Below are 111,735 nucleotides of genomic sequence, written 5' to 3'. Positions count from 1 at the left end.
GAAAGCTACGAGGCCGGACTCCACCTCCGAGGCTCGATCATGTGGCTGAAGCTCCTCACCTCAACCACATGATCCGAACTCCAAACAGCTCCTAGTGGCCTGAGCCCCCGGCCGCCCGTCCCGCCTCCCCGTCGGGACGGGCGGTCCCGCATGTGACGGTCCCGCATGTGGCGACCTCGATCGCTACCACGGAACCGGGCCCGTGTCGCCGAAGCAGCCGCCGGTCGGGCCGTCGGCGCCGAGGGTGGCGAGCCGCACCGCGACCGCGGCCCCCTCGGCGGCGGTGCGGGTGAGGCCGGGGACGGCCTTGGTGAAACCGGTCGCGCACGGGCCCGGGTCCGCCGCGTTGACCAGGACACCGTGCTCGCGAAGCCCCTTGGCGTACTGCACGGTCACCGAGTTGAGCGCGGTCTTGGACGGGACGTACGCGAGCGAGGCGGGCCGGCGGGTGAAGTGACCGCCGGGGTCGGACATCAGCGTGAGCGAGCCGAGGCCGCTGGTGACGTTGACGACGCGTCCCGCCGACGAACGCAGCAGCAGAGGGATCATCGCGGTGGTCACGCTGATGACGCCGAAGACGTTGGTCTCGAACACCTCCCTGACGACGTCCAGCTCGGCGCTGCCGGGATCCTGCCCGGGGAGGTCGCCCAGGATCCCGGCATTGTTGACCAGGACGTCGAGCACGCCGAAGTGGTCGCCGACGTACCGCGCGGCCGCCGTGACCGACGCGCGGTCGGTGACGTCGAGCTGGATCGCCCGCACGTCGGCGGCGGCGGACCGGAGGGCGGCCGCCGCCTCCTCGCCGCGACGCGCGTCCCTGGCGGCGAGCAGCACGGTCATGCCCCGCTCCGCGAGCTGCGCGACGATCTCGCGCCCGATCCCCTGGTTTCCGCCGGTGACCAGCGCCGTCACCGGCCCGGTGGTGGTGTCCCCGGTCATGACCGGGTACCGCTCTTCGCGTTCATGCCCGGCCCGGCGCTCCCTGTGTCACGCCCGGGTCGGGGCGGCGTTCCGCGCGGATCACCTCCACGACGGCGGCGATGTCGGCCTCGCGCCAGCCGCGCTCGCCCGCCTCCTCGTAGCGTCGCTCGACCAGGCGCGCGATGGGCAGCGTGAGCCCGTTCGACTCCGCCACCTCGTTGAGCAGCCGTACGTCCTTGGCGCCGAGCCGCGTGGGGAACCACCCCTTGTGGCCACCGGCGATGATGTCGTCGACCCGGTTGACGATGGCGGGGGGCATGGTGGGCCACTGGTAGAGGACCTCGCGCAGCAGCTTCATGTCCAGCGCGGCGGCCTCGGCCGCGGCCACGACCTCGGCGACGGCGGCGACTCCGGACATCAGCAGGAAGTTGTTGAGCAGCTTGAAGGCCGACGCGCTCCCGGGGTCCTCACCGCAGTACCAGTGGACGGAGAAGACCCGCGACCAGATCGGCTCCAGCCGGTCGGCGAGGCGCCGGTCGCCGCCCACCAGGCTGGAGGCCAGGTTCGCGAACACGGTCTTCGGCGCTCCGATGATGGGCGCGGCCAGGAACCGCTGCCCGGGGACCATGTCCCGGAGCCTGCGGGAGGTCTCCGGGGAGACGGTGCTCAAGTCGACCACGAGCGGCCCCTCGGCATCGGAGCCGAGCCCGGTCAGCCGCTCCATGACGTCGAGGACGGCGCGGTCGTCGGTCAGCGACATCAGCACCGCCTCCGACCCGCGCGCGGCCTCCGCCGGCGAGGACGCCTCGACCGCTCCGGCACCGACCACCTCGGCGGTCCTGCCGGGCGTACGGTTCCAGACCGCGACGTCATACCCCTGTGTGAGCAGCCGGCCGGCCACCGCGCGGCCCATGTGACCCATCCCAAGTACAGCTATGTGCATAGGTCTTCCCCCCTTGCCGCCATTGTCGCGGGTGCCCCACCCTCGGCGGCGGAGGCTCGCTGGAGATGATCTCGCCGGGGATACGGCGCGCCGTATCCTCCCGAGCCGTAGGGCAAATCCATCCTGATGTGCTAAATCGGACACTTAGGGGAATACCGGTAGAGGACTCACAGGACGACGCCCGTTAAGGAAGGTGAACCGCTTATAGGTTTGCGCACGGTGAACTTCGAACGGGGGCATGGATGGACATTCATCGATGCAAGGGGAGAAGTATCCGCCTGGCGATCATCGGCGGCCTCGGGATGGCGCTGACCGGCGCCGCGACGCCGCCGGACGTCACGACGCCGACCGTGGGCGCGGCGGCACCGGCCGTTTCACAGGTGCCGCGGAAAGACCATGCCGACACCGACCTCACCGCCCTGCGCCGTATCTGGGAGCAGCAGGCGGACGCCTGGGCCCGGGGGGACGCCGGCGCCTATGCGAGGATTTACACCACCGATGCCGACCTCATCAACATCAGGGGCGAGCATCTCCATAGCCGCGACTCCATCGCCACGAAAATCCAATACTACTTTAATAATCAGCTCAAGAACACCCATATCCTCCGAATGGAGGAAGAGGTGCGTTTCTTGTCCCCCACGACGGCGCTCATCCTCCGGAAGGACTGCGTGCTGTACGGCGCCGAGACGGCCTGCCGCCCGGACACGCGATCGATCAACACCAGCCTCGCCGTCAAGCACGCGGGCCGATGGATGGTCACGTCCTTCCACAACACCCTCATGCGGCAGCAGAGCGCGCCGCTCCCATCGTTCAGGAACTTCTTCTCCGGGCGCTGACCGGCGACCCGCCACCCGGCCCGGCTGACAGGGGAAACGCTTCCACGTTTGTTCGTGATCATCTTCGAACGGGGCAGAGATGGGCATTCATCGATACGCGAGGAGAACGATCCGCCTGGCTCTCGCGGGTGGGCTCGGCATGGCGCTGACCGCCGCCGCCACACCGACCCAGGCCGTGACGCCGGTGAGCCGCGCGCTCTCGGCGCAGGCCGGCTCCGAGGTCTCGGGGACGGGTCCCTACGACACCGAACTCGCCGCCCTGGCGCGGCTCTGGCAGCGCCAGGCCGACGCCTGGGCCCACGGGAACGGGATGGCCTACGCCGCGACGTACACCACCGACGCCGACTTCGTGAACGTCACGGGCGACCACCTGCGCACGCGGAACGAGATAGGAACCAAGTTCCAGCGTTACCTCGGCAACCAGCTCAAGAACTCCCGCATCCACACCCTCGAAGAGAAGATCCACCTGCTGTCCCCCTCGACGGCCTTCATCATCCGCAAGGGGTGCGTGTTCTTCGGTTCGGAGAGGACCTGCCACCCGAACACCCTCTCGTGGAACACCAGCATCGCCGTCAAGCAATCGGGCCAGTGGCTGATCAGGTCCTTCCACAACACCCTCGTCCGGCACTGAGCGTCAGCGGCGGGCCCGGTCGGCGTAGACGCCCAGGCGCGTCGCCGCCTCGTCCAGATCGGTGGAGGCCCGCAGGCAGGCGGCGATGTGGGCGTTCACGGTGTCCCTGAGCCACTGCGGCGCGGCGCCCTCGGCGTCCAGCCGGGCCCCGATGTCGCGCAGACGCTCGGCGCAGTCGGCGAGCACGAGGGCGTCGGACCGCAGCACCCCGGCATGGAGGGCGATCGCTTCGGGAACGGCGGGCATCCGGGAGGCTCCTTTGGTCAGGTGACGCGCACCGGGACGGCGGCGCCCCGCAGCGTCTGGTGGGCGAGGGTGGACAGGCACAGCAACGGGCGGGCGCCGTCGAGGCCCAGTGCCCGCAGGTGCCGGACCATGGGGTGATCGGCCGGCCCGGTGACCAGGCGGACCCGTGGGGCGGGATGCGCCCGCCCCCGGCCCCTGGTCTCGACGCACGACCGCAGCGTGGCGCCGTCGTGGCGCGAATAGCCGACCAGGTCCGGGGCTCCGGCCGGGATTCCCGGGCCGAGCCGTCCCCGGAAGGTCAGGATCCGGCCGTCCGGACCGCTCGCCGCGACGCGCAGGGACCTCGCGGTCAGCTCGAAGTCGAGGCGGGCGAGGGACGGCTCGTACCCCCAGACCTCCGGAGACACCGAGGACACGGCCTCGGTGTCGACCAGGGAGCCGGCCAGCCAGGTTCCGGAGCGCCGGTGACGCGCGCTCCTGACCAGATCTGGCCATACCCTCGGCGACGGTGGACGCCACGGATCGTGCACGACGATCCCGAGGGCGACCTCGCGGTAGGCCCCCAGGCTGGTGCGCCGGTTCGACGACGCGTGGACGGCGACGAGGGCACGTCCCGCGACCTGGACCGCGGGCCCGAGCCCCGTCCCCTCCAGCAGGGCCGCCGCCGCGCGCGCGTCCACCGCGAAGTACGCCGTGAGGGCGGCCCCGTCCTCGCACCGGACGGGCAGTTCGAGCGCTCCGCCCGGCGTGGCGGCCCGGTAGGTGGGCACGGTGAGGAACGGGAAGCCCTCGGGGTGGGGCACGTGGTCGAACAGCAGGTAGGCCCGCGAGCGGGTGACCGGCCCCCGGTACGGCGTGAGGGCATCGTCGATGCGGTCGCGGGCCTCGGGCAGGTCGTTCGCGATGTTGGCGGTGTAGTGCTCGATGCTGTGGCAGATCGGGAACAGGTGGGTCGCGTCGGAGTAGTCGACCACGTACCAGCCGGGGTGCAGGTCGAAGCAGCCGCCCGCGCCCTGTCCGTCGAGGGTGGGGATGATGTCGTGCTGGTTGGTGACGCTGGCGACCCAGGTGCGCGGGTCGGCGGGACGCTTGAAGTCGACCGGTGATCCGATGGCGACGGCGTGGGTGACGGCGTAACGGGCGCAGAACGCCGGGTCCTGCGCCAGGTTCATGATCGCCGCCCCGCCGGCGCTGTGCCCGATCAGGGCGACCTCGGCCCCCTGCGGGATGCCGGCGTCGTCGATAGCCTTGACCAGCGCGCGGCTGTAGGGCCCGCTGTCGAGCACGGCGCTGCTGAAGGCGCCGAGCAGATCCTGCGGGGAGTCGTTGTCGGGCCGTCCGGGTCTCATGCCGGGCACCTGGACGACGTGGCGCTCCACGCCGTCAGGGCCCGTCACGGTCTGGATGAGCACGCGCCCGGTCGTGCCGACGACGCCGATGTTGCGGAGGAAGCCGAGCAGCGACCCGTGTGAGCACAGCCGCTCGGCCTCGGCCGCGTCGAGCTCCAGCCGTCGCGCGGCGCCCTTCCCCCTGTCGAGGACCGCTATGGCACGGTTGCTCATGCCGGTGACGGGATCGGCGCTGGCGTACCCTCCGCCGGTCGCGATCAGCCAGGCGGCGGTGTCGTTGAGCGGGTTCTCGTCGAGCAGGGCCCGCAGGGCGAGCACCTCGCCGAAGACCGGGGCGAGCCCGCTGAGCGTGCGCACCGCGCCGCGGTCCTTGAGCAGGGCGCGCAGCGCCCGGAGCGCCTGGAGGTCGCGGTCGGCGCCCACCGCTTCGATGAGCCTGCCCATCAGCGGGTCGCCGGCCAGTTCGGGATGATCCTGGGTGACGGCGGCGATGCGCAGCCGCAACGACGTCGCGAGGATGAGGACGGCGAGGCTCTCCGCTCCCGCCATGCCGCCGGCCCTGGCCGCGAGACCGCCCAGCCGGCCGCCGGCGACCGCGTACCCGAGCCCCGCGCGATCGGTCACCGCGCGGAGCAGGGCCCGCTGCGCCCGGTAGCCCTCGGCCGGGGCGCGCCACAGGGCGCCGAGCACGGCGCCGTCGGTGAGCGCCGCCGTGGCGTGGGCGGAGGTCTCCTGGATCACCGCCCCGATCTCGGCCAGTTCCCTGGCCGCCGTGCGCAGCGGCTTCGCCGCCTTGCCCGGCTCGCCGCCGGGGTGGCCTCCACTCGCGTCGCCTCCGGTGGGGCCGCCGCCGGGGTGGTCGTCGTCGTTCACCGATCCTCCCGGCGGGTCAGGCTCACGAAGCGCGGTCGCGGGTCCTCGGGGACGTTGCGGTGCAGCACGTCCGACAGCGTTCGCGTGGTAGCGATGATCTTCATGCCGTACGGGGAGAAGGTCGCGGTGGTGAACACCCGAGACGCCAGCAGTGGATTGGTCAGCGCCTGGGAGAAGGCGTCGATGGCGATGATCTTCGTGAGGAGCGGCGGCAGCATGGCGTTCGCGTCCCCCGGCTCCTCGGCGAACAGCCCGACGTACAGGTCGAGGTCGTCCACGCCGCGATACAGCTCGCCGAGCGCCTCGCTCACCCGCCGATCGCCGGAGACCTGGTCGAAGCGGCGCACACGGGGGAAGCGGCAGTGCTCACGGTAGCTGTTGTAGGGCGCGAGGTTCAGCGCGCGCGACTCGGCGACGCTGGCCACGTCGACCTCCCGCAGCACGGGGTCGGTGTTGAACAGGCCGATGCGACCGGCGCGCTGCAGCGAAGCCTCCTCGAACAGCCGGCCCAGCCCTGGCCCGGGGATGAGCGCGCCGCCGACCAGGGTGTCCGCCATCGGAAGCTCCCGCCCGCCCACGGAAAGGGCGGAGGGGATCAGGCTGTGCCAGCGGTAGACCAGGTTGAACTCGGCCGAGGCCCAGTTCTCCCGGTGCCAGGGCGCGCGGGCGAGCAGGGTGGAGAGCCGGGGATCCAGGGTGAAGCGGAAGTGGTACGGGGTGATGTGGTTGATGTACTCCTCCACCACCAACTTGATCAGCAGCACGATGAGGATGTTGCGCGTGGTCTGGAACAGGCGCTCGTCGTCCCAGCGCGGGTAGTGGCGGGCCAGGAGGCGGGCCACCCTGTTGTGCTCGCGCAGGAACAGCACCGTGAGCATGGTGAAGCCGATCTGGATGTTGCCCCGGTCGCTGCCGGTCGCGAACAGGGTGTCGCGCTGCTCGCGGGTGAGCTCGGCGAAACGGATCACGCTCAGCGCGGCGAACTCGGGTTTGACCCGGCCGTTCTCGCAGAGGTGGGGAGGGAACTCGGCGCCGCCGATCACCTGGCTCTTGAGCAGCCCGCCCTCGAAGGCGCGCAGGGCGGCGGTCGCGGCGGCGTCGAGCCCGTAGAGCTGGTTGAGGTCGATGTGGTGGTTCGAGCTGTTCTTGCGCGGGTCCCTCGGGACGTGGGTGTCACCGCGCAGGAACCCGTCGGTGAACCACTGGGCGAAGTACGCGAACAGCACGGTGGACCGGGGACACGGGATCATGGTGTCGCCGCGCGTGAACAGGTCGGCCGCGCGCTCGGGCGTGGGCCTGCCGGTCTCGGCTCCGGCGACCGGCGGCACGTGACGCCCGCTGAACGTGCGATCGGTCAGCGAGGCCCACGAGGTGTAGTCGGCCATGGTGCTCAGCGGCTCGGGCCGCGGCGGCATCTCGCGGACCGCGTGGTCGATCAGCGTGGCGTTGAGCCGCCGCCGTACGGGCTGGGCGCGCTGCGCGAGGTCCCACAGCGGCCGTCCACGCGTCAGGGCCAGGAATCGGAGCCGGTTGGCGGCGCCGTCGGTCGCGATGCTTCTCGCTCTGCTGGACGCCACCGTCACGTCTCCTTCCCCTGCGGGCCGAACCCGAGGACGAACCGGTCGGGGAAGATCCCGTGGGCCCGGACGACCACCCCGTCCGGCGGCGGGAGCAGACGCACCCCGGGGCGCAGGAGCAGGCGGCGCACCACCTCGCAGATGACGGCCCTGGCGGGGTGCACTCCGAGGCAGGCGTGGTGGCCGTGGCCGAAGAACAACTGGAGGTGCCCCGACCTGCCCGGGCGGAACTCGTCCGGCTCGTCGACCACGTCGGCGTCGAACATGGCCGAGGCCGGAGCGGCAAGCACGAACGTGCCTGCGGGGACGACCGTGCGGCGCGGGGTGCCGGCGGCGAGGACGTGGTCGCGCTCGCACACGCGGGGCAGCAGCTTGAAGAACGGGCTGAACCGCAGAGCCTCCCAGACATAGCCATCGAACCGGGTGGGATCGGGGTCGGCGGCGGCTTCCACGGCCTGCGCCCGCACGCGGGGGCGGAGCATGAGCTGCTCGACCGCCTCCACCATGGCCCCCGGCCCGCTCTCGACGAACCCGAGCGGCAGCCCCGCCATGTTGATCAGCATCCGCTCGTCGCCGAGGCCGACCTCCGCCGGAAGGCTCGTGCGGACGAGCCGCGAGAAGACGTCGCCGGGCGGCGGCACCGGCCCCGCCGAAAGGGCGGCCCGGCGTTCGGCGAGCAGGCCGCGCAGGTAGTCGATCATCTCCTCGCCCGCGAGAACCGACGCGGCCCTGATCGCGGGGTCGCCCTGGAAGTTGGCGAAGCCGTCGGTGACCACGGCCCTGGTCCATCGCGACAGGGTCTGCGGTGTGGGCCCGGGGACGCCGAAGTACTCCGCGCACACGCGCAGGGCGACGTGCCGGAACAGCTCGCCGACGGCCTCGACGCGCCCTCGCCCGGCCACGGCGTCCAGCGCCTCGTCGGCCGAACGCCCCGCCAGCCCGCGAAGGCGCGCCGCCTCCTCGGGAGGGAGCATGACCCGCATCAGCCCCTTCTCACGCCAGTTCATCGGCGTCGCGTCCCTGGCCAGCATGAACGGCCCGCCCAGCGCCGCGTCCAGGCGCGGGCCGAAGGCCCGGACCGAGAAGACCTCCTCCCGGGAGAGCACCTCGGTGACGTCGGCGAAACGGGTCACGACGGTGAAGGCGGGCGTGACGAAGATCGGCCGCTGCTCGCGCAGCACCGCGAAGAAGGCGCGCCAGTCGGTGCGCATCCACTCACGGACGAGGGCGAACGCGGACATCGGATCGCGTGCCATGGCCGCGTCGTATCTCTCCAGATGGTCGCCCGCGGTCGCCTGATCGACAGCACCCATGCCGTAGGACCCTCCGTCTCGCCTCTGAACCGCCACCGGACCAGGCCGTTGCCGCCACTTTGCGTGGCGATCTCCGTGCGCCGGGTCACATCGCCCCCAGAATAGCTACAGATTGCGATCCCTTGCCTGCCCTACGTGATTGATGCGTCACTTCCAGGCAACTCCCCCCGCCCGGTCGTCCGGCCGTTGAATGGGTGCCCGGACCGCACACCAGGCGGTCCTCGCCGACCGCAGGGAGCGAGCATGACCATGTCGGCCTTCCCGCCGGCCCGTCCGGAGCACGGCACGGCCGAAACGGTGGCGGTCACGGCCGGGCGCCGCGCCGCCTATCTGATCGCCCTGGTCATCCTTCCGGTGCTGATCCTGGCCGTCGCCGTCCCCGCCGCCTGGGGGTGGGGCATCGGCCCGCGCGACGTGGTCATCGCCGTCGTCATGTACGTGATCAGCATCTTCGGCATCGCGGTCGGCTACCACCGGCACTTCACCCACCGGGCCTTCAGGTGCCGCAGGCCGCTGCGCATCGCGCTCATGCTGGCCGGGGGCATGGCGGTCGAAGGGCCGGTCACGCTGTGGACGGCCGAGCACCGCCGCCACCACAAGTACGCCGACCAGCCCGGTGACCCGCACTCGCCGTGGCGCTACGGCGACGGCGGCGCCGCCCTGCTGCGGGGCATGGCGCACGCGCATGCCGGGTGGTTCTTCACCGCGCGCCGGCGCTCCAGCCGTGAGCACTGGGTGCCCGACCTGCTGGCCGATCCGGACGTCCGGCGGTTCGACTCCGCCTACCCGGCCGTCGCGGCGCTGTCCTTCCTGCTGCCCGCGGCCGTGGGAGGGCTGTGGGCGATGTCGTGGGCCGGCGTGTGGACCGCCCTGTTCTGGGGCGGGCTGGTCCGCTACGCCGTGGTGCACCACGTGACCTGGTCGGTGAACTCCGTCGCCCACACCTTCGGCGAGCGCCCGTTCCAGACCAGGGACCGCTCGTCCAACGTCCGGTGGGTGGCGTTGCTGACCCTCGGCGAGGGCTGGCACAACTGGCACCACGTCGAGCCGACCTGCGCCCGCCACGGCGTGCTCAGAGGGCAGCTCGACCCGAGCGCCCGGCTGATCCGCTGGCTCGAACGGGCCGGCTGGGTGTACGCCGTGCGCTGGCCGAGCCCCGAGCGCGTGCACGCCCGCCGGGCCCCCGCCGGAGGCCTCAGCCGACGAAGACCGGGCTGAGCGCGGCGAGCGCCGCCCTCCTGGACGCCGGCCTCAGCCGACGAAGACCGGGTTGAGCGCGGCGAGGGCCACCCTCCTGGAGGCGCCGGTCCCGTCGGCGGGCGCCGACCACAGGTCGGCGCCGAAGTCCCCCGCCAGGGCGTACATCACGGTGTGCCCGTCCGCCCACACGACCTGGTCGTCGACGCTGCGCGCCTCGGCGAGCGGCGTCTCGCGCATGGTCCGCAGGTCGAGCGCGTACAGCCGCCACGGCTCGTCCGGGCTGAGGCCGGGGACGCGCTTCTTGAAGACCAGGCGCGTGCCGTCGGGCGACAGCGACGGACACTCGACGTTCGGACGCAGCGTGGTCACCTTGCGCGCGGCGATGTCACCGCGCACAAGGTAGGTCTCGCCTTTGGTGGCCAAGGTCGCGTAGAAGTGCCCGTCGTCGGCGAAGGTGACGCCCCAGAAGTTCACGTCGGAGGCGTGGTACGGCCTGCCGTCCTTCACGATCGCGTAGGTCTCCAGGCTCGGGGTCAGCGTCCATGTCCGCGTGTCGACGATCGAGGTCCGGGTGGAGAAGTCGCTCCCGGCGTAGGAGTCCCCGCCCACGAAGACCGTCCAGGCGGCCAGCCGTCCGGACGGCGCGACCCGGGCCCGGGACGGGATGCCCGCGATCGGGTAGTCGCGCAGCGTCCGCAGCCGGGCGTCGAGTACCGACGCGTAGTAGGTCTCCCGTATCGGGCCGTCCACCTTGCGCAGGCACACCCCGGTCCCGGCCGCCGCGTGGAAGCGCAGGCAGCGGATCGGGGCCGAGGTGCGCGCCCCGCCCGGGTCGGAGGCCGCCACGGAGACCAGCTCGTCCCGGTGCGCTCCCCAGGCCATGTTGCGGAAGATCATTCGCCCTTCGCGGTCGAGGGTCACGGCGCCGGGCGCGACGGGCGGGCCGCCCGGACGCGCCCGGTCGCGCTCCTCCGCCCGCCGCGCCGCTTGCAGCACCGAGGCCAGGGCCAGCGAGCACAGCAGCGCCACCGCGACCAGCAGCGTGACCAGGCGAGCCCGGGTCGTCATCACGTCCCCGTCCCGGCCGGAGCGTACGCCGCCCTACATGCCCTCATCGCGTGTCCGTCCCGCGCGGGGCGCACATCAGCTCAGCTCCAGATACCGGTGATGTCCGAGGCCGAGGCGGCGTTGCCCGCGTGGGAGGTCAGGCCGGCCATGTCCTCCAGAGTCCGGAGCAGGTTGTAGTGGTTGTAGGTGGTGGCGGACGTGCTGCCCGGGACGACCGGCTGGCCGTAGACGACGGTCGCGATGCGGTTGCCGCTGAGCCTGTTGTCCTCGTCGAAGGTGACCACAAGGAGGCTGTTGTTGGACTTCGCCCAGGTGGCGTACGCGCCGAGCTTGTTCTTCAGCCAGGTGTCGCCGGTCGAAACCGAGCAGTCGTGCATGTCGTTGCACAGGTCCGGGACCACGAAGGAGACCGTCGGCAGCCTGGTGTAGTCCGTCGGGAACTGCGCCATCGTGTAGGCCGTGGAGGCCGGGACGTTGCGGAAGCCGAACCAGGGGTTGTGCTTCTGCGCGTACTTCCCGCCGCTGCTGGTGCACACCGTGGAGCCCTGGCTGGGCAGGCCCTCGTTGTAGCTCGCCCAGGTCTTGCCCGCCGCGATCAACTCCGAGCCGAGGTTGGCGGCGGAGCTGAAGCCGATCGTGACGCAGCCGTCGCCGGTGATTCCCTGGGTGCCTCCGGAGAACATGGCGTAGTAGTTGGGCTGGCTCGGGTGGGTCTCGGCGTAGAACTGGGTGAGGTTGGCGCCGCCGGTCTTCAGCGAGTTGATGTAGGGGGCGCTGGAGCTGCCGATGACCTGCGAGTACGCGTGGTTCTCCAGTACCACGACGACGACGTGGCTCGGCGACGGCACGGAGGCCGCGGAGCTCGTGCCTGCTCCGGCCCACAGGCCGAGGCCGACGATGAGGCCGATGGCGGACGCGACCGAGAGGAGCATCCTGCGGGAGCGTCCCTTTCCAGCGGAAACAGCCATGACTGTCCTTTGCACGGAGGGTGGTAAGCCATGTCAGGTTAAATCGCGATGTGCTAGTCCTCCGATGGCACGGGGTGAACACAAGCCGAACAGTTAGCTTCCCACTCCCGCGCCCCTCCCCCGGACCCGCCGGGCCGGCACTCCTGTTCCCTGGCCGCCTTGGTGAGGCCGGAGCGGCTGCAGTTTGGGCATTGACGAAATTTCATTACATGTTATTCATGTGACAAGTCAAGAAATTTCGGCCTAAGCGCACCACACAATCGGGGAACCGTCAGAGCTCACCCCCCAAGGAGGACGCGCATGGCGCGCAGCCAGTCCACCGACCCACCCCTCGACCTGCTCGGACCCGTCCAAGGAGAGGTCTCCTGGTTCTGCTGCGGCGCGGCCTGGGGCCCGTGCAGCACCACCGGCAAGGGAGCGTGCGGCACCTGCAACTCCGGGAGCCTGCAGCACGCCTGGCCCAACACCTCCGACGCCTGCTGGGCGATCACCCGTCCCGACAGCTGCGGCGTCAGCATGTCGCGCAGGACCTGTGGTTTCAGCCACAGGACCACGGCCCTGTGCAGCGGCACCAGCGTCGTCACCACCATCGCCGACTGCGGCCCCCAGACCGACCTGTTCTGCGGCGAGCGCAGCTGCTGCGGCGCGACCTGCGCCAGCAACCGGCTGATCGACCTGACCCCGGCCGCCTACAGCCGGATCGCCAGCCTTTCGACCGGCCTGCGGCCGTGCGAGATCTCGGTCCCCTAGCTAGGAGGCGTCCGATGACCAGCAGAAGACAACTGCTCAAGTCCGCCGTGCTCGGGGGCGGGGCCGGCGTCGTCGCCGCGACCGCGTTCGGGTCGCTCGGCCCGGAGGCGGCCTTCGCCCAGGCGGCGCCCGACGTCGAGCCCGGCACGCCCGACCCGAACTTCGCCGAGGGCCGGATCCGCTCCATCAAGGACAACACGCTCTTCGTCCTCGGCTCGAACTGGGTGTTCCACCGCATCAGGGTCGTCGACGGCACGAGCCTGTGGAAGCTGGGCCCCGTCGCCTTCGACCAGGCCAAGCCCGGTGACGGACTCTACGCCCGGGGCGTTCGCATGCCCGACGGCGTCCTCGCCGCCGAATCGGTGTGGTTCAACATCGTCAACGTCAAGGGCCACATCCAGAACATCACCAGCGAGAAGGTCCACCTCGACCACAACGGCAAGCAGATCCTCTGCCACCTCGTGGCCGGCAAGTCGGTGGCCGTCTACTCCGACGCGCCGCCCTCCGCCGACCTGTCGCAACTGCGGGTGGGCCAGCACGTGCAGGTCCTGGGCGCCTGGCGGCCGGACACCAACGAAGTCGACATCGCCACCGTCTTCTCCCCCCACTAGGAGCCACAGATGCACGGGATCGCCGCGCCGCAGCCGTACGTGATCGCCTTGTTCCTGCTCTGGGCCGCCCTGATGAAACTGCTCAGCCGGCGGATGCGGGCGCAGGCGGGGCAGACCGCCCTGGCCCGGCTGGTCGGCGCGGCGCGCGCGGTCCCGGCGCTCCGGCTCGTCGCGGTGCTGGAGCTCGCGGTTGCGGCGGCGCTGCTGCTGCCGCCGGCCTCGCCGCTGGAGGGGACGGCCGCCACCGTTCTCTCCGCCGGATTCCTCCTCTACCTCACCTATGGGCGCCTCGCCGCGCCCGCCTCGTCGTGCGGCTGCCTGGGCACGCACGCCCGTCCCGTCAACTGGCGCGGCTTCGGGCGGGCGGGACTCCTGCTCGCCGTGAGCGTCGCGGCCATCTGGGCGGGGCCGTATCCGTTGGACGCGACGGGCGTGGTCGTGGGCCTGGCGGAGGCCGCCGCCCTGCTGGCGCTCTCGGCGGAGCTGGACCGCCACTGGCTGACGCCCCTGCGCCGGCTTCTCGTACGGCTGCGCAGGCCGCTCGCCGTGGTCGCGCCCGAGAAGATCCCGCTGGAGGTCTCGCTGCGGCTGCTCTACCTCAGCCCCGCCTACTGCTCGGCGTCCGCGCGGCTCACCTCCGACGTCCAGGACGTGTGGGACGAGGACGGCCTGCGGTTCGTGGTCTACGCGGCCCGCGAGCGGACGGCGGTCTTCGCGGTACCCCTCTCCGGCGGCGAACCGTCGGCCGTCCGCGTCGCCCTCATCGAGGAGCCCGCATTGGCCTGACGTCCCCTCAGGGGCCGGTCACGCCTTCGTCAGCGTCTCCACCGCGCCCTTGGGACCCTGGCCCTCGCTTCCTGACCGGCCGGGTACGGCCCGGACGCGAAGTGGCCGCGGGCTCGTGCCCGCGGCCACCGGCGAAAGGTCGGCGCTCAGCGTCAGGGGGCCGAGCTCGGGGGAACGGTCACGGTCGCGGTGACCGTCGGGGCCGGCTCGTCCGTGGGCGTCGTGGTCGGAGTTCCCGTGGGAGTCTCAGTCGGGGTAGCGGTCGGGGTCTCGGTGGGGGTCTCGGTGGGCCTCTCCGTCGGGGTCGGAGTGGGCGTCTCGGTGGGGGTGGGGCACGGCTTGGGGGCACGCCACTGGAGGTTGCCGGGCTGCCAGTGCTTGGGAGCCCACCAGCCCTTGCCCCGCCAGAAGTTCTTGCTGGGCCGCGTCAGATCGAAGACCCAGGCGGCGGTCGTCGCCGGCTCATCCTGTGGCGCGGCCGTCGTCGGCTCCACCTGGGGCGCGACGGTCGCCGGCGCGCTCTGGGACGGAGCGGTCGTCGGCTCGCCCGTGGTCGGGGCGGTCGCCGGCGCGGTGGTGGGCGGGGCGGTCGCCGGCGCGGTGGTGGGCGGGGCGGTCGTCGGCGAGGCGGTCGTCCCCTCGGGCGTGGGCGTGGTCGTCGGCGGGGCGGTCGTCGGCTCGGTCGTGGGCGTGGTCGTCGGCACGTCCTCCGGCGGGACCGCAGTGGGCTCGGGCTGCGGCGGGACGGTCGTGGGATCGCCCGGCGTCGCGGCGGTCACCGACACCCAGTCGCCCTGCTTGATCTTGGTGTCGCCCCGCCGGCCGGACACGGTCCGGGTGGAGTCGCCGATCGCGTACACCCTCTCGTAGCCGTCCTGGCTCTTCACGGTGATCGCGTCCTCGGCCACGACGGTGGCCTGCCCGGTCTGGGTGAACAGCACCGGGAAGGTACAGTCCTTCGCCGGCACGACGAACTCGCCGTGCGGGGTGCCGATGAAGCGCCAGGCGTCGGCGGCGGACACCTTGACGGCGGGGGCCGGCGTCGGGGTTTCGGTCGGAGTTTCGGTCGGGGTCGCAGTGGACGTTTCGGTGGGCGTTTCCGTGGGAGTCTCGCTGATCGTCACCGTGGGAGTCGGCGTTCCCTCCGGGGGCGTCGTGGGCGATGACGCCGAGGCCGCGGCCGCTTCGACGCCGCCCGACGCCGCCAGCACGAGAGCTGCGGCGAAGAACAGTGGGCGTGGGATGCGGCAGCGTGGCCCGCCCGGTTCGGTCGACCGTTCTTCGTTTGGCTTGTCAGGGTTTGCTGGCGTCACCATGTCCTCCAACTAGCTTGATCCGATCGAACTCGCGCCGAAGCGACGGCGGCATGACAGGAGTCGTTCGCTTGCCCAAGCGGAACGACGTTCACCCCCGGCCTCTGAGTCCGGCAATGGTCCGGGAAAGCCTGCCCGCAATCTCAGCGCCCAAGCAGGCAAATCAGCCGATCACTCTCGGCATGGGAGGCTTTTAGCAGGTCACCGCAAGGTTACGAAAGTAGAAAAAAATCCGCTTTCGGGCGCGATCATCCGTCATCGGTCGAAGGGCCGGGCCATCTCGTCGAAGACGTCGTCGAGGATGTCGCCCATGGTGCGGGACTCGTGCTCGTCGATCCACATGTGCGTGGCGATGCGCACCGCGCTCAGGAAGGCCGCCGCCATCACCCGGGGCCGTGTGCCGGTGCCCGTATCGCCGCGCCCGGCGATGGCCTGCGCGAGGTCGCGTTCGAGGTTGGCGTGGTTGGCCAGCTGCCGCGCCAGGAGCGAGGGATGCCTCTTGGCGAGCGTGGCGCGGACCGCCCATTCCCTCTCGGGGCCGCCCGGCTCGCGAACGAGCTCGTGCACGGCTTCGCGCAGCGCCCGCCAAGCCGGTTCCTCGGCGGGGCGGGCGCGGACCCTCTCCCCCATGAGGCGGATGCGCTGCTCGTCGCCGTAGAGGAGGGCGTCCTCCTTGCTGGCGAAGTAGTTGGAGAAGGTCCGCCGCGAGATGTTGGCGGCGTCGGCGATGGCCTCGACGGTGACGTGTTCGAGGCCGTGCTCCACGGTCAGCCGCAGCGCGGCCTCGTGGACCGCCTGCCGCGTCTCGGCCTTCTTGCGCTCGCGCAACCCCACTGTGGTCGTCATGACACGGACAGCTTACTGTCCACGCAAACATGCTCGGTGCGCAAACTTGCGCAATGTGCATGTATGGTGGTCCGGTCCGTTCCCGATTACCCCGTATCGGAGGTCGCGCGTGAGCGCACAACCGGTCACCACGCACGACGCGGAGCCGATGAGCCACCGGCAGATCCTCGAAGCGCTGAGCGGCCTGCTCCTGGTGCTGTTCGTGGCGATGATCAGCGGCACGATCGTGTCGGTGGCGCTGCCGCAGATCATCGGCGCGCTCGACGGGACCCAGTCCCAGTACACGTGGGTGGTCACCGCCTCGCTGCTGGCAGCGACGGCCTCCACCCCGATCTGGGGCAAGATGGCCGACCTGTTCAGCAAGAAGCTGCTCTTGCAGATCTCCATCGTCATCTTCATGGTCAGCTCGCTGGCCTGCGGGTTCGCACAGAACACCGGCCAGCTCATCGCCTTCCGCGCCCTCCAGGGCCTCGGCATGGGCGCCCTGCAGATCCTGGTCCAGGTCGTCCTCGCCGCGATGATCACTCCCAAGGAGCGGGGGCGCTACAACGGCTACCTCGGCGCCGTGATGGCCGTGGCCACCGTGGGCGGGCCGCTGCTCGGCGGGCTGATCGCCGACACCTCGTGGCTGGGCTGGCGCTGGTGCTTCTTCATCGCCGTGCCGTTCACGGCGCTCGCCTTCGTCCTGCTGCACAAGACGCTCCACGTGGCCTCGATCCGCCGCCCGGACACCAGAGTCGACTACGCGGGCGCCACGCTGATCGCCGCGGGCGTCAGCATCCTGCTCATCTGGATCACCTTCGTGGGCAACTCCTTCGACTGGATCTCCTGGCAGACCGGGGCCCTCGCCGGCGGCGGGGTGCTGGTGCTGGCGGTCGCCACCTGGGTGGAGTCGCGGGTCAAGGAGCCGGTGGTGCCGCTGCACGTCGTCCGCAGGCGCACCCCCGCCCTCGCCATCCTGGCCAGCCTCGCGGTGGGCATGGCGATGTTCGGCGGAGCGGTGTTCCTCGGCCAGTACTTCCAGATCGGCCGGGGGTACAGTCCCACCGAGGCCGGGCTGCTGACCATCCCGCTGATGCTCGGGGTGCTGCTCTCCTCGACCATCTCCGGGCGGCTCGTGTCCAGGAGCGGCCACGTCAAGCCGTACATCGTGACCGGGTCGATCGTGCTCACGCTCGGGTTCCTCGGCCTGTCCACCATCGACCACGAGACCTCGCTGGTGCTCGTCTCGGGCGGGATGCTGCTGGTCGGCATCGGCGTCGGCATGTGCATGCAGAACCTGGTGCTGGCCATCCAGAACACCGTCCCGCTGCGCGAGCTGGGTGCCGCCAGCGGCGCCGTGACGTTCTTCCGGTCACTGGGCGGCACGTTCGGGGTCTCGGTCCTGGGCGCGGTCCTCGCCGACCAAGTGGCCTCCGGCATCGCCGAAGGCTTCGCGAAGGCGGGCATCCGGCCGTCCGGCTCGGCGGGCACCACCCTCAACATCGGCGCGCTGCCCGAAGCCGCGAGGACCGTCGTCCGCGCGGCCTACGGCGACGCCACGGGGCACATCTTCCTCGTCTCCGCCGCGATCAGCGTGGTCGGCGTCGTCGCCACGCTCTTCCTCAAGCCCACCAAGCTGCGCGACAGCCTGGACCTCCCCGAGCCCCCCAAGGCCGGCGAACAGCCGCTGGAGACGGCCGACCCAGGCACGGCGAAACGCTGACCACCGGCGTCCGAATATCTCCCCGGGTGGCGTCGCGGAAAGCGGGATCGGCACCGCCCGGGAGGATCTTCGACGCGCAAACGCGCCCGGCTGTTCGGACGTAAGACGAAATGGGGGGATTGAGTAGGGGGCTACTCATGCTGGATCGGTCCAAATGAACCGATGGTTGCGGTATGTCTACCGGTCCCCTACGCGCGGTTCTCGCCCTCCTCATGATGACCCTGGGCCTGGCCGTCGTCACCACACCCGCGAGAGCGGCGGCCAGCACCCAGCCACTCACTGTGCGCGTCCTGCTCGTGAGCTGCGTCGATCCCTGCCGTAACGAAGGTCTCGAAAGCGCCGGGGAGAGCGCCCCCGACTTCTACGGTGAGATCACCTTCGCCGGCTTCCCCACGTTCACCACCCCGAGAGCCGCTGAGGACCAGGTCCAGGTCGCCCCGTTCTGGACGCTGACCCAGCAGATCCCGACCACGGTCCTCGACCAGGAGATCTCCGTCCTGATCAAGGACCACGACTCCACGTCGGGCGACGACTGGGCCGACACCTCCCCCCGGGCGGGCGACCCCTACACCCGGTTCAAGGTCAACATGATCCACGGCACCGTCTCGGGCGACATGACCTCCTCCGTGCAGTGCGTCACCGGCAACGGCGAGCCGGGCGGCGGGATCTTCGGGAGCGACCCGCAGCCCGCCGTCGAGGTGTGCCTCGAGATCACCCCGAACAGCGTGACCGACTCCGACGGGGACGGATACACCGACTACGAGGAGTACCGCGGCGTCGACCTCAACGACGACGACATCGTCGATCTGCCTCTGCCCGACCTCGGCGCCGACCCCACCCGGCGTGACATCTACGCCGAGATCGACTGGATGCGCCTGGAGAAGCCGCAGGACGGCGTGCTGTCCAGGGTCGAGCAGGTGTTCTCGGACGCCCTCGTCACCAACCCCCAGACCCATGCCGACGGCCTGGCACTGCACCTGATACCGGACGAGGAGCTCCCGTACGCCGAGGCGATCGACTTCGGCGACACCCGCGCCCCCGGCACGTACGACGACTTCGACGACCTCAAGCAGGGCAACCCCGCCAAGGCGTGCGGACCGGACGCCACCGGCAACTTCGGCACCGACGCGGACCGTGCCAGCCCCCTGTGCGACAAGATCATGCTCTACAAGCGGCTCCACTTCCGGTACGGGATCTTCATCAACGGCCTGACCGACAGCGGGACCACCTCGGGCCGGGCGGAGCTGGACGACCGGGGCTCCAACGACTTCGTCGTGTCCCTCGGCCGGTGGACCCCCAAGATGTTCGGCGAGGTCGGCGGGCGTGCCGCCGCCGAGCAGGCGACGCTGCTTCACGAGCTCGGCCACACCTTCGGCCTCGGCCACGGCGGGCGCTACGGCAACGGGACCGCCGACCTGGTCAACTGCAAGCCCAACTACCAGAGCGTCATGAGCTACTCCTGGCAGTTCGCGGGGATCGACCCCGACCGCCCCCTCGACTACCAGCGGTTCGGCAAGGCGAACCTGGACGAGACCGACCTCGACGAGATCAAGGACCCCGGACTCGCGGGCGTCGTCCGCCCGGTCATCTACGGCGTCGGCGGCCTGGTGGCCAAGGGCCCGGCGGAGGACCCGATCGACTGGACCGGCGACGGACCGCCGTTCTCGGCTCACGCGAGCGCCAACATCAACCGCATCACCGCCCTCGGGCCGGACTGCGACAAGACCGACGACGACGAGACGCTGCTCAGCAACCCCGACTGGGACCGCCTGGTCTACGACTTCACCAGCAGCCGGTACTTCTCCGACGGTACGCACGGCCCGATCGTGCCCGAGCTGACCGGGGACGCCGTGCTCCGCGTGAAGGCGGTCGACCTGACCGCGGGCATGACCGTCGACAGGCCCGACGCCGCCGGCGGCGACACGGTGACCGCCACCGTGACGATCGGCGACAAGGGACCCAGCAAGTCCACGGCCACCTCGGTCACGTTCACGCCTCCCGCAGGCGACCCGGTCACCCGGCAACTGAGCGACCTCGCGCCCGGCCAGACGGCCACCGAGACGTTCACGTACACGGTGCCCTGCACTGCCGCGGACGGCAGCACGCTGACCAGCACCGTCAAGGTCACCGGCAAGAACGCCGCCGGGGAGCCCGAACTGGAGGAGACGCTGGCCGACAACACCGCCACGGCCGTCACCAGGGTCCACGCGCCCGTCATGGCGGTGACCGCCACGGCCACCTCCTCCGTGAACGCGGGCGAGGCGATCACGTACACGGTCGGCCACCGCAACACCGGCAGCGCGCCGGCCACCGGAGCCACCCTGAAGTACACGCTGCCCGCGGGCGTCTACTACAGCCAGGCCCTCGACCAGGGCGCCGGGCCACGCCCGGCCACCGTGACCAGGAACGCCGACGGCACCACGACGCTGACCTGGAACCTCGCCACGGTCGCCGCCGGCGCGTCGGGCACCATCACGTTCACGGCGCGGCCCACCCTGCTGATGGAGGCGGGGGCCAAGGCGACCGGGACGGCGAGCCTGTCCTACGGCGGGGCGAACGGCTGCACGTTCACCCCGGCGACGGGGTCGGCGCAGACCTCGATCACCGTGGTCGCGCCCAGCAGGCTGCCGATGCTCTCGGCGCTGTGGGGGCTGCGGACGGACCTGCGGACGGCCGAGGTGCTGGCCCGCGTCCAGGCCACCGACACCCGTTTCGACGGGGCCGACGGCTCCGCCGCCAACGGCGCGCTGTCCCAGCAGGAGGCGTCGGCGGTCCTGTTCCTGCCGGCGACGCAGCCGCGCTCCTTGCGGGCCGAACTGCTGGCCACCACGTTCAACATGGCGTCCCGCCGGATCAACGCGGGCACCGCCGTCCGTACGCTCACCACCCAGCGCCTGCGCCTGAGCACGGTCGGCGACGCCGTCCGCTACGCCCAGGCCACCCTGGCCCAGCCGCCCACCCTGTCCGGCCTCCTCCGCTACACCGACGCCACCGTGGCGCTCACCGAGATCAACTCGGGCGTGGCGGAACGCTACTAGTCACCCAGCGAACGCCTCCCTGGCCCGCCCCCGCGAAGCCTGGGAGGCGCCGCCATGCCCGCCGCGATCCGACGGGAAGCCCCGGGCACGTCCCACCCGGGCGGACGCACGGTCACCGGGCGCGCGCCGAGCGGCCGAGGCCGGGGATGAGCACCGCGGCGACGACCAGGTGCATGCAGGCCAGGGCCACCATGCTCCCGGCTCCGACGGCGCCGAGCGGCCCGAGCAGCGACAGTACGAGCACCACGACCGCGATGATCGTCCAGAGCCGTCCCGGCCGCCTCACGATCCGTTCCAGCGACGCGAGCAGCGCCCAGGCCGCGAGCCCGGCGACCAGGCTCGCCACCGCGACCGCGCCCGGCCCGACGGGCTGAACCGCCCCTCCGACCTGGACGGTCAGGCCGGCTCCCGCGACAGGGCCGGCCACCGCCCAGACGGCGAGCGCCGCGACCGTCCCGCCGGCCACGGTCAGCGCCCTCCGCGTGGCGGTACGGCCGGCGCGCCCCGGTGCGGCATCAGTACGAGTGGTCTCGCCGAACATGCGCTTCCTCCTTCGATGACGGACGGCCGTCCCGCGAGCCATCCGCTGATGGCCGCCGCCGGTCCCGCCTGGTTCACCCCGACAGCGTCGCCGCCGCGGGGCGGGGCCCGCATCGGGCGCGTGGCGGCGGCGGGTACGTCCGCGGTCGAGCCGGCCACCGACTTTGGTAGGTGTCGGCGCCTCGATGCCCGGAGCTACCCTTGGCCGCGTGAACGGCGAGAACCACTGCGAGGCGGAGGCGGAGTCCGTGCGCCGGCGCCTCCCTTTGACCGCCGTCGTGACAGGGGTGATCGCCTGTATGGCCGCCCTGGTCGCGCCGACGATCTGGGGACTGGCCGGAGCGCATCCGTCGAGAGGGCTGCTGGCGCTCGACATCGCTACCGGGGTGCTGGGGTGCGCCCTTTCACCCGTACTGCTGTGGCGGCCGGTCACCGGCGCGCTGGCGCTCACCGTGCTGGCCGTGCTGTCACCGGCGGCCACCCCTCCTGCCACCCTCGGCGCGCTCCAGGTCGCCCAGCGGCGCGGCTTTCCCGCCGCGGCCGCGACGGCCGCGGCGGGGATCGCGGCGCAGGCGGCGCAGGGCCTGTGGCGGCCCAACGCGGGCATCTCCTTCGGCTGGTGGCTGGTCCTGGTCACCGTCGGGTACGGCGCGCTGGTCGGCTGGGGCGCGCTCGCCCAGGCTCGACGAGCGCTCGTCTGCTCGCTGCGCGAGCGCGCCCGCCGCGCCGAGGCCGAGCAGGGCCGGCGGGTGGCCGAAGCCCGCATGCTCGAACGCACCCGTATCGCCCGCGAGATGCACGACGTGCTGGCCCACCGGCTGTCCCTGCTGGCCACGTACGCGGGTGCGCTGGAGTACCGGCCGGACGCCCCGCCCGAGCAGCTCTCCCGCGCCGCCGGCGTGGTCCGCGCCGGGGCGCACCAGGCGCTCGACGAGCTCCGCGAGGTGATCAGCCTGCTGCGCGACGAGGACCCGGCCGGGGACCACGACGCCGCCGGATGGCCGCAGGCCGTACTGGCCGATCTCCCCCGGCTGGTCGAGGAGTCCCGCGACGCCGGGGGGCAGGTGCGGCTGCGCGACGGGGTGGTCGACCCGGCCGCCTTGCCCGCCGCCATGGGCCGCACCGCTTACCGTGTCGTGCAGGAGGGGCTGACCAACGCCCGCAAGCACGCCTCAGGCGAGCCGGTCCAGGTGGTTCTGGAGGGCAGGCCCGGCTCCCGGCTCGTGATCGACATCCGCAACCCCCTGCCCGCGGGAGGCGCCGCCGCGCCCATCGCACCCGGCGCCGGGACCGGCCTGGTCGGGCTGACCGAGCGGGTACACCTCGCGGGCGGGGAGCTCGACCACGAGCTGACCGCCGCCGAGTTCCGCCTGCGCGCCTGGCTACCATGGCCGGCGTGAGCCGTCCGCTGCGCGTACTCCTGGTCGACGACGACGCCCTCGTCCGCGCGGGGCTGTCCATGATGCTCGACGGGATCCACGGCATCGCCGTGGTGGGCGAGGCCTCCGACGGCGACGAGGTGCTCGCCGCCGCGGACGCGCACTCCCCCGATGTCGTGCTCATGGACCTGCGGATGCCGCGTGTGGACGGCATCACCGCCACCCGCAGGCTACGGAGCCGGCGGCACCCGCCCGAGGTCATCGTGCTGACCACCTTCGACACCGACGAGAACATCCTGCACGCGCTGCGCGCCGGCGCCAGCGGCTTCCTGATCAAGGACACCCCGCCGGAGCGGATCGTCGAGGCGGTGCGCCGGGTCGCCGCCGGAGACCCGATCCTGTCGCCCCGCGTCACCCGCCGCCTCATGGACCGCGCGGCCTTCCAGGCCGGGGCCTACCAGCGGGCTCGCGCGGCGCTGGCCGCCCTCAGCCCCCGCGAGAACGACGTGGTCGTCGCGGTGGCCCGGGGCCGGAGCAACGCCGAGATCGCCGCGGAGCTGTTCATGAGCGTGGCCACGGTCAAGGCCCACGTCTCCCACATCCTCACCAAGCTGGATCTCGACAACCGGACCCAGATCGCCCTCCTCGCCCACGACGCCGGCCTCGCCTGACCGAAGCCGGTCGTTGTCTCAGGGGGTCAGGAGTTTGGTGAGCAGGGTGGTGAGCTGGTCGCGCTCGGCGGGGGTGAGGGCCTGGAAGGTGTGGTCGAGGAACCCCCGGACCGCGGGCTCGGCCTCGTCGAGCAGCCGCAGGCCCGAGTCGGTGACGGTGACGGCGTAGGCGCGCCGGTCGTCGGGGTTGCGCTCGCGGCGCGCGTGGCCGGCCCGTTCGAGGTCGTCGCAGAGGGTGACCATGACGCTGCGGTAGATGCGCAGTTCCTCGCTGAGTGCCTGTTGTGGGCAGGGGCCGACGGCCGCGAGCATCTACAATCTGGTCCGCCGCCTGTGCCCTCGGCTCCACGTCGGGGAGGCCGGGACGGCCGCTACACACGTGTGTGGTCGCCGTCCAGCGCGGTGTAGACGTTGCCGTGGGGGCGGCGAACGCCCGCCGCCCCCCCCGGTGCTCTGGATGGGCCGCGCGTCAGCCCCGCCACCACTTCTGGTTGGCCCCGCCATTGCATTCCCACTGCTGCAACGGGGTGCCGGTGCCGCCCCAGCCGGTGACGTCCACGCACTTGTTGGCCTGCGGGTTGACCAGGTCACCGGCGCCGCTGAGGACGAACTGCTGCGCCGGGTTGCCGCTGCACCTGGCGAGCTGGATGACGGCGCCGTTGTCGCGTGAACCCCAGGCCACGTCCATGCAGAGGCCGAAGGCGCGGATGGTGCCGTCGCCGGGGAAGGTCCAGTTCTGGGCGTTGGTGCCGTTGCAGTCCCACAGCTGCAGCCGCTGCCCGTCGACCCCGTTGGAGTTCGGGACGTCGATGCACTTGTTCTGCCAGCCGATGATCCGGCTGGTGCTCCCGCCTCCGGTGGTGGTCAGGGTCAGGCCGTACGCGCCGAGGATCTCGTTGACCGGCTGGTAGAAGGTGGTGCCGCCGGTCGAGCAGTTGCCGGAGCCGCCGGAGGTGACGCCCTGCGCCTGGTCGCCGGTGATCCACGCGCCGCCCGAGTCGCCGCCCTCGGCGCAGGCGGTGGTCTGGGTGAGCCCGTAGACCAGCGACCCCGAGTAGCTGACGGTGACGTCCTTGGCCTGGATGACGCCGCAGCGCCAGCCGGTGGTGCGCCCGGATCGGCAGATGGACGAACCGGTCGCGGCCTCCTGAGAGCCGGCCACCGCGACGTTCCCGCCGCCGTAGTTGTTGACCCAGGGGCGCGGTGTCCAGTCGCCGTTGGTGCGCACCCAGGCGTAGTCGTTGCCGGGGAACGACGAACCGGCGAAGGTGCCCTGGGTGACGTTGTTGTACCCGAGGGTGGGGCTGCTGGTGCCGCCGCAGTGCCCGGCGGTGACGAAGCCGCCGTTGCTCACCGAGAAGCCCACCGAGCAGAGCGTGTTGCCGTTGATGACGTACTGGTCCCCGCCGCGGATGTCGTAGAGGGGCCGGGGCGCCTGGCCGGCGGAGACCCGCACCGCGGCGGCGTCCACCGCTCCGGCCTTGACGAAACGCCGGGCGGCGTCGAGGTCGGCCGCCGACACGACGACGGTGTTCGCGGCCACGTCGACGTACCAGCTGTAGACGTTCCGCCCGGCGCCGCCGGCGGCGCGGTCGAGCGCGGCCTTCGTGGCCGCGAGCTGCTTCTCACTGCGTTGTACGGCCACCGGGCGCGCACCCGCCGCGCGGACGAGGTCGGCGTCGGCGGCGGAAAGGACGCCGACGGCCAGCCGTCCCTCGGCGGCGTCGAACCAGGCGCCGGCGAACCGGTCGGCGAGGCGCGTGCGGAGCCCGCGCTCCACCACGGACGCCGCCGCTTCGTGAGCCTGCCGGATCCGGGCCTGCGTGGGGGTCAGGCCGAGGTCGCGTTGCAGCGCCTGCTGGGCCGAGGAGGCCCCGGACGGATTCGGGCCCGGATCGGGCGATGGGGCCGCCTGGGCGGGCATGGAGGGGAGGACGAGCGCGACGGCGAGCACCGCCGCGCCGGTCAGCACGGTGAATCTCACGGCAGGTCCTTGGGGGGGATTGGGGGGTGGACGAGACGTGAGAGCGCTCTCTGAAAAGAGACTTTACAGTTGTTTTACTTCAAGTCAACAAGAAAGGTTGCTAGAGGGCGCCGCCGCGGCGGGCATGGAGCGCGCACGGCCCCCGGCTTTGCGTGCGGTCATTGGGGAGCGTACGGCTCGCGGCTTTCGCGCGCGGGCCGTACGCTCCCCGGTGACCCGGTCAGTCGTCTTGCTTGTTCTTGCTCATCGCCTGGCGGATGAGGTCGCGAGCCCGGTCCATGATAGCCGCGGGAGTGCCGACCACGACGTTCTCGGTCGCCGTCTCCACCCCGGGATGCGGGTGTGTCGGAGCGACGGCCTCGGCGGCCCTGACCCCGAGGGCCATGGCCCGCCGCTCGGCGTCGGTGGTCTCCTTGACCAGCTGGGTGAACTCGTAGCGCTCCTCCGCCTCGGCATGCTCGATCACCGACTGGCGGAGCTCCTTCAGATTCGAGGAGAAGGAGGGGTCGTCGGTACCCCGTTTCTCCATGAGCGAGAGCAGCTGCTTGGCCTCGTTCTCCTCCCGGAGCCGGTCGTCGACGATGGCCTCTCCCCCGTCGATCTTGCGCCTGGCGTAGGGATGGACGATCTCCTCCTCGGCCGTCTCGTGTACGGCCAGCAGCCGCACCAGTCGTTCGAAGGACTCCGCCCTAGCCCCTCCGGTCGCCTGTTCCACCTCGGCGAACAGGTCGCGGATCATGGTGTGCTGGTGGAGCAACAGCCCGACTACATCGTTCTCGTCGCGGAGCTCCGGCTTTGTCTTGCTGTCAGCCATGGCATTACCTCCTAGTGGAGGCCACTCCCCGGACAACCGTCGAGGAGAACCAATCGAACCTTCCCGGCCAGGCAATAACTTCGCCATGCGCCACCAGGACCACCGGGCCGGCGGACGACGACGCGCCGGCTCGTCGAGCATGGAGCCACGCGCCCGTCGCCGACCAGGCCAAGAGCCGGAGCGGGCCCCGGCGCGGCATTCGGGGTGGCAGGAAGTGGTCACGTGAGGGCAGCTTGCTGCCGTCCATTCGTCTGGTTCGCGGGCCGCGATTCCCGCAGAGTTGTTCTTGCGAGAACAAATAAACGGCCCGCAGCGAAAGAGACGAAGAAATGACGAACTCCACTTTCTCCCCGGTCAGCTCCACTCGTTCCGCCGGCACCACCTGGGACGCGTACACCCGCACTGCCGGGACCACCTGGGACAGCTTCTCCCGCACCCCGGGCACCACCTGGGACTGACAAGAAGGAGACCACCGTATTGAATCCCTCGTATCATCAGACCTGAAATATCAAAGCTCCACATATTGCGATTGAGCTCCGCCAGGCCGATCAATTCCCATCGTGACCCGCATTCCAACCGATGGCATCGGCGACGCATCGAGGCGGCAAGAATTCGACCGGCCAGGAGAACGCCGGTAAATCCCGTTCCGGCCCACCGGCCAGATCGCCACCCGGCGGTCACACCCCGTTCGCACGCCGTCCCGCTTCTGCGGCATTCACGCTGACCGCGCTCCTGGGCATGCCCCTCCACCTGTTTCGCCGACGACGCCCCCCAGGGCCCGCTCGACCAGTTCAGCCCGCCCCACCCAGCAGGCTAGACCCACCGCCTGCTCGGGATCAGCTTGTGCGGGTCGACGTCGGAGTCGTCCAGGCCGAAGCTGATGATCCGCCGGGGGCGGACACGGATGATGGGTCCGGTGACCTGGCTCGCGGAGTCCGAGGGATGTTCGATCGCCTCGCCCAGACCGCGAATCTCCACGCACCGGACGCGCCACGGCCGCACCGACGCGATGTCGTCGACGACGAACGCGACCCGGCCGTTGCCGGCCACGTTGCGGTACTTCCGGCTGGCGGCCATGTTGTAGCCGCCGATGTCGATGGTCGCGAGGTCGGCGTTGTAGGAGAACCCGACCGGGCTGACCTGCAACGTGCCGTCGGGCTGGACCGTCGCCAGCCGCCCCAGTCTCTGCGTCGCCAGGTAGTCGATCTCGACCTGGGTGAACGTCATCGTGGCCCCTCCAATGGGTGACGCGGCGGTGGCGCGGGGGTCGCGGCACCCACGACAGTCTGAAACCTCAACCAAGCTTCATGTCAAGGGCGCCGGTCTCCACCAAGCCACCAGGGTACTTACGTTTTTCTCAACTAAAGTCATGAAATATCGGGCTAAAGACCTAGACGGGGGTGTGGAAAGAACTTAGAGTCACGGCGAAAGAGCTCCAGAGGATAGCGAACCGTAATTCTCCGGAAACAGCGCGGCGGTGCCTGCCGGCCCTCACCGACTCGGCGCGCGCCGTCCGCGGGCCCACGCCGTGCGTTCAGCCACGTCCACGCCGCCCCGCCTGGACGACACCCCCCGAGCACCGGAAAGGCTTCCTGTGCACCACAAAAGAAGACGGACACTGAGGGCCGCCCTGGCCGCCCTCCTGGCGACCGGCGGCGCGACGTTCGTCCTGGCCGCCGGCGCCACCCCCGCGAACGCCGTCGTCGTCAACCCTGCCGACTACCAGCAGGTCACCCTGGCCAAGGGCGTCGACGAGGTCGGCGAGCCGATGTCGCTGGCCGTGCTGCCCGACCGGTCGGTCGTCCACACCGCGCGTGACGGCACGCTGCGGCGCACCGACGCCGGGGGCACCACCACGGTGGTCGGCAAGCTGACGGTGTACAACCACGACGAGGAAGGCCTTCAGGGCGTGGGCGTGGACCCCGCCTTCGCGACCAACCGGCGCGTCTACCTCTACTACGCGCCCCCGCTGTCCACCCCGGCAGGCGACGCCCCCGCCACCGGCTCCGACTGGTCGGCCTGGCAGGGGGTCAACCGGCTCTCGCGGTTCACCCTCACCGCGGACTGGAAGATCCAGGCGGGCAGCGAGGTGAGGATCCTCGACGTGGCGGCCGACCGGGGCATCTGCTGCCACGTCGGCGGTGACATCGACTTCGACGCGGCGGGCAACCTGTACCTGAGCACGGGCGACGACTCCAACCCGTTCGACTCCAGCGGCTACGACCCCATCGACGAGCGCGCCGACCGCAACCCCTCCTACGACGCGCAGCGCACCTCGGCGAACACCAACGACCTGCGCGGCAAGGTGCTGCGGATCAAGGTGAACGACAACGGGACGTACTCGATCCCGGCCGGGAACATGTTCGCGCCCGGCACCGCGAACACCCGGCCCGAGATCTACGCGATGGGTTTCCGCAACCCGTTCCGGATGAGCGTCGACAAGGCCACCGGCGTCGTGTACCTCGGCGACTACGGCCCGGACGCGGGCGCGGCCAGCGCCTCCCGGGGCCCCGGGGGCCAGGTGGAGTTCAACCGCGTCACCGGCCCGGGCTTCTACGGCTGGCCTTACTGCACGGGTGACAACACCGTCGCCGAGACATACAACGAATACGATTTCGCCACCGGCGTCTCCGGCGCGAAGTTCAACTGCGCCGGCGGGGCGACGAACAACTCGTTCCGCAACACCGGCATGACCACCCTGCCCCCGGCGAAGCCCGCCTGGATCAAGTACGGCGGCGACTCCGGCTCGCCGCCGGAGTTCGGGGGCGGCTCCGAGTCCCCGATGGGCGGGCCGGTCTACCACTACGACGCCGCCCTGAACTCCGCCGTGAAGTTCCCCCAGTCCCTGGACGGGGTGTTCTTCGCCGGCGAGTTCGGCCGCGGCTGGATCAAGGCGATCGAGGTCGGGGCCAACGGCTCCCGTGGCGCCATCTCCAGCTTCCCCTTCACCGGCAAGCAGGTGATGGACACGGCGTTCGGCCCCGACGGCGCGCTGTACGTCCTCGACTACGGCACCGGCTACTTCGGCGGCGACGCCAACTCGGCCCTGTACCGCATCGAGTACATCGCCGGCGGCAACCGGGCGCCGACCGCGAAGGCGTCGGCCGACAGGACCTCGGGCCAGCCGCCGCTGACGGTGAACTTCTCCTCCGCCGGCTCCTCCGACCCCGAGGGAGGCGCCCTGACCTACGCGTGGGCCTTCGGCGACGGCGGAACCTCGACCGCGGCCAACCCCTCCCATGTCTACACGACCGCGGGCACCCGAACCGCCACGCTGACGGTCACCGACGCCCAGGGCGCGACCGGCACCGCGAGCGTGATCGTCACGGTGGGCAACACCGCCCCGAGCGTGACGTTCACCTCGCCGAAGAACGGCCAGCCGTTCACCTTCGGCGACACGGTCTCGTACGCGGTGACGGTCACCGACCCCGAGGACGGGGCGATCGACTGCTCCAAGGTCACGGTGACCTACCTGCTGGGCCATGACCAGCACGCCCACGCGATGACCTCGAAGACCGGCTGCACGGGCACGATCACGACCCAGGTGGACGGCGAGCACTCCACCGACGCCAACACCTTCGGCGTCCTCGCCGCCGACTACACCGACGCGGGCGGGCTGAAGGGCACGGCCCAGGCGACGTTGCAGCCGAAGCACCGCCAGGCCGAGCACTACGGCTCCTCGGCCGGCGTGACCCCGATCACCCACGCGGGCGCCGAGGGCGGCAAGACCGTCGGCAACATCGAGAACGGCGACTGGATCGCGTTCCAGCCCTACCTGCTGGAGGGCGCCACCTCGCTCACCGCGCGTGTCTCGTCGGCCGGCGCGGGCGGCACGCTGGAGGTGCGGGCCGGTTCCAGCACGGGCACCCTGCTCGGCTCCGCGACGGTGCCGGTGACCGGCGGCTGGGAGACGTTCCAGGACGTCACCGCGAGCCTGACGAACGGGCCGAGCGGCACCACCACGCTGTACCTGATGTTCAAGGGCGGCGCCGGTGCGCTGTTCGACGTCGACGCCTTCACCCTGGCCGCCTCGGCGTCCCGTACCGGCCCGGTCAAGGGGCTGGCCGGCAAGTGCCTGGACGTCGCCGCCGCCGCCACCGCCGACGGCACCCAGATCCAGCTCTACACCTGCAACGGCACCGGAGCACAATCCTGGACCGTCACCGGCCAGACACTCAAAGCACTCGGCAAATGCCTGGACGTCTCCGGCGCCGGCACCACCAACGGCACCAAAGTCCAACTATGGACCTGCAACGGCACCGCCGCACAGAACTGGGCACCCCAAAACGACGGCACCCTGCGCAACCCCAACTCCGGCAGATGCCTCGACGTCACCGGCAACAACCCCGCCGACGCCACCCCCGTCACCATCTGGGACTGCGGCACCGGCCCCAACCAGAAATGGACCCTGCCGTAAAGGCCGGGGTCTCCGGTGCGCGGCCCGGCCCGGACCGCGCACCGGAGACCCTCCCGCGCCCATCACCCCTCAAGAGGGAGCGCACGATGAGAGACCTCCTGCGCCGGGGCCTGACCCTGGCAGCGGCCGCCCTAGCGATCATCGCCGGTACCGGAACCGGCCAGGCGACGGCGGCCGACACCGCCTACAAGGTGCTCGTGTTCTCGAAGACGGCGGGGTTCCGGCACGACTCGATCCCCGCGGGCGTCCAGGCCATCCGTGACCTGGGCGCGGCGAACAACTTCACCGTCGACGCGACCGAGGACGGCGGCGCGTTCACCACCGCCAACCTGAACCAGTACGCGGCCGTCGTCTTCCTCAGCACCACCGGCGACGTGCTCGACGCCGCCCAGCAGAGCGCGTTCCAGTCCTACGTCGGCTCGGGCAAGGGCTTCGTGGGCGTCCACGCCGCCGCCGACACCGAGTACGACTGGCCGTTCTACGGCGACCTGGTCGGCGCGTGGTTCTCCTCGCACCCGGCCATCCAGCAGGCCACCGTCAAGGCCGAGGACCGGGCGCACGCGGCGACCGCGCACCTCGGCCAGACCTGGACGCGCACCGACGAGTGGTACAACTACCGGACCAACCCGCGCTCCGGCGCGCACGTGCTCGCCACCCTCGACGAGTCGTCCTACTCCGGCGGCACGATGGGCGGCGACCATCCCATCACCTGGTGCAAGTCCTACGGCGGAGGACGGTCGTTCTACACCGGCGGCGGGCACACCGCCGAGTCGTACGCGGAGAGCGCCTTCAGGGCGCAGCTCCTCGGCGGCATCCGGTACGCGGCCGGCAAGACCAAGGCGGACTGCCGGCCGGAGACCGGGTACACCAACCTGTACGACGGGTCGACGACCGGCTGGTCGCAGGCCGGCCCCGGCGGGTTCACCAACGCGGGAGCCACCCTGTCCTCCTTCGGCGGCCTCGGCATGCTGTGGTACTCGGCAAAGGAGTTCCACTCCTACTCGCTCAAGCTCGACTGGAAGCTGGCCGGCGACGACAACTCGGGGGTGTTCATCGGCTTCCCCGCCAGCACCGACCCCTGGTCGGCGGTCGACAACGGCTACGAGATCCAGATCGACGCCACCGACACCGCCGACCACACCACCGGATCCGTCTACGGGTTCAAGTCCGCCGACCTCGCCGCCCGTGACGCCGCCCTGAACCCGCCGGGAGAGTGGAACACCTACGAGCTGCTGGTCGAGGGCGAGCGCGTCCAGGTGCTCCTCAACGGCGTCAAGATCAACGACTTCACCAACACCGACCCGGCGCGCAGCCTCCAGCAGGGCTACATCGGCATCCAGAACCACGGGGACGGCGACGACGCCGCGTTCCGCCACATCCGGATCAAGGAACTCGGCGCGACGGGTGACAGGACCATCGAGGCGGAGTCCTACAGCGGGGTGAGCGGCGCCTCGCCGTTCGACAAGGCCGGCGCGCACGGCGGCAAGACGCTCGGCTACATCGATCCGGGCGACTGGTCGTCGTACGCGGGCGTCGACCTGACCGGCGTGACCAAGATCAAGGCGAGGGTCGTCTCCGGCGGTCCGGGCGGCGCGATCCAGGTCAGGACCGGCTCGGCCACCGGCCCGGTCCTCGGCACGGTGAACGTGCCGAACACCGGCGGCTGGGAGACCTTCGCCGACGTCCAAGCCGATCTGGCCGGTGTTCCCTCGGGCGCGCAGACGCTCTTCCTGACCTACACCGGCACAGGAACCGGCCTGTTCGACCTGGACGACTTCACCCTCGTCAAGGGCGCCCCGGCGTCCCGTACCGACCCGATCAAGGGGCTGGCCGGCAAGTGCCTGGACGTCGCCGCCGCCACCACCGCCGACGGCACCCAGATCCAGCTCTACACCTGCAACGGCACCGGAGCACAATCCTGGACCGTCACCGGCCAGACGCTCAAAGCACTCGGCAAATGCCTGGACGTCTCCGGCGCCGGCACCACCAACGGCACCAAAGTCCAACTATGGACCTGCAACGGCACCGCCGCACAGAACTGGGCACCCCAAAACGACGGCACCCTGCGCAACCCCAACTCCGGCAGATGCCTCGACGTCACCGGCAACAACCCCGCCGACGCCACCCCCGTCACGATCTGGGACTGCGGCACCGGCCCCAACCAGAAATGGACCCTGCCGTAAAGGCCGGGTGACCGCCGGGACCAGCGGGGCCGGAACCCTCGATCCGGCCCCGCTGACGGGCGTTCCGCGTGGTCACGTGATGCGTTCCAGGAGTTCCGCCACCCTGTCGACGTCGGGTTCCGTGGTGCGCCAGCCGCTGAAGGCGGCGCGCAGGGCGGGCACGCCGTCGTACACGGTGGTGGTGAGGAACGCCTCGCCGGATTCGGTGATCGCCTGGGCCACCTGGCCGATGCGTTCGGGGGCGTCGGCGAGGGTGAAGCAGACGACGTTGAGCCTGACGGGCGCGAGCAGCCGGTAGGCGGGCATCGCGGCGATCCGCTCGCCGAGCCGGGCGGCCAGGGCGATGTCGCGCCGGACGATCTCCGCGTGGCCCTCGCGGCCGTACGCGGCCAGGGTGAACCAGGCGGCCAGCGCGCGCAGCCGCCGGGAGTTCTCCGGGGTCAGGTGCAGAAAGTCCGGGTCCTCCCCCAGTGGGCCGAGGTAGGCGGCGGAGTTCCGGAAGACCCTCGTCTGCAGGTCGCGGCGGCGGGTGAACTGCACGGCGCTGTCGTAGGGGACGTTCAGCCATTTGTGCAGGTCCACGCAGACCGAGTCGGCTTCGGCGATCCCGTCGACCAGGTGCGCGTGGTCGTCGGACAGGGCGGCGAACCCGCCGAAGGCGGCGTCCACGTGCAGCCAGAAGCGGTGGCGGTCGCGCAGGGCGGCGATCGCCCGCAGGTCGTCGAAGTCGACCGTGTTCACCGTCCCCGCGTTGGCCACCACGATCGCGGGCTCGCCCCCCAACTCCTCCAGCGCCTCGGCCAGCCGGGCCACGTCGACGGCCTCCCTCCCGGGCAGGACGTCCACCGGCCGGAGAGCCGAACGGCCGAGGCCGAGCATGGACAGCGCCTTGGAGACGCTGGAGTGCGCGGTTCCAGACAGGACGCGCACCGGCCCGAGCGCCGCCGCGCCCTGCTCGGCGACCGAGATGCCACGCTGCTCGCCCAGCCACTCCCGGGCGATCGCCAGCCCTGCGAAGTTGGACATCGTCGCACCGCTGACGAAGGCGCCCTGGTGTTCGGGGTGGAGCCCGAACAGCTCGCGGAGCCAGCCGACCGTCTCCCGTTCCAGGTCGGCCGCGCAGGAGTCGACGCGGGAGGTGGGGTTCTGGTCCAGGACGCCGGTCAGCCAGTCGCCCACCAGCGCCGCGGGCGTGGTGCCCCCGGTGACGAAGCCCAGGTAGCGGGGCCCTGCGCTGGCGGCGAAACCGGGCTCCCATCGAAGGGCGAACGCCTCCATGGCGCCCTGGGCACCCGCTCCGGTGCCCGGCAGTGAGAGCGGCTCGTGCCCGGCGGACGGACGCGCGACCGGCCGTGCGGTCACGCCCGCGAGGAGTCGCGCGGCGTAGGCGCTGGTCGCTTCGAGCAGTTCCGCGGTGCGGGCGAGATCATCACCGAGTCGGGGGTACATGCGGAAATCCTATGAGACAGGGCGACCAGAACGTCTTGGATGGAAACCCGGCCATCCTCGATCGGCCGGCCGGCCGATCGAGGAGCGCGGCGGACTGTCGGTGGCGTGGGGTAGTTTCCTTGATCATTGATCGGCCGTTCGCGTAGACACCGACGTTTCGGTTGGCGTCCGCGAGCCGTTCAGGCTGGAGGTCGAGGGTCGTGGTCGCGGAAAGAGCCGCGTGGGAGCAGTGCAGTGTGGTGCGGGTGGTCCCGCCCGTCGAGCCGCGCAAGCTGGCGAAGGTTCCCTTCGTCGAGCTGGCCGACGGGCGGTTGCAGGGGGTCGTGTCGAGCGGGTCCGACGTCGCGCGGGTCTATGTCTCGTCGATCACCGCCGGCACCCACACCTACGACTGCAGCACCAACAACAACCGGCCGTGCGGGGCGTTGCACGGCTCGCCGTGCAAGCATCTCCACGCGCTCGCCGGCGAGGCCGTGCTGCAGTACGGCCTCGACCGGGTGGCCCGCTACCTGCGGGTCGAGGTCCCCGAGGGCGGCCGTCTGATGAGCTGCTTGAACGGCGCGCCTGAGCGCACCCCGGCGGCGGTGGTGTTCAGCCGCTTCCTGCGGCACCTTGCCTACCTGGAGGTGCCCGACAGCACCGATCCCCTGGCCGAGCTGCACTGGTTCCCGGCCATGGGAGCCGTGCGTTGATGCTCGGCATGCGGCTTGGCGAGCTGCTCGACGGCGCTCCGGCAGGGGTCGACGAGGCGCTCGATCTGGTGGCCGGCTTCGACGACGCCCTCGTGCACGGGTTCGCCCGGCTCGGCGAGGAGCGGGCCGCGGCGCTGGCGGCCCTGGCCGGCGCGATGGCGGCCACCCCGCTCGGTGAGCGCCTGGGCGAGGCGGCCGAGAAGGTGATCGCCGGGTCGGTCTCCGACGAGCACCTGGCGGCGCTGGCGGGTGGGCGGTCCGCGTTGTTCGGCGCCGTGCACGACGCCCTGCTCGCTCGCCTCGACGCCGCGCTGGGGCGGTCGCGGGCGGCGTGGGAGGCTCCGGCGGCGGCGCCTGAGGAGGTGGCGGGCAATCTGCTCGCCGGGTGCCGGGGCTGGCTGCGCGAGCTGGCCATCGCCGGATGGCGGGGCGTCGACCACGATCTGGTCTCCGCCGCCGACCGGACGCTCGACGCGTCGCAGGCGATACCGGAGCTGCGGGGGCTTTCGGTGCTGCTCGACGGGCTGGCGGCCGAGCTGCGCGCGTCGTGCCCGGTCGCGACGATGGAACGGCTGCCCGTCCGGCGGTGGGCCGATCTGTGGGCACGCGGTGTGCTGCTGTCGCGGGCCGGCGCGTGGAACGGCGGGGCCGAGCCGGTGTCGGGACGGCTGCTGATCCTCGGGACCGACGTGCACGAGCACAGCACGGTGGTGCGCGCGCAGGTCCACGGCATCCTCGAATCCAGCGGCGGCTCGCCGTCCCGGCTGGTGCGGCTGAGCGTGGCCGCGGCGAAGGTCGACACGATCACCGGCCCAGCGGTGTGGCGGCTGATGAGCGGGTTTCCGGTGCTGCTGGCGGCCCTGGCCGAACATCGCAGTCTGGAGATCACCGACATGCCGCTGCTGGCCGGAGGCGACCTGGTCTGGCAGGAGGAGCGTGCCCGCGCGGGCGAGGTGGCCGATCCGTTCGCGACCGCGCGGGTCATGCTCGGCGAGGCGCTCGCGCCCGCGGTGCCGCCCCTCGACCGCCATCCGGTACGCGTCGCCGAGCCCGTGCTGGTGGAGGGGTACACGACCACCGACGGCCGCGCGTTCGAGCTGGGCGGCAACACGCTCGCCGTGGACGTCGACCGCTTACCGGCCTGCGGCCCGCTCACCCCCGAACTGGTGGCCGCGTCGTCGTCGTGCGTCGGCCTGATGCGCTGGGACGGCGGGCGGTGGCTGCTGCGGCCGCTGGCGGTGGTGGCGACGGTCAAGCGCAAGCCGGTCGCCGCGCACAACGGCGACTGGGCGATGGGGCCCACCGATCCCAAGGTCGTCAAGGCCGAGGCCAGGGCCGGTGACGTGGTCGCCGTGCTGCGCGAGCGGGCAGGACGGCTGCTGAGGCGATGAGCGAATCTCCGATCGGCGCCGGCGAGAACCGGCGCCAGGTGCTCTACTGGCGCCTGCTGTCACGGCTGTTCGACACCGACGAGCAGCCCACGCTGGAGGCGGCGAGCGTGGACATCGTCGACGACTTAGGGCTGCCGCCCGCGCTGCTCGACCCCGGGGTGTCGGTGGACACCCTGGTGCAGCGTTTCCCCGAGCTGGACGCCGAGTTGCGCGACCTGCTGGTGGAGCAGGAGCACTCAGGCGGGGGCGAGGTGCGTCGTGCGGCCCTGGTCTCGAAGCTGCTGGTCAACGTGTTCGCGACGGGCACCGGCAGCGTCACCGCGGGCGAGCTGGCGGGCTGGCAGCAGGACGCGGGCTGGTTCGAGCGCGCGATGGGGTGCGAGCCGGGAGGGCTTCGCTCGCGTCCCGGCGAGGAGGAGCTGGCCGCGGTCCTGGCGGAGCTGGAGGGCGGGCTCGTCAAGCGCATGCGCCTGCGGGAGGTGCTGGCCGACCCCAACCTGGCCAGGAAGCTCACGCCGAGCATGTCGCTCATCGAGCAGCTTCTGCGTGACAAGTCCAACCTGTCGGGGGTCGCGCTGGCCAATGCCAAGGCGCTGATCCGCAGGTTCGTCGACGAGGTGGCCGAGGTGCTGCGCACGCAGGTCGAGAAGACCAGCGTGGGCGTCATCGACAGGTCGGTGCCGCCGAAGCGGGTCTTCCGCAACCTCGACATCGAACGCACCATCTGGAAGAACCTCACCAACTGGAGCCCGGAGGACCAGCGGCTGTACGTCGACCGGCTGTACTACCGGCAGACCGCACGCCGCACCACCCCCGCCCGGCTGATCGTGGTCGTCGACCAGTCGGGGTCGATGGTGGACGCGATGGTCAACTGCACCATCCTCGCGTCGATCTTCGCGGGGCTGCCCAAGGTCGACGTGCACCTGATCGCCTACGACACCAGGGCGCTCGACCTGACCCCGTGGGTGCACGACCCGTTCGAGGTGCTGCTGCGCACGACGCTCGGGGGCGGCACCGACGGCACCGCCGCGATGGCCCTGGCCCGGCCGAAGATCGCCGATCCGCGCGACACGGTGATGGTGTGGATCTCCGACTTCTACGACAACCGCGCGCTGATCAGCGACTTCGAGGCGGTGCACCGCTCGGGGGTGAAGTTCATCCCCGTGGGCTCGGTGAACAGCTCGGGGTCCCAGAGCGTGGACCCGTGGTACCGCCAGAAGCTCAAGGACCTGGGCACTCCGGTGATCTCAGGCCATATCCGCAAGCTCGTGTTCGAGCTCAAGAACTTCCTTACCTAGGAGACCGCGAATGACCGATGACATGCTGCGTGCCCCCGCCGAGGTGAAGTACGCCGAAGAGCTCGACTGGCTGGAGTCCGTCGACGACGGCCCCAAGCCGTTCTCGTGGCGGCTCAGCCCCCGCATGGTGCGGCTGTTCGTGCTCGGCTCCGAACGCTCCGACGGGCTCGACCGCGAGATCCCGCAGAAGTGGTTCGGCGACCGCAGCTTCGTCGAGCGCAGCATCGTGACCCTGGCGTCCGACCGGGGCCTGCTGCTGATCGGCGACCCGGGCACCGGCAAGAGCTGGCTCGCCGAGCTGCTCTCCGCCGCGATCTGCCGCAACTCCACCCTGGTCGTCCAGGGCACGGCCGGCACAACCGAGGACCACATCAAGTACTCGTGGAACGTCTCCATGGTGATCGCCAAGGGCCAGTCCCGGGAGTCGATGATCCCCTCGCCCATCATGACGGCGATGGAGCGGGGCGTGATCGGCCGCTTCGAGGAGCTGACCCGCTCCACCAGCGACGTCCAGGACGCCCTGATCTCCATTCTCTCCGAGAAGTACGTGTCCATCCCCGAGCTCGACAGCGACAACATCGTCTTCGCCCAGCCCGGATTCTCGATCATCGCCACGGCCAACAGCCGCGACCGGGGCGTCAACGACCTCTCGTCGGCACTGAAGCGACGGTTCAACTTCGTCCGGATCCCGGTCGTGACGAGCAGGCGCAGCGAGGCTGAGATCGTCCGCTTCCGCACCGTGGAGCTGCTGCGCCGGCACCGCATCGAGCTGGAGCTGCCGCCCACGCTGCTCGACATCCTGCTACAGAGCTTCGCCGACCTGCGCGCCGCCGCCGCGTCGGCCACCAGCGACGACGAGAAGCTCGAGTCCGCGCTGTCGACGGCCGAGCAGATCGGCGTGCTGGAGGACGCCATCCTGCACAGCAACTTCTTCGGCGACCGCACCCTTCGGGCCGAGACGCTCGCGGGCTCGCTGGTCGGCTCGCTGGCCCGGCGCACCCCCGAGGACCTGGCCATCCTGAACAAGTACTGGCACGGCGTCGTCGAACCCCGCAGCAAGAACGACGGCGGCCTGTGGCCGGAGTTCCTCGAGGGCGGCCGCCAGGCCATCGCCACGCTGTCATGAGCGCTGGCATGGGCCCCTTCGGCGCGCTTCGCGGGCAGCTGGTCGACGCCGCCACCGCGTTCGCCGGCGCTCCCGACGCCCTGGCGGGCATCCTGGCAGGCCTGGTGGACGACGTCGACCGCGCGCTGCGCGAGGAGCTTGAGATCTTCCCGGTGTGCCACCACTCACCGGCCTCGGCGCTGGCCATGGTGCGCCGCCTGCGGGAGAAGCAACCCAAGGTCGTCTACCTGGAGCTCTGTGAGGACCTGCGGCCGCTGCTGACCGAACTGCGCAACTGCCGCCTCCCCGTGGCGTTGCAGGCGTTCGCGACCGACCTCGACGGCTTCCCGCCGGCCTGGGGTCCACTCAGCGTGGTGGCCCCCATCACCGAGGCGTCGGCCGAGTACCAGGCCATCTCCTACGCGCTCGAAACGCCCGGCGTCGAGCTGGTGCTGGTGGACCGCTCGTCGGACCACGTCTTCCAGTGGGCGCCCAAGGAGGAGCCGGAGGCGGCGGGGCACGGGGACGACGCCGCGCTGCACGGCGACGCCGTGGGCATCGAGATCGGCGACCTGCGCCCCCGCTTCGCCGAGCTCGAGGAGCACCTGATGCGCCACGGCAAGGTGAGGCACTGGTCTGAGTGGTGGGACCAGTACGTGGAGCAGCCCCTGGCCGGCGCGGACTACGACACCTACCGGCAGGTCATGGTGCTCGTCGGCAGCCTGTTCCGGCGGCTTGGCCCCGGCGGCGACCGGCTGGCCAGGGACGAGGACCGCGAGCGCTACATGTGGACCCGGATGCGCGAGCACCTGGCCGCGTCGGGCGCCGATCCGGCGCAGTGCCTGTACGTGTGCGGCGCGTTCCACGCCGCAAGCCGGGTCGAGCAGTTCGGCCTTTCCGCCGAGGCGCCGGACTTCGACATCAGCCCGCGCACGGCCACGCGCTGGCTGTACGGGCTCATCCCCTCCAGCCACTCGGCCATCGAGGCCCAGTTCGGGCTGGCCTCCGGCTCGGTGTCGATCGCCGCGGCGACCTGGGCCAAGGCCGCGGCGCGCGGCGGCCACACCCCCTTCCAGCTCGCGGGCCAGAAGGGCGCCCGCAAGCGGTCGGCGCGCGCCCGGCAAGCGGTGCCCGTCCCCCGGGCCCCGGTCACCGATCAGCTTTCCGGCTTCCTGTCGAGGCCGCCCGCCCTGGACGACCTCGACGAGACCGAGCTGCTCGGCTGGTGTGTCGACATCGTCAGGCTGGCCCGCCGCAACGGGTATCTGGCCGGCACGGCGGACGCCATCGCCGTGTTCGAGACCTCGATCCTGCTCGCGGGGCTGCGCAACAGGGCGAGGCCCACGCCGTACGACTTCCAGGACGCGGCCGTCACGTGCATCGAGAAGGACGTGGTGCCCGGCCGCCGCGACGTGCGCCGCCTGTGCGAGATCCTCCTCGGCGGCGACCGGGTCGGCGAGGTCGGCTACGACGCCCTGCCGCCGCTGGCCCGCGACGTGTTCGACCGGCTGAAGCCGCTGGGGCTCGACCTGGAGAAGCGCACGATCCAGCGGGCGCTGCTGGACCTCGGCGCGGACCCCGGGCTGGTGGCCTGCTCCGACCTTCTGTGGATGCTGCGCTACCTGCTGCCGCGGGAGGCGGTCCGGCCCATCATGGGCGAGCGCAGGCTGGGCGAGCGGTCGATCCAGGAGAGCTGGGACCTGTCGTTCGGCCGCTACCAGCGCTCCATCATCGAGCTCGGCTACGAGGGCGTCACCATCGAGCAGGTGCTGGAGCGGCGGCTCCGCCGTACCGTGTGGCAGCCGGACGCCACGGCGGCCGTCGCCCTCGCGGCGGTCGAGGACGCCGTGCTCTACCTCGGCGGCGGACGGTTGGCCGACCAGCTCGGGGCGCGGGCCGTCGAGCTGCTGGCGGCCGAGCGCACCGTGGACGACGCGCCGGAGGTGCTGCGCCGGATCCGGCGGCTGCTCGCCCACTACCGCGCCACCGAGCCGGCACTTCCCACCTGGTGCGAGGCGTTCGTCAGCGGCGGGTACGCGCACTACTGCACCCTGCTGCCGACCGCCTTCGTGGACGAGGACACCGGCATCCGGCAGGTGGGCGCCATGCTCGGCTTCCTGTTCGGCATGGAGAGCCTCGCGCTAACGCTGGGATGCGACCGCGCGCAGCTGCAGCTCGCCGTGAGGCAGTCCCATCCCGAGGCGCCCGCCAAGGTGGCGCTGCTGTGGGCCGCCCAGTGCCGGCTCGGCCTGCTGCCGCCGGCCGAGTTGCGGTCGCGGTGCGACGAGCTGCTGGCCAACCCCCTCGTGCTCCCGTCGTTCCCCCTGTACATCACGGGATTCGTGCAGGCCATGGAGCCCGCGCCTGCGCTCTCGGGCTTCGTGGTGGAGGTGATCTCCAAGGCCTTCGGGCGGCTGCCCGACGCCGTCCTGCTGCCGTGGCTGCCCAGGCTGATCACGATGCTCAGCGACCAGGCGGGCGAGCTGATGCCGATGCTCGTACGCGAGGCGGGCCGCACGTTCCCGGGCAGCCTGGCCTCGGTGGACGCGTGGGTGCCTCCATGGAGCGCGGAGGGGACGCGGCCGGCGACCGAAACCGCGCCGCGTCCGGCCCCGGTGTCCGCGGGGCCGGTGTCCGAGCTGCTGGTGGGGCATCCCACGGCGTGCGACGCGGTGGCGGAGCTCCTCGGGTGCGACGCGGGGTGGCGGGATCCCGTGGCCTGCGCGTCCGATCACCGGGAGGTGAGCGCGCTGCTGGCCGGGCACCCCGAGCCCGCCCTCGCCGTGGCGGGCCTGCTCGCCTGATCCGGCCTGAGTCCACGCCGGGGGTCCGGCAGCACGGCCACCGGCCCATGTCAGCCGTCGTAGCGGTCTTCGAAGCGGGTGAAGGCCGCCTCCTGGTTCCATTCGGCCCTCGCCTTGGGGCTGGCCTTCAGCAGAGCCTTGCACGCGGCCGGAGGCGTGGCGCCACCGAGCGGCGTTCCCGCGCACTCCGGCACGGGAACGTAGTCGTCGGGCGCACGCCAGAGGCCTCGGCCCTGGAGGAAGCCGTGGTCGAGCGCGGCTCTGGCCATGGTCTTCACATCGGCGTAGCGCAGCCCGTAGGACGTGATCGCCCGCTCGTACTCCCCGCTCAGGTCGGTGTGCTCGATGCCCGCGTCGTCGGTGACGAGCGTGACCGGCACTCCCGCCTTACGGTAGGCCACGAACGGATGCCGGTCGCCGCATACCTTGAGGATCTGGCAGTTGCTGGTGAGGGCGATCTCGACGAGCACGTGCTTGCCCGCCATCTCGGCCAGCAGGCCGGCCGACCCGTCCTCGCCGGCGATGTCGACACCGTGCCCGATGCGCTCGGCCTTGCCCGTGCGTACGGCCTCGCCGATGTGGAACCGCAGGTCCCCGGCCGGAGCGATGCCGGGGGCGAGCTCGCCCGCGTGCAGGGAGATGTGGGCCTTGGAGTAGAGGCCCCGCAGGTAGCCGAGCATGCGCATGTGCAACCGGTAGTCGCGCAGCGCGACCTTGTCGTCCTCCGGTGCGACCAGGTTCAGACCGGCGTAGCGCTCGTCGGCCTCGGCCAGCTCGAACGCGAGCAGCATCTGGGCGAAGACGACCTCGGGAGCGCTCGTGCGGGTGACCTGGAGGACGAAACGCACCGGCAACTCACAGCCCGGGTCTGCGCCGTTCTTGCCACAGCCGAGGGTGGCTCGCATCTCCTTCAGGTCCGCGTCCGCGTCCGCGCGCGCCGCCTTGACGATCGCGGCCATCGCGCCGCCGGCCAGCAGCCGGTCGCGCAGCCGCGCCGGATCCGGGTCGTACCCGACCTTCTTGGCGAGTTCCCCGATCGCCCCCGACTGGCGGGACAGCATGGCCTCCACGGCGAACTCGTTCTCGGCCGCCGCCCGGGATGCGACGACGGCGAGCATCTCGCCCTTGTGGGCGGCCGCGGCGCCGAACTTGCCGAACGTCGCGAAGAAGTGGTCGTGGCCCGACTCGGCGCCCGGAGTGAAGCCCTGCATCGACCACGCCCGCACGACGTCGTCGCCGAAGGAGCCGTCCGTGGCCGCGTCACGGGCCGGTCGCTGCCCGGCGTGGCACGGCGGAGCCGAGGCGACGAAGGACGTGGTGTCGACGCACAGTCCGTCGCGCATGGCCGAGCCGAGAAGGCCCCTGGTCGGCACGCTGCCCGACAGATGCGCGTGGATGTCGGCGCCCTTCGGCAAATCCAGGGTGAACTCGCGGAGCCTGCCCGGCTCGTCGCGGATCCCGTCCAGGTACGCCTCGACCCTCGCGGCCGCGTCCCCGGCGGCCATCCCTCGCGCGGGTGCCGCCGCCATTCCTGTGGTGATCGTGACCGTGGCCACGATCGTGGCCAAGAGTCTGCTTCGTCGGCTCTGAATCATGCGCGCCAGCCAAGCAGGATGATCGTCGACGTTCCCGCGACCTGGTCACTCCTTTCCCTTGGGCCAGCCCCGATTTGGAGCGGGCACCGGATGGCGGCCACCTGCCCTCACGTACGTGACCGTCCGCCTCACGAAGATCCGGTGAGGCCCCGACCAGGCTCGATCACCGTGTGCGCGGGGTGGCGCGGAGTGCTCGCGTCTCGTCGAAACGCTTCCCCAGGTCCTCGGACGTCCCGGCTCTCAGGCGATCTTTGGTGTGGCGCGCACGCCGAGGTGGATGTACGGGGAGCCGTCGGCGAGCTCGTAGAAGACGGCCGACAGCCACTGCGGCTCGCCCTCCGGGCGGCCGGCGAAGGTGGTGTCGTCCACCGGGACGAGGTCGAAGGCCAGATCCGGCTGAAGCCCGGCCAGCGCGCCGGTGGCCTCGGCGAACAGCGCGAGCCTGCCGTCGCGGACCGTGAGCGTCATCCGGGTGCCCGCCCGCTCGTACACGCCGGCGTAACGCTCGACGTCGGTCTCGAACGGCTCCGCCGGGGGGCCGAGGACGGGGGGCACGGCCAGGCCGAGCAGGTCGTCGAAGAGCTCGGTGGCCAGAGCCTGCTGGAACGCCGCGGTGTGCCCGCCGTTGGCCAGCAGGCAGACCACCGTCTCGCTGCCGGGGACCATCCAGAGCATGGCGGCCTGGCCGATGGTGTTGCCGCCGTGGGAGACGATCAGCCGGCCCTCCCACTCGTTCAGGATCCAGCCGATGCCCCACTGCTTCCCGATCGTATGGGGGTTGGGGACGTCCACCTGCGGCTCCCACATCGCCCGGGGGTCCGTGAGCAGCCCGGTGCCCAGGTGCGCGCGGGCGAACGCCACGACGTCGGCGGGCCTGGCGCAGATCAAACCGGCCGGGCCACCGGAGCGCATCAGGCCCCAGACGGGGGCGGGCCGGCCGTCCATGTGGCCCATGGCGGAACGGAAGCGCAGGACGTCCTCCGGCAGGGTCCAGGTGTGGGTGAGGCCGAGCGGCTCGATGATCTGCTCGCGCAGCGCGGCGTCCCACACCTTGCCGGTGAGGCGCTCGACGACGCGCCCGGCGATGACGAACCCGGAGTTGCAGTACGACTGGGTGACGCCGAGGGGGTGGTTCTGCGGCAGGTCGGCGCACGCCCGCACGTACTTCTCCACGCAGTCGTCGCCCCGGCCGGTGTCGAGGAACAGGTCTCCGTCGATGCCTGAGGTGTGCGTGAGCAGGTGCCTGATCGTGACGGTCTTGGTCACCTCCGGGTCGGCGACGGCGAACTCCGGCAGGACCTCGGCGACCGGGGTGTCGAGCGTCAGCTCGCCCCGTTCGACGAGGAGCATGATCTGCGTGGCGGTCCACACCTTGGTGATCGAGCCGATCTGGAAGAGGGAGTCGGTGGTCACCTCCACCCCGGTGTCCACGTTCAGCACTCCCGCGGCGAATTCGTGCACCTCCCCCTCGTGCAGGAAGGCCAGGCTCGCGCCGGGCACCTCGTACTCGGCGATCAGCCCTTCGAGACGGGCGTGCCAACGACGGGGTTCCACTGCTTCAGCCACTCGGCGATCCTTTCGTTGCAGTCCACCCGATGGGACGGGCGGCCGTTGAGGATGAACAGGGAGCTCGGGTACCTCGCCCGGACACATGTGAGCGTGTGGGGCCGGCGAAACGGATACCAGATCTCCACGCGGGCCGAACGCGGCGGGTTGGCCGGGCCGGGCTTCCCGAGTTCGGCCGGCGTGATCGGTGCCGCGCCGACCGGAGGTGGCGCTCACCTCCTGGTTCGCATAAATATCAACATCGGCGGCGTCCGGCCATTATGATCATTCTGGTCGGGGATGTCACGATATTTGGCCTTGTCAACCGTTAACGACCAGCGAAGCACATCCTCCAGAGGGAAACGCATGCGAGACGGGTTGAGGCGTCCCCACGACCGGCGACACGGCACTCGCCCCACCGGCGAGCTTCACCGGCAGCGGCCGGAGCCCTTTCCGCACGGCCCTGATCTCCCGCCCACCCCTCGCATGCGGCACGTGACTGTGAAGGGAATCCATGAAGAGGCGGTTATTCACTGCTGCGCTCGCCGGACTCGCGCTGACGACCTCGCTCGCGCGACCGGCCCTCGCTGACCCCACTCCCCGTGAGCCGGCGGCCGCGGGGGCCGCGACCTCAGGCTGGCGCCCCTCGGCGCCGATCCAGTGGGCGGAGTGCGGCACCACGTACAAGGGCGAGTGCGCCACCCTCAAGGTGCCGATCGACTGGACGAAGCCGAGCGGGCCGACCCTTGACCTGGCGATCGGCCGGCTCAAGGCGCTGGACCCGGCCAAGCGCATCGGCGTGCTGGTCATCCACCCGGGCGGCCCCGGTGGCTCGGGGATCAGCCCGTTCATCGTCAACCGCGCCATCCCGGACAGCGACCCGATCCGGCGGTACTTCGACCTCGTCAGCCTCGACCCGCGCGGCGTCGGCCGCAGCACCCAGGCGGTGTGCAGCGAGGACCTGGTCCGCCGTACGCCTTTCACCTATCCCGCCGGCGAGGCGGAGTACCGGGCCTTCCTGCGGTTCAACGCGGACCTGTCGAAGGACTGCCGTAAGCAGACCGGCCCGCTGTTCGACCACGTGGACACCACCAGCGCGGCCCGCGACGTCGACGCGATCCGGGTGGCACTCGGGGAACGCCAGATCAGCTTCTTCGCGATCTCCTACGGCACGCAGGTCGGCCAGCAGTACGCCGAACTGTTCCCGCGCAACATCCGCGCGATGGCGATCGACTCCAACATGGACCACAGCATCACCTCCGCGTGGCAGTACCTGAAGACCACGACGGAGGACTTCGAGGGCAGCTTCCTCGAATTCGGCGAGTGGTGCGGCGCGACCACGGCCTGCGCGCTGCACGACCAGAAGGTCGTCGAGGTGTGGGACGGGCTGCACGCCAAGGCGGAGGCCGGCGACCTGAGGGACCCCGCCGACGGCCACCCGATCTCCGCCGAGGAACTGCGGGTGGGACTGTTCGGCTCCATGTACGGCCCGAGCGGCTGGTTCGAGACCGCCGGCTGGCTGAAGGCCCTCGCCGAAGGCACTCCCCCGGCGCTCAAGGCCACCGCCAAGGCGGAAGTGGTCAACAACCCCTACCCCGCCATCTGGTGCTCCGACTGGAAGTGGGACGTCAAGAGCTTCTCCCAGCTCGAACAGTACCGGCGGCGGCTCGAAACGGTCGCCCCGCACACGAAGCTCTCGCCGTTCTGGTCCGACGTGGTGGGATGTCTCAACTGGCAGGGCCCGGTGTCCAACCCGCAGCACCGGCTCAGGATCAGCGGCAACCCGCCCATCCTGGTGGCCACGGCCCGCTACGACGTCGGCACCCCGGCGGCCTGGAACCACGCGGCCGCCCAGCAGATCCCGCGGTCGGTCCTGTTGGAGTACGAGGGCGTCGGGCATGGCCAGTTCCGCAACAGCGTCTGCGCCCACGACACGATCGAGAAGTACCTGATCGAGCTCAAGATGCCGCGACCCGGCACCCGCTGCGCCCCCGAGTACCCGGCGCAGCCGTTCGCCGGGACGAACTCGGCGAGGAACTGGCCGCTCACCCGGACCGGCCGGCCCGTCCACGCCCCCTGACCTCCCTTCCCCGCGACATCCCCGGCAGCGCCCGCGTCCCGCGGGCGCTGCCGCCGTTTCTCCTGCCCCCCTGTCCTGTTTTGGGCCTTGTACGGCATTGAAGTCGGGGCTACGATCGCGACAACTCTTAGGAAACTTTCCTATAAGAAGGCGTTCCAAGGGCACCCCCCGCCCGCCGTCGATGCCCGGTGACCCCTCGCACCCGGGCGACAGAAGGGTTGTCACCCCCCATGAAGCGAACATCCCGGAAGCGAACGCCCCGCCTCCTGGCGCTGGCAGTCTCGTTGCTGCTGGCGGTCATAGGCGTCCTCGTCACGCAGACGTCGGCCCAGGCCGCCAACCTCCTCGCCAATCCGGGCCTGGAGACCGGATCCCTCTCGCCCTGGTCCTGCACCGGTGGGCTGGGTTCGGTGGTCGGCTCCCCGGTCCGCTCCGGGACGAAGGCGCTCGCCGGCGCGGCCAGTGCCTCCGACAACGCCCAGTGCATCCAGTCGGTGACCGTCAAGCCGAGCACCGCCTACACCCTGACCGCCTGGGTGCGCGGCAGCTACGTCTACCTCGGCGTCAACGGCGGCGGTTCCACCTGGACCTCGTCGGCGACGTACACGCAGCTCTCGGTCGCCTTCACCACCGCGGCCGGCCAGACCACCGCCGTGGTCTACCTGCACGGGTGGTACGGGCAGGGCACCTACTACGCCGACGACATCAGCTTCGACGGGCCCGGCGTCCCCCCGTCGAGCACGCCCACGCCCACGCCCACCTCGACGCCCACGCCCACTACGACGCCCACCACGACACCCACCCCGACGCCTACGCCGACCCAGACGGGTGGCACGTGCGCGGTGAAGTCGAGGCCGGCGGGCAAGGTCCTCCAGGGGTACTGGGAGAACTGGGACGGCGCGTCGAACGGTGTGCACCCGCCGCTCGGCTGGATTCCGATCACCGACTCCCGCATCAAGGCCCACGGCTACAACGTGATCAACGCGGCGTTCCCCGTCATCCGCTCCGACGGAACCGTCCTGTGGGAAGACGGCATGGACGCAACCGTCAAGGTCGCCACCCCGGCCGAGATGTGCCAGGCCAAGGCCGCCGGCCTGACGATCCTGATGTCCATCGGCGGAGCGACCGCCGGCATCGACCTCAGCTCCAGCGCCGTCGCCGACCGCTTCGTGGCCACCATCGTGCCGATCCTCAAGCGCTACAACTTCGACGGCATCGACATCGACATCGAGACCGGCCTCAGCGGCAGCGGCAACATCAACCAGCTCTCCACCTCGCAGGCCAATCTCATCCGCATCATCGACGGCGTGCTCGCCCAGATGCCGTCCAACTTCGGCCTGACCATGGCGCCCGAGACGGCGTACGTCACCGGGGGCAGCGTCACCTACGGCTCGATCTGGGGATCGTACCTGCCGATCATCAAGAAGTACGCCGACAACGGCCGCCTCTGGTGGCTGAACATGCAGTACTACAACGGAAGCATGTACGGCTGCTCCGGCGACTCCTATTCCGCCGGCACGGTTCAGGGGTTCACCGCCCAGACCACCTGCCTGAACAACGGCCTGGTCATCCAGGGCACGACGATCAAGGTCCCCTATGACAAGCAGGTCCCCGGCCTGCCCGCCCAGAGCGGAGCCGGAGGCGGCTACATGGCGCCCTCTCTGGTGTCCCAGAGCTGGAACAGCTTCAGCGGCGGCCTCAAGGGTCTGATGACCTGGTCCATCAACTGGGACGGATCGAAGAGCTGGACCTTCGGCGACAACGTCAAGGCGCTACAGGGCCGCTAGCCCGCGGCCGGAGTCGGCGGCCGCTCCCGGATGTTCGGGGGCGGCCGCCCCAGGTCGGCCACGGGTCACCCGCTCAGGTCACCCGCAGGTCGGCCTCGCGGGTCAGGCGCGCGGATCAGGCGCTCGGGTCAGGCGCTCGGGTCAGGCGCTCGGGTCAGGCGCTCGGGTCAGGCGCTCGGGTCAGGCGCTCGGGTCAGGCGCTCGGGTCAGGCGCGGGCGGGCGTCCCCGTGGTAGAGCCGCGCACGACCAGCTCGGTGGCGAGCTCGACGTGGTGGGAGTCGACCCGTTCCCCCGCGGCCAGGCGCAGCGCCGTGCGCACCGCGACGCCGCCCATCTCCCGCAGCGGCTGGCGCACCGTGGTCAGCGGTGGGGAGGCCGTCTGGGCGAGCTGGGTGTCGTCGAAGCCCACGATGCTGAGGTCCTCGGGCACGCGTAGCCCCCGCGCCCTGGTGGCCTCCAGCACGCCGAGGGCGATCTCGTCGCAGCCCGCGAAGATGGCCGTGGGCGCCTCGGGCAGGTCGAGCAGGGCCGCGCCGCCCGCCACGCCGTCCTGGTAGAGGAAGCGCCCCGTCCGTACGTGACCTGGGGGAATCGGAGCGCCCGCGGCCTCCATGGCGGCGCGGTAGCCGTGCAACCGGGCCTGGTTGCAGGCGGCGGTGGCCGGGCCGCCGAGGTAGGCGATGCGCCGGTGCCCGAGCGCGAGCAGGTGCTGCGTGGCGGCCAGGCCTCCGGCGAAGTTCGTCGAGCCGACGCTGGTGACCTGGGTCTGCGGCAGGTTAAGCGGGTCGATCACGACCAGTGGCAGCCGCGCGCGGGACAGGGCGGCGAGCTGCCCGGCGGTCAGCTCGCCGGTGACGGCGATCAGTGCGCGCCGCCCGGCCGCGACCAGGTCGCGCGCCCACACCCCGGTGCGGCCGGCGTTCGTCCGGATGCTCACCACGATCGCCACGTCGAGCTCGGCCCCGGCCCGCACCGCGCCCTGGACGATCTCGGTCGAGTACGCGTTGAGATCCGCGTCGAACTCCACCTCTATCGTGCCGGCCGCCGCCGCCTCGCCCCGGCGCTGCGGCGGCGCGACGTAGTCGTGCTGCTCCAGCAACGACTGCACGAGGGAGCGGGTCGACGGGGCGACGTCGCTGCGGCCGTTGAGCACCTTCGACACCGTGGCGACCGACACGCCCGCCGAGGCCGCGACCGTGGCCAGCGTGGCCCGTCTACGACTGGCCGGCATTCGTCCCTCCCTGTCGCGTGGCGCCCGAGTCCGGCGCCGGTCCACGTCCACGGGCGTGACGAGCCGCCGGCCCCGGCCGACGTGCCGCAGCGGGCCGGTCAGCCGTACGTGGCCCCGGCACGGCAGGTCCGAGGCCGACGTGCCCGCGAACACCTCCAGGTCCCCGGGCTCGACGACGCGCCGCAGGTCGCGCCCGGTGAAGGCGGTACGGTCGGCGGGCACGGTGAAGGTCGCCCGCGCGCTCGCGCCGGGCTCCAGCCGGACCCTGGCGAACCCGGCGAGCTGCCGTACCGGCCGGGTGACCTGGGCGAGCACGTCGTGCAGGTAGAGCTGGACGACCTCCTCGCCCGCCCGGCCCCCGGTGTTGCGCACCAGCACGGACACGGTGAACTCACCGTCGGTGGGCACCTCGGCGTCGCTGACGCGCAGATCGCCGATCTCGAAGGTGGTGTACGAGGCGCCGTACCCGAACGGGAACAGCGGGGTGGGGTCGAGGTTGCTGATGCCGTGGCTGTTGGAGCCCAGCGGCGGCTGCAGGTAGGTGCCCGGCTGCCCGCCCGGGCCGCGCGGGATCTGCACCGGCAGCTTCCCGCTGGGCTGCACCCGGCCGGACAGGACGCCGGCGATGGCCGCCCCGCCCTCCTCGCCGGGCATGAACGCCTGGACGAGCGCGGCGGCCCCGCCGGCCACCTCACCCAGCGCGTACGGGCGGCCGGACACGACGACCACCACGACCGGCGTGCCGGTGGCGGCCAGCTCGACCAGCAGGTCCTCCTGCGCCCCGGGCAGCCGCAGGTCCTCGGCGTCGCAACCCTCGCCCGAGGTCCCCTGCCCGAACAGCCCGGCCAGGTCGCCGACGACGGCCACGCACAGGTCGGACTCACGGGCCGCCCGGAGCGCGGCGGCGAAGCCGGACCGGTCCTGGTCCCGCACGTCGCAGCCTCGCTCGTAGATCAGCTCGGTGCCCGGCAGCTCGGCCCGCAGCGCGTCGAGCAGGCTGGGCGCGTCCACGCCGAGCCCGAGGCCCGGATGACGGGGCAGCACGTGGTTGGGGAAGGCGTAGCAGCCCATGAAGGTGCGCGGGTCGTCGGCGCAGGGCCCCACCACGGCCACCCGGCGTGGCTCCGTACGCCCCTCGCCGAGCAGCGGCAGCGCGGTGCCCGCGTCGAGCAGCACGATCGACCGCTCGGCCAGCTCCCTGGCCAGGGCGCGGTTGGCCGGCGAGTCCAGGTCCACGGCCTCCGCCCCTGCCACCGACTTCTCCGGCGTCCAGCCGGGGTCCAGCAGCCCGAGCTGCACCTTCTGCGTGAGCAGGCGGCGGGCGGCCCGGTCGACCAGGGACTCGGGCAGCTCGCCCCGCCGCACCCGCTCGGCCAGCTGCTGGCCGAAGCCGAGCGTGTCGGGCAGCTCGACGTCGATGCCCGCGGTGAGCGCCTGCGCCCCGGCCTCGTCGGTGTCCGCGGCGACCTGGTGCGTCGTCGCGAGGAACGGGACGGCCCAGTAGTCCGACACGACCGTCCCTGTGAATCCCCACTCGTCGCGCAGCAGGTCGGTCAGCAGCCACGAGTCGGCGGCGGCGGGAACGCCGTCGACGTCGGAGTAGGAGTTCATGACAGAACGCGCGCCGCCCTCGACGATGGCGGTCTCGAACGTCGGAAGGATCATGTCCAGCAGCTCGCGCCGGCCCATCGGCACCGGGCCGTGGTTGCGGGCCCCCCGGGAGGCGGAGTATCCGGCGAAGTGCTTGAGCGTGGCGATGATCCCGGCGCTCTCCAGGCCGCGCACGTAGGCGGCGCCGAGCATCGCGACGAGGTACGGATCTTCGCCCATGGTCTCCTCGACCCGGCCCCAGCGGTAGTCGCGCACCACGTCCAGCACCGGCGAAAGGCCCTGGTGGACGCCCACGGCGCGCATGTCCCGCCCGATGGCGGCGGCCATCCGCTCCACCAGGTCCGGGTCGAACGTCGCGCCCCAGGCGATGGCCGCCGGGTAGACGGTCGCCCCGTAGCTGGTGAAACCGGTGAGGCACTCCTCGTGGACCAGTGCCGGGATGCCGAGCCGGGAGCTCCTCACCACCTCGCGCTGCAGCCGGACCACCTCCGCGGCGCCCTCCGCCGCGGTCACCGGAGCGCTCCCGAACACCCGCGTCAGGTGGCCGAGCCCGTGGCGGATCGCCTTCTCGAAGGGCACCGTCCCCGAGGCCGCGAAGACGTCCTGCATCGGGGCCACGTTCAGCGGGCCCGCGGCGTCCTCGTCGGGCTCCACGCCCTGGTCGGTCTGCATGTCGTTGCCGATCCACCGGCTGCCGAGCTGGCCGACCTTCTCCTCCAGGGTCAGGTTCTCAAGGAGGGCGCCTACCCGGTCGGCCACGGGGAGTGCCGGGTCCTGCCACGGCCGGAGGATCTGGTCCGCTGCGGAGGTCCCATCTAGCGCCGTCATCTGCTCTCCTCAAGAAAGACCTGTTCCCGCGATCGCCCCGAAACGTTTCGACGCCTGTGGCGGCTCTGCTCTTCGGCGGGAGATCACCAGGTAAACGCCCGTGCGAAAGTACTTTACACACGCCAAATCCGGAGCCGGCGAGGGCGTGAGACCACCCTTGACAGGCAAGTGGAGGAAATCTAAATTGGCGTGCCACGCGGCCTGTTTCGAAAATGTTTCGACAAGCTGAGCTCAAGGAGGAGCGGACGCGTGGCACCGGAGGTGCTGTATTGACGACCGCCGGCCACCGCATCTGACGTTTCACATGGAGCCGCGCCCCAGCCCCCGGTATTTCTACGTACGGAGATCAGCGTGGACTCCAGGACACCTTCTCGCCGCACCTTCCTCAGTCTCTCCATGAGCATTCCCCTGGGTGCCGCGTTAGCGGCCTGCGGCACCTCCGGCCCGGCCAAGCCGGGCGGAACGACCGGCAGCGGTGGCGGCGGGGGCGGCGGGGGCAACGCCACCTACTGGTACCTGTCGGTGCAGCCGCAGGAGGGCGTGCGCACCAGGGCGGTGGAGGCCTTCAACAAGGCCAACCCCGGCGGCCAGATCACCGGGACGACCTTCCAGAACGACGCGTACAAGACGAAGATCAAGACGGCGATCGGGGCGGGCCAGGCGCCCACCGTCATCTGGGGCTGGGGCGGCGGGACCCTGCGCACGTACGTACAGGCCGGCCAGGTGGAGGACCTCACCTCGTGGTTCGACCAGAACCCCGCCGTGAAGGACCGGCTGTTCCCCTCCTCGTTCGGGGCGGCGACGGTCGACGGCAAGATCTACGCGATGCCGTGCGAGACCGTGGCGCCCATCGTCCTGTTCTACAACAAGAAGCTCTTCGACAAGATCGGCGCGAAGCCGCCGCAGTCGTGGGGCGACATCATGGACCTGGTGCCCAAGTTCAACGCCGCCGGCATCGCACCGTTCTCCCTCGCCGGCCAGTCCCGCTGGACGAACATGATGTGGCTGGAGTTCCTCTTCGACCGCATCGGCGGCCCCGAGGTGTTCCAGGCCGTGTTCGACGCCAAGAAGGACGCCTGGTCGCACCCGGCCGCCCTGGACTCCCTGACCAAGCTGCAGGAGCTCGTCAAGGCGGACGGGTTCATCAAGGGCTTCTCCTCGATCACCGCCGACTCCAACGCCGACCAGGCGCTGCTGTACACCGGCAAGGCCGCGATGATGCTGCACGGCACCTGGACCTACGGCAGCATGTCGACCGACGGCGGCGACTTCGTCTCCGGCGGCAACCTCGGCTACATGAACTTCCCTCCGGTCGAGGGAGGAAAGGGCGACCCGAGCAACACCGTCGGCAACCCCGGCCAGTATCTGTCGATCTCCTCCAAGGCGACCGCCGAGCAGAAGGAGATCGCCAAGAAGTTCTTCGCCACCGGCGTGCTCAGCGACCAGGAGGTCAAGGAGTGGGTCGGCATCGGCTCTGTGCCGATCGTCAAGGGAGCCGACAGCTCGTTCGCCTCCTCCAAGGACGCCGACTGGCTGAAGTTCGTCTACGGCGTCGCGAGCGAGGCCAAGTCGTTCGCCCAGTCCTGGGACCAGGCGCTCAGCCCCACCGCGGCCGAGGTGCTGCTGGACAACATCGCCAAGCTGTTCCAGCTGTCGATCACGCCGCAGCAGTTCGTGTCGAACATGAACGCGGTCATCGGCAGTTGAGCGCGTTCGCCGCCCCCGCCAGGAAAGGGACGCCGCCTGCCGCCACTCGGGGGGTGCGCGGCGGCGTCCTTCCGTGGCTGGCCGTGCCGGCCCTGGCGGTGTTCGTCGCCTTCGGGGTGATCCCGCTCGTCGGGGTCCTGGTCCTGAGCTTCACGTCCTGGGACGGGCTCGGCGACATCCGGCTGTCCGGGCTGACGAGCTGGCGGGCCGTGCTCGCCGACCCCGGCCTTCCGCACGCGCTGTGGGTGACGTTCCTGGTGATGGCCGCCTCCTGGGCGGTCCAGACGCCGGCCAGCATCCTGATCGGGGTGTTCCTGGCCGGGCACCAGCGCTACCGCGCTGTGCTGGCGGTGCTGTACTTCATCCCGCTGCTGCTCAGCTCGGCCGCCATCGCCATCACCTACAAGGCGCTGCTCGACCCGAACTTCGGGCTCGGCGCCGGGCTGCACATCGGGCTGCTCACACAGGACTGGCTCGGCGAGCCGGTCCTGGCCTTCAGCGTCGTGATCTTCGTGGTGTCGTGGCAGTTCATCCCGTTCCACTCGCTGATCTACCAGGGCGGCGTGCGGCAGATCCCGCGCTCCATGTACGAGGCCGCCGAGCTGGACGGCGCGGGCCGGGTCCGCAAGTTCTTCAGCATCACGCTGCCGCAGCTCAAGTACACGATCATCACCTCCTCCACCCTCATGGTGGTCGGCTCCCTGACCTTCTTCGACCTGATCTTCGTGCTGACCGCTGGCGGCCCGGCCGACGCGACCCGGGTGCTCGCCCTGGACATGTACAAGCGCGGGTTCCAGGCCAACCTCATGGGACCGGCCAGCGCCATCGCGGTCATCCTCGTCCTCGTGGGCCTCGCCCTGGCGCTGCTCCTGCGCCGGCTCGGCGGCGGCGGCGCCGACGCCAGCCAGCTCGAAGGGGCCTGACCATGGGCATCACCCACACGACGGGACTCGAACGGACCGCGGCGGCCGGAACGCGCGGGCGCCGGCCGCGCGGGAGCGGGGAGCGCCCCAACTGGCTGGGCGGGGCCGCGGGCTGGCTGTGGCTGGCGGTCGTGATCGTTCCGATCTACTGGATCGCCATCACGAGCTTCAAGGCGCAGAGCACCTACTACGCGACCAACCCGCTGGCGCCGCCCACCGAGCCGACCCTCGCCAACTACAAGCTGGTCATCGAGTCCGACTTCCCGCTGTACTTCCTCAACAGCCTCATCGTCACCGTCGGCGCGGTCGTCCCCGCGGTCGCGTTCGCGTTCATGGCGGCGTACGCGATCGTCCGGGGCGGCGCCCACCGGTTCCTGCGCGGGGTGAACGCGCTCTTCCTCATGGGCCTGGCCATCCCTCTGCAGGCGACCATCATCCCGATCTACCTGATGATCATCCGGCTGCGCCTGTACGACTCGCTGACGGCGCTGATCCTCCCGTCGATCGCCTTCGCGATCCCGCTGTCGGTGCTGGTCCTCGCCAACTTCATCCGCGACGTGCCCAAGGAGCTGTTCGAGTCGATGCGGCTGGACGGCGCGGGCGAGGTGATGACGCTCTGGCGCCTGGCCTTCCCGCTCACCCGGCCGGCCGTGGTGACGGTGTCGATCTACAACGCGCTGACGATCTGGAACGGATTCCTGCTGCCGCTGATCCTCACCCAGAGCCCCGACAAGCGCACGCTGCCCCTCGCGCTGTGGACCTTCCAGGGGCAGTACAGCGTGAACGTGCCGGCCGTGCTCGCCTCCGTCGTGCTGACCACGCTTCCCATCCTGATCCTGTACGTGGTCGGCCGCCGTCAGTTGCTCAGCGGCCTGACGGCCGGTTTCGGCAAGTGACCGCGCCGGCGGGGCCGGCGCCCGGTGGACCCGGGCGCCTCGCCCCGCTCGCGGTCGGCCACCGCGTGGTCACGAACCCGCGGAGGGCACCGTGGCCGGCGCCGGGGCGATGTCGTGCGGCGTCGCCGTGGCGGTGGCGCGGCGGGGAAGGAAGGACGCGAACAGCAGGGCGACGAGCGCCGCGCCGGCGCCGATGGCCATGACCACACGGAAGCCGTCCGCGGACGGGAGGGCGACGGAGCCGAATGTGACGGTCATCTGCGCCAGGACGACGCCTGCCACCGCGCTCGACACCGAGGTCCCCATGGCCCGCATCAGCGTGTTGAGGCTGTTGGCGGCGGCCGTCTCCGACACCGGCACGGCCCCCATGACGAGCGCGGGCATGGCTCCGTAAGCGAGGCCGATCCCGGCTCCGATCACGGCCGACACGAGCACGAGGTGCCAGATCTCCGACATGAGCCCGATGCTCAGGCCGTAGCCGGCGGCGACCACGACGGCGCCGAGCATCAGCGTCACCTTCGGGCCCCTGGCCTTCGAGACGCGCGCGGACAGCGGTGCCGTGGCCATCATCACCAGACCGGACGGCGCCAGCACCAGGCCCACGGTGAGCATCGACTCCCCGAGACCGTAGCCGGTGGCCTTCGGCAACTGCAGCACCTGCGGGAGCACCAGGGACATCGCGAACATCGCGAACCCGAACACCGCGGAGGCGAGGTTGGTGAACAGCACCTGCCGGCGAGCGGTGGTGCGCAGGTCCACCAGGGGCTGCCCGGCGCGCAGCTCCCACCAGCCCCACAGCAGGAGCACGGCGGCCGACGCGCCGAACAGGCCGAGGGTCCAGGCCCCGGCCCAGCCCCAGCCGGCCCCCTTGGAGATGGCCAGCAGCAGGCACAGCAGCCCGATCGACAGCCCGGCCGCGCCCACCAGGTCGAAGCGTCCTCCGGTGCGGACGGCGGACTCCGGTACGAGCCTCAGCACCAGGACGATGGCGGCCGCGCCCAGGCCGGCGGCCGTCCAGAACAACGCGTGCCAGTCGGCCCGTTCGACCAACAGGGCCGCCGCGGGCAGGCCGAGAGCGCCGCCCACGCCGAGCGAGGCGCTCATCAGCGCGGTCGCGGCGCCGAGCCGTTCTGCCGGCAGCTCGTCGCGCATGATGCTGATGCCCAGCGGGATGACGCCTGCGGCCAGGCCCTGAAGGGCGCGTCCGGCGACCAGGGGCGCCAGGGTGTCGCTGAGGGCGGCGACGACCGAACCGGCGACCAGCAGGACGAGGCTGAGCAGGAGCATGCGCCGCTTGCCGTACATGTCTCCCAGCCGTCCCACCACCGGCGTCGCGATGGCGCTGGCGAGCAGCGTGGCGGTGATCGCCCAGGTGGTGTCGGACGCCGAGGCTCTCACCAGCGTGGGGAGCTGGGGGATCAGCGGGATCACCAGGGTCTGCATGAGCGCGACGACGATCCCCGCGAGAGCCAGCACCACCACGATGGTGTTCGCACGCGGCGGGCCGGCTGCCTGGGCGGGTGCGGCGGGGACAGGGGGCATGGCGAAGCCTCCGACTCGGCTGGCGGCAAAAGGTAATAATTCAAGCGCTTGACTTAAAATAACAGCCCGTGTTTACTGACCGCACACGGGCAGTCAGATTCGGAGGAGGCCGCAGTGAGCCAAGGTGACGGCGAGCAGGTGCTGAGCTATCCGATTCCGGGCGCGGCGGCGCTGGAACCGCCCGCGGAGTGGGCCCGGCTGCGGCAGCGGTGCCCCGTGGCCCTGGTGAAGCTCCCCAGCGGTGACGAGGCGTCGCTGCTGACCCGCTACGACGATGTCAGGCAGGTGCTGTCCGATCCGCGGTTCACCCGGCGGCTGAACGCGAAGGACGCGGCCCGGATCTCCGACAGCGAGTCGGGAGGGGTCTTCAACACCGAGATGGCGATGACGATCCCGCAGGGCGGGGATGGGCACCAGCGGTGGCGGCGCCTGGTCGGCAAGTGGTTCACGGCCAAGCGGATGGCGGCGCTGCGGCCCGGCATCGAGGCGATGGCCGAGCGGCTCGTCGACGACATGGTCGCGCTCGGGCATCCGGCCGATCTCAAGGCGAGCCTCGGTTTCCCGCTGCCGGTGTACGTGATCTGCGATCTGCTCGGCGTCCCCGCCGCCGATCGGGACAGGTTCGCCTACTGGTCCGACACGCTGCTCAACCTCACACGGTACGGCCAAGCGGAGATCGACGCGGCGCAGGCCGAGTTCGTCCGGTACATGGCCGCTCACGTCGCCGCCAAGCGGGCCGAGCCGGATGACGACCTGCTCAGCGAGCTGATCAGGGGCACCGATGCCGAGGGCGGCGGGCTGTCCGATTCGGAGCTGGTGGCCACCGGCATCGCCTTGCTGGTGGCCGGGCACGAGACCACGGCCAACATGATCGGGAAGATGGTGGGCATGCTGCTGGCCGACCGGCGGCGCTGGGAGCGGCTGGTGGCCGACCGGTCGCTGGTACGTCCGGCGGTGGAGGAGGCGCTGCGGTTCGACGCCAACTCGGGGTTCGGCATGCCGCGCTATCTGGGCGAGGAGGCGGAGGTCGGGGGGACGCTGCTGCCGCGCGGCACGACGGTGGTGTGCAGCATGGCGGCGGCCAACCGCGACGAGAGCGTCTTCGACGGCGCCGGCGACATGGACCTCGGCCGCAGCCCGAACCCGCACCTGGCCTTCGGCGCCGGGGCGCACTCGTGCCTCGGGCAGTCGCTGGCCCGCACCGAGCTGCAGGTCGTACTGGAGGTGCTGGTACGCAGGCTCCCGTCCCTGGAGCTGGCCGTCGCGGTCGCGGACCTGCGCCGCCTTGAGGGGCTGGTCGTCGGCGGGCTGCGCGAGGTCCCGGTGCGGTGGTGATCATGGACGGCAGGACGTTCCGAGCCGAGCGGGTCAGCGCGACGCGGGAGCACATCCTGGAGGCCGCCGAGCGGTTGTTCGCCGAGCACGGGGTGTTCGCCGTGTCCAACCGTCAGGTGAGCGAGGCCGCCGGACAGGGCAACAACGCGGCGGTCGGCTACCACTTCGGCACCAAAGCCGACCTGGTGCGGGCCATAGCGCGCAAGAACGCCGAGCGGATCGAGGGCATCCGCCGGCGGATGGTGGCCGAGGTCAGCGGCTCCACCGAAGTACGCGACTGGGTGTCCTGCCTGGTGCGTCCGGTCTGCGAGCACCTGGCCGCCATGGGGAACCCGACCTGGTTCGCCCGGTTCGGCGCGCAGGTGATGACCGACCCCGCACTGCGCGACATCATGATCGAGGAGGCTCTCACCTCGCCCACGCTCGTCCAGATCGTCGACGGGCTGCACCGCTGCCTTCCCGCGCTCCCGGCCGAGGTGCGGGCCGAGCGCGGCGACATGACCAGTCACCTGATGGTGCACGTGTGCGCCGAGCACGAACGCGCCCTGGCCGGCGGTAAGCCGACCCCCCGCTCCAGCTGGCACGGCGTCGCGAACGGGCTGATCGACGCGATCGTCGGGCTGTGGTCCGCGCCCGTGACGCCGGACGCGCGCATCCCCTGAGACAGGAAGGAAGCAGATCTGTGAAGATCAGCGTGGACGAGGGCAAATGCTGCGGCGCGGGCCAGTGCGTACTGCTCGCGCCCGAGGTGTTCGACCAGCGCGAAGACGACGGCATCGTGATCCTGCTGGCGGCGGAGCCCGCCGAGCACCTGCGCGCGAGCGTGCGTGAAGCCGCCGCCGTCTGCCCCGCCGCCGCCATCGAGCTGAGCGAGAGCGTGTGACCGATCCGTCCGGCGTCGTGGTGGTCGGCGCCTCCGCGGCCGGGATCGCCACCGCCGAGGCGCTGCGCCGCAAGGGCTACCGGGGCGGCCTGAGCATCCTGGGCGCGGAGCCGCACCTGCCCTACGACCGTCCGCCGCTGTCCAAGCAGGTCCTGGCCGGCGCCTGGGATCCTGACCGGGCCCGGCTACGGCCCGAGGCGGCGCTGGTGGCGCTGGACGCCGAGTTCGTGCTCGGCGACGCGGCCGTCGGCCTGGACACCCGGACGCGCACCGTCCACACCGCGTCCGGACGTGCCCTGCGCGCCGGCGCCGTCGTCGTCGCCACCGGACTGCGGCCTCGCACGCTCGCCGGGCAGGCCGGGCTGTCCGGGGTCCACACGCTGCGCACGCTGGACGACGCCCTGGCGCTGCGGGCGGACCTGCTGGCTTCCTCGCGATGCGTGGTCGTCGGCGACGGGGTGCTCGGCGCCGAGATCGCCGCCACCGCGCGAGGGATGGGACTGGCCGTCACGATGGCCGGCCCTCAACCGGCGCCCCTGGCCGGCCCGCTCGGACCGGCGATCGCGGGGCTGCTGGCCGAACTGCACACCGAGCGCGGGGTGCGCCTGCGGCTCGGCGCCGCCGTCAGCGGGCTCGCCGGGCAGGGCGGGCGAGTCACGGGCGTGCGCCTGGACACCGGCGAGGTGCTGCCCGCCGACGTGGTCGTGGTCGCGGTCGGGGCCGACCCGGCGACCGGCTGGCTCGCCGGCAGCGGCCTGCGGCTGGACAACGGACTGGTGTGCGACTCCCGCTGCCGCGCGGCCACAGGCGTCTACGCGGCCGGCGACGTGGCCCGCTGGCACCACGACACGGCAGGCACGTCGCTGCGGCTGGAGAACCGGACCAATGCCACCGAACAGGCCGACCTCGTCGCGGCCAACATCCTCGGCGACGACCGGCCCTACCGGCCCGTCCCCTACTTCTGGACCGACCAGTTCGACGCCAGGATCCATGTCCACGGGACGCCGTCCGCCGACGCGGAGGTCATCGTCGTGGAAGGCGACCTGGCCGCGCGCCGCTTCGTCGCGCTCTACCGCCGCGACGGCACGATCACCGCCGTCCTCGGCTGGAACATGCCCAAGCAAGCTCGCCTGCGCCGCCCGCAGATCGGCGACGCGGCCGGCCGCGCTCCAACACTGTGACTTCGAAAGGAATCGACCGATGACAGAAACGGTGGAGTTCTTCCCTGGCACCAGGGCGGCGGGCTGCCCGTTCGATCCGCCTCCGGCGCTGCTGGCCCTGCAAGGGGACGGCCCGCTGGCGAAGGTCAAGCTGTGGGACGGCAGCACACCATGGCTGGTGACCCGCCACGCCGAGCAGCGGGCCCTGCTGGCCGACCCGAGGGTCAGCGCCGACATCACCCGCCCCGGCTATCCGAGCCACACCCCGTACACCGGCGGGTCCCTGAGCTTCATCATGATGGACGACCCCGAACACGCCCGGCTGCGGCGGATGGTGACGGCTCCGTTCGCCATCAAGCGGGTGGAGGCCCTGCGCCCGGCCGTGCGGAAGATCGTGGACGACCTCATCGACGACCTGCTCGCCGGCCCGAAGCCCGTCGACCTGGTCGAGGCGTTCGCCCTGCCGGTGCCCTCGCTGGTGATCTGCGAACTGCTCGGGGTTCCGTACGCCGACCACGACTTCTTCCAGGACAACAGCAAGACCGTCATCAAGCGCAGCGTGACGCCCGAGCAGCGGGCCGCCGCGTCCGGCCGGCTGACCGAGTACCTGAACGAACTGGTGGACCGCAAGCTCGCCGAGCCCGGCGAGGACCTGCTGTCCCAGCTCGCCGGACGGGTCAGGGCCGGGGAGCTGTCGCGCCAGGAAGCGGCCCAGATGGGCGTGCTCCTGCTCATCGCCGGGCACGAGACCACCGCGAATATGATCGCTCTCGGCACGCTGGCCCTGCTGCGGCACCCCCGGCAACTGGACCTCCTGCGTGACGGCGACGATCCGAAGCTGGTCGCCGGGGCGGTGGAGGAGCTGCTGCGCTACCTCAACATCACCCACAGCGGACGCCGCCGGGTCGCGCTTGAGGACATCGAGATCGCCGGCCAGGTGATCCGCGCCGGCGACGGGCTGATCATGCCGAACGACATCGGCAACCGCGACCCCGCGATGTTCGCCGACCCCGACGAGCTGGACATCCGCCGCGACGCCCGCCTCCACGTGGCCTTCGGTTTCGGGGTGCACCAGTGCCTCGGCCAGCCGCTGGCCCGGATGGAGCTCCAGGTTGTCTACAGCACCCTCTACCGGCGCGTCCCGACCCTGCGCCTGGCGACGGATCTTGACCAGATCCCCTTCAAGCACGACGGGCAGGTCTACGGCGTCTACGAGCTCCCCGTGACCTGGTGACGTCACCGGCATCCGCAGCAACGGCAATCGAGGGGATCTCGTGAAGATAATCATCGATCAGGACAAGTGCGTCGCTTCGGGGCAGTGCGTGACGGCCGCCATGGACGTGTTCGACCAGCGCGACGAGGACGGCATCGTGGTGCTGCTCAACCCCACCCCGCCCGCCGAACTGGCCGGCGACGTCCGCCAGGCCGCGGCCGTGTGCCCCGCGCTGGCCATCCACATCGAGGAGTAGCGACCGGGCCGCGCCGTGCGCCTGACGAGCCCCGGGCTCCTCGGTCCCCTGCCGCCGGCCGCCGCACCGCGCGGGAACGGCCGAGCAGCCGAGAAGCGTGGCGTATGACGTAGATCCAGGGCACTGGGCCTGTCCTTCGGTTCGAGGGGGGAGCCGGGACGCCAAAAGGGGGAGAGCGCTCTCCTAGAGAGTTATCCGTGCTGTCACGGGTTGTCAAGGTGGAAGCGCGCCCAATCAGAACCGATGGTCGAGGCCGTTGGCGGACGGAGGTCCGCCGACGGCCTCCGTCACCTGGGCGGGAATCGAGCGCCCCGGCCATCACGCTCCTGAGGGACGACATCCGGTCGGCCAGGTTTCCGGCGGGTAAGCAGCACGTTTCTTCCGTGTTGAAAGATGAGCCTTGACACCGATCGCTCGTGAAGGGCACTCTCATGTCGGAGAGCGCTCTCCCCACTCCTGTCGCCCGTGCGGCAGGCATCCCCTTTCACGAGGAGAGATCGTGTATCCAGGTCGACGTTCGGGCCGGTTCCCCTTCGGCGAGCTGGAACGCGGTCCGATCACCGCCATGACGGCCGGCTCCCGGTCCACGGCGCCCGCCGTCGGCGTCCGCCCCCCCTCCCCCGGCGCGGCACCTCCTACGGCTAGTCGCTCCCAGATGCCGAACACCCCGCCCTCGCGAGCGGTGCCCGATCCACCGGCCCTGGCCGAGCACCGTACGCATCCGTGGGCGGGAGTCGCCCCCGCACCCCCCCGTACCTTCGAAATGTGGAAACGGAATGACATGAGACTCCGATCCATCGGGACCGCGCTGGCGGTCCTGGGCGCTCTACTGGCCGTACCCGCGGTCGCCGCCCCGGCGCACGCCGCAGAGACCCTGCTCTCGCAGGGCAAAACCGTGACGGCCTCGTCCACGGAGAACGCCGGCACCCCCGCCGCCTACGCCGTGGACGGCAACACCGCCACCCGCTGGTCCAGCGCCGCAAGCGACCCGCAGTGGCTCCAGGTGGACCTCGGCGCCGCGGCCCCCATCAGCAAGGTCGTGCTGAACTGGGAAGCCGCCTACGCCACCGCGTACAAGGTCCAGTCCTCGACAGACGGCACGAACTGGACCGACCTGAAGTCGGTCACCGGCGGCACCGGCGGCACCGAGACCTGGACGGTGACGGGCAACGGCCGCTACGTCCGGATGCTCGGCAGCACCCGCGCCACCGGCTACGGCTACTCCCTCTGGGAGTTCCAGGTGTACGGCGACACCGGCGGCACCACCGGCCCGTGCGACACCGGCAACGCCGCGCTGAACAAGACCGCGACCGCCTCCTCGCAACAGGGCGCCGACCTGGCCGCGAAGTACGCCTTCGACGGGAACACCGGCACCCGCTGGTCCAGCCTCTCCAGCGACCCGCAGTGGGTGCAGGTCGACCTCGGCTCCGCTCAGGACATCTGCAAGATCGACCTGAACTGGGAGGCCGCCTACGGCAAGAACTTCGCGATCCAGGCGTCGGCCAACGGCACGACCTGGACCGACCTGAAGACGGTCACCGGCGGCACCGGCGGCAACGCGTCCTACGACGTGACGGGCAACGGCCGCTACGTCCGTGTCTACGGCACGGCCCGCGGGACCGGCTACGGCTACTCCCTGTGGGAGGTCGCGGTACACACCAAGACCGGGGGCGGCGGGCCGCAGCTGCCGGGTGGCGGTGACCTCGGCCCGAACGTGAAGGTCTTCGACCCGTCCATGTCGGGCCCCACCATCCAGGCGCAGATCAACCAGATCTTCACCCAGCAGGAGGCGGCGCAGTTCGGTGAGGGACGCTACGCGCTGATGTTCAAGCCGGGAAGCTATGACGTCAACGTCAACACCGGCTTCTACACCTCGGTCTACGGCCTCGGCCGCAACCCCGACGACGTCACCGTGAAGGGCGTCAGCGTCGACGCGGGCTGGTTCAACGGCAACGCCACCCAGAACTTCTGGCGGTCGACCGAGAACCTGTCGGTCGCCCCCTACGACGGCACCAACCGCTGGGCGGTCGCCCAGGCCGCGCCGTTCCGCCGGATGCACATCAAGGGCGGGCTGAACCTGGCGCCCTCCGGCTACGGCTGGGCCAGCGGCGGCTACATCGCCGACAGCAAGATCGACGGCACGGTCGGGCCGTACTCGCAGCAGCAGTGGTACACCCGCGACAGCAGCATCGGCGGCTGGACCAACGGCGTCTGGAACATGGTCTTCTCCGGCGTGGAGGGCGCTCCGGCCAACGGCTTCCCCGAGCCGCGGTACACGACGCTGAACAACACGCCGATCAGCCGCGAGAAGCCGTACCTGTACCTGGAGGGCAACGCCTACAAGGTGTTCGTCCCGAGCAAGCGCGTCAACGCGCGCGGCACCACCTGGGCGGGCGGCGCGACCCCGGGCACGTCCATCGGGATCGAGCAGTTCTACGTCGCCAAGCCGGGCGTCACCGCCGCGACCCTCAACCAGGCTCTCGCCCAGGGACTGCACCTGCTGTTCACCCCGGGCATCTACCACCTGAACCAGACGGTCAACGTGACCAGGGCGGACACCATCGTCATGGGTCTCGGACTGGCGACGCTGGTCCCCGACAACGGCGTCACAGCGATCAAGGTCGCCGACGTGGACGGCGTCAAGCTCAACGGCTTCCTGATCGACGCCGGCACGGTCAACTCGCCCACGCTGCTGGAGATCGGGCAGCAGGGCGTCCACACCGACCACTCCGCCAACCCGACGTCGATGCAGGACGTGTTCGTCCGCGTCGGCGGGCAGTTCGCCGGCAAGGCGACGACCAGCGTGGCCGTCTACAGCGATGACGTGATCATCGACCACACCTGGCTCTGGCGTGGCGACCACGGCAGCGGCATCGGCTGGAACGTCAACACCGCCGACTACGGCCTGCGGGTGTACGGCGACGACGTGCTCGCCACGGGCCTGTTCGTCGAGCACTACCAGAAGTACAACGTGGAGTGGCTCGGCGAGCGCGGCCGCACCATCTTCTTCCAGAACGAGCTCCCCTACGACCCGCCGAGCCAGGCCGCGTACATGAACGGCACAGTCAAGGGCTGGGCCGCCTACAAGGTGGGCAACGCGGTCACCACCCATGAGGGCTGGGGCCTCGGCAGCTACTGCAACTTCACCAGCGACCCCGCCATCGAGGCCGACCACGGCTTCGAGGTCCCGGTGAAGCCGACCGTGAAGTTCCACAGCGTGCTCGTCGTCTCCCTCGGCGGCATGGGCAAGTACAACCACGTCATCAACGACACCGGCGCCCCGGCCTCCGGCACCGCCACCATCCCGTCCACCGTCACCTCCTACCCGTGATCCCGGCACCCGCTCCGTCCCAGCGGTGACACACGGCCGGCGCCCCCCGATCGACTCTGACCGGGGGGCGCCGGTGGCGTCGCGGAAACTTCGCACACGGCCTGGGCACATTTCCGATCATGAACGAGCGGCTCACACGGATGAGGTCATCCGCCCGTGGTCACTTGCATGGCGACGGGCCGGTAGACCAGACCATCGGTCCAGGTCACCGATTCGGGTGACGCGGTCAGGCGGAGGGCGGGCCGCCGGGTGACCAAGGCTCTGATCGCCTCGGTGAGCTCGACCCTGGCGAGGCTGGCGGCCAGGCAGCGATGCGGGCCGTAACCGAATGCCACATGCGGGTTCGGGGGGTGGTGGACGAAGCGGTGGATGTCGAACCGCCCCGGCTCGGGAAACGCCTGCGGATCGTGGTTGGCAGCGTTCAGGTTCGGCATGACGACCGTCCCGGCGCCCAGCGAGCCACTAGGAAGGTCGATGTCTTCGGTCACCCGGCGCATGAAGGCGCTGGCGGGCGGCCCGTCGAAGCGGAGGATCTCCTCGACCGCGGTGGCCGTGAGGGCCGGGTCCGCTACCAGCTCGGCCCACTGGCCGGGGTGGAGGAGCAACCTGAAGACACCGCGGGCGATCATTGAGGCCGTCGTCTCGTGACCGGCCGTGATGAGGGAGAAGACGGTGTTGACCAGCTCTCCTTCCGACAGCCGGTCGTCCTCGTCCCTGGCCTGGATGAGCAGGTCGACAAGGTCATCGCCGGGCTTGGACTCGTGGAACGTACGAAACGCCGTGCCACCCGTCAACAGCTCCGGCCCGCCGTCGCATCGGGGCATCTGCTTTGCTCCTACTGTCTGACATACGGCAAGCAAGGGATTTGACATGCGATACTTCCGCGCCCGCCGGCTCGCGGCCGCGCTGCCCGCGACCGCCTTGGCGATCTCCCTCCTGTCCGGTTGCGTCCTCGGCGCGAAAACAGCCTCGACCGCGCCGCCGGCGGCGGCCCCGGCGGCCCCAGCGGCGGCAACGGCGCTGACTGCGGCAACGGCGCCGGCGGCGGTTTCGGGAGAGGCCCAGGTCAGGAAGGACCTGCGCAAGCTGGAGGTGTCCTTCAAGGGCCGCATCGGCGCGTACGCCATCGACACGGCCACCGGCAAGATGGTGACGTATCGGGCGGGCGAGCGCTTCCCGTTGCTGTCCACCTTCAAGGCGCCCCTCTGCGCGGCCGTGCTGCACAAGGCGCGCACCTCCGAGCCCGGCCTGATGAGCAAGGTCGTCAAGTGGACGGCCGCCGATCTGAAGCCCAACTCGCCGATCACCGAGAAGCACGTCGAGGACGGCCTGAGCGTCGCGCAGCTGTGCGAGGCGGCCGTCACGCTGAGCGACGGCACCGCGTCCAACCTGCTGCTCGCGCAGATCGGCGGGCCCGCCTGCCTGACGAAGTACTTCCGTACGCTGAAGGACCCGATCTCCCGTATGGACCGCCGGCACCCCGAACTCAACGACTGGACCCCCAAAGAGAAGCGCGACACCACCACGCCCGCGGCCATCGGCCGTGACCTGCGCGCGCTCACGACTGGGAAGGCGCTGCACGCCAAGGACCGGGAGCAGCTCAACGCCTGGCTGATCGCGAGCAAGACCGGCGACGAGCGCATCCGCGCCGGCCTGCCCAAGACCTGGACGATCGGCGACAAGACCGGCACCAACTCCTCGGGGTTCGGCGGTGGGAACGACATCGCCGCCATCTGGCCCGAGAAGGGCGCCGCGCCCCTCATCATGGCGATCTACACCAACCGCTCCGCAGGTCTCGCCACCGACAACAAGGCCATCGCGAAGACCGCCACCATCCTGGCCCGCGGGCTCGGCAAGCTCTGAGGCCCAGCCGGGGGACGAAGATGCGCGTGGCGGGGCCGACGTAGCGGCGACCGTGTTGCCGGCCGTCGCCGCCGTCCTCTATCTGGCGGAAGGAACCCCTGACTCTGTCCGGGCAGGTGGCACGGTGGCGCGCCTGCGAAGATGCCGCGAAGCCGGTGCTCAGTAGAGGGCGCGGACGCTGCCGCCGTCGACGCCCCAGACCGATCCGGTCACGAACGACGACAGCGGGCTGGCCAGGAACACCATCACGTTGGCCACCTCCTCGGGCGTGCCGAGCCGGTGCAGGGGGAGCTGCCGCAGCCGCATCTCGTGCTCGACGGCCGCCATCGGCTCCAGGCCGTGCAGCTCGGACAGGGTGTCGGCGAAGCCACCGGGCTTGGTCCAGAACGGCGTCCAGATGGGCCCCGGGGCCACGGCGTTGACGCGGATGTGCGGACCCTCGGCGCGGGCCAGCCCCTTGGTGACCGCGAGGACGGCCGCCTTGGAAGCGGCGTAGTCGATGGGCTGGGTCTCGGGCTGCCGGGCCAGGTCGGAGGCGTTGTTGATGATCACCGGGGAGTTCCGCGAGGCACGCAGGTGCGGCAGCGCGGCCCGGCTGACCCGCACGTAGCTCATGAAGTTGAGGTTCATGGTGCTCAGCCACTCGTCATCGGTGAGCTGGTCGAACGCGCGGACCGCGCCGGTGCCCACGTTGTTGACCAGGATGTCGAGGCCGCCGAGGATGTCGAGCGCGGCTCCGACGGCGGTCTCGCAGCCGGTCAGGGTCGAAAGGTCGGCAGTGACGGGGCCGAAGGCGCCGCCGGACGCCCCGGTCTCGGCCGCCAGCTCTGCCAGCAGCTTCTCGTCATGGTCGGCGGCGACCACGTCGGCGCCTTCGGCGAGCATGGCGCGCACGACGGCCGCTCCGATGCCGGAGGCCCCTCCGGTCACGAGGACCTTGCGTCCTTCGAGGTTCACTTGCATTATCGCTCCATTCGGGTGTTATGGGGTCGTGCGTCACACATCGGCGGCGATGTACTTGGTCTCCAGGAACTCGTGGATGCCGTCGAATCCGCCCTCGCGCCCGAGGCCGCTCTGCTTGTATCCGCCGAACGGCGCGGCCGGGTCGGACAACACGCCCCGGTTGACCGCGACCATGCCGGATTCGAGCCTGTCGGCGACCTGAAGCCCTCGGCGCAGGTCGCCGGAGTAGACGTAGCTGATGAGCCCGAAGGGGGTGCCGTTGGCGCGGGCCACCGCCTCCTCCTCGTCGTCGAACGTCACGATCGGGGCGACCGGCCCGAAGATCTCGACGTCGAGGATGTCCGCGTCCGGCGCGACGTCCGCGAGGACCGTCGGAGGGTAGAACGCGCCCGCCCCGGCCGGCACCGAGCCGCCGGAGACGGGCCGCGCTCCGGCTCCGGTGGCGCACTCCACCAGCTCGGCGACCTTCCCGCGCTCGGCGGTGGACACCAGCGAGCCGATCTCGCTGGACGGGTCGAGGCCGGGTCCGACCTTCAGCCCTGCCATTGCGTTCGCGAGGGCCGAGGTGAACTCCTTCGCGACGGACCGGTGGACGTAGAAGCGGTTGGCCGCTGTGCAGGCCGCACCGCCGTTGCGCAGCTTGGCCACCATCGCTCCCTGGACGGCGGCGGTGACGTCCGCGCCGGCCAGCACCAGGAACGGCGCGTTGCCGCCGAGCTCCATCGACGTCCGCACGACCTGGTCGGCCGCCTCGTGCAGCAGGACCCTCCCCACCTCGGTCGATCCCGTGAACGACAGGTTGGTGACGCGCGGGTCGTGCAACATCTCGCGGACCCGCTGGGCGGTCGGGGCGGCGACGACGACGTTGACCACGCCGTCGGGGACCCCCGCGCGCCACAGGACGTCGGCGATCGCCAGCGCGGTGAGCGGGGTCTCCGTGGCGGGCTTGAGCACGACCGAGCACCCGGCCGCGAGCGCCGGCCCGATCTTGCGGGTTGCCATCGCGGCGGGGAAGTTCCACGGGGTGATGAGCAGCGAGACGCCGACCGGCTGGTGGGTGACGATGATGCGCTTGTCGCCTCCCGGCGCGAGCCGGTAGTCGCCCTGGACGCGGACGGCCTCCTCGGCGAACCAGCGGAAGAACTCGGCGGCGTAGGTCACCTCGGCCCTGGCGTCGGCCAGCACCTTGCCGTTCTCGCGGACGATGAGCTCGGCGATCTGGCCGGCCTCGGCGGTCATCAGCTCGAAGGCCCGCCGCAGGATCTCGGCCCGCTCTCTCGGGGCGCGCGCGGCCCAGGGCCCGAGCGCCGAGGAGGCGGCGTCGACCGCCTGGGCGCACTCGTCCTCGCCGGCGACGGCGACCTCGGCGATGGTCTCGTCGAGCGCCGGGTCTCTGACGGGGACGGTCGAGGTCCCCCCGACCCATTGGCCACCGATGAACAGCTCGGACCTGTACTTCACGACGCCTCCAGCTCTTGTGAATCGATGCGCCGGTGCCCCGGCTTGGCACGCTCGTACTGCACGGGCCACGGCACGGCGGCCCCCACCGCGCCGGCGGCCCGCAGGGCCCAGTGCGGGTCGCGGAGCATGGCCCTGCCGAGGAGCACCGCGTCGGCCTTTGCCGAGCCGATGAGCGCCTCGGCCTGTTCCGGCTCGGTGATCCTTCCGACGGCGGCGGTGCGCACGCCCGCGCCCTCGCGCACCGCGTGGGCCAGGTCGCTCTGGTACGCCCCGTCGGCGGGGATCTCGGCGTCGGGCACGAGCCCGCCCGAGGAGCAGTCGACGAGGTCGACGCCCAGGCCGGCCAGCCTGCGGGCGAACCCGATCGACGACTCCAGGTCCCACCCGCCGGGCACCCAGTCGGTCACCGAGACGCGGACGAACAGCGGGCGGTCCGCGGGCCATTCCTCGCGCACCGCGGCGACCACTTCGAGGGGGAACCGCATCCGGTTCTCGTAGGACCCGCCGTACCGGTCCTGCCGCCGGTTGCTCAGCGGGGACAGGAACTCGTGCAGCAGGTATCCGTGGGCGGCGTGCAGCTCCACGACGTCGAACCCCGCGTCCAGGGCCCTCGCCGCGGCGGCGGCGAAGGCGCGCCGGGTGGCGTCGATGTCGCCGAGGGTCATGGCCGCCGGAGCAGGGAGGTCGCCGTAGGGAACGGCGGACGGCGCCAGCGTCGGCCAGCCGCCCTCCGCGGGCGGCACCCACGCTTCGCCGGTCCACGGCGTCGAGGTCGACCCCTTGCGCCCTGCGTGGGAGAGCTGGATGCCGAGCGGCGTCTCCTGGCGGTGCGCGTACCGCACGACCCGCGCCCACGCCTCGGCCTGTTCGTCCGACCACAGCCCGGCGCACTGGGGGCTGATCCGCCCAGCCGGGGTGACGCCGGTGGACTCCGCGACGATCAGGCCGGCGCCGCCGCTCGCGAGCGCCCCGAGGTGGACGAGGTGCCAGTCGCCCACGACCCCGTCCACGGCCGAGTACTGGCACATCGGTGACACCCAGGCACGGTTGCGGAAGGTCGTGCCCCGGACGGTCAGCGGCGTGAACAGGTGTGAGGTGCTCACGTACGCCGCCCGCCGTCCGGGCTGAGCATCACCTTGGCGTGCCGGGCCGAGTCCCGCGCGGCCGAAAGGGCGGCGGCGCAGTCCTCGAACGCGAACACGTCGGACACCAGCGGTTCGAGGTCGAGCCCGGTGCGGTCGAGCAGCCGCAGCGCCGGCTCCCAGATGTGCGGCGGGGCTCCGGTGGACGAGAGCACCCGCAGGTTGTGGTTCTGGATCTGGTGCAGGGAGACCTGGGCCGACCGCCGGTGCGACAGGCCCATGAACATCAGCCGCGCGTCCCGGGCGGTGACGTCGAAGACCGCGGCCTGCGCCGAGGGGGCGCCCGACGCCTCGACGACCAGGTCCGCGCCCCGGCCGCCGAGGGCCCGCAGCACGCTCGCCGCGGTGTCCTCATCGTCGGTGACCTGGACACAGTGGTCCGCGCCGAGCGCGCCTGCGATCCTGAGCCGTTCGCCGCTGGGATCGACGGCGACGACCCGCGCGCCCAGGCTCCGGGCGAGGCCGACCATGGACAGCCCGATCGCGCCGCATCCGAAGACCGCGACGGTGTGCCCGGCGTCGGCTCCCCCGGCGGTACGCAGGCCCTGCAGGCAGCAGGCGAGCGGTTCGACCAGGGCGGCGCGCAGCGAGGAGACGGCGGGGGGCACGGCGAAGCACATCGTCTCGGGCACGGTGAAGTTGTCGGCCATGGCACCGTCGGTGGACACGCCGAACCAGATGTTGCCGCCGAGCGAGCCATGGCCGATCACACGGTCGCCGGGGCGGAACCGCGAGACGCGCGGGCCCGCCTCAAGGACCACTCCGGCCCACTCGTGGCCGAGCACGTGCGGGAACTCGACCTCGAAGCCCGGGTCCATCACTCCGAAGATCTGTTCCAGGTCCGATCCGCAGATGCCGACGTAGTCGGGGCGGACGCGCACGGCGTCGGCGGCCAGTGGTGGCGTGGGCAGCAGGTCGCAGCTCACCGTGATGCCGCCCGCCCCGCGGTGGACCACCACGGCCCGGCGCGGCGCGCTCGCTTCGTGGGTCGTCGTCAACAGTCCTCCTCAGTGGACGATCAGGCCGCCGTCGACCACGAGCTGCGCCCCGGTGATGAAGGACGCCTCGTCCGAGGCGAGGAACAGCACGGCGTTGGCGACCTCGCCGGAGCTCCCGGCCCGGCCGAGTGGGGTCTGGCGCACCAGCTCCGCCGAGATCTCCGGGTCCTGCGCGTCGGTCATGGGCGTGGTGATGAGGCCGGGGTGAACGGAGTTGACCCGGATGCCGTCGGCCGCGTAGGAGATCGCGGCGTTCTTGGTCATGACCGTCACGGCGCCCTTGGACGCCTGGTACGCCGCTACGCCGGCCGAGCCGATGAGCCCCCACGCGGAGGACATGTTGACGATCGCCCCGGCTCCGGCCCGCCGCATGACGGGGATGACCGACCGCATTCCGTAGAAGACGCCCGTCTGGTTGGTGGCGACGATGCGGTGCCAGTCGTCCACGGGGATCTCGGTCAGCGAGTCGTAGGAGCCGACGAAGCCGGCGCAGTTGAACAGCACGTCGACCCGCCCGTGCCTGCCGTCGATCTCCTCGACCAGCCCCGTCCAGGCGGAAAGGTCGGAGACATCGAGCTTCCTGTGGAAGGTGCGGTCCTCGTCGCGGGGGTCGGCCGCGATGTCGGCGGCGTAGACCAGGGCCCCCTCCCGCGCGAACCGTTCCGCCGTGGCCCTGCCGATGCCGCTCGCGGCGCCGGTGACGATGCAGATCTTGTCCGCCAGCCGCATTGCCTATTCCTTTCCGTTGGTCTCACGTGCCGCGTCGGCGGCGCCGAACCGGCCGGCCGCCGTGGCGTACGCCTCGGCGACGGCGGATTCGAGGGGGCGCGTCCGGTAGGTCTCGGAGAGGATCTCGACGCCCCAGGGCCCGGTCCAGCCGATGTCGCGCATGACGTTGATGAACTCGGCGACCCGGAACGAGCCCTGGCCGCACAGCCGCCGCCGCAGGACGGTGTCGGTGTAGCCGTCCCCGACCTGCTGGGCGTCGCCGTCGTCGAGCTCCACGCCCTTGATGAGCCCGAGCGGGACCTGGGCGAGTTCCTCCAGGGTGGCGCCGCCGCGCTCGACGTGCCACAGGTCGACCATCAGACCGCCCGCCGGGTGGTCCGCGGTCCTCACCAGGTCGAGGCCCCGCGCGAGGGTGTCCACGTTGGAGAACGGCATGAACTCCAGCGCGACGGTCGTCCCGGCCGCCGCGAAGGCCTCGCAGACGCGGTGGAATCCCGCCGCCCAGCGGTCGCGCTCGTACGGGCCGCCCGTGATGTCGGGCCCGACCTTGACGTGGTGCGGGGACAGCGCCTCCGACGCCTCCACCAGCAGCTTCAGTGTGCGGTCCGACTCGTGGCGTTCGGGCTCGTCCTTCCACCAGTCGGTGAGGAACTCCAGTTCGAGCGTCGTGATGCCGTTGTCGTCGAGGATCTTCCGCAGCGTCGGCAGGTCCGACGTGCGCAGGAATGCCTCAAGGTCGACGTGCATCAGCCCGAAGCCGGTGAACCCCGCGCGGGCCGCCTGCTCGACGCGGGCGGGGAGCGGTAGCGGGCTGGCGTCCCGGCCGGGCAGGGGGACGGCGTCGCCGGCCGTCGTCCAGCAGGTGGCCAGCAGGTCATGGTGTGTCATCGGGGTTGGCTCCTCGGAAGGGTGTGGCGGCCCGGGGTCAGTACGGGTTCGCGACGAACAGTTCCTGCGCGGGGAACAGCGTGATGACCTTGGCGCCCTCGGAGGTCACGACGACCTCTTCCTCGATGCGCGCCGCGGACGCGCCGTCGGAGGCCGGGCAGTAGGTCTCCAGCGCGAAGACCATCCCCTCCTCGATCCTCACCGGGTGCTCGATCGAGTTGAGGCGCGAGATGATGGGCCGCTCGTGCAGGCCGAGCCCGAGCCCGTGGCCGAACTGCAGCCCGAAGGCCTCCATCTCGGAGGCGAAGCCGAACTCCTGGGCGGTGGGCCACGCCTTGGCGATCTCGTCGGTCCAGGTGCCCGGCTTGACCAGCTCGATCGCGGCGTCGATCCACTCGCGGGCCTTGGTGTACGCGTCCCGCTGCGAGGGGGTCGACGAGCCCACGTTCAGCGTGCGGTAGTAGCAGGTCCGGTAGCCGTTGTAGGACTGGATGATGTCGAAGAAGCAGGTGTCGCCCGGTCGGATGATGCGGTCGGTGAAGTTGTGCGGGTGCGGGTTGCACCGCTCCCCCGACACCGCGTTGATCGCCTCGACGTCGTCGGAGCCCATCTCGTAGAGGTAGGCGTTGGCGAGGGCCACCAGGTCGTTCTCCCGGATGCCCGGCTTGAGCGCGTCCGAGATCTTCTGGTAAACGCCGTCGACCATGGCGGCGGCCTGCGACAGCAGCAGGATCTCGTCCATGCTCTTGATCTGCCTGGCCTCCAGCATCACCTGCTGGCCGTCGGCCACGGTGAGGCCGGCCTGCTGCATGGCGAGCGTCATCGGCGGCTCGGCGATGTCGACGCCGACGGGGGCGTCCTGCTGCCCGGCCTCGACGAGCAGGTCACGGATCTCCTGCACGGCGCGGGTGAACAGGCCGACCTCGGGGGCCACCGCCCCGCGCAGGCCCACCATTCCGGCGCGGCAGTTCTCTGGCAGCAGCCAGGGAGCGTAGAGCCTGTGGTGCTTGGCCGCCGAGCCGAAGTCCCACAGCACCGGCTCGCGCCCGCGTACCAGCAGCGCGTAGCGGGTCATCTTGTCGCGCGACCACTCGCCGATGACCGAGCCGGTCAGGTAGCGGATGTTGTTCACGTCGAAGACGAGCATGGCGCCGAGGTCGGAGTTCTCCAGGGCGGCACGGGCACGGGCGAGGCGGTAGTCGCGCAGCCGGGTGAAGTCGACGCGTGTCTCGAAGTCCACCGACATGTGACCGGGCGCGCCGATGGCACGCGGGTCGATCGTGTGGGCGTTCGTCGTTGTCATGAAGGCTCCTGGATCTGATCGGTCGGGCCGGTGGCGGGCGGGCGTACCTCGGACGGTTCGAGGCCCGCGGCTCGGGCCTGGACGGTGAGCAGCGACAGGAAGTCCAGCTCGCCGTACCCCTGGGCGATGGCTGAGAGCAGCAGTGTGCGGACCAGGCCGATGACCGGCATGGGCACCTGCCGGGCCGACGCCTCGTGCAGGCCGAGGTCGAGGTCCTTCAGCAGGAGGCGGGAGGTGAACGTCGGCGTCATGTCCAGGCGGCTGATGGCGTCGGTCTTGTAGCGGGTGAAGGTCGAGCCCACGACGCTGTCGTTGACGAACTCCATGAAGACGCCCCGGTCGACGCCGAGGCTCTCGCACAGCACGACCACCTCGGCGAGGCCCTGCGTCGTCACGCCGAGCAGCAGGTTGTGGGCGATCTTCAGCAGCCGCGCCTCGTCCTGCTCGCCGACGTAGGTGGCCTTGCGGCCGATGGTCTCCAGCACGCCCCGCGCCCGTTCGAAGGCGTCGCGGGAGCCGGAGCACACGAACGACGCCGTGCCCGCCTCGACGGCGGAGGGGTTGCCGCTGACGGGGGCGGACAGGAACGGCACGCCTGCCAGCGCCGCCGCCTCCCGTACGCGGCGAGACGCCTCCAGCGAGACCGTGGAGGTGTCGACCAGCAGGCGCGGGCGGGACGGGCCGGCGAGGACCCGTCCGGCGACCTCTTCCAGGTCGGCGGAGGCCGCGAGGCTGGTGACGACCACGTCGCGCCCGGCCAGGTCGGTGGGGTCGGCGGCGACCTCCGCTCCGGCGGCCCGCAGCGGCTCGGCCCGCTCCGGCGTGCGGTTCCAGACCGTCACGTGGTGCCCGGCCAGCAGGAGCCGCCGCACCATGGCGCTGCCCATCCTGCCCGTGCCGATCCAGCCGGCGGTCCAGGCGTCCGGGTCTCGGCTGCTCATGAGGCCTTCCGCTCCTCACCGGGGGAGGTCGGCACCCGCAGGTCCGACAGGTCGACGACCAGCTTGGGCCGGGGCCGTCCGGGCTCGCGCATGCGGTCGAAGGCGTGCCGTACCTCGGCGACGGGCAGCACCTGCTCGATGAGGGCCGCCGGGCGTACGGCCCCGGTGGCGATCATGTGCAGCGCCCGGGGCATCAGGTGGACCCCGCCGAGTACGCCGGAGAGCTGGAGTCCCTTGCTGACGAAGGCCGCGAGGTCGACGCCGTCCACCGGCCGGCCGGGGATCCCGACCTGCAGGATGCGGCCGGCGATCCCGGCGATCCGCGTCAACAGCGGGCCGATGCTCGCCGCGCCGGTCGCCTCGATCACCACCGGATAGGCGTCGGCGGGAGCCTGGTCCGGCGGCATGACGGCGCGGGCGCCGAGGTCGCGCGCGGCGGCGAGCCCTTCGGGGTCGATGCCGATGACGTCGACCGGGCAGTTCATCGCCGCGCCGACCTGCACCGCGAGCAGGCCGAGGGTGCCCGTGCCGAGCACGGCGACCGCCTCCCCCGGCTGGACGGCGGCCCGCTCGTAGGCGTTGAGCACCGTCACCAGGGGCTCGCCGACGAGCGCGTGGGCGGTCTCGACCTCCGGCGGGATGACGTGGACGTTCGCCGCGGGGATGCGCAGGTAGTGCGCCGCCGCGCCGGGCACGCCGCCGCGCACACCGAGCTCGTACCGGTTCGGGCAGAGGTTGTAGTGGCCGCCCCGGCAGGTCAGGCACTGCCCGCACGAGAGGAACGGCTCGCCGACCACCCGCCGTCCGACCAGGCCGGACGGGACGGACGGCCCGGCCGCCACGACCTCGCCGGCCCACTCGTGCCCGAAGCGGATCGGGAAGCTCGTGAGGCCGCCGACCACGTACGCGCTGGTGCCGTCGAGCAGGTGGACGTCGGTGCCGCAGATCCCGAGGTACTGGACGCGTACCAGGACCTGCCCCTCGGCGGGAGCGGGCACCGGCACGCCCTCGACCGTGAGGACGCCCGGAGCGGTGAACACCAGGGCCGGCATCATGCCGGTCGGCCAGTCGCCGTGCTGGGCCGTCGCGCTCATTCGGCACGCCTGGGGCCGGAGAAGCGGTGCGAGGACAGCCAGCCGATGAGCAGCGCCGCGAGGATGATCGCGCCGTAGGCGGCGTTGATCCAGAACGAGGGGACGTTCGACAGCGTGAGGATGTTCTGGATGATGCCGAGCAGGATCACGCCGAGCCCGGCGCCGATCAGATTGCCTCGGCCTCCGTTCAGGCTGATGCCGCCGATGACCGCCGCGGCGAACACCGTGAAGATCAGGTTGTCTCCCTGGTTGGCGGTGACCGACGCGATGCGGCCGGTCAGCATCAGCCCCGCGACCGACGCGAGAACGCTGCCGGCCAGTACGACGCCGATCGTCAGCCGGGTGGTGCGGATGCCGGCGGCGCGGGCCGCCTCGTGGTTGCCGCCCATGGCGTAGAGGCTGCGGCCGGTCGGGGTGTACTCCATGAACACGAAGGCGGCGGCGAAGGCGAGCACGAAGATCCACGCCTGGACGGGAAGCCCGAGGATGACGCCGTCGCCGAGGTAGGTCATGGCCCGGGGAAGCACCGCGTACGTCTGCCCGCCGGACAGCCCGATGGTCAGGCCCTGCAGCAGGATCAGCATCGCCAGCGTCACGATGAACGCGTTGAGCTTCAGCTTGGCGATCATGAATCCGTTGGCCAGCCCGATCAGCAGCACCGCCGGGACCGCGATGAGGATCGCCACCGGGAACGGCAGGCCGAGGCCGTTGTCGGCGGTGCTGGAGACAAGGACGGCGAGCAGCATCGGCGCGAAGCCCACCGTCGACTGCAGCGACAGGTCGAAGTAGCCGCTGATCAGGATCAGGCTCTCGGCGATGACGAGCACGCCGAGCACGGCGGAGGTCGTGATGATGTTGTCGATGATGTTGGTGGTGGTGAGGAAGGCGGGGCTCACCACCGCGCCCACGATCATCGCGGCGACGATGATGGGGATGAGGGCGAGCACCACCGGGTCGACGGCCCGGCGGTTGCGCCGCGCGGCCGGCCGTGATGACTCCGCCGGTTCGGTGCGGACGGGCGCCCTCTCCTGGAGCGGTTTCTTCTGTGCCGGTGTAGTCACTGTTGATCTCCTTCTCCGGAGGAGAGACGTCGGTCCGCCTCGGCGGCCGTGCCACTGCCCTGGACGGCGGCGGCGATCATGCTCTCGTTGAACGGCGGGCGCAGTTCCGCGGACACCTCTCCCTGGAGCATCGCGACGACGCGGTCGCAGACCTCCAGGTCACCGTCGTCGGAGGTCACGATCAGCACGGCCTGTCCCCCGCGCTTCAGCTCGTCGATCGTCTTGTAGATCGACTTCTTGGCGGACACGTCGACGCCCGCCGTGGGGTTGGTGAGGACCAGGACCCTCGGCTCGGCGGCGACCGAGCGGGCCAGCACGACCTTCTGCTGGTTGCCGCCGCTGAGCTCCTCGGTGGCCTGCGACGCCGCGTGGGCCTTGATGCTCCACTCGTCCGCGAGCCGGCGGTAGAACGCGTCCCGCCGCCTGGAGCTGATCAGCCGGAAGCGGTTGACGAACTTCGGCATGATCCCGAGCGTCGCGTTGTCGGCCACGCTCATCGCGGGCACGTAGCCGCTGATGTGCCGGTCCTCCGGGGTGAACCCGACCCCGGCCATGATGCAGCCTCGGATGTCGCCGAGGGGCAGCGGCTTCCCGTCCAGGGTGACGGTGCCGGAGTCGGCGCGGCGCTGCCCGGTGAGGACCTCGGCGAGCTGCATGTGGCCGGCCCCGTCGAGCCCGGTGAGCCCCACGCACTCGCCCGGCCGCAGTTCGAGGTCGACCTGCTTGATCTTGGGGGCGACGCTCACGCCGGAGGCGACGAGCACGGGCGGACGGCCGTCGTCCGCCGGCCCGGCCTGGTCGCGCCGCGCGGCGCCGGCGCCGGCGCCGGGGACGGCCGCCTCCCCCACCATCGCCTCGACCAGGTCGGGCATGGTCATCCGGTCGAGGCGCCCGGTGACGACGACCGCGCCGTCCCGCAGGACGGTGACGGAGTCGCAGACCTCGAAGATCTCGTGCAGGTGGTGGGAGACGTAGATGATGGTCACGCCCCGGGTGCGGGCCTTCTCGATGTGGTTGAACAGGCGTTGCGAGGCGCCCCGGTCCAGGCCCGCGGTCGGCTCGTCGAGGAGCAGCACCTTCGGGCCGAGGGACAGGACCCTGCAGATCTCGACGACCTTGCGTTCGAGCGGCTCCAGTTGCTCGACCGGAACACCCGCGAGGTCGCCGCACTCCCACTCGTCCAGCAGCGCGACGGCCCGCCGCATGACCTCCGGCCAGCGGATGAGCCCGCCCGCCGAGCGCGGGTACCGCGTGAGCGCGATGTTCTCCGCCGCCGTCGCCGCGGGGATCAGCGTGCTCCGCTGGTACACGCAGCCGATCGTCGAGGCGTCCCCGGCCAGCACCTTGATGGAGCCGGTGTCGGGCTGCGTGAGGCCGGTGAGGATCGACATGAGCGTCGACTTGCCGGCCCCGTTCTTGCCGATCAGCGCACGGGACTCGCCCTGATCGACGGTGAGGGACACCTGCGACAACGCCTGCGTGGGGCCGAACGCCTTCGAGACGTTGTCGACCACGATGGCCTGTGGCATGGCTACGCGCCTTCCTTCCGCGGGTTCCAGGGGTTCGCCGGTCGTCCGGCGAAGGCGTGACGCTCCCCGCCGCGTCACGCCCGGGACGGGCTCGGATCAGCCGTTGCCCCACAGCGCCGCGTCGTCGGCGTTGTCCTTGGTGACCGTGGGCGAGGGCAGCAGGTCCTGCAAGGAGTCGCCGAGCTTGACGATGGTGCTGTCGTGGTCGGTCGGGCCGGGCTGGAACGTCTTGCCGGCCATGGCCTCCTTGATGTACTGGATGCCGTACTTCGCGTACAGGTCCAGCGGCTGGGAGATGACGGCGTCGAGCGTTCCGGCCCGCACGGCGTCCAGCGCGGCCTTCGACCCGTCGATGCCCACGCTCACGATGTGGCCGGAGTCGCCGACCTTGGTGAGCTTGCCCTGGTTCTGCAGCACCTTCTGCACCCCGGCGAGGCAGACCGACTCGCTGCCCATGAACAGGCCGGTGATCTTCTGGGTGCTCAGGACCGTCTGCGCCTGGGTCGCGCACTCGTCGGGCTTCCAGTTCATCGGCTTGGAGATGACCTTGACCTTGGGGAACTGCTCGGCCATGCAGTCGGTGAAGCCCTTGCTGCGGTCCTGGCCGTTCTGGGTGGCGAGGTCTCCCTGGAGGTCCAGCACGCTGCCCTCGCCGCCGAGCTGCTTGCCCATGTACTCGCAGGCGGCCTTGCCCATGTAGACGTTGTCGGCGCGGACGATCATGGTGATCTTGCCGCTGTCGGACCCGAGGTCGACGGAGACGACCGGCACGTTCTTGCTGTTGGCCCGCTGGATCGCCGGCGCGATGGCCTTGCTGTCGACGGGGACCACGATGAGCCCCTTGACCCCCCTGCCGAGCAGGGTCGCGATGTCGGCGTTCTGCTTGGCCGCGTCGCCGTCGGCGTTGACGGCCGGGAGCAGGTCGACGGCCTGCGCCTTGGCCTGGTCGCCGAGCTGCTTGACGAGTTGCACCTGGAACGCGTCGGTCAGGAAGGACTCGGAGTACCCGACCTGCGCCTTGGTGTCCCCGGTCGCGCCCCCCGACGCCGAACCGCTGGAACACGAGGTCACCGTTACGCTGACGGCCGCCGCGAAAAGGGCCAGCACACGACCGGCCTGCTTGCTGTGGTGTGACATTTCATCCTGCTCTGTTTCTCGAAGAGATCATTGTTCGGGTGCCGGTCGCGCGCTGGTTCGCCGCTGCCTGTGCACTGGGGGGACTTGTGATCCTCGCGATCAGTTGTCGCGGACGGACCCGGGTCGAGCGGACGGGGCGGATCCGCCGCCGTTCGGTCGTCCGGGCGGCTCGGGCACACCGGCCGTGGGGCCCGGTTCCATGACCGGTACGAGAGCCATGCGCGTACGGCGTATGTGGCCGGCCAGTACCCGCTCGGCGTCGATGGTGTCCGCGCGCCGGATGGCATCGATGAGTAACCGGTGCTCGGCGTTGATGACCCAGTCCCGCTGGTGGCCCGCCCGCTCGACATAGGCGCGCCGGTAGGGCTGGGTGATGTTCCACAGCCGCTCCACCATGTCCCGGAGCTCCCGGTACGGATTACCGGAGTAGGACAGAAGGTGCAGCTCACGGTCGAGTTGCAGGAAGCGGTCGATGCTTCTGTTCGCCTCGATCTCGTCCTGGATCTCGTCGAGCCGGTCGATCACGGCGGCGGACAGGTGGGGAATGCTCTCGGTCAGGGCGAGCGGTTCGAGACGCTCACGGATCTTGTAGGTGAGCTCGCACTCCTCCATGTCCATCTGCGAGACCCACGCGCCGCTGTTGGCCTTGAGGGTGACCAGGCCCTGGGAGTGCAGTATCCGCAGCGCTTCGCGCACGGGCAGCCGGCTCGCGCCGAACTCGCGGGCGACCTCCTCCTGCCTGATCCGCGCACCGGGCCCGAGCACGCCGGACAGGATGCGCTCACGCAGGTGCTCGGCGATCCGGTGGCTGGCCACGCCCGCCTCCGCTTCCGGCGCCGGCTCGGTGCCGGAGGACGATGAGGTGTCGTCGGTCATCAGGTCGCTTCCTCGCCTTCGTGTTCCAGGTACCAGGCCCGGCCGTGCGGATAGGTCACCAGCTCGAACTGGGCGCCCCACGGGGCGAGGAAGTAGACCCAGCGCTGGCCCTTGTGCGGCCCGCTGCTCGCCGTCGGCTCGCCGAGCACGGTCACTCCTCGCGACCGCAGGTAGTCCACCGCCGCGTCGATGTCGTGGACGTAGAGGGCGAAGTGGTGCCCGCCGACATCGCTGTTGCGCGGCGGCGTGTGCCTCTGGCCGGGGGCCGTGTACTCGAACACCTCGAAGACCGGCTGGGTGCCGCAGCGGAAGAACCGCAGCTTGCGCACCTCCGCGCGGGCGTCCACGTTCAGGTGCGCGGTCATCCAGTCGGCGTCGTCGGACAGCGGGGCCAGCGAGTAGAGGTACTCGCATCCGAGCACGTCGACGAGGAATGAGGTGGCCTGGTCGAGGTCGGGCACGGTCAGGCCGACATGGTCCAGGCCGACGAGTCCCGGAAGTCCCGTGGTACCCGGCTCAGCCATCCCATCCACCTCCACTCTGTTTCCGGCCCGTTTCGCCGAAGTTACGGACCCTGTCGCGTCCGAGGCCCCAAATCCGCTCTATGGATCCAATTGGCCTCGTGGATCGGTAGCTTGGTCGCGCAAAGCGGACAAAGTCAATGGTAAGTACATGATCCTCAGTTACAAACAGGTAACGCCCATATGAGATCGGATCCATTTTGTGTCATGGTCTGTAACCAGCCGCAGAAGCGGCGAAGGGCGCGCAGACCGGTCGTCACCCTGGTCATCGGCCACCCCCGCTCGCGCTCTCGCAGCCGGAACCGCCCGGCCACGGCCTGTCTACCTAGAGAGACCTCATGACCTCACACCAGGACCTCGCCGCTCCCTCTCCCTGGGTGGAGCTCACCACCACCGAAGCGGACTGGGACGCGGCCGACCCGGACCTCCTGCGCACGATGCTCGGCCAGCTCGTGCTGATCCGGTCCTTCGAGCAGTACGTGCTCGAACTGGCCTCGGCCGGTCTCGTGCACGGCCCCGCGCATTCGAGCATCGGCCAGGAGGCGGGCGCGGTCGGATCAATCGTCTCCCTGACCTCCTCGGACACCATCACCGGCTCGCACCGGGGCCACCACCAGTTTCTCGCCAAGGCGCTCGGGCACGCCGTACCCACGGGATGGGATCCACGCGAGGATCTGCCGGCGGAAGTCACCGACGTGCTGGCGCGCACCCTGGCCGAGATCTGCGGGCTGTCACGCGGTTTCTGCAGGGGCCGTGGCGGCTCGATGCACCTCCAGTGGCGCGAGGCCGGCGCCATGGGGACCAACGCCATCGTCGGCGGCGGAGTGCCGCAGGCCGCCGGGTTCGCCTGGGCGCACCGCCACGCCCGTACCGACGCCGTGTCGGTCGCCTACTTCGGCGACGGGGCGGCCAACATAGGTTCCGTACTTGAGACGTTCAACCTGGCCGCCGCCTGGTCGCTCCCGGTGTGCTTCTTCATCGAGAACAACCAGTACGCGGTGTCCACGCACGTCAGCGAGGTGACCGCCGAGCCGCGCCTGTCGGTGCGCGGCCTCGGCTTCGCCATCCCGAGCTGGCGCGTCGACGGGATGGACCCGCTCGCGGTCCACCTGGCCACGCAGGAGGCCCTGGCGCACATGCGCGCCGGCAACGGCCCGACGGTCATCGAGGCCGACCTGTACCGGTACTTCCACCAGAACGGCCCCTTCCCGGGCAGCGCCTTCGGGTACCGCTCTAAGGAGGAGGAGAAGCGCTGGCGGGAGCGCGACCCCATCGCGCTGATGACCGAGCGCCTCGCGCGCCGTGGCGTCCTCAGCGCCGACGAGGTCAAGCGGGCGGCCGAGCGGGCCGACACCGCGATGCGAAGCATCGGCGACGGGCTCCTCGAACCCGACCCCGGCGGCAAGCCCGGCCGGCGCCGGATCAGGCCGGAGGAATGGCCCGAGCCCTCTTTCAGCGACGTCGGAGTGCGAGGCGACCTCTCGGAGTTCGGCACCGGCGTCCGCTACGAGGAGGCGGAGTCCTTCTCCGGGACCCTGACCCAGCGCAGGTTCATCGACGTGGTCTCGGAGGTGATGGCGCGGCGCATGTCCACCGACGCCTCCATCGTCGTGATGGGTGAGGACGTCCACCGCCTCAGGGGCGGGACCAACGGCGCGACCAAGGGACTCGCGGACGCCTATCCCGACCGGGTGCTCGGCACGCCGATCAGCGAGAACGCCTTCGCGGGCCTCGCCGGGGGGATGGCGCTCGACCTGCGCTACCGGCCGGTCGTCGAGTTCATGTACGCCGACTTCCTGTGGGTGGCCGCCGACCAGCTCTTCAACCAGATCGGTAAGGCGCGGCACATGTTCGGCGGCGACAACGCGGTGCCGCTCGTGCTGCGCAGCAAGGTCGGCACCGGCACCGGGTACGGATCCCAGCACTCGATGGACCCCGCCGGGATCTTCGCCACCGCCCCCGGATGGCGCATCGTCGCGCCGAGCACGCCCTTCGACTACGTGGGCCTGCTGAACACCGCCCTGCGGTGCGACGACCCGGTGGTGGTCATCGAGCACGTCGACCTCTACGCGAGCGTCGGCGACGGCCCGGCCGACGACCTCGACTACCACATCCCGGTGGGCAAGGCGGCCGTGCGCAGGCAGGGCTCCGACGTCACCGTGCTGTCCTACCTGTCGATGGTCGCCCACTGCCTGGAGGCGGCCGGGCAGCTCGAAGGGCTCGACCCCGAGATCATCGACCTGCGGTGGCTCGACCGTGCCAGCATCGACTGGGACACGATCGGCGCCAGCGTCAAAAAGACCAACAACGTCCTCATCGTCGAGCAGGGGGCGATCGGCACCTCCTACGGAAGCTGGCTCGCCGACGAGATCCAGCGCCGCTTCTTCGACTGGCTCGACCAGCCCGTCCAGCGCGTGACCGGCGGTGAGGCGTCGCCGAGCATCAGCAAGGTCCTCGAACGCGCCGCCATCGCCCGCACCGAGGAAGTGGTCGCCAAGCTCCGGGACATGACCGCCGACGGCCCGCTCGCGTCCGAGCGCTGATCCCTGAACCAGGACTGACGAACATGGCCACACTTCTTCGCATGCCAGAGCCGGCGGCCGGCGCCACCAGGGCCACCGTGTCCGAATGGCCGATCGCCGAGCACACCCCCTTCCCCGTCAACGCCGCCATCGCCGTCATCGAGACCGACAAGGCGATCATCGAGATCGAGGCGGAGTCCGAGGGGATCATCCTCAGGGCGCTCGTGCCCGCCGGTACCGAGGTGGACGTCGGCGCCCCGATCGCGCTGCTCGGGTCGCCCGGCGAGCAGGCCGGGGACCTCGACTCGCTGCTCGCCGAGCTCGGCGCCGCCCCCTCCGGCCCGTCCCGGGACACCGGCGCCCCGGCCCGGGACGTCGGCGGCGGCGCCGCCGAGGCGGATCCGCGGGCGGACGGGGCCCCGGCCCACGGACGCGTCTTCGCCAGCCCGCTCGCGCGCCGGCTCGCCCGCGAGTCGGGGCTGACGATCGACCAGATCCCGGGGACCGGGCCCGGGGGCCGGGTGGTCAGGCGCGACGTCGAGGCGGCGGCCGAGGCGGACCTTTCCTCGCGGTCATCCACGTCCACGCCCGCTCCCCCGCCCCCGCCGGCCGGCTCCGCGTCCGCGCCGGTCGTCGCCGCGTCCGGCCCGGACACGGCGCCGACGCCGTCCCCCTCCGCCGCCCACGACGAGATCCCGCACAGCCGGATCCGCAGGGCGATCGCCGCCCGGCTCGTGGAGAGCAAGCAGACCACTCCGCACTTCTACGTCAGGGGAACCGCCCGCGCGGAGGCCCTGCTGGCAGCGCGGGCGCAGCTCAACCGGGAGGGGGCGCCCAAGGTCTCGGTGAACGACATGGTGGTCAAGGCCGTCGCCCGCGCGCACCTGCTCGTTCCCGAGATGAACGTGGTGTGGACGCCGGACGCCGTCCGCCGCCACGCGCACGTGGACGTCGCGGTCGCCATCGCGACCGGCACCGGCCTGCTCACCCCGGTGTTGCGTGAGGCCGACACCATGCCGATCGCGGCCATCGCCGAGACGACGCGGCGGTACGCGGAGGCGGCGCGCGATGGCCGGCTGCGCCAGAACGAACTGGAGGGCGGCACCGTCACCGTCACCAACCTCGGCATGTTCGGCGTCGAGGAGTTCGCGGCCATCATCAACCCGCCCCAGTCGTCGATCCTCGCCGTCGGCGCGGCGAGGACGGAACCGGTGGTGGCCGACGGCGCCGTGGTCGCGGGCACGATCATCCGCTTCGTGCTCTCCGTCGACCACCGGCCGATCGACGGGATGGTCGCGGCGCGGTGGATGTCGGAGTTCCTGGCACTGATCGAGAACCCGGTGCGCATCTTCGCCTGAGCGCGACCGGGCGCGAGTGACCGATCCCGGGAGACGAGGCCGACCCCGGCCGGCGCGTCGAAGGCGGCCCGAACCGCCGCCGGCCGGGGCGCGCGCCATGGATCAGGACGGCTCAGTTGAAGGGGTTGTCGTAGGTGCCGGTCCTGGTGCGCTCGCGGTAGACGTTGTTGTTGAAATCCGAGCCCACCAAGGTGAGGGTCACGTTCGCGACCGTGCCGCCGTTGTCCGCCTCGGCGGCCAGTGCCGTCGCGGTATAGAAGCCCCGAGGGCGGGTGACACGCTTCCTATCGTCTGAGATCGTTCCGCTGGTTCGAGATCAGAACCGGGTGTACGCCAATTCGGTCACCGTGCAGCCGGCGTCGACCACCGGGATGACGCGCCACTTGTCGAACGTCGTGCACGGGTGGGAGATGCCGAAGGCGATGAGGTCGCCCACCGCGAGCGGGCGGCCGGCCGGTACGGCGAGATAGGCGTGCTGGTCGTTGACCGCGGTCACCTTTATCTCGCCGTTGAGATCGGTGATCCGCCCGGTGCGGTCGCGCACCATGCGAGGGACCGGCAGTCCGTCGTCCGCCGAGGCATCCCGGCGGCCGAGCCCGGCCACCACCAGCGTCGGCTCGGGGCGCGACAGCACCGGCGCCCAGACCAGCAGCGCTTGGCGGAGCCGGTACGGGGCGCGTGGCCGGGCGCCGAACGGCGAGGTCGCGTCGTAGCCGCCGGCGTCATGGGTGACATAGCACCCGCTGCGCAGCACGGTCTGGTAGGGCGTGCCGCCGAGGGCCGCCGGCAGCCGCCGCACCACTCGGTCGAAGTAGGCGCTGCCGCCCACGGTGACGATCGGCGGTGATCCCGCGTCGAGCAGCCCGTCCGCGTACGCGCTACGAGCCACGCCGGACAGCCGGTCGAGGAGCCGGTCGACCAGATCCAGGGTGCCGTCCAGGTCGGCCCCATGCAGGATGCCCTCAAAGGCGGAGAATCCGGCCATCGCCATCGGTCCCGCCGCTGTCTGGCGGGCCAGGGCGAGCGCGTCGCCGTCGTCGCGCAGACCCGTACGGCCACCGGCCACCCCGATTTCGACGAGGACCCGCAGCCGGCCGTGCCGGCTCGCGTCGATGCCGGCCTCCAGAGCGCGCAGTGCGGTCGGCGAATCGGCGTAGCAGTAAAGTTCGAGGTCGTCGTAGCCGGTCAGCAGCCCGTTGAGGAGCCGGAGCGAGCCGTGGTCGACGACGGGGTTGGCCAGCAGAAGGCGGCGCACGCCCATGTCCGCCACCGTCCGTGCCTGCCACGCGGTCGCCACGCTGATCGCCCAGGCCCCGGCGGCGAGCTGCCGTTCGATGATCTGCGGGCACATCGTCGTCTTGCCGTGCGGGGCCAGCAGCACGTCGTGGGCCGCGCAGTAGGCGGCCATGGTGGCGACGTTGTGCTCAAGCTCGTCCCGGAGCAGCACGGCGGTGGGCAGGGGGAACGTGCCGTCGAAGAGCTGGGCTCCGCGCGGGTCGGCGATGTCGGGCAGCCCTTTCGCGGGCCGCACCTTCGGCTCATCAAGCATGGCGTAACACCTTTCCCGGGCGGGCGGTGCGGACCACACCATCCCGGACGACGATCTGCCCCCCGACCACGGTCAGCGCGACCCCGACCGGCGCCTGCCGGGGCTCTTCGAAGGTGGCCCGATCAGCGACCACGGCCGAGTCGAACGCCACCAGGTCCGCGACGAATCCCGGGCGGATCCGCCCGCGGTCGCGCAGGCCGAGCCGGGCCGCCGGGGCGGCCGACATCTTGTGTACCGCGTCGGGCAGCGACAGCAGGCCGAGCTCGCGGACGTAACGCCCCAGTACCCGGGCGTTCGTCCCGTAGGCCCGCGGGTGCGGCTGGCCGGCGCCGGCACGCAGCGGCAACGCGTTGCCATCCGAGCCCACGATCGAAAGGGGATGCGCGAGGAACGCGGTCATGTCGGCCTCGGTGCGGTAGTGCAGTACCACCTGGGCGGCGCTGCCCAGCTCGACGCACAGATCGAGCAACACCTCCTCGGGCGGCTGCCTCCGGCGCCGGGCGACCTCGGCGATCGAGCTGCCGGGCAGGTCGTCGTGCGGTCCGGCGGCGGTGATCACGATGCGGTCCCAGTGCCAGGGGATGCCGCCGAAGAAGCCGGTGCGGATGTCGCGAAGCGCGCGCTGCCGCCACGCGTCGTCGGTGCGGTGGCGGCGCAGTGCGGCACTGCCACCCTCCTGCACCCACTCCGGCAGGTACTGCACCATCGCCGAGGAGGAGGCGGCGTAGGGGTAGACGTCGAAGGCCACGTCGAGACCCTGCGCCCTGGCGGCGTCGAAGCGGGCGAGCGCGTCGGCGGCGCGGCCCCAGTACGCCGGATCGTTCAGCGCGAGGTGGGAGAACTGCAGTCGCCCGCCGGTCAGCCGGGCCGTTTCGACGGCTTCGTCGACGGCCTCCAGTTCCCGGCCCGCCGAGGCCCGGGCGTGGGTGGCGTAGACGGCGTCGTGCCGGGCGCAGATCTCGACCAGCGCGGCCACCTCGCCGGGGTCGCCGAGCGAGGACGGCGTGTGGGTGAGCCCGGTGGACAGGCCGAACGCTCCGGCCGCGAGGACCGCGTCGAGCAGGCGCCGCATGCGCGCGACGTCTTCGGCGGTGGCCCTCCCGTACGGGTCGTCCATCGCGGCGATCCGCAGCGCGCCGTGCCCGGCGAGCACGGCGACGTTGATGGCCGGTCGCGCGTCGGTCAGCGCCTCGGCGTACCCGTCGAAGTCGGTCCAGGTGACCGGGGCGGGGCCGTCGCCCAGTCGTGCGAGGTGGTCGGTCAGCAGGTGGCGGCGGGCCGGATGCACCGGGAACGCCGAGTACCCGCAGTTGCCGACCACCTCGGTGGTCACGCCCTGCAGCGCCTTGCTCTCGCCCCGCGAGTCGAGGAGCAGGCTGACATCCGAATGGGTGTGGATGTCGATGAAGCCTGGGGCGAGGGTGAGCCCGGTCAGGTCGACCGTCTCGGCGGCCGTCGTGTCTTCCACCTGGGAGGCTCGCGGCGGTTCGAGGTGAGTGATCCGGTCCGACGTCACGCCGATGTCGAGCCGGCGCGGCGGCGCGCCGGTGCCGTCCAGCACGGTGGCACCGTGCAGCCACAGGTCGAAAGCCAATGGGGCCTCCCTCCGGGGATCACGCGAGCGCGTTGCCGAGCTCCGCGCACACCTCGGCCAAGCGCCGCCCCACCTTGGCCAAGGTCTCGTCGGTCATCCGCGAGGTGGGCGCGGAGATGCTGATCGCGGCGACCGGCCGGTCCTCGCCGTCCAGGATGGGCGCGGCCACGCAGCGGGAGCCGACCTCGTTCTCCTCGTCGTCAACGGCGTAACCGAGGTGGCGGAAGGTCGCGAGCTTCGCGAGCAGCGCGTCGGCCGAGCCGATGGTGTTGGGGGTGAGCGGTGACCAGTCGGCCTCGGCGAGCTGCTCGCGGGCCTCCTGTTCGGGCAGCCTGGCGAGGATCGCCTTACCCAGTGCCGTCGTGTGCACCTTGTCGCGCAGCGCGATCTGCACCGTCGTGCGCAGCCGCTGCACGCTCTCCAGCGCGTCGAGGTAGAGCACCTGGCCATGGCTGACCACGCCGAGGTTGACGGTCTCGCTGAACTCTTCGCTGAGCGACTGCATGGCCGGGCGAGCCAGCCGCACCAGGTCGGTGGAGTTCCGTGCCGCCCGGCTCAGGCCGTAGAGCGCGGGGCCGAGCGAGTACTCGCGGCGGACCTCGTCGCGCACCACGTATCCGTGCTGGTCGAGGGTCTTGAGGATCCGGTACGCGGCAGGCTTTGTGATCCCGGTCTGCTGGCACAGATGTGCCACGGTGCAAGGCGCGTCGGTCGCCATCCGGTCGAGGATGTCGAGTGCCTTGACGAGGACTCCAACTTCGTCGGAACGTCGTTCGCTGGTCACCGGTACCGACTCGCTCCCTTCAGGATTGGCCGTCCAGTCGTTGTCAAGTACGGCATGCGGAACTAGATTTCGCTTATCGTACAACACGGTGATCGGAAGGGCAAAGCCATGACTGTACGGATCGGACTGGGCGGAGTCTGGCAGGAGACGAACACTTTCACTCCCGAACCCACCACGCTGGCGGACTTCCGCCGTTATCAGTTGTTCGAGGGGCCGGAGCTGGTGGCCTCGCTGCGCGGTACGGGGACCGAGCTGGGCGGGGCCATCGACGCCGCCCGGCAGCGGTCGGCACGCCCGGTAGGGCTGCTCTTCGGCGCCGCCCTGCCCGCCGGCATGGTGCTGTCCCACGCGTTCGAGTCGATGCTGCGCCGGCTGGTCGCCAACGCCCGTGCCCAGCTGCCACTCGACGGTCTGGTGCTGTCCCTGCACGGCGCGATGGTGGTCGAGGGGCATCCGGACCCCGAGGCGGAGATCGTCACGGCGCTGCGCGCGGTCGTCGGCGACATCCCGATCGGAGCCACGCTGGACTACCACGCCAACGTCGGCGCGGCTCTGCCCAAGATCACCGACATCCTGGTCGGCTACCGGACCTATCCGCATGTCGACATGGCCGAGCGCGGCGCGGAGGCGATGACGGCCGTACTGCGCCTGCTGCGCCCGTCGCGGGCGGGGCGCCGTCCGGCGCGGCATCTGGAGAAGCTTCCGCTGCTCACCGTGCCTCCGGCACAGGAGGACGTGGCCGAGCCGATGCGGTCCATCCTCGACGCGACCGAGCGGTTGCGCGAGGAGCCCGGCGTCTGGGCCGCCAGCGCGCTGCCCGGGTTCGCCTATGCCGAGAGCGGCCGGCTCGGGTTCGCGGTGTACCTCGCGGCGGAGACGCACGCGGCGCCGCGCGCCCGGGAACTGGCCGCCCACGTGTGGCGGGAGCGCGACGCCTTCTCCGCGCGACTGGCGAGCCCGGCCGACGCGGTGGCCGCGGTCGCCGCCACCCGAGGGCTGGGGCCCACCGTGCTCGTCGACGTCGCGGACAACGTGGGCGGCGGCTCGCCGGGCGACGGCACGGCGCTGCTCCACGCGTTGGACCAGGCCGGTGTCTCAGGCGCCGTCGCGGTCATCTGGGACCCGGCCTCGGTCGCCGTGGCCCACGCGCGGTCCGCCGACCGGATGGAGCTGTGGGTGGGCGGCCACAGTGATCCGGCGATGGGTCCGCCGTTCCGCGCGTCCGGGCCGGTCCGCCGTTTCGGCCCGGTGTCCTACCTGCGCACCGGTTCGTACATGCGCGGCCAGCGGGTGGAGATGGGCCGGGTGGCGGTGATCGAGGCGTCGATCGGGACGATCGTCCTGACCGAGAACCGGGTGGTCCCCTTCGACGACGATCACCTGCGCGCACTGGGCATCGCGCCGCGGGCCGCCAGCGCGATCGTCGCCAAGGGGGCGATCGCCTGGAAGGCCGCGTTCGCCGGCTACGCGGCGCGGACCGTCTACGTCCGCACTCCGGGCTACTGCCCGGCCGCGCTCGATCAGCTCGACTACCGGTCGCGCCCGGCGCCGCTCTACCCACTGGAACGGAATCCGGCCTGGGAGGACGCGGTGGCCGCCGGGCTGAGATCGTGACGGGCTTCCGCGAACCGCCTGGTCACAACTCGGTACCAGTCGCAGGTCGCGACCCGCCGAGTGATTGACAGACCGTCCACGGCATTCCTAGCTTGGTCCGCATAGCAGAACAAGAGTCCGCATAGCGGACTAACCCTGAGGGGTAGCACAATGCCTGACCGAATCAAGGGCCTGGGCCAGATCAACCGGCGCGACTTGTTGCGCCTCAGCGTCATCACCGGAGCCGGCGTCGCCCTCGGCGCGCCACTGCTCAGCGCGTGCTCGGTCGACAGCGGCTCGGGCTCGGAGCCGAACTCGGGGGCGAGCTCGGGGTCGGGTGCCGCGAAGAAGGCGATCGGCAACGGCCTCACCGAGAAGAAGACGCTCGCGCCGTTCCAGTTCGGCGGCGCGGCGGGTGAGAAGCCCTCGATCCCGAAGCGGATCGCCTGGGCCAACACCTCCGACGCCGAGTTCTTCCTGCAGATCACGCGATCCATCGAGCTGGCGGCCACCTCGCGCGGGCTGGAGTTCGTGACGGCGATCGCCAACGACGACTCGGCCAAGAACATCGAGCAGATCGAGACCTTCCTGCAGCGCGGCATCGGCGCGCTGTGCATCCAGCCGCTGGACGCCAACGCCCAGGGGCCGCTGATGAAGCGCGCGATCGAGGCGGGCGCGGCCGTACTGTCACTGGTGACCCCGCCGAGCACCTCGCAGGCCGTCGCCGACCAGTACAAGGTCGGGAACACGCAGGGGCTGGCGGCCGCCAAGTACATCACCGAGAAGCTGGGCGGCAAGGCCAACGTCGTCTACTTCAACCTCGACACCATCGAAGTGCTCAAGGCCCGGCACCAGGGCGTCCTGGACGGTCTGAAGACCGCGGGACCCGGCATGAAGATCGTCTCCGACGTCCAGCCACCGGCCCTCACGCAGGACGGCGGCTTCAAGGCGATGAACACCATCCTGCAGGCCCACCCCGAGGTCGACGTGATCCTCGGTGGCGACACGTTCTGCCTGGGCGCGCTGTCGGCGCTGCAGGCCGCGGGCAAGGACCGGCCGGAGATGTACCTGTCCGGGATCGACGGTGACGAGCAGGCACTGGCCGAGATCCGCAAGGGCGGGGCGTACAAGGCCAGCTTCGCCTTCGCCTACCCGCTGATGGGCTACGCCTGGGGCCAGTTCGCGGCGGACTGGATGGAGGGCAAGCCGATCCCCCAGGTCATGCAGTTCAACGCCATCGAGCTCAACTCGGCCGAGTCCATCGACAAGTACCAGGCCGACATGAAGGCGGTGGCCGACACCTGGAAGAACGCCGCCACGTACTTCACCCTCCTGGGCACCATCCGCTACCAGGAACGTGACCAGTTCATCAACTACGCCGCCTGACCCGTCGCCTGAGGGGTGCGTTTTGTCGATCAGTTCCGTGGTGGCGAACCGCCGCTATCTGGTACCCGGCGAGCCCAGCCGACGTAACGGGCTGGCCCTGCTCTGCGTCTTCCTGGTGGCCTACTTCGGATTCGCCTACGACAACTTCTTCACGGTCTCCAACGGCCTCACGATTCTGATGAACATCTCCGCGATAGCGATCGCGGCGGTTGGGGCGATGTTCCTGGTCGTCTCGGGCCATGTCGACCTGTCGGTCGGCGGCCAGTACGCGCTCATCTCGGTGGTCACCGCGCGCTTCGCCCAGGACCAGGGCAACGTCTGGGGCGCGGTGCTGGCCGGGCTGGTCGCCGGGCTGATTCTAGGCCTGATCAACGGGATCCTCGTGAAGTACATGAAGATCTCGCCGCTCATCGTGACGCTGGGCACCATGGCGGTCTTCAAGGGACTGGCGTACCTGGTCAGTGAGGGCAAGTCGGTGTTCGGCTTCTCCGACGCCTTCATCTTCCTCGGCCGGGCCCGGATCGACAGCGTTCCGCTGCCGGTCATCATCGCCACGGTCGTCTTCGTCGCCGGCGGCTTCTGGCTGCTGCGCACGGCCACCGGCCTGCGCTTGTTCGCCATCGGCGGCAACCAGCAGGCGGCCCGGCTGACCGGGATAGACGTCGACTGGCTGGTCGTCAGGCTGTACGTGCTCAACGGGCTGTTGATGGGGGTCGTCGCGGTGCTGACCACCGCCCGGCTGGGCAGCGGCACCCCGCAGATCGGCACCGCCTTCGAGCTGGACGTGCTCACCGCCGTCATCCTCGGCGGCGTCGGGTTCGCCGGCGGCAGCGGGCACCCGGCCGGAGTCTTCGTCGGCGTCGCCACCATCGGCATCCTCAGCTCCGGTCTGATCTTCGCGGGGCTCGCGGACTGGTGGCAGCAGATCAGCAAGGGGCTGGTGCTGCTGCTGGCCCTCGGCGCCGACCAGATCGCCGAGCACAGGCGGGCGCGTTCGGCGCGCACCGACACGCCCACCGAGGCGGGCGAGCCGGTGGCGGCGGGCGGGTCACCGCCCACGGACGCCGACGACGAGTACGGCCTGGGTGTGCCGCGGACCCGTGAGCCGGGCGAGGTGGTGCTCGCCACGACCGGCCTGTCCCGCCGGTTCGGGCCGGTGTACGCACTGCGCGACGGCACGTTCTCGGTGCGCGGCGGCGAGGTCGTCTGCATCGTCGGTGACAACGGCGCCGGCAAGTCGACGCTGATCAAACTCGTCTCGGGCGTCTACAAGCCGGACGCCGGCCGTATCGAGCTGGAGGGGCGGCCGGTCGAGTTCAGCGGCCCGATCGACGCCCGCCGCGCCGGCATCGAGACGGTGCACCAGGATCTGGCGGTCTGCCCGAATCTGGGGGTGGCACACAACATGATCTTGGGCGACGAACCCAGGCGCCGGATGTTCGGTGTGATCCCGGTACGCGACGACGCCGGCGCGGTCGCCCGGACCAGGACGCGGCTGGCGTCCCTGGGCATCACGCTGACCGACATGAACCGGTCGGTGGGACGGCTGTCCGGCGGCCAGCGCCAGTCGGTCGCGATCGCCCGGGCCATGAAGGACAACGTCAAACTGGTCATCCTGGACGAGCCCACCGCGGCGCTGGGCGTCACGCAGACCCGCAACGTGCTGCGCATCGCCCGGCAGGCGGCCGAGAACGGCGCCGGGGTGATCCTGATCAGCCACGACATCCGCACCGTGTTCGCGGTCGCGGACCGGGTGGTGGTGCTGCGGCTGGGCCGGGTGGTCTACGACGACTCGGTCGACCGGATAACCCATACACGGCTGCTGCATCTGATGGCCGGCCTGGAGGACGTCGACGTCGACGGCTCCGCCGCCAGGTCGGGGAAGTGACATGGCGATGGACGACTTCGACCTGACAGGGCGCCGGGTGCTGGTCACCGGTGGCGGGGACGGGCTCGGGCGGCAGATGACCGAGGCGTTCGTGGACGCGGGCGCCAGCGTGGTCATCTGCGGGCGCCGGCTGAAACCGCTGCGGCGCACCGCCGACGAGCTGGCCGACCGGGGTACGGTCCGGCCGATCCGCGCCGACGTGACAGAACCCGCCGACGTGGACGCCCTGGTCGCCTCCGCCGGCGAGATCGACGTGCTGGTCAACAACGCGGGACTGGCGCACCGGACACCCTGGCAGGAGGTCCGCTCCGAGGAGTGGCGCCGGATCATGACGCTCAACGTGGAGGCGCCGTTCTGGCTCTGCCAGCGGTTCGTACCCGGCATGATCGAACGCGGCTGGGGCCGGGTGATCAACGTCGCCTCGGTGTACGGGCTGGTCGCCGGGGACGCCTCCCGATATCCGGGCCTCGGCCTGGACATCGCGTCCTACTTCGCCAGCAAGCACGCCGTCATCGGGATGACCAGATTCCTGGCCGCCGAGGTGGCGCCTACCGGGGTGACGGTCAACGCGCTGTGCCCCGGAATGTTCCCCAGCCCCGCCAACGACGACGCGCTACGGCCCGAGGTGATCGCGGCGCTGTCCGACGGCACCCCGATGCGCCGGCTCGGCACCGACCGGGAACTGCGCTCGGCCGTCCTGTTCCTCGCGGCTCCCTCTTCCTCCTTCGTCACCGGGCAGAGCCTGGTGGTCGACGGAGGGTGGACGACCTGGTGAAGGAGAGACCGATGGAATTCGACGAGTCACGAGCACGGGTCGACCAGGCCTCCGCGGTGGTCGCGGGTGGGGTGAACAGCGCCTTCCGGCTCGGAGTCCGCCCCCATCCGCTGGTCTTCGCGTCGGCGGACGGGCCGATCCTGACCGATGCCGACGGCAACCGGCTGATCGACTACTTCCTCGGCATGGGGCCGATGCTGCTCGGGCACCGGCCGCCGGCCGTCGTGGAGGCCGCGCGGGCGCAGCTCGACCGCAGCATCCTCGTCGCCGGGCAGACCGACCTGGAGTACGCCGCCGCGCGACTGCTCGTGGAACTGGTGCCCTCCGCCGAGCTGGTGCGCTTCTCGGTCTCCGGCAGCGAGGCGGTACAGGCCGCGCTGCGGGTGGCGCGGGCGGCCACCGGGCGCTCGGCGGTGGTCAAGTTCGAGGGCCACTACCACGGCTGGTTCGACAATGTCCTGTGGAGCGTGGCACCCGACCTCTCCTCCGCCGGCCCGCCCGAGGCGCCGGTACCGGTACCCGGATCGGCCGGCCAGATCCCCGACCCGAACGTCTCCGTACTGCCCTGGAACGACGCCGGCGCGCTACGCGAGCGGCTCGCCTCCGGCGACGTGGCCGCCGTCATCATGGAGCCGGTCATGTTCAACAACGCCGGTATCCTCCCGGTTCCGGGATACCTCGAAGCGGTCCGCGAGGCCTGCGACGCGGCGGGTACCGTGCTCATCTTCGACGAGGTGATCACCGGTTTCCGGGTGGCCCCGGGCGGCGCGCAGCAACTGCTCGGCGTGCTGCCCGACCTGACCATCCTCGGCAAGGCACTGGCCAGCGGGTTCCCGGTGGCCGCGGTGGTGGGCCGGCGGCGGTACATGAACCTGATCGCCGATCGGCGGGTGCTGCACGGCGGCACGTACAACACCCAGTCCGTCGCGATGGCCGCCACGCTCGCCACCCTGACCGAGATCCGGAACGGCACGCCGTACCGGCGGATCGACCCGACCGGCACCCGGCTGATGGCGGGGCTGAGCAAGGAGTTCGCCGACGCGGGGGTGGACGCGCGGATCGTCGGCTATCCGGCCGTGTTCCAGGTGCGGTTCGGCACCGTGCGACCGCGCGACTATCGCGAGGCGCAGCAGGCCGACAACGCCCGGTACGCCGACTTCGCGGCGGCGCTGCTGCGCCACGGCGTGCGGGTGCTGCCCAGAGGCACCTGGTTCGTGTCCGCCGCGCACGAGGACAGCCATGTAGACGCCACCCTCGACGCGGTCCGCGCGGTGCTGACCGACTCCGGACCAGGAAGGACCGTCTCTTGAAGATCGTCGACATTCGGGCCACCCCGGTGACCGTGCCGCTGCGCCGCCCGCTGCGCTGGTCCTTCGGCGTCGAGGTTTCCACCACCCGTACCATCGTCGAGCTCATCACCGACGAGGGGCTGGTCGGCATCGGCGAGACCCGGGGTGGCGAGGAGGTGGTGCGCGCCCTCATGCTGCACCGCGACCTGTTCATCGGAGTCGATCCGATGGAGGTGTGGCGGATCACCCGCCGCTTCAGCGTCTTCCGGATGACCAGCGAGCAGCTGGCGCTGGTGGGCGCCGCGAAGCTGGCCGGCGCCGCGGTCGAGATGGCCTGCTGGGACTTGGTCGGCAAGGCCCTGGGCAAGCGGTGCGGAGACCTGTGGGGTGGCATCGAAACCGAACAGGTGGAGTTCGCCGCGTACGTCTTCTACCGCTACGCCTCCGCGGGCGAGATCGGCAACGGGGACCACCCCGAGGACGCCGTCGACCACGCCGAGGAGCTGTTCGACACCTACGGCTTCCGCGACATCAAGTTCAAGAACGGGGTGCTGCATCCGGACCAGGAGATCGAGTCGGTCCGGATGATGCGCGAGCGGCTCGGTTCGCGGCTGCGGTACCTGCGGATCGATCCCAACGCGGTGTGGTCGGTGCAGACCAGCATCCGGGTGCTCAACGAGCTGGCCGACTACAGCCTGGAGTTCTGCGAGGATCCGACCTGGGGGATCGAGGGGATGTCGCTGGTGCGGGAGCGCACCCCCGTCCCGCTGGCCACCAACATGTGCTGCGTCACCTTCGAGCAGATCCCGCTGTCGGTACGGTCGCGCGCGGTCGACGTGATCCTCGGCGACGTCCACTTCTGGGGCGGCCCCAGCTCGGTGCTGCAACTGGCGAAGGTGTGCGAGACGTTCAACCTCGGGATGAGCCTGCACAGCGACCGCGAGCTGGGCATCTCCACCGCCGCGGTGCTGCACGTCGCGGCCGCGGAGACGATGGTCAGCCACGCCATCGACTCCCACCTGCCAGAACAGGCCGACGACATCATCACCACTCCGTTCACCTTCCGCGACGGGCGGATCCCGGTGCCGACCGGCCCCGGACTCGGCGTGGAGATCGACCAGGACAAGTTGCGGTTCTACGCCGAATATCACCGCAAGGCCGGTGAGGGCAGCGAGTTCGCCGATTCCGCGCAGCCCGGGTTCCGCGCCAAGTTCCCGAGGTTCTGATGGCGGCGAGGCCATTGGCCGGCCGGGTGGCCGTGGTGACCGGGGCCGCGGGCGGCATCGGGCGGCGGATCGCGCTGCGGCTGGCCGCCGACGGAGCGGCGGTCGCGGTGAACTACCACCCGTCGGCCGGCGAGGAGACCACCGCCGAAGCGCTGGTCCGGCGGATCGGCTCCGCCGGTGGCCGGGCCGCCGCGATCCCCGCCGACGTGTCCGACCCCGGCCAGGTCGAGGACCTGGTGAACACGGCGCGCGACCGGCTCGGGCCGATATCGGCGCTGGTGTGCAACGCGGCGGTCTCGGTGGCCGCGCGGAGCGACTGGCGCGGGCTCACCGCCGAGGACTGGTCACGGGTGCTCGCGGTCAACGTCACCGGTGCCTTCCTGTGCGTTCAGGCCGCCTACCCGGACCTGGCCGGCAGTGGCCACGGTGCGGTGGTGGTGATGTCGTCGGTCACGCCGCTGCTCGGCCGTACCGGGAACCTGCACTACGTGACGTCCAAGGCCGCCCTGATCGGGCTGGCCCGGGCCCTGGCCCGGGAGTCCGGTCCTGACGGGGTGCGGGTCAATGCCATCGCGCCCGGTGCGATCCGTACCCCGGCGGAGTCCGTGTACGGCGACGAAGCCGAGCTGGCCGAGGCCATGTCGGCGGTCCAGGCGCTGCGCCGGCGAGGCGAACCGGCCGACGTGGCGGCGGCGGCGAGCTTTCTGCTCGGTGACGACGCGTCCTTCGTGACCGGGCAGCTGCTGGTCGTCGATGGTGGCTGGGTGATGCACTGATGCCGGTCAGGATCGCCGTCGCGAGTCTCATCCAGGAGACCAACACCTTCTCCCCGCGACCGTCCACATTGGACGACTTCGTGGCGCAGGGACTCTGGCTCGGCACCGAAGCCGCGGACCGGTCGGCCGGCACCAACACCGAGCTCGCCGGCGCGGTCCAGCGGATCGAGGAGGCAGGAGCCCGGCCGGTGCCGATCATGCGGGCCTGGGCGATGTCCGGCGGTGTCCTCGACGGAGACGGCTTCACCTCACTGCGACGCCTGCTGCTCGACGGCCTGGTCGCCGCCGGACCGGTCGACGCGCTGGTGCTCTGCCTGCACGGCGCGCTGGTCGCCGACGGCGAGGCCGCCGCCGACGCCGCGCTGGCCGAGAGCACGCGGGCGGTGCTCGCGCCCGGCGTTCCGCTGATCGTGACGCACGACCTGCACGCCAACGTGACCCTGCGGATCGTGCGCGCCGCCGACGCGCTGGTGGGCTTCCACACCTACCCGCACGTGGACCAGGGCGACACCGGACGGCGCGCCGCCGACCTCGCGCTACGTGCGGCGGTCGACGGGCTGCGGCCGGGCACGGTCCTGGCCAAGCGGCCCATGCTCGTGCCCGCCGAGTCGCAGGCCCTGTCCGACCCGCCGATGGCGCGGTTGCGCGCGATCGCCGACACGGCCACCGGCGGGCCGATCCTCGACGTGTCACTGTTCCCTGTGCAGCCCTGGCTGGACGTGCCCGAGCTGGGGTTCGGGGTCACGGTCACGCACAACGGCTCCCCCGGAGCCGCTTCCGCGGCCGGCGCGGTCGCCGAGCGGATCGCCGGCGAGGCATGGCACGACCGGGCCGGGTTCGCGGTGGAACCGGTACCGGTCGCCGAGGCCATCCGCCAGGCGCGCTCGCGTACCCGGCTGGGGCCGGTGCTGCTGGTCCAGTCCGCGGACTCGCCCACCGCGGGAGCCACCGCCGACAGCGCCGCCGTGATCGCCGCACTGCTGGAGCACGGCAGAGGCCTGCGGGCGTACGCGACGGTGGTGGACGCCCCGGCGGTGGCCGCGTGTTTCGCGGCGGGCCCCGGTGGCGCGGTCGACACCGCGGTGGGCGCGACCCTGGACGCCCGGTGGTCCACGCCGGCACCGCTGGCCGGGACCGTGCGGCGGCTGGGTACCGAACCGGTCATCCTGACCGGTGACTCCATGACCGGCCAGCCCGTCTCCATGGGTCGCTGGGCCACCGTGGACACCGGCGAAGGCCTGGTGGTGTTGGTGACCGAGCGCCCGGCACCGACCTTCGACCCCGCCGGATACCGGCACGCCGGGCTCGAACCAGCGGACGCGGACGCCGTCGTGGTCCGCTCGGCCACCATGTACCGGGCCGGATTCCGGGGTCTTCACGCCGGCGCGATCCTGCTCGACCTGCCGGGTGCCAGCACGCCCCGGCTCGACTACCTCGAATTCCGTCGCGCGCCACGACCGCTCTACCCCCTCGACGACGCGGCCCAGTCAGGAGGCGATCGATGAACAACGCACCGGCCCCGCTGCTGCTGGAGGACAACCGGGTACCGGTCTACTACTCGGGCGGCGAGCGGATCAGCGCGTTCCGCGGCGGCGGTTCCCGCGCCACCGGGCCCGAGGATTGGGTCGGATCGCTGTCCGCCCTGCCCGCCGCGCTTTTGCCGCCCGGGTATCCCCCGGACACCGGGGTCTCGCGTACCGAACACGGCTCGCTGCGCGAGCTGGTGGCGGCGAACCCGCAAGCCTGGCTGGGGCCGGAGTTCGCCGCCGCTAACGGGACGGAGACCGGCCTGCTGGTCAAGCTGCTCGACGCAGGCGAACGGCTGCCGGTGCACTGCCACCCGACGCGTGCCTTCGCCCAGGCGCACCTGGGCAGCCGGTTCGGCAAGACCGAGGGGTGGATCGTGCTGGCCGCCGCGCCCGGCGCCCGCGTCTGGCTCGGCATGCGTGACCACGTCGACGCCGAACAGATGCGGGGCTGGGTCGCCCGCCAGGACAGCACCGCGATGCTCGCCGCGATGAACGAGCTTCCGGTGACCGCCGGCCAGGTCTTCTACGTACCCGCCGGGCTGCCGCACGCCATCGGTGCCGGAGTGCTGGTGACCGAACTGCAGGAGCCGACGTCGTTCTCGGTGCTCGCCGAGCACGACGCGTTCGGGGTGGGGCCGGAGCCGGCGACGCTCGGACTGGGCTGGGACCTCGCGCTGACCTGCTTCGACCTGGGTGGCTATGCCGACCGGCTCGACGAGCTGACACCCGCGCCCCGTGACCTCCACTCCTCCTCGGGTGGCCGGCTGCGTAGCCTCTTCCCCGTTGACGCCGACGCCTACTTCCGCGCGTGGCAGGCGGAGTGCACCGAGGAGCAGGGGTTGCCGGTCACCGGCTTCTCCGTCCTCGTCGTCACCGGCGGCGCCGGAACGCTGTCCTGGGAAGGCGGCCGGACGCCGATCGAGTGCGGGGAGACGCTGGTCGTCCCCGCCGCGGCCGGACCGCTGCGGCTGCGGGGCGCGGTACGGGTGATCGCCTGCCTGCCTCCGGAGTCCTGATGGAGCTGGACCGCCTCCCCCGCCTCCCCGCGCGTACCGTACGGGTCGTCGACAGCCGGTGCGAGCTGGCCGAGAGCCCGCTGTGGATGTCCGAGGCCGCGGGCCTGCGCTGGGTCGACGCGGTACGCGGCGAGCTGCACGCCCTGCGCCCCGGCGGGCACGAACGCTGGCCCGTCGCGGCCGGGGTGGTCAGCGCGGTCGCCGCCGAGACCGACGGCGGGCTGGTGCTCACCGTCGACGACCAGGTCCTGCGCCGTGCGGATGGGCCGGGCGTGCCGTCCACCGTGCTGGCGCGGCTCCCCGGCCGGCCCCCCGGGGAGCGGTTCAACGACGCGAAGGCCGGCCCGGACGGCCGGCTCTGGGCCGGTACGGTCTGTCCGGACCTGCCGGGTGCCGGCGCGCTGTGGTCGGTAGACCCGACCGGCGAGCTGTTCCCGCACTGGACCGGAATCAGCCACGGCAACGGCATCGCCTGGAGCCCGCGTGGCGATCTGTTGTTCTTCGTCGACAGCGGCGACGGAACCGTGTCCCGCGCCGCGTTCGACCGCGACGGCGGGGTTGGGGCGCCTGAGGTCATCGCCCGTGTGCCGCGCGCGGACGGCATTCCGGACGGCCTCGCCGTGGACGCGCGGGCCGACCTGTGGCTCGCCGTCTGGGGTGCGGGCTGCCTGGTACGGCTGCGCGCCGACGGCACGCCGACCGGGCGGGTCGAACTGCCCGACCGCAACGTCACCTCGTGCGCCTTCGCCGGACGCGGCCTCGATCTGCTCGCGGTGACCACCGCCGCGGACGACGCCGGCCCGTCTCGCGGCGGGTCGGTCTACCTGCTCGACGTCGGCAGGCGAGGCGTCGCCGGTTACCTGTTCGGAGCGGTCGAGAAAAGGAGCGGTGACCTATGAGCATGCGGCAGGTGTGGATCACAGGGCCGGAACAGGTCGAGGTGCGCGAGGTGCCGATCCCTCGACCGGCGGCGGGTGAGGTCCTGGTGCGCATGGCCTACGCCGGAATCTGCGGCTCGGACCTGCACACGCTGCGGCGCGGGCATCCATGGCTGCCCTACCCGATCCCGCCGGGCCACGAGGCGTCCGGTGTCGTGGCCGAGGCCGGTCCCGGCACGACCGGGCACACGGTGGGCGACGCCGTCTACCTCCGCCCGGCCCTGTACTGCGGGCGATGCTTCTACTGCCGGCGCGGCCGGCAGAACCTGTGCGCCGACCTGGTCGGGATCGGGTCGCATCGGCCCGGCGCGTTCGCCGACTTCTTCGCGGTCCCGCAGGCCGCGCTCGCGCCCGTACCCGCCGGTGTCTCCCTGGCGGCGGCCGCGATGACCGAACCGCTGGCCACCGCGGTGCACGCCGTCGGCATGGCGTCCGGGCACGGCGGCCGGCTCGACGGATGCACGGTCGCCGTGCTGGGTGGCGGCACGATCGGGCAGTGCGTGCTGCTCGGGGCGCTCGACGCGGGCGCCGGTGCGGTGGCCGTCACCGACCCGGTCGCGGGCAAGCGGGCGCTGGCCACCCGGCTGGGCGCGGTGGCGGCCTTGGACGCGGCCGGCCCGGCGGTGGAAGCCGAACTCGCCGACGCTCTGGGGGGCCGGCCGGACGTGGTCTTCGACTGCGTGGCGACCGCGGGCTCGCTGGGCGCCGCGATCTCGCTGTCGGGTCGCGGTGGCAGCGTGGTCGTGGTGGGCGTGGGTCACGGGCCCTTGGAGGTCGCCATCGAGACCATCCAGGACCAGGAGATCCGTATCGCCGGCTCGGCCATGTACCTGCCGGACGACTTCACCGCGGCCGAGAGGCTCATCAGCGCCGGAGCGCCGGTCGACCGGCTCGTCACCTCGGTACGTCCGGTCGGCGACGCGCCGGACGCGCTGCGCGCGGCGGCCACCGGCGCCGAAGTGAAGATCCACCTGTCCGGGCCGGCCGCCGGATGACCAATGGAGGAGGAACCCGATGCGCGTAGCAACACCGGTGCTGTTCCAAGCACGTACCCCGCACCGCGTCGTCGAGCTGGACGTCGACGAACCCCGCGCGGGCGAGGTACGGGTACGGATGGCGGCCTCCGGGGTCTGCCACAGCTGCCTGTACGCGATGAACGGCCAGCACGCGGGGATCCCGATGCCGATCGTGCTGGGCGATGAGGGGGCAGGAGTGGTCGAATCGGTCGGCCCCGGCGTCACGTCGGTGGCCGAGGGCGACCATGTCATCGTTTCCTGGGCGCCCGGCTGTGACCGGTGCCGAACCTGCAGGCAGGGAGCGCCCGCCCTGTGCGCCGCCCAGCCGCCGCTGGGCCGGATGGCCGACGGCGCCACCCGGTTCCACATCGACGGCGCGGAGGTCTTCCATTACGGGCCGGCGACCAACGCGCCGCTGACCGTGCTGAACGAACGCGCCGTGGTCACCGTCGACCCGCGGATCCCGCTGGACCTGGCCGCGCTGATCGGGTGTGCCGGCGCCACCGGGGTGGGCGCGGTGCGCAACACCGCGCGTGTACGGGCCGGCGAGAGCATGGCGGTGGTCGGATGTGGCGGGGTCGGCATCAGCGCGCTGCACGCGGGCGCCCTGGCCGGCGCGTACCCGATCGTGGCCGTCGACGTGGTGCCCGCCAAGTTTCCCGCGCTCATGTCGCTCGGCGCCACGCATTGTGTGGACGCGACCGAGGACGACGCCGTCGCGCGCGTCCTTGAGATCACCGGCGGCGGGGCCGACTACGCGTTCGTCACCAGCAGTGCGCCGCCCGCGTTCCCGCTCGCGACGCGCGCTCTGGCCGCCCGGGGTACGTGCGTGCTGATCGCCGGGTATCCCGACGGTGCGACCCTCTCGTTCGACCCCGGACACCTGCTCAACGGGGAACGCCGGATCATCGCCTCCAAGTACGGCTCGTCGAATCCACCGGTCGACTTCCCCGATTTGGTCGGCCTCTATCTCGCCGGGAGGCTGCGCCTGGACGACCTGGTCTCCAGAAGGTGGCGGATCGATCAGGTGGACGAGGCCTACGACGCGCTTCGCTCCGGGACCGAGACCCGCGGCCTGATCGTCTTCGAGTGACCCGGACCGAGGAGGAAACGATGTACGCCGTGGTGGTATCCGCGCCGGACCGGCTCGACGTGGCCCAGGTGCCCGACCCGGCACCGGCACCCGACGGCGTGGTGATCGCCGTCCGTTCGTGCGGCATCTGCGGCACCGACCTCCACCTGGTCGGCGGCGACCTTGGAGTGGACCGGCTGCCGCTGATCCCCGGGCACGAGCCCTACGGCGAGGTGGTCGCCGTCGGCCATGAGGTCGGCGGGTACGCGGTGGGCGACCTCGTCGCCGTGGACCCCTCACTGCACTGCGGACGGTGCGACCCGTGCCGGCGGGGACAGGGCAACATGTGCCGGCGGTGGGGCGCGATCGGCGCCACCAGTCCGGGCGCGTGGGCGCAGTTCACCGCGGTGCCCGAGGCCAACCTGTACCGGCTGCCGGAACCGTTCCCGCTGGAGGCGGCCCCGCTGGCCGAGCCGGTGGCCTGCGCGGTTCGCGGCCTCCACAGGCTGAACCCCCGGCCCGACGAGCCCGCGATCGTCTTCGGGGGCGGCACGATGGGGCTCATTCTGGCGATCATGCTCGATCTGCGAGGCGTCGGACCGGTGACCGTGGTCGACGTCAACCCGGCCCGGCGCCGGCTGGCCGAACGGCTGACCGGGGCGCGCGCCTGCGATCCCGAGGAGGCCGCGCAGCTCCGCGCCCCGTGGGTGATCGAGGCGACCGGCAACCCGCGGGCCTTCGCGCAGGCGCTCGACTGTGTGGCACGCGCCGGCCATCTGCTGGTCTTCGGCGTCGCCTCGCCTCAGGCGACGGCCGCCGTGTCGCCGTACCGGATCTACGCCGACGAGCTGACCATCGTGGGGTCGATGGCCATCCTGAACAGCTTCCCGCCGGCCATCGACCTCGTCCGCCGGCACGCGGACCGGCTGGCGCCGCTGGTCACCGACCGGTTCGGGCTGGATCGGATCGACGACGCGCTGGCGTTGGTGCGGTCCGGGAGGACCGTCAAGACCGTGCTGACCCCGGATGCGGAGGCCCGGCCGTGACCGGCCGCACGATCCTGGTCACCGGAGCCCGCCGGGGCATCGGGGCGGCGCTCGCCGAGGGCCTGGCGGAGCCGGGTGTCACGCTGGTGCTGCACCACCTGTGCGCCGACCAGGAGATCGCCGAGGTGGCGCGGCGCTGCGAGGAGGCGGGCGCGAGGGTCAGGGTCGTCGAGGCCGACCTGGCCGACCCGTCCTCGGTACTGGCGCTGGCCGGTCAGGCCGGCGACGTGGACGTGCTGGTCAACAACGCGGCCCGGGCGTCGAACGTGTCGATCGAGGACCTGCCGCTGGCCGAATGGGAGGCGACCTTCGCGGTGAACGTGACCGCCGCGATGGTGCTGGCGCAGGCCTTGAGCGGAGGGATGCGCGAGCGGGGGTGGGGGCGGGTGGTCAACATCACCTCGGCCACGGTGCGGCTCGCCGGCCCGTCCGGACCGTCGTACGTCGCCAGCAAGGCGGCGCTGGTCGGGCTCACCCGGTCGCTGGCGCGAGCCTGGGGCCCGGACGGCATCACGGTCAACGCGATCTCGCCCGGCGCGATCAAGACGCAGAGCGAGTTCGAACTCGCCGACGGGCGCGCCCAGGCCGAACTGGACGCCGAGGTGATCGCCCGGCAGGCGCTACGCCGCCGGTTGGTACCGGAGGATCTGATCGCGGCGGCGCGATTCGTGGTCAGCGACGGCGCCGCCGGAGTCACCGGCCAGGTGATCGAGGTCGGCGCCGGCCTGGTCTACCGCTGACGCGGTCGGTCCCGGCCAGAGGGGCGGGCCGCTCAGCGGCGGCCCGCCCCTCTGGTCATCGCCTCACGCCGGAGGCGGATCTGCCATTGGTCGGTTGTTCGGAAGGCGGTGACCAGGATGGCCGGGGCCGCCGTTCACGTGATCGGCACCAGCGCGTCCTGGCCGGCGACCACGCGCCGCGTCAGCGGCGTGGAGCGGTGAGCAGGCTCGTCGCCGGCGCGGGCCCGGGTGTCGTCGACGGCGACGAAGCGCAGCTCGGACGTGTACCGGTTGCCCTGATCATCGGTCAGCCAGGTCTGCTCGGGAGTGGGCTGCATCTCGCTGATGGTGAGCCGGCCCTGCGGGTCGTCGCGCGACAGCCGGCGCACCGCCTTGGCGAAGATGTTCACGTACACGGGGCTGTGGAAGTCCACGTAGAACGGCCGGGGCTCGGTGGGCGACACCACGAACACGAAGCGCGGAAGTTCCCGCGCGGCGCGCCACTGGCCGGCCAGTACGAACCGCTTCGCCTCGTTCTTCTCGTCCGCGAACTCCATCGTCGCCGGGTCGAACCGCCAGGTCTCCCGCGCCACCGTCATCCGGTCGATCGTCACCCGCGGGAAGTGGTCGGCGTCCTCCGGCACGATCCGGAACATGTCGAGCACCAGCATGGTCAGGGCCTGCGAGAAGATGTCCACGAGATCGAACACGCCCCCGTCGGGCAGCACGGCGACGAGCCGGCCGTCGCGGTCGCTCACGACGACGTCCGCGCTCGGAATCGTGCGCGGGCGGCGGGGGTCGGCGCTGGAGTCCGCCAGCGCGACGCAGTAGTCCTGGTCCCGGACGAGCGAGTACCTCGTGCGGGCGGACAGCCGCGCACGGTGCTCCTTGGGCTGCAGCGGCATCAGACGCGGCCCAGGGTGATCGAGGTCGGTGAGCTCGATCAGCTCTTCGCGGTCGGGATGCTGGTTGACGAAGAGCGACGCGCCGAGCGTGTTGATGGCCAGGTGCAGCTCCCCGAGAGCGAGTTCGAACTCCCCCCGGTTCACCGCGTCCGCGTCGTCCGCCACGACCAGCACATCCGGGCAGGCGTACCGCGCTGTGGCCCACCCCCCGGCGGGCTCGCCGAAGGCCTCGCGGACCCGGTCGGCGATGTCCGCGCGGGTCAACCGCACGCGCCGCGCGCCGGGCGGCAGGCGCAGGATGTCCTCCCAGCACTTGGCGAACTCCCGCTTGAGGTCGGCCGCGTCGGCGACGGCGCCGCTGTGCAGCAGGGGGATGCACGCGAACCAGAAGGTGGCCAGGTCGAGGGGGGCCTCACCCCGGCCCTTGGTCTGCTCGGCGTAGACCTGGCGGGCGCGGGCCATGACCCGCTCCGCCAGGGCGGAGGTCAGCCAGGCTCCCCCGGTCAGCAGCAGGTCCAGCGGGCCCAGGGCGTCGAGCAACTCGGTGCCGACCCGGACCCGGGCCGCGCGCATGCTGTCGGAGTAGATCAGCGCCCGGCACGGAGCGCCGCCCCCGCCCTTCTGGCGCTGCGCGGCGACCTGGGTCAGCTCGGTGAACTCGGTTTCGAGCGCCTCAAGGGCGGCCACGAGGGCCTCGGGATCACCGGCCGCCTCACGGACCCGGTCCCGGCCGCGTTCGAGGACCCGCAGCTTGTCCAGTGCCCGATCCCGGACGCCGGGGTCGCCGATCTGGTCGAGGAGCTCACGCAGCCGGCGTTCCGGATAGGTGTCCGCGGGCACGTCGAGCCGCCAGACGATCCAGCGGCGTCTGACCAGCGTTTCGAGCACGCCGCGCACGTCGACGTGCTCGCCGAGTTCCCGCTGGATGGCGCGGGCGGGCCGGGTGCCGTCGCAGAGCCGGAGCACCTCCCGCTCAACCTGGCCGACCCGCACCGGGGGCAGGCCGGGAACGCTCACCTCGGTGGCGCCCATCCGCACGAACGGCATCCGCCGCGGCGCCAGCCATTCCCGGACCGCCTCGTCCTCGCTGACACAGCGTGCCAGCGCGTCGACCGCCCAGCTTGAGAAGTACACCCCCGACTCGGCGACCAGCCCCACCCCCGGCTCGACCGCCACGCCCCGTACGGACCGGTCCCACGTGCCCCAGCCCACCGGGCCGAAGAACCCGATCGTGTCGTTCTTCACGCAGAACCGCTGCCAGTAGTGCGCCACCAGTTCCTCGCGCTGCCGCGCCATGCTGGGCCGCTTGCCGGCCTCCGGCGTCCACCGCAGGAACGGGCCGATTCCCGATCGCAGGACCGTCCGGTTCTGCCACGCCACCGCCGACTGGAACAACGGCAGCCCGGCGATCTCCTGCAGCGTCCCCGAGACCGACAGCGCCGCGGCCCCGAACCGCTTCTCGAAGGCGTCCCACTGGGCCCCCGCGAGCTCCTCCCCCGCGCCGAACCCGTTGGCGGCGGCCGCCAGGCCCTCCGGTGCCAGGCGCAGCACCCCCGCTGCCGGAAAGCCCGGTCCCCGCACTGAGACCTGGGTCCACAACCGCCACTGGCCGACGTGCGGCGCCGATTCGTCCTTCATTTTCGGGCTCTCCGTTCAGTTGAGGCCGGCGTCGTCGCCCGCCTGGCCGTAGGCCAGGTCGGCGACGGCGGCGGCGAGGTCGGTGGGCGTGGGACAGGCGAAGACCAGCGCGACGGGGATCTCGACGTCGAGTGCGGCGCGCAGCCGCGCGATGATCTGGAAGGCGGTCATGGAGTCCCCGCCCTCCTCGTAGAAGTCGCTGTCGGGTCCGAGTCCCTCGTGGCGCATCGTTTCCCTGTACACGGCCACGACCAGCTCGGTCAGGTCGGCGGTGTACGTCCGGTCGTCGTTCGTCGTCGTCATGGGTTTCGCCCTTCCAAGGCCGGCGAGCTGAGATGGGTGGTGGTGGACGTCCTGTTCGGGAGGACGGCCGCGGGTCAGGCGCCCGCGCCGCCGTGGGCCGGAGCGTGCGCCACGAGGGCGGCCCGGTCGGTCTTGCCGCTGTGCGTGGTGGGGATGCTGTCGACGCGGTGGAACCGGCGCGGCATCAGGTGGGGCGGCAGGGTCTCGGCCAGGTGCGCCCGCAGCGCGGCGTCCGTGATCTCGGGCGGCACGCCTGTGACGTGGGCGACGAGGTGGACCCGGCCGCGCTCGTCCGCGGCGGAGGTGACCACCGCCCCGGTCACGGCCGGATGGCCGAGCAGGGCGCCTTCGACCTCGGCCGGCTCCACGCGGTAGCCCCGGATCTTGACCTGCCTGTCGTTGCGGCCGAGGAATTCCAGGATGCCGGTAGGTCCGCGCCGCGCCAGGTCACCGGTCCGGTACAGGCGCGCGCCGGGTGGGCCGTACGGGTCCGGGACGAACCGGTGGGCGGTCAGGGCCGGCCGGCCGCCGTAGCCGCGTGCCACGCCCGAGCCGCCGATGTGGATCTCGCCGACCGCGCCGTCGGGCACGGCGCGCATGCTCTGGTCGAGCAGGCGGACCGTCACCCCGTCGATCGGCGTGCCGATCAGGTCGGCCTCGGTGTCCGGCTGGTCGGGAACCTCGTAACAGGTCGAGGTGATCGTGCATTCGGTCGGCCCGTAGTGGTTGACCAGCCGGCCCGCGGCCAGCCGCCTGCCCCCGGCCGTCAGGAAGGGGCGCAGCGACTCTCCAGCGCAGAGGATCAGGTCGAGGCCGCGCAGCCGTGCGGCGACCTCCTCGTCCTGGGCCAGTGCGGTCAGCAGGGTCGGGGTGCTGCTCAAGATGGTGTTGGCGCCGTAGTCCCGCACCGCGTCGGCCAGGGCGACGGGTCGCAGCAGGGTGGATCGGGGCAGCAGGACCAGGCGGCCTCCCGCCGCCAGCGGCGCGAAGACGCCCCGGATCGAGGCGTCGTAGCCGAACGGCGCCAGCTGCAGCGCCACGGTGTGCGGGCCGAGCCCGCCGGCGGTGACGATGAACCGCAGGTAGGCGCCCAGCCCGCCGTACTCGATCATGACGGGGTTGGGGGTTCCCGTCGACCCCGAGGTGTGGCTGAGGTAGGCGAGGGAGCGCGGCGGGACGTGAGCCGGAAGCGCGCCCCCCGCCACGTCGCCGAGGCGGTCTATCAAGATGGTGGGGCCGCCGATGGGCAGAGTGAGCCGTCCCGCGAGCGCGGCGGTGGTGATCTGGAAACGGGCGTCCACGCCGCGGACCATCGCGTGCAGGCGCTGGACCGGCTGCCCGGGGTCGAGGGTGAGGAACGCTCCGCCGGCGCGCATCACGGCGGCCATCGCGATCACCGTGTGGACACCGTCCTCGGCGACGACGGCGCAGCGGCTCTCGGCGCCGACTCCGGCGGCGGCCAGCACCCGGGCCAGGTGATCGATCCGGTCGGTGAGGTCCCGGTAGCCGATGACGGCCTGCGGCGTCACGATCGCGGGTGCGTGCGGTTCACGGGCGGCGTGACCGCGAATGTCGTCGACGATGGTTCCCTGGGTGGCCTGGTGCGCCGAAAGGACCCTTTTCATGCCGCCGAACGTAAGGCGGCAATCGCGATTAACGCAATCACCCCATGGCGGGAAATGGCGTCCACCGCATTCCTGTGCGGCGCGTTTTTCGAGGTCATCCACTGTCGTACGCATTCGCTGGACAGAAGTGCCCTTGGGCCGGGTGGTTGGAACCGCCCAGGTGGCAGGAGGGGTACGGACTGACAGGCTGGCGAATGCGCGATATGAGAAGCCGCCCTGTGGAGATGATGGGTAGGGCCCGATGACGAATGTCAAGTACGCGGATGAAGTGCGAATCCTTCGTATCTGGCGAGACGTGTTCGCCACGGATGCGATCGCGGGAGACAGCGAATTCGGCACGCTGGGCGGCGACGACGAGACCGCCTCGCAGATTACAAAGGCGATCGCCGCGGAGTTCGGCGTCGCCATTTCACCGGAAGCCGTTCATGAGAACCCCACGGCACGGCTGCTGAGCGCCCATGTGGGTGAGCTGGCCGCGGCGCGTGTCCTCCGTACGTCACCTCCCGCGGCCGACGGCTCCCGGGGGGCGGTCCGGCGCGTGAACCGCACCGCCGGCGGGCAGGGGCCCCGGCCGCTGCCTCGGGAGGGCCGGGTCCCGCTGTCGTCCGCCCAGCAGCGCCTGTGGTTCCTGGACCAGTTGGAGCCCGGCGGCAACGAGTATCTGATCCGGGTCGCCCTGCGGCTGACCGGACCCGTCGACGTGGCGGCGCTCGAACAGGCGCTGACGCACCTGGTGGTCCGGCACGAAGCGCTGCGCACCCGGTTCGCCGCCGACGACACGGGCCAGCCCTACCAGATCATCGACCCCCCCGCACCGGTCACGATCACCCTCACCGACCTGACCGGCCACGACCAGAACACCATCACCGGCCACGTTAACGCCGCCGCCGCCACCCCGTTCGACCTGGCCACCGGACCACTGCTGCGCACCACACTCCTGCGCACCACACCCGACCAGTCCATCCTGGTGATCTGCCTGCACCACATCATCTTCGACGGCTGGTCCGAAGCCATCCTCGCCCGCGAACTACGCGACCTCTACACCGCAGCCACCACC

The 111,735-nt window shown here is 71.4% G+C and carries 89 protein-coding genes; 48 read left to right on the top strand and 41 right to left on the bottom strand.

The features are described from left to right. Nucleotides 1-183 precede the first annotated feature (183 nt). Nucleotides 184-939, bottom strand: coding sequence for an SDR family NAD(P)-dependent oxidoreductase (locus ACGFIV_RS28375; protein ID WP_358559563.1), 756 nt, complete (start codon nt 937-939; stop codon nt 184-186). Between the two features lie 22 nt (nt 940-961). Next, nucleotides 962-2,008 carry an NAD(P)-dependent oxidoreductase gene (locus tag ACGFIV_RS28370; RefSeq protein WP_358559565.1) on the bottom strand — a complete coding sequence of 349 codons (1,047 nt, stop codon included), beginning with the start codon at nt 2,006-2,008 and terminating at the stop codon, nt 962-964. A gap of 158 nt (nt 2,009-2,166) precedes the next feature. Here ACGFIV_RS28370 and ACGFIV_RS28365 point away from each other — a divergent pair, with 158 nt between their 5' ends. Both ACGFIV_RS28365 and ACGFIV_RS28360 read left to right on the top strand, forming a co-directional pair. Beyond that, entirely contained in the window at nt 2,167-2,700 is a 534-nt protein-coding gene (locus ACGFIV_RS28365; RefSeq protein ID WP_358559567.1) for an SgcJ/EcaC family oxidoreductase, read from the top strand. A gap of 79 nt (nt 2,701-2,779) precedes the next feature. Next, nucleotides 2,780-3,331, top strand: a complete 552-nt coding sequence (locus ACGFIV_RS28360) for an SgcJ/EcaC family oxidoreductase (protein WP_392838191.1) — start codon at nt 2,780-2,782, stop codon at nt 3,329-3,331. A gap of 3 nt (nt 3,332-3,334) precedes the next feature. On the opposite strand, the gene ACGFIV_RS28355 is transcribed toward ACGFIV_RS28360, so the two are convergent. From ACGFIV_RS28355 to ACGFIV_RS28340, 4 genes are read right to left on the bottom strand one after another with little or no spacing between them, the layout of a single operon-like run. Next, nucleotides 3,335-3,577 (bottom strand): hypothetical protein, encoded by a 243-nt coding sequence (locus ACGFIV_RS28355; RefSeq protein ID WP_358559571.1) that lies wholly within the window; start codon nt 3,575-3,577, stop codon nt 3,335-3,337. A 17-nt stretch (nt 3,578-3,594) separates the two neighbouring features. Continuing rightward, nucleotides 3,595-5,799 carry a hypothetical protein gene (locus tag ACGFIV_RS28350; RefSeq protein WP_392838190.1) on the bottom strand — a complete coding sequence of 735 codons (2,205 nt, stop codon included), beginning with the start codon at nt 5,797-5,799 and terminating at the stop codon, nt 3,595-3,597. Further along, complete coding sequence (locus ACGFIV_RS28345; RefSeq protein WP_392838189.1) at nt 5,796-7,376, bottom strand: peroxidase family protein; 1,581 nt, start codon at nt 7,374-7,376, stop codon at nt 5,796-5,798. Before ACGFIV_RS28345 ends, ACGFIV_RS28350 begins: the two co-directional genes overlap by 4 nt. A gap of 2 nt (nt 7,377-7,378) precedes the next feature. Continuing rightward, entirely contained in the window at nt 7,379-8,689 is a 1,311-nt protein-coding gene (locus ACGFIV_RS28340) for a cytochrome P450 (RefSeq protein ID WP_358559420.1), read from the bottom strand. 243 nt (nt 8,690-8,932) lie between these two features. Between ACGFIV_RS28340 and ACGFIV_RS28335 the strand changes: the two genes are divergently transcribed. After that, nucleotides 8,933-9,907, top strand: a complete 975-nt coding sequence (locus ACGFIV_RS28335; RefSeq protein ID WP_392838188.1) for an acyl-CoA desaturase — start codon at nt 8,933-8,935, stop codon at nt 9,905-9,907. A 33-nt stretch (nt 9,908-9,940) separates the two neighbouring features. Here the strand turns inward: ACGFIV_RS28335 and ACGFIV_RS28330 are convergent, their stop codons facing one another. Together ACGFIV_RS28330 and ACGFIV_RS28325 are read right to left on the bottom strand one after the other, a co-directional pair. After that, nucleotides 9,941-10,957, bottom strand: coding sequence for a TolB family protein (locus ACGFIV_RS28330; protein WP_392838187.1), 1,017 nt, complete (start codon nt 10,955-10,957; stop codon nt 9,941-9,943). Nucleotides 10,958-11,037: 80 nt separating this feature from the next. Further along, complete coding sequence (locus ACGFIV_RS28325) at nt 11,038-11,925, bottom strand: alkaline phosphatase family protein (protein WP_392838186.1); 888 nt, start codon at nt 11,923-11,925, stop codon at nt 11,038-11,040. Nucleotides 11,926-12,225: 300 nt separating this feature from the next. Here ACGFIV_RS28325 and ACGFIV_RS28320 point away from each other — a divergent pair, with 300 nt between their 5' ends. From ACGFIV_RS28320 to ACGFIV_RS28310, 3 genes are read left to right on the top strand one after another with little or no spacing between them, the layout of a single operon-like run. Then, nucleotides 12,226-12,675, top strand: coding sequence for a hypothetical protein (locus ACGFIV_RS28320; RefSeq protein ID WP_358559412.1), 450 nt, complete (start codon nt 12,226-12,228; stop codon nt 12,673-12,675). Between the two features lie 14 nt (nt 12,676-12,689). Continuing rightward, nucleotides 12,690-13,286 (top strand): cell wall protein, encoded by a 597-nt coding sequence (locus ACGFIV_RS28315; RefSeq protein ID WP_358559410.1) that lies wholly within the window; start codon nt 12,690-12,692, stop codon nt 13,284-13,286. 9 nt (nt 13,287-13,295) lie between these two features. Beyond that, nucleotides 13,296-14,072 carry a MauE/DoxX family redox-associated membrane protein gene (locus tag ACGFIV_RS28310; RefSeq protein WP_392838185.1) on the top strand — a complete coding sequence of 259 codons (777 nt, stop codon included), beginning with the start codon at nt 13,296-13,298 and terminating at the stop codon, nt 14,070-14,072. Nucleotides 14,073-14,224: 152 nt separating this feature from the next. Here ACGFIV_RS28310 and ACGFIV_RS28305 read toward each other — a convergent pair whose 3' ends face one another. After that, complete coding sequence (locus ACGFIV_RS28305; protein ID WP_392838184.1) at nt 14,225-15,196, bottom strand: hypothetical protein; 972 nt, start codon at nt 15,194-15,196, stop codon at nt 14,225-14,227. Between the two features lie 444 nt (nt 15,197-15,640). Beyond that, on the bottom strand, nt 15,641-16,231 hold the full coding sequence (locus ACGFIV_RS28300; RefSeq protein ID WP_358559404.1) for a TetR family transcriptional regulator: 591 nt from the start codon (nt 16,229-16,231) through the stop codon (nt 15,641-15,643). A gap of 148 nt (nt 16,232-16,379) precedes the next feature. Here ACGFIV_RS28300 and ACGFIV_RS28295 point away from each other — a divergent pair, with 148 nt between their 5' ends. Together ACGFIV_RS28295 and ACGFIV_RS28290 are read left to right on the top strand one after the other, a co-directional pair. Then, a complete protein-coding gene (locus tag ACGFIV_RS28295; protein ID WP_358559424.1) occupies nt 16,380-17,936 on the top strand; it encodes an MDR family MFS transporter in 1,557 nt (518 codons plus the stop codon). 173 nt (nt 17,937-18,109) lie between these two features. Then, nucleotides 18,110-20,974, top strand: coding sequence for a CARDB domain-containing protein (locus ACGFIV_RS28290; RefSeq protein ID WP_392838183.1), 2,865 nt, complete (start codon nt 18,110-18,112; stop codon nt 20,972-20,974). A 112-nt stretch (nt 20,975-21,086) separates the two neighbouring features. Here the strand turns inward: ACGFIV_RS28290 and ACGFIV_RS28285 are convergent, their stop codons facing one another. Next, nucleotides 21,087-21,515, bottom strand: coding sequence for a DUF6069 family protein (locus ACGFIV_RS28285; RefSeq protein ID WP_358561871.1), 429 nt, complete (start codon nt 21,513-21,515; stop codon nt 21,087-21,089). A gap of 208 nt (nt 21,516-21,723) precedes the next feature. Between ACGFIV_RS28285 and ACGFIV_RS28280 the strand changes: the two genes are divergently transcribed. Next, entirely contained in the window at nt 21,724-22,914 is a 1,191-nt protein-coding gene (locus ACGFIV_RS28280; protein ID WP_392838182.1) for a sensor histidine kinase, read from the top strand. Next, nucleotides 22,902-23,564, top strand: a complete 663-nt coding sequence (locus ACGFIV_RS28275) for a response regulator transcription factor (protein ID WP_358559473.1) — start codon at nt 22,902-22,904, stop codon at nt 23,562-23,564. The genes ACGFIV_RS28280 and ACGFIV_RS28275 overlap by 13 nt, the downstream gene beginning before the upstream one ends. 18 nt (nt 23,565-23,582) lie before the next feature. Here the strand turns inward: ACGFIV_RS28275 and ACGFIV_RS28270 are convergent, their stop codons facing one another. From ACGFIV_RS28270 to ACGFIV_RS28260, 3 genes are all read right to left on the bottom strand, one after another. Next, nucleotides 23,583-23,876, bottom strand: coding sequence for a MarR family winged helix-turn-helix transcriptional regulator (locus tag ACGFIV_RS28270; protein WP_392838181.1), 294 nt, complete (start codon nt 23,874-23,876; stop codon nt 23,583-23,585). Nucleotides 23,877-24,033: 157 nt separating this feature from the next. Beyond that, nucleotides 24,034-25,548 (bottom strand): ricin-type beta-trefoil lectin domain protein, encoded by a 1,515-nt coding sequence (locus ACGFIV_RS28265; protein WP_358559469.1) that lies wholly within the window; start codon nt 25,546-25,548, stop codon nt 24,034-24,036. 220 nt (nt 25,549-25,768) lie between these two features. After that, nucleotides 25,769-26,362: a hemerythrin domain-containing protein gene (locus tag ACGFIV_RS28260; protein WP_358559467.1), complete on the bottom strand. Its 594-nt coding sequence runs from the start codon at nt 26,360-26,362 to the stop codon at nt 25,769-25,771. 329 nt (nt 26,363-26,691) lie between these two features. On the opposite strand from ACGFIV_RS28260, the gene ACGFIV_RS28255 reads away from it, so the two are divergent. Then, nucleotides 26,692-26,820, top strand: coding sequence for a hypothetical protein (locus ACGFIV_RS28255; protein WP_358559465.1), 129 nt, complete (start codon nt 26,692-26,694; stop codon nt 26,818-26,820). 355 nt (nt 26,821-27,175) lie between these two features. On the opposite strand, the gene ACGFIV_RS28250 is transcribed toward ACGFIV_RS28255, so the two are convergent. Continuing rightward, entirely contained in the window at nt 27,176-27,589 is a 414-nt protein-coding gene (locus tag ACGFIV_RS28250) for a PPOX class F420-dependent oxidoreductase (protein ID WP_358559463.1), read from the bottom strand. 367 nt (nt 27,590-27,956) lie between these two features. Here ACGFIV_RS28250 and ACGFIV_RS28245 point away from each other — a divergent pair, with 367 nt between their 5' ends. Together ACGFIV_RS28245 and ACGFIV_RS28240 are read left to right on the top strand one after the other, a co-directional pair. Then, a complete protein-coding gene (locus tag ACGFIV_RS28245; RefSeq protein ID WP_392838180.1) occupies nt 27,957-30,779 on the top strand; it encodes a PQQ-dependent sugar dehydrogenase in 2,823 nt (940 codons plus the stop codon). An 86-nt stretch (nt 30,780-30,865) separates the two neighbouring features. Continuing rightward, nucleotides 30,866-32,962, top strand: a complete 2,097-nt coding sequence (locus ACGFIV_RS28240; RefSeq protein WP_392838179.1) for a ThuA domain-containing protein — start codon at nt 30,866-30,868, stop codon at nt 32,960-32,962. 72 nt (nt 32,963-33,034) lie between these two features. Here the strand turns inward: ACGFIV_RS28240 and ACGFIV_RS28235 are convergent, their stop codons facing one another. Continuing rightward, nucleotides 33,035-34,411, bottom strand: coding sequence for a pyridoxal-dependent decarboxylase (locus tag ACGFIV_RS28235; RefSeq protein WP_358559459.1), 1,377 nt, complete (start codon nt 34,409-34,411; stop codon nt 33,035-33,037). 200 nt (nt 34,412-34,611) lie between these two features. Between ACGFIV_RS28235 and ACGFIV_RS28230 the strand changes: the two genes are divergently transcribed. From ACGFIV_RS28230 to ACGFIV_RS28210, 5 genes are read left to right on the top strand one after another with little or no spacing between them, the layout of a single operon-like run. Further along, complete coding sequence (locus tag ACGFIV_RS28230; protein WP_392838178.1) at nt 34,612-35,103, top strand: hypothetical protein; 492 nt, start codon at nt 34,612-34,614, stop codon at nt 35,101-35,103. Beyond that, complete coding sequence (locus ACGFIV_RS28225) at nt 35,103-36,494, top strand: hypothetical protein (RefSeq protein ID WP_358559455.1); 1,392 nt, start codon at nt 35,103-35,105, stop codon at nt 36,492-36,494. The genes ACGFIV_RS28230 and ACGFIV_RS28225 overlap by 1 nt, the downstream gene beginning before the upstream one ends. Continuing rightward, a complete protein-coding gene (locus ACGFIV_RS28220; RefSeq protein ID WP_358559453.1) occupies nt 36,491-37,792 on the top strand; it encodes a VWA domain-containing protein in 1,302 nt (433 codons plus the stop codon). Before ACGFIV_RS28225 ends, ACGFIV_RS28220 begins: the two co-directional genes overlap by 4 nt. A gap of 10 nt (nt 37,793-37,802) precedes the next feature. Next, a complete protein-coding gene (locus ACGFIV_RS28215; protein ID WP_392838177.1) occupies nt 37,803-38,918 on the top strand; it encodes an AAA family ATPase in 1,116 nt (371 codons plus the stop codon). Continuing rightward, entirely contained in the window at nt 38,915-41,701 is a 2,787-nt protein-coding gene (locus ACGFIV_RS28210; protein WP_392838176.1) for a DUF5682 family protein, read from the top strand. Before ACGFIV_RS28215 ends, ACGFIV_RS28210 begins: the two co-directional genes overlap by 4 nt. Before the next feature lie 50 nt (nt 41,702-41,751). Here ACGFIV_RS28210 and ACGFIV_RS28205 read toward each other — a convergent pair whose 3' ends face one another. Next, a complete protein-coding gene (locus ACGFIV_RS28205; RefSeq protein ID WP_392838175.1) occupies nt 41,752-43,269 on the bottom strand; it encodes a hypothetical protein in 1,518 nt (505 codons plus the stop codon). Between the two features lie 267 nt (nt 43,270-43,536). Then, on the bottom strand, nt 43,537-44,862 hold the full coding sequence (locus ACGFIV_RS28200; RefSeq protein ID WP_392838174.1) for a serine hydrolase: 1,326 nt from the start codon (nt 44,860-44,862) through the stop codon (nt 43,537-43,539). Between the two features lie 493 nt (nt 44,863-45,355). Here ACGFIV_RS28200 and ACGFIV_RS28195 point away from each other — a divergent pair, with 493 nt between their 5' ends. Both ACGFIV_RS28195 and ACGFIV_RS28190 read left to right on the top strand, forming a co-directional pair. Next, nucleotides 45,356-46,921, top strand: coding sequence for an alpha/beta fold hydrolase (locus ACGFIV_RS28195; RefSeq protein WP_358559073.1), 1,566 nt, complete (start codon nt 45,356-45,358; stop codon nt 46,919-46,921). Between the two features lie 230 nt (nt 46,922-47,151). Beyond that, a complete protein-coding gene (locus ACGFIV_RS28190; RefSeq protein WP_358559074.1) occupies nt 47,152-48,708 on the top strand; it encodes a glycosyl hydrolase family 18 protein in 1,557 nt (518 codons plus the stop codon). 206 nt (nt 48,709-48,914) lie between these two features. Here ACGFIV_RS28190 and ACGFIV_RS28185 read toward each other — a convergent pair whose 3' ends face one another. Then, nucleotides 48,915-52,379, bottom strand: coding sequence for a glycoside hydrolase family 3 N-terminal domain-containing protein (locus tag ACGFIV_RS28185; RefSeq protein ID WP_392838173.1), 3,465 nt, complete (start codon nt 52,377-52,379; stop codon nt 48,915-48,917). Nucleotides 52,380-52,775: 396 nt separating this feature from the next. Here ACGFIV_RS28185 and ACGFIV_RS28180 point away from each other — a divergent pair, with 396 nt between their 5' ends. From ACGFIV_RS28180 to ACGFIV_RS28170, 3 genes are read left to right on the top strand one after another with little or no spacing between them, the layout of a single operon-like run. After that, nucleotides 52,776-54,086: an extracellular solute-binding protein gene (locus tag ACGFIV_RS28180; RefSeq protein ID WP_392838172.1), complete on the top strand. Its 1,311-nt coding sequence runs from the start codon at nt 52,776-52,778 to the stop codon at nt 54,084-54,086. Continuing rightward, complete coding sequence (locus ACGFIV_RS28175; RefSeq protein ID WP_392838171.1) at nt 54,083-55,009, top strand: carbohydrate ABC transporter permease; 927 nt, start codon at nt 54,083-54,085, stop codon at nt 55,007-55,009. The genes ACGFIV_RS28180 and ACGFIV_RS28175 overlap by 4 nt, the downstream gene beginning before the upstream one ends. 2 nt (nt 55,010-55,011) lie before the next feature. Next, nucleotides 55,012-55,905, top strand: a complete 894-nt coding sequence (locus ACGFIV_RS28170; protein ID WP_358560769.1) for a carbohydrate ABC transporter permease — start codon at nt 55,012-55,014, stop codon at nt 55,903-55,905. A gap of 69 nt (nt 55,906-55,974) precedes the next feature. Here the strand turns inward: ACGFIV_RS28170 and ACGFIV_RS28165 are convergent, their stop codons facing one another. Next, a complete protein-coding gene (locus tag ACGFIV_RS28165; protein WP_392838170.1) occupies nt 55,975-57,447 on the bottom strand; it encodes an MFS transporter in 1,473 nt (490 codons plus the stop codon). A 114-nt stretch (nt 57,448-57,561) separates the two neighbouring features. On the opposite strand from ACGFIV_RS28165, the gene ACGFIV_RS28160 reads away from it, so the two are divergent. The 7 genes from ACGFIV_RS28160 (at nt 57,562) to ACGFIV_RS28130 (ending at nt 65,625) form a co-directional block, all read left to right on the top strand. Next, the gene (locus ACGFIV_RS28160) at nt 57,562-58,782 is read left to right on the top strand and encodes a cytochrome P450 (protein ID WP_392838169.1); all 1,221 of its coding nucleotides are present in this window, start codon (nt 57,562-57,564) and stop codon (nt 58,780-58,782) included. 2 nt (nt 58,783-58,784) lie between these two features. After that, nucleotides 58,785-59,444: a TetR family transcriptional regulator gene (locus ACGFIV_RS28155; protein WP_358560760.1), complete on the top strand. Its 660-nt coding sequence runs from the start codon at nt 58,785-58,787 to the stop codon at nt 59,442-59,444. 20 nt (nt 59,445-59,464) lie between these two features. Beyond that, a complete protein-coding gene (locus tag ACGFIV_RS28150) occupies nt 59,465-59,665 on the top strand; it encodes a 4Fe-4S domain-containing protein (protein WP_358560758.1) in 201 nt (66 codons plus the stop codon). Further along, nucleotides 59,662-60,846, top strand: coding sequence for an NAD(P)/FAD-dependent oxidoreductase (locus ACGFIV_RS28145; protein WP_392838168.1), 1,185 nt, complete (start codon nt 59,662-59,664; stop codon nt 60,844-60,846). The genes ACGFIV_RS28150 and ACGFIV_RS28145 overlap by 4 nt, the downstream gene beginning before the upstream one ends. 19 nt (nt 60,847-60,865) lie before the next feature. Continuing rightward, nucleotides 60,866-62,059, top strand: a complete 1,194-nt coding sequence (locus ACGFIV_RS28140; RefSeq protein WP_358561122.1) for a cytochrome P450 — start codon at nt 60,866-60,868, stop codon at nt 62,057-62,059. Nucleotides 62,060-62,099: 40 nt separating this feature from the next. Continuing rightward, nucleotides 62,100-62,294: a ferredoxin gene (locus ACGFIV_RS28135; protein WP_358561125.1), complete on the top strand. Its 195-nt coding sequence runs from the start codon at nt 62,100-62,102 to the stop codon at nt 62,292-62,294. A 781-nt stretch (nt 62,295-63,075) separates the two neighbouring features. Beyond that, nucleotides 63,076-65,625 (top strand): discoidin domain-containing protein, encoded by a 2,550-nt coding sequence (locus tag ACGFIV_RS28130; RefSeq protein ID WP_392838167.1) that lies wholly within the window; start codon nt 63,076-63,078, stop codon nt 65,623-65,625. Between the two features lie 146 nt (nt 65,626-65,771). Here ACGFIV_RS28130 and ACGFIV_RS28125 read toward each other — a convergent pair whose 3' ends face one another. Next, nucleotides 65,772-66,449 (bottom strand): cytochrome P450, encoded by a 678-nt coding sequence (locus ACGFIV_RS28125; protein ID WP_392838166.1) that lies wholly within the window; start codon nt 66,447-66,449, stop codon nt 65,772-65,774. A gap of 46 nt (nt 66,450-66,495) precedes the next feature. Between ACGFIV_RS28125 and bla the strand changes: the two genes are divergently transcribed. Further along, nucleotides 66,496-67,488 (top strand): class A beta-lactamase, encoded by a 993-nt coding sequence (gene bla / locus ACGFIV_RS28120; RefSeq protein ID WP_392838165.1) that lies wholly within the window; start codon nt 66,496-66,498, stop codon nt 67,486-67,488. Between the two features lie 159 nt (nt 67,489-67,647). Here bla and ACGFIV_RS28115 read toward each other — a convergent pair whose 3' ends face one another. From ACGFIV_RS28115 to ACGFIV_RS28050, 14 genes are all read right to left on the bottom strand, one after another. Next, a complete protein-coding gene (locus ACGFIV_RS28115) occupies nt 67,648-68,451 on the bottom strand; it encodes an SDR family NAD(P)-dependent oxidoreductase (RefSeq protein WP_392838164.1) in 804 nt (267 codons plus the stop codon). 33 nt (nt 68,452-68,484) lie between these two features. Beyond that, nucleotides 68,485-69,912, bottom strand: coding sequence for an NAD-dependent succinate-semialdehyde dehydrogenase (locus ACGFIV_RS28110; RefSeq protein ID WP_392838163.1), 1,428 nt, complete (start codon nt 69,910-69,912; stop codon nt 68,485-68,487). After that, nucleotides 69,909-71,015 (bottom strand): NADH:flavin oxidoreductase/NADH oxidase, encoded by a 1,107-nt coding sequence (locus ACGFIV_RS28105; protein ID WP_358557183.1) that lies wholly within the window; start codon nt 71,013-71,015, stop codon nt 69,909-69,911. Before ACGFIV_RS28105 ends, ACGFIV_RS28110 begins: the two co-directional genes overlap by 4 nt. Further along, entirely contained in the window at nt 71,012-72,052 is a 1,041-nt protein-coding gene (locus ACGFIV_RS28100; RefSeq protein WP_358557180.1) for a zinc-binding dehydrogenase, read from the bottom strand. Before ACGFIV_RS28100 ends, ACGFIV_RS28105 begins: the two co-directional genes overlap by 4 nt. Before the next feature lie 9 nt (nt 72,053-72,061). After that, the gene (locus ACGFIV_RS28095) at nt 72,062-72,781 is read right to left on the bottom strand and encodes an SDR family oxidoreductase (RefSeq protein ID WP_358557177.1); all 720 of its coding nucleotides are present in this window, start codon (nt 72,779-72,781) and stop codon (nt 72,062-72,064) included. Nucleotides 72,782-72,784: 3 nt separating this feature from the next. Further along, complete coding sequence (locus ACGFIV_RS28090) at nt 72,785-73,669, bottom strand: sugar phosphate isomerase/epimerase (RefSeq protein ID WP_358557174.1); 885 nt, start codon at nt 73,667-73,669, stop codon at nt 72,785-72,787. A 37-nt stretch (nt 73,670-73,706) separates the two neighbouring features. Next, nucleotides 73,707-74,972 carry a Xaa-Pro peptidase family protein gene (locus ACGFIV_RS28085; protein WP_358557171.1) on the bottom strand — a complete coding sequence of 422 codons (1,266 nt, stop codon included), beginning with the start codon at nt 74,970-74,972 and terminating at the stop codon, nt 73,707-73,709. Next, a complete protein-coding gene (locus tag ACGFIV_RS28080) occupies nt 74,969-75,913 on the bottom strand; it encodes an NAD(P)-dependent oxidoreductase (RefSeq protein WP_358557168.1) in 945 nt (314 codons plus the stop codon). Before ACGFIV_RS28080 ends, ACGFIV_RS28085 begins: the two co-directional genes overlap by 4 nt. After that, nucleotides 75,910-77,007 (bottom strand): alcohol dehydrogenase catalytic domain-containing protein, encoded by a 1,098-nt coding sequence (locus ACGFIV_RS28075; RefSeq protein WP_358557165.1) that lies wholly within the window; start codon nt 77,005-77,007, stop codon nt 75,910-75,912. The genes ACGFIV_RS28080 and ACGFIV_RS28075 overlap by 4 nt, the downstream gene beginning before the upstream one ends. Next, the gene (locus ACGFIV_RS28070) at nt 77,004-78,068 is read right to left on the bottom strand and encodes an ABC transporter permease (RefSeq protein WP_358557162.1); all 1,065 of its coding nucleotides are present in this window, start codon (nt 78,066-78,068) and stop codon (nt 77,004-77,006) included. The genes ACGFIV_RS28075 and ACGFIV_RS28070 overlap by 4 nt, the downstream gene beginning before the upstream one ends. Next, nucleotides 78,065-79,597, bottom strand: coding sequence for a sugar ABC transporter ATP-binding protein (locus ACGFIV_RS28065; protein WP_358557159.1), 1,533 nt, complete (start codon nt 79,595-79,597; stop codon nt 78,065-78,067). Before ACGFIV_RS28065 ends, ACGFIV_RS28070 begins: the two co-directional genes overlap by 4 nt. Before the next feature lie 96 nt (nt 79,598-79,693). Next, nucleotides 79,694-80,734 (bottom strand): sugar ABC transporter substrate-binding protein, encoded by a 1,041-nt coding sequence (locus ACGFIV_RS28060; RefSeq protein WP_392838162.1) that lies wholly within the window; start codon nt 80,732-80,734, stop codon nt 79,694-79,696. Between the two features lie 99 nt (nt 80,735-80,833). Beyond that, entirely contained in the window at nt 80,834-81,610 is a 777-nt protein-coding gene (locus ACGFIV_RS28055; RefSeq protein ID WP_358557153.1) for a GntR family transcriptional regulator, read from the bottom strand. Then, nucleotides 81,610-82,134 carry a VOC family protein gene (locus ACGFIV_RS28050; protein WP_358557150.1) on the bottom strand — a complete coding sequence of 175 codons (525 nt, stop codon included), beginning with the start codon at nt 82,132-82,134 and terminating at the stop codon, nt 81,610-81,612. The genes ACGFIV_RS28055 and ACGFIV_RS28050 overlap by 1 nt, the downstream gene beginning before the upstream one ends. A 335-nt stretch (nt 82,135-82,469) precedes the next feature. Here ACGFIV_RS28050 and ACGFIV_RS28045 point away from each other — a divergent pair, with 335 nt between their 5' ends. Next, nucleotides 82,470-84,674 carry a thiamine pyrophosphate-dependent enzyme gene (locus ACGFIV_RS28045; RefSeq protein WP_358557147.1) on the top strand — a complete coding sequence of 735 codons (2,205 nt, stop codon included), beginning with the start codon at nt 82,470-82,472 and terminating at the stop codon, nt 84,672-84,674. 41 nt (nt 84,675-84,715) lie between these two features. Beyond that, entirely contained in the window at nt 84,716-86,011 is a 1,296-nt protein-coding gene (locus tag ACGFIV_RS28040) for a dihydrolipoamide acetyltransferase family protein (protein ID WP_392838161.1), read from the top strand. Between the two features lie 316 nt (nt 86,012-86,327). Here the strand turns inward: ACGFIV_RS28040 and ACGFIV_RS28035 are convergent, their stop codons facing one another. Genes ACGFIV_RS28035 through ACGFIV_RS28025 form a run of 3 tightly spaced genes read right to left on the bottom strand, consistent with a single transcriptional unit; the run spans nt 86,328 to nt 89,938 of the window. After that, a complete protein-coding gene (locus ACGFIV_RS28035; protein ID WP_358557965.1) occupies nt 86,328-87,560 on the bottom strand; it encodes a hypothetical protein in 1,233 nt (410 codons plus the stop codon). Next, nucleotides 87,553-89,154, bottom strand: coding sequence for a D-aminoacylase (locus tag ACGFIV_RS28030; RefSeq protein WP_358557968.1), 1,602 nt, complete (start codon nt 89,152-89,154; stop codon nt 87,553-87,555). The genes ACGFIV_RS28035 and ACGFIV_RS28030 overlap by 8 nt, the downstream gene beginning before the upstream one ends. A gap of 19 nt (nt 89,155-89,173) precedes the next feature. Next, nucleotides 89,174-89,938 carry an IclR family transcriptional regulator gene (locus ACGFIV_RS28025; protein WP_358557971.1) on the bottom strand — a complete coding sequence of 255 codons (765 nt, stop codon included), beginning with the start codon at nt 89,936-89,938 and terminating at the stop codon, nt 89,174-89,176. A 108-nt stretch (nt 89,939-90,046) separates the two neighbouring features. On the opposite strand from ACGFIV_RS28025, the gene ACGFIV_RS28020 reads away from it, so the two are divergent. The 14 genes from ACGFIV_RS28020 to ACGFIV_RS27955 all read left to right on the top strand — a co-directional run bounded on the left by ACGFIV_RS28020 (nt 90,047) and on the right by ACGFIV_RS27955 (nt 106,228). Further along, nucleotides 90,047-91,552 (top strand): M81 family metallopeptidase, encoded by a 1,506-nt coding sequence (locus tag ACGFIV_RS28020; RefSeq protein ID WP_392838160.1) that lies wholly within the window; start codon nt 90,047-90,049, stop codon nt 91,550-91,552. A gap of 150 nt (nt 91,553-91,702) precedes the next feature. Then, nucleotides 91,703-92,917: a sugar ABC transporter substrate-binding protein gene (locus tag ACGFIV_RS28015; protein ID WP_358557977.1), complete on the top strand. Its 1,215-nt coding sequence runs from the start codon at nt 91,703-91,705 to the stop codon at nt 92,915-92,917. A gap of 22 nt (nt 92,918-92,939) precedes the next feature. Further along, nucleotides 92,940-94,805 carry an ATP-binding cassette domain-containing protein gene (locus tag ACGFIV_RS28010; protein WP_392838159.1) on the top strand — a complete coding sequence of 622 codons (1,866 nt, stop codon included), beginning with the start codon at nt 92,940-92,942 and terminating at the stop codon, nt 94,803-94,805. Nucleotide 94,806: 1 nt separating this feature from the next. Further along, the gene (locus tag ACGFIV_RS28005) at nt 94,807-95,580 is read left to right on the top strand and encodes an SDR family NAD(P)-dependent oxidoreductase (RefSeq protein WP_392838158.1); all 774 of its coding nucleotides are present in this window, start codon (nt 94,807-94,809) and stop codon (nt 95,578-95,580) included. An 11-nt stretch (nt 95,581-95,591) separates the two neighbouring features. After that, nucleotides 95,592-96,890 (top strand): aspartate aminotransferase family protein, encoded by a 1,299-nt coding sequence (locus tag ACGFIV_RS28000; protein ID WP_358557986.1) that lies wholly within the window; start codon nt 95,592-95,594, stop codon nt 96,888-96,890. Next, nucleotides 96,887-98,095, top strand: coding sequence for an enolase C-terminal domain-like protein (locus tag ACGFIV_RS27995; RefSeq protein ID WP_358557989.1), 1,209 nt, complete (start codon nt 96,887-96,889; stop codon nt 98,093-98,095). The genes ACGFIV_RS28000 and ACGFIV_RS27995 overlap by 4 nt, the downstream gene beginning before the upstream one ends. Next, on the top strand, nt 98,095-98,871 hold the full coding sequence (locus ACGFIV_RS27990; RefSeq protein WP_358557992.1) for an SDR family oxidoreductase: 777 nt from the start codon (nt 98,095-98,097) through the stop codon (nt 98,869-98,871). Before ACGFIV_RS27995 ends, ACGFIV_RS27990 begins: the two co-directional genes overlap by 1 nt. Continuing rightward, nucleotides 98,871-100,376, top strand: coding sequence for a M81 family metallopeptidase (locus tag ACGFIV_RS27985; protein WP_358557995.1), 1,506 nt, complete (start codon nt 98,871-98,873; stop codon nt 100,374-100,376). Before ACGFIV_RS27990 ends, ACGFIV_RS27985 begins: the two co-directional genes overlap by 1 nt. Then, nucleotides 100,373-101,416 (top strand): class I mannose-6-phosphate isomerase, encoded by a 1,044-nt coding sequence (locus ACGFIV_RS27980; protein ID WP_392838157.1) that lies wholly within the window; start codon nt 100,373-100,375, stop codon nt 101,414-101,416. The genes ACGFIV_RS27985 and ACGFIV_RS27980 overlap by 4 nt, the downstream gene beginning before the upstream one ends. Beyond that, the gene (locus tag ACGFIV_RS27975; RefSeq protein ID WP_392838156.1) at nt 101,416-102,315 is read left to right on the top strand and encodes an SMP-30/gluconolactonase/LRE family protein; all 900 of its coding nucleotides are present in this window, start codon (nt 101,416-101,418) and stop codon (nt 102,313-102,315) included. Before ACGFIV_RS27980 ends, ACGFIV_RS27975 begins: the two co-directional genes overlap by 1 nt. Further along, nucleotides 102,312-103,349, top strand: coding sequence for a zinc-binding dehydrogenase (locus ACGFIV_RS27970; RefSeq protein ID WP_392838155.1), 1,038 nt, complete (start codon nt 102,312-102,314; stop codon nt 103,347-103,349). The genes ACGFIV_RS27975 and ACGFIV_RS27970 overlap by 4 nt, the downstream gene beginning before the upstream one ends. A gap of 19 nt (nt 103,350-103,368) precedes the next feature. Next, the gene (locus ACGFIV_RS27965; protein ID WP_392838154.1) at nt 103,369-104,463 is read left to right on the top strand and encodes a zinc-binding dehydrogenase; all 1,095 of its coding nucleotides are present in this window, start codon (nt 103,369-103,371) and stop codon (nt 104,461-104,463) included. After that, nucleotides 104,460-105,488 (top strand): alcohol dehydrogenase catalytic domain-containing protein, encoded by a 1,029-nt coding sequence (locus ACGFIV_RS27960; protein WP_392838153.1) that lies wholly within the window; start codon nt 104,460-104,462, stop codon nt 105,486-105,488. The genes ACGFIV_RS27965 and ACGFIV_RS27960 overlap by 4 nt, the downstream gene beginning before the upstream one ends. Continuing rightward, a complete protein-coding gene (locus ACGFIV_RS27955) occupies nt 105,485-106,228 on the top strand; it encodes an SDR family NAD(P)-dependent oxidoreductase (protein WP_392838152.1) in 744 nt (247 codons plus the stop codon). The genes ACGFIV_RS27960 and ACGFIV_RS27955 overlap by 4 nt, the downstream gene beginning before the upstream one ends. 134 nt (nt 106,229-106,362) lie before the next feature. Here ACGFIV_RS27955 and ACGFIV_RS27950 read toward each other — a convergent pair whose 3' ends face one another. The 3 genes from ACGFIV_RS27950 to ACGFIV_RS27940 form a co-directional block, all read right to left on the bottom strand. Next, nucleotides 106,363-108,750 carry a lantibiotic dehydratase gene (locus ACGFIV_RS27950; protein ID WP_358560713.1) on the bottom strand — a complete coding sequence of 796 codons (2,388 nt, stop codon included), beginning with the start codon at nt 108,748-108,750 and terminating at the stop codon, nt 106,363-106,365. Nucleotides 108,751-108,765: 15 nt separating this feature from the next. Beyond that, nucleotides 108,766-109,053, bottom strand: a complete 288-nt coding sequence (locus ACGFIV_RS27945; RefSeq protein ID WP_358560710.1) for an acyl carrier protein — start codon at nt 109,051-109,053, stop codon at nt 108,766-108,768. A 74-nt stretch (nt 109,054-109,127) separates the two neighbouring features. Then, nucleotides 109,128-110,678, bottom strand: coding sequence for an amino acid adenylation domain-containing protein (locus ACGFIV_RS27940; RefSeq protein WP_392838151.1), 1,551 nt, complete (start codon nt 110,676-110,678; stop codon nt 109,128-109,130). A 241-nt stretch (nt 110,679-110,919) separates the two neighbouring features. Between ACGFIV_RS27940 and ACGFIV_RS27935 the strand changes: the two genes are divergently transcribed. Beyond that, a partial coding sequence (locus ACGFIV_RS27935) for a condensation domain-containing protein (RefSeq protein ID WP_392838150.1) occupies nt 110,920-111,735 on the top strand: 816 nt, incomplete at its 3' end.

It is taken from the genome of Sphaerisporangium sp. NPDC049003, assembly GCF_043197795.1.
GTDB lineage: Bacteria > Actinomycetota > Actinomycetes > Streptosporangiales > Streptosporangiaceae > Sphaerisporangium.
This window is presented reverse-complemented; position numbering and strand designations above follow the sequence as displayed.

Coding starts and splice junctions, on each gene's coding strand:
- ACGFIV_RS28375 (WP_358559563.1), bottom strand. CDS start 939: ATGACCGGGGACACCACCACCGGGCCGGTGACGGCGCTGGTCACCGGC.
- ACGFIV_RS28365 (WP_358559567.1), top strand. CDS start 2,167: ATGGCGCTGACCGGCGCCGCGACGCCGCCGGACGTCACGACGCCGACC.
- ACGFIV_RS28360 (WP_392838191.1), top strand. CDS start 2,780: ATGGGCATTCATCGATACGCGAGGAGAACGATCCGCCTGGCTCTCGCG.
- ACGFIV_RS28355 (WP_358559571.1), bottom strand. CDS start 3,577: ATGCCCGCCGTTCCCGAAGCGATCGCCCTCCATGCCGGGGTGCTGCGG.
- ACGFIV_RS28340 (WP_358559420.1), bottom strand. CDS start 8,689: ATGGGTGCTGTCGATCAGGCGACCGCGGGCGACCATCTGGAGAGATAC.
- ACGFIV_RS28335 (WP_392838188.1), top strand. CDS start 8,933: ATGACCATGTCGGCCTTCCCGCCGGCCCGTCCGGAGCACGGCACGGCC.
- ACGFIV_RS28330 (WP_392838187.1), bottom strand. CDS start 10,957: ATGACGACCCGGGCTCGCCTGGTCACGCTGCTGGTCGCGGTGGCGCTG.
- ACGFIV_RS28325 (WP_392838186.1), bottom strand. CDS start 11,925: ATGGCTGTTTCCGCTGGAAAGGGACGCTCCCGCAGGATGCTCCTCTCG.
- ACGFIV_RS28320 (WP_358559412.1), top strand. CDS start 12,226: ATGGCGCGCAGCCAGTCCACCGACCCACCCCTCGACCTGCTCGGACCC.
- ACGFIV_RS28315 (WP_358559410.1), top strand. CDS start 12,690: ATGACCAGCAGAAGACAACTGCTCAAGTCCGCCGTGCTCGGGGGCGGG.
- ACGFIV_RS28310 (WP_392838185.1), top strand. CDS start 13,296: ATGCACGGGATCGCCGCGCCGCAGCCGTACGTGATCGCCTTGTTCCTG.
- ACGFIV_RS28300 (WP_358559404.1), bottom strand. CDS start 16,231: ATGACGACCACAGTGGGGTTGCGCGAGCGCAAGAAGGCCGAGACGCGG.
- ACGFIV_RS28295 (WP_358559424.1), top strand. CDS start 16,380: ATGAGCCACCGGCAGATCCTCGAAGCGCTGAGCGGCCTGCTCCTGGTG.
- ACGFIV_RS28290 (WP_392838183.1), top strand. CDS start 18,110: ATGTCTACCGGTCCCCTACGCGCGGTTCTCGCCCTCCTCATGATGACC.
- ACGFIV_RS28285 (WP_358561871.1), bottom strand. CDS start 21,515: ATGTTCGGCGAGACCACTCGTACTGATGCCGCACCGGGGCGCGCCGGC.
- ACGFIV_RS28275 (WP_358559473.1), top strand. CDS start 22,902: ATGGCCGGCGTGAGCCGTCCGCTGCGCGTACTCCTGGTCGACGACGAC.
- ACGFIV_RS28270 (WP_392838181.1), bottom strand. CDS start 23,876: ATGCTCGCGGCCGTCGGCCCCTGCCCACAACAGGCACTCAGCGAGGAA.
- ACGFIV_RS28260 (WP_358559467.1), bottom strand. CDS start 26,362: ATGGCTGACAGCAAGACAAAGCCGGAGCTCCGCGACGAGAACGATGTA.
- ACGFIV_RS28255 (WP_358559465.1), top strand. CDS start 26,692: ATGACGAACTCCACTTTCTCCCCGGTCAGCTCCACTCGTTCCGCCGGC.
- ACGFIV_RS28250 (WP_358559463.1), bottom strand. CDS start 27,589: ATGACGTTCACCCAGGTCGAGATCGACTACCTGGCGACGCAGAGACTG.
- ACGFIV_RS28240 (WP_392838179.1), top strand. CDS start 30,866: ATGAGAGACCTCCTGCGCCGGGGCCTGACCCTGGCAGCGGCCGCCCTA.
- ACGFIV_RS28235 (WP_358559459.1), bottom strand. CDS start 34,411: ATGTACCCCCGACTCGGTGATGATCTCGCCCGCACCGCGGAACTGCTC.
- ACGFIV_RS28225 (WP_358559455.1), top strand. CDS start 35,103: ATGCTCGGCATGCGGCTTGGCGAGCTGCTCGACGGCGCTCCGGCAGGG.
- ACGFIV_RS28220 (WP_358559453.1), top strand. CDS start 36,491: ATGAGCGAATCTCCGATCGGCGCCGGCGAGAACCGGCGCCAGGTGCTC.
- ACGFIV_RS28215 (WP_392838177.1), top strand. CDS start 37,803: ATGACCGATGACATGCTGCGTGCCCCCGCCGAGGTGAAGTACGCCGAA.
- ACGFIV_RS28210 (WP_392838176.1), top strand. CDS start 38,915: ATGAGCGCTGGCATGGGCCCCTTCGGCGCGCTTCGCGGGCAGCTGGTC.
- ACGFIV_RS28195 (WP_358559073.1), top strand. CDS start 45,356: ATGAAGAGGCGGTTATTCACTGCTGCGCTCGCCGGACTCGCGCTGACG.
- ACGFIV_RS28190 (WP_358559074.1), top strand. CDS start 47,152: ATGAAGCGAACATCCCGGAAGCGAACGCCCCGCCTCCTGGCGCTGGCA.
- ACGFIV_RS28185 (WP_392838173.1), bottom strand. CDS start 52,379: ATGACGGCGCTAGATGGGACCTCCGCAGCGGACCAGATCCTCCGGCCG.
- ACGFIV_RS28180 (WP_392838172.1), top strand. CDS start 52,776: ATGAGCATTCCCCTGGGTGCCGCGTTAGCGGCCTGCGGCACCTCCGGC.
- ACGFIV_RS28170 (WP_358560769.1), top strand. CDS start 55,012: ATGGGCATCACCCACACGACGGGACTCGAACGGACCGCGGCGGCCGGA.
- ACGFIV_RS28165 (WP_392838170.1), bottom strand. CDS start 57,447: ATGCCCCCTGTCCCCGCCGCACCCGCCCAGGCAGCCGGCCCGCCGCGT.
- ACGFIV_RS28155 (WP_358560760.1), top strand. CDS start 58,785: ATGGACGGCAGGACGTTCCGAGCCGAGCGGGTCAGCGCGACGCGGGAG.
- ACGFIV_RS28140 (WP_358561122.1), top strand. CDS start 60,866: ATGACAGAAACGGTGGAGTTCTTCCCTGGCACCAGGGCGGCGGGCTGC.
- ACGFIV_RS28130 (WP_392838167.1), top strand. CDS start 63,076: ATGAGACTCCGATCCATCGGGACCGCGCTGGCGGTCCTGGGCGCTCTA.
- ACGFIV_RS28125 (WP_392838166.1), bottom strand. CDS start 66,449: ATGCCCCGATGCGACGGCGGGCCGGAGCTGTTGACGGGTGGCACGGCG.
- bla (WP_392838165.1), top strand. CDS start 66,496: ATGCGATACTTCCGCGCCCGCCGGCTCGCGGCCGCGCTGCCCGCGACC.
- ACGFIV_RS28115 (WP_392838164.1), bottom strand. CDS start 68,451: ATGCAAGTGAACCTCGAAGGACGCAAGGTCCTCGTGACCGGAGGGGCC.
- ACGFIV_RS28095 (WP_358557177.1), bottom strand. CDS start 72,781: ATGCGGCTGGCGGACAAGATCTGCATCGTCACCGGCGCCGCGAGCGGC.
- ACGFIV_RS28090 (WP_358557174.1), bottom strand. CDS start 73,669: ATGACACACCATGACCTGCTGGCCACCTGCTGGACGACGGCCGGCGAC.
- ACGFIV_RS28085 (WP_358557171.1), bottom strand. CDS start 74,972: ATGACAACGACGAACGCCCACACGATCGACCCGCGTGCCATCGGCGCG.
- ACGFIV_RS28080 (WP_358557168.1), bottom strand. CDS start 75,913: ATGAGCAGCCGAGACCCGGACGCCTGGACCGCCGGCTGGATCGGCACG.
- ACGFIV_RS28075 (WP_358557165.1), bottom strand. CDS start 77,007: ATGAGCGCGACGGCCCAGCACGGCGACTGGCCGACCGGCATGATGCCG.
- ACGFIV_RS28065 (WP_358557159.1), bottom strand. CDS start 79,597: ATGCCACAGGCCATCGTGGTCGACAACGTCTCGAAGGCGTTCGGCCCC.
- ACGFIV_RS28060 (WP_392838162.1), bottom strand. CDS start 80,734: ATGTCACACCACAGCAAGCAGGCCGGTCGTGTGCTGGCCCTTTTCGCG.
- ACGFIV_RS28055 (WP_358557153.1), bottom strand. CDS start 81,610: ATGACCGACGACACCTCATCGTCCTCCGGCACCGAGCCGGCGCCGGAA.
- ACGFIV_RS28050 (WP_358557150.1), bottom strand. CDS start 82,134: ATGGCTGAGCCGGGTACCACGGGACTTCCGGGACTCGTCGGCCTGGAC.
- ACGFIV_RS28045 (WP_358557147.1), top strand. CDS start 82,470: ATGACCTCACACCAGGACCTCGCCGCTCCCTCTCCCTGGGTGGAGCTC.
- ACGFIV_RS28040 (WP_392838161.1), top strand. CDS start 84,716: ATGCCAGAGCCGGCGGCCGGCGCCACCAGGGCCACCGTGTCCGAATGG.
- ACGFIV_RS28035 (WP_358557965.1), bottom strand. CDS start 87,560: ATGCTTGATGAGCCGAAGGTGCGGCCCGCGAAAGGGCTGCCCGACATC.
- ACGFIV_RS28020 (WP_392838160.1), top strand. CDS start 90,047: ATGACTGTACGGATCGGACTGGGCGGAGTCTGGCAGGAGACGAACACT.
- ACGFIV_RS28015 (WP_358557977.1), top strand. CDS start 91,703: ATGCCTGACCGAATCAAGGGCCTGGGCCAGATCAACCGGCGCGACTTG.
- ACGFIV_RS28005 (WP_392838158.1), top strand. CDS start 94,807: ATGGCGATGGACGACTTCGACCTGACAGGGCGCCGGGTGCTGGTCACC.
- ACGFIV_RS28000 (WP_358557986.1), top strand. CDS start 95,592: ATGGAATTCGACGAGTCACGAGCACGGGTCGACCAGGCCTCCGCGGTG.
- ACGFIV_RS27990 (WP_358557992.1), top strand. CDS start 98,095: ATGGCGGCGAGGCCATTGGCCGGCCGGGTGGCCGTGGTGACCGGGGCC.
- ACGFIV_RS27985 (WP_358557995.1), top strand. CDS start 98,871: ATGCCGGTCAGGATCGCCGTCGCGAGTCTCATCCAGGAGACCAACACC.
- ACGFIV_RS27980 (WP_392838157.1), top strand. CDS start 100,373: ATGAACAACGCACCGGCCCCGCTGCTGCTGGAGGACAACCGGGTACCG.
- ACGFIV_RS27975 (WP_392838156.1), top strand. CDS start 101,416: ATGGAGCTGGACCGCCTCCCCCGCCTCCCCGCGCGTACCGTACGGGTC.
- ACGFIV_RS27970 (WP_392838155.1), top strand. CDS start 102,312: ATGAGCATGCGGCAGGTGTGGATCACAGGGCCGGAACAGGTCGAGGTG.
- ACGFIV_RS27965 (WP_392838154.1), top strand. CDS start 103,369: ATGCGCGTAGCAACACCGGTGCTGTTCCAAGCACGTACCCCGCACCGC.
- ACGFIV_RS27950 (WP_358560713.1), bottom strand. CDS start 108,750: ATGAAGGACGAATCGGCGCCGCACGTCGGCCAGTGGCGGTTGTGGACC.
- ACGFIV_RS27945 (WP_358560710.1), bottom strand. CDS start 109,053: ATGACGACGACGAACGACGACCGGACGTACACCGCCGACCTGACCGAG.
- ACGFIV_RS27940 (WP_392838151.1), bottom strand. CDS start 110,678: ATGAAAAGGGTCCTTTCGGCGCACCAGGCCACCCAGGGAACCATCGTC.